The sequence below is a fragment of the Pseudomonas sivasensis genome (assembly GCF_021391435.1).
Lineage (GTDB): Bacteria > Pseudomonadota > Gammaproteobacteria > Pseudomonadales > Pseudomonadaceae > Aquipseudomonas > Aquipseudomonas sivasensis.
This window is the reverse complement of sequence record NZ_CP090029.1, coordinates 863887-979229: the sequence shown is the minus strand read 5'-3', so window position 1 is coordinate 979229 and position 115343 is coordinate 863887. Positions and strand designations below refer to the sequence as shown.

The window sequence follows — 115343 nt, the reverse complement described above, 5'->3', positions numbered from 1 at the left end:
TGGCGAAGGCGATACCGCCGGAAACCAGCGTCTCAAGGGATTCGGTGCGCACGGTGGCGCCTTTGAACAGGCCGAAGTCGAGACCGAAGCCACTGGTATTCCAGAAACGACTGCCACCGCGCACCAGCGATGCGTACTTGGGCTCGATCAGGATATGGATCAGCACACGGTCAGCGGTTTGGCCCAATTCGTAGCCAGTGACTTTGCCCACGGTAACTTCGCGGTAGGTAACGGGGACACCTTCCTTCAACGAGCCACGACGTGCGGCGCTGAGCGTGAGGCTCAAACCGTCTTCTCGTCGGACAGCTTCAGGCGGCTGGTCCAAGGCGACAAAGCTCTTTTGCGGACCGGAGCTTTTTACCGCTGGTTGCACTTCGATGTATTGGCCAGTGACCAGGGTTTCCAGGTTGGAGGTTTTCATCAGGCCCAGTTCCGGCTTGACCACCCAGAACTGGCTACCTGCACGCGCGATGCGGTCTGCCACCTGAGTGATGCGGGCGCTGAGGAGCACCGACTGCATATCGGCACTCAGGTCGACACTCTCGATCTTGCCGACATCAAGGCCTTTGAAACGTACGGCAGTGCCTGGGCGCAGGCCGTCGGCGCGGTCGACCTTGATGGTCACCAGCGTGCCATGCTGATTGGCGGCTTCACGGTCAGCGAACAAACGGAAACGCGGAATACGTTTTTTCAGCGGCACGTTTGGCTGGGGGGTTTCGAAGGCGATACCACCGGCCATCAGGCTGGCCAGAGATTCACTCTTGACCTGGATGCCGCCGGTGAGGCCGCCGGTCAGGGTGACGCCGCTGGCATTCCAAAAGCGCGTGGAGCCATTGACCAGGTTTTCGTATTCCTTCTCGATGTGAACGCCAATCACCAGTTGCTTGTTCTTGCGCGAGAACTGGTAGCTCTGCACCGAACCGACCTTGACCTGCTTGTAGAGGATCGGGCTGCCAACATCCAGGGAGCCGAGGTTATCGGTGAACAGCACCATGTGCAGGCCCGGTGAACGCAGGTCCAGTGGCGGCGCTTTGGCGCGGGCAACGTATTCGCGCTGCGGGGCGCTGCCCTTATCGCCAGGGCGGATGGCGATGTAGTTACCTTTTACCAACGCTTCCAGACCGGTGATGCCTGCCAGGGAGATGGACGGTTTCACAACCCAGAATTGGGTGTCCTGCACCAGGTAATCTTCGGCCAACGGATCGAGAGTCAACTCGGCATTGGCGCTGGAGAGGTCCGGGTCGATCTTCAGGGTTTTCAGACTACCCACCTGGATGCCTTTGTACATCACCGGCGTACGCCCAGCCTGCAGGCCTTCGAAGTCGGTGAGCTTGACCTTCACCCTGATACCAGCAGCGGCGGCGTCGAAGTCTTCATACAGACGGAAAGGCAGGCTTGGGTCGGTCGGGGGGCTGTCTTTGCGGTTCTCCGGCGTGGCGAAGGCGATACCACCCGCGACGATGCTGGAAAGAGACTCGCTGCGCACTTTTACACCGGAAAGGTTAGCGTCGATGCTGATGCCGCTGGCGTTCCAGAAACGCGTGTGTTTGCGCACCAGGTTGGCGTAAGTCGGCTCGATGTAGACCTTGATTTCAACGGTACTTTGATCTTCGGACAACAGGTAGCTTTTGACCTGGCCGACTTGGATTTGCTTGTAGAAGACTGGGCTGCCACGGTTCAGCGAGCCGAGACGATCAGCCTTGATGGTCAAGTGCAGACCGGGCTTGGCGTCGGATAACGGGGGCTCTTCAGAGAGCGCTTTGAATTTACGTGTGGGCTCACCATCGCCAGGGCTGGCGGCGATGTAGTTACCCGAGACCAGGGTTTCCAAGCCGGTGATGCCGGCGAGGCTGACGCTGGGTTTGACCAGCCAGAAGCGCGTGTTGGTCTTGAGGTATTGATCGACGTCCTTATTCATCTCGATGGTGGCGATCACCCCGCGATTGTTGCCCTCGTCATCCAAAGCCAAGGCTTTGACCTTGCCCACGGGCATGCCCTTATAGACCACTTCAGTCTTGTTGACCTGAATGCCTTCGCCACTTTCGAAGCGCACTTGGATCTCGATGCCCTGTTGGGAATAGGCACGCCATCCCAGCCAGCCGCCGATGATCAGAGCAATCAGGGGCAACACCCAAATGGCCGACCAGTTGGAGGCTGGGCGGGTTTTAGCTTTAGGCAATTCACTCATGGTCGTCGTCCGACTCCGTGTTATCCCAAATCAGTCGGGGATCAAAAGTTACAGCGGCAAGCATCGTCAAGATCACCACACTGGCGAACGCCGCTGCGCCGAGGTTGGCCTCGACGCTGGCAAGCCGTCCAAAGTTTACGACCGCCACCAGGATGGCGATCACGAAGATATCCAACATGGACCAGCGCCCAATGAATTCGATAAAGCGGTACATCACAATGCGTTGTTGTGCAGAGAGCGGCTGGTGACGCTGCACCGAGAACAGTAGCAGGCCAATGCCAACCAGCTTGAATGTCGGCACCAGAATACTGGCGATAAATACCACGGCGGCGATGGGAAACATACCGTGCTGCACCAGTTGGATCACGCCAGCCATAATGGTGCTGGGGTCTCCCTGGCCCAATGAGTTGATGGTCATGATTGGCAGCAGGTTGGCGGGGATATATAGAATTGCGGCAGTGATCAGCAATGCCCAGGTGCGGGTAAGGCTGTTGGGACGGCGAGCATGGATCAGCGCACCGCAACGCGTGCAAATTTGCTCATCGGTATCTGCTTGCTGCTTGTTTAACTCGTGGCATTCGGTACAGATCAGAATGCCCGCATCAATCGCCCGCATGATCATCTTCCCCTGACAGTGCTTGCCAGATCTGATGCGGCGACATCACCACCTCAAGCAGAACCTGAACCATTAATAGACTGACGAAGCAGACCAAACCCAGGCCAATCGTGATGGAGGCCATGTCGGCAAGTTTTACGATCGCTACCAGTACGCCCATCAGGTAGACCTCCAACATTCCCCAATCTTTCATGTGGTGGTAGATGCGGTACAGCAGCAGGCCGTAACTACGCCCGATTTTCCAACGAATACTGAGCAGCACCGCCAATTGGCAAAGCAACTTGAGCAAGGGAATGCCCATGCTGCATAGAAACACTACAGCTGCGACGCCCTGCATGCCGGTATCGAACAAGCCAACTACGCCACTCCAGACGGTGTCCTCTGAGGACTGCCCGAGTAGATTGAGCTTCATGATGGGAAGAAAGTTCGCGGGGATGTACAGCAACAGCGCCGCGAGAACCAGCGCGAGGCTACGTTCGACGACATTGTGGCGATGAGCGTACAGCTCGTAACCGCAGCGCGGACATTGCGCTTTTTCGCCGAGGGCGAGCACGGGTTTGCGCATCAGCAAGTCACACTCATGGCATGCCACTAGATCGTCCAGTGGTAAATCCGACACCTCAAGGGCATCAACCGGATCGGGCATAGTAGGGCTCTGGCTCTAAAAAAGGTTAGGTGCCTATTCTAGTGGTCTGGTTCAGAAATAACTGTGCAAATTTGTCGTGGACCTCTTCGCACTTTCCGATCGCCCAAAACAAAACCCCATCTGCTTTCGCAAATGGGGTTTCGGAATTTAATCTTGACGATGACCTACTCTCACATGGGGAAACCCCACACTACCATCGGCGATGCATCGTTTCACTACTGAGTTCGGGATGGGATCAGGTGGTTCCAATGCTCTATGGTCGTCAAGAAATTCGGGTACTGAGTCGCGACCAGCAGGCCTCGCTTCAGCAAATTGGGTATGTGATAGCTTTCGGTGTTTGCAAGAGTCGAACTTTCGGTTCATTTCGTCTTCACACACCGCAATCTGGTGCTCTTTCGCTTTTCAGCTCGAAGCAAGCAAATTGCTTGGGTGTTATATGGTCAAGCCTCACGGGCAATTAGTATTGGTTAGCTCAACGCCTCACAGCGCTTACACACCCAACCTATCAACGTCGTAGTCTTCGACGGCCCTTCAGGGAACTCAAGGTTCCAGTGAGATCTCATCTTGAGGCTAGTTTCCCGCTTAGATGCTTTCAGCGGTTATCTATTCCGAACATAGCTACCCGGCAATGCCACTGGCGTGACAACCGGAACACCAGAGGTTCGTCCACTCCGGTCCTCTCGTACTAGGAGCAGCCCCTCTCAAATCTCAAACGTCCACGGCAGATAGGGACCGAACTGTCTCACGACGTTCTAAACCCAGCTCGCGTACCACTTTAAATGGCGAACAGCCATACCCTTGGGACCGGCTTCAGCCCCAGGATGTGATGAGCCGACATCGAGGTGCCAAACACCGCCGTCGATATGAACTCTTGGGCGGTATCAGCCTGTTATCCCCGGAGTACCTTTTATCCGTTGAGCGATGGCCCTTCCATACAGAACCACCGGATCACTAAGACCTACTTTCGTACCTGCTCGACGTGTCTGTCTCGCAGTCAAGCGCGCTTTTGCCTTTATACTCTACGACCGATTTCCGACCGGTCTGAGCGCACCTTCGTACTCCTCCGTTACTCTTTAGGAGGAGACCGCCCCAGTCAAACTACCCACCATACACTGTCCTCGATCCGGATAACGGACCTGAGTTAGAACCTCAAAGTTGCCAGGGTGGTATTTCAAGGTTGGCTCCACGCAGACTGGCGTCCACGCTTCAAAGCCTCCCACCTATCCTACACAAGCAAATTCAAAGTCCAGTGCAAAGCTATAGTAAAGGTTCACGGGGTCTTTCCGTCTAGCCGCGGATACACTGCATCTTCACAGCGATTTCAATTTCACTGAGTCTCGGGTGGAGACAGCGCCGCCATCGTTACGCCATTCGTGCAGGTCGGAACTTACCCGACAAGGAATTTCGCTACCTTAGGACCGTTATAGTTACGGCCGCCGTTTACCGGGGCTTCGATCAAGAGCTTCGCGTTAGCTAACCCCATCAATTAACCTTCCGGCACCGGGCAGGCGTCACACCCTATACGTCCACTTTCGTGTTTGCAGAGTGCTGTGTTTTTAATAAACAGTCGCAGCGGCCTGGTATCTTCGACCGGCATGAGCTTACGGAGCAAGTCCTTCACCCTCACCGGCGCACCTTCTCCCGAAGTTACGGTGCCATTTTGCCTAGTTCCTTCACCCGAGTTCTCTCAAGCGCCTTGGTATTCTCTACCCAACCACCTGTGTCGGTTTGGGGTACGGTTCCTGGTTACCTGAAGCTTAGAAGCTTTTCTTGGAAGCATGGCATCAACCACTTCGTTAACTAAAAGTTAACTCGTCATCAGCTCTCGGCCTTAAGATCCCGGATTTACCTAAGATCTCAGCCTACCACCTTAAACTTGGACAACCAACGCCAAGCTGGCCTAGCCTTCTCCGTCCCTCCATCGCAATAACCAGAAGTACAGGAATATTAACCTGTTTTCCATCGACTACGCTTTTCAGCCTCGCCTTAGGGACCGACTAACCCTGCGTCGATTAACGTTGCGCAGGAAACCTTGGTCTTTCGGCGTGGGTGTTTTTCACACCCATTGTCGTTACTCATGTCAGCATTCGCACTTCTGATACCTCCAGCAAGCTTCTCAACTCACCTTCACAGGCTTACAGAACGCTCCTCTACCGCATCACTTACGTGATACCCGTAGCTTCGGTGTATGGTTTGAGCCCCGTTACATCTTCCGCGCAGGCCGACTCGACTAGTGAGCTATTACGCTTTCTTTAAAGGGTGGCTGCTTCTAAGCCAACCTCCTAGCTGTCTAAGCCTTCCCACATCGTTTCCCACTTAACCATAACTTTGGGACCTTAGCTGACGGTCTGGGTTGTTTCCCTTTTCACGACGGACGTTAGCACCCGCCGTGTGTCTCCCATGCTCGGCACTTGTAGGTATTCGGAGTTTGCATCGGTTTGGTAAGTCGGGATGACCCCCTAGCCGAAACAGTGCTCTACCCCCTACAGTGATACATGAGGCGCTACCTAAATAGCTTTCGAGGAGAACCAGCTATCTCCGAGCTTGATTAGCCTTTCACTCCGATCCACAGGTCATCCGCTAACTTTTCAACGGTAGTCGGTTCGGTCCTCCAGTTAGTGTTACCCAACCTTCAACCTGCCCATGGATAGATCGCCCGGTTTCGGGTCTATTCCCAGCGACTAGACGCCCTATTAAGACTCGCTTTCGCTACGCCTCCCCTATTCGGTTAAGCTCGCCACTGAAAATAAGTCGCTGACCCATTATACAAAAGGTACGCAGTCACCCAACAAAGTGGGCTCCCACTGCTTGTACGCATACGGTTTCAGGATCTATTTCACTCCCCTCTCCGGGGTTCTTTTCGCCTTTCCCTCACGGTACTAGTTCACTATCGGTCAGTCAGTAGTATTTAGCCTTGGAGGATGGTCCCCCCATATTCAGACAAAGTTTCTCGTGCTCCGTCCTACTCGATTTCATGACTAAGAGATTTTCGCGTACAGGGCTATCACCCACTATGGCCGCACTTTCCAGAGCGTTCCGCTAATCTCAAAGCCACTTAAGGGCTAGTCCCCGTTCGCTCGCCACTACTAAGGGAATCTCGGTTGATTTCTTTTCCTCAGGGTACTTAGATGTTTCAGTTCCCCTGGTTCGCCTCTTACGCCTATGTATTCAGCGTAAGATAACCATCTTATGATGGCTGGGTTCCCCCATTCAGACATCTCCGGATCAAAGTCTGTTTGCCGACTCCCCGAAGCTTTTCGCAGGCTACCACGTCTTTCATCGCCTCTGACTGCCAAGGCATCCACCGTATGCGCTTCTTCACTTGACCATATAACCCCAAGCAATCTGGTTATACTGTGAAGACAACATTCGCCGAAAATTCGATTTGGCTCTTTCGAGCCACTCACAAATTTTACCTTAGCCTGATCCGTTACCAGTGAAAGTAACGTTCAGTCTATCTTTCTATCACATACCCAAATTTTTAAAGAACGATCTAATCAAAGACTAGAAATCAACATTCACCATCATCACAATGGAATGCTCATTTCTAAGCTTTCAACAAACAGAAGCAGTAGTGGTGGAGCCAAACGGGATCGAACCGTTGACCTCCTGCGTGCAAGGCAGGCGCTCTCCCAGCTGAGCTATGGCCCCGTATTTCTACAGGCGTTTCCCACACAAAATTGGTGGGTCTGGGCAGATTCGAACTGCCGACCTCACCCTTATCAGGGGTGCGCTCTAACCAACTGAGCTACAGACCCAATTTCGGGCTGCTTCTTTATCGTCTTCTTCAATGAATCAAGCAATTCGTGTGGGAACTTATGGAGCAGCTGATGTCGTCGATTAAGGAGGTGATCCAGCCGCAGGTTCCCCTACGGCTACCTTGTTACGACTTCACCCCAGTCATGAATCACACCGTGGTAACCGTCCTCCCGAAGGTTAGACTAGCTACTTCTGGTGCAACCCACTCCCATGGTGTGACGGGCGGTGTGTACAAGGCCCGGGAACGTATTCACCGCGACATTCTGATTCGCGATTACTAGCGATTCCGACTTCACGCAGTCGAGTTGCAGACTGCGATCCGGACTACGATCGGTTTTATGGGATTAGCTCCACCTCGCGGCTTGGCAACCCTCTGTACCGACCATTGTAGCACGTGTGTAGCCCAGGCCGTAAGGGCCATGATGACTTGACGTCATCCCCACCTTCCTCCGGTTTGTCACCGGCAGTCTCCTTAGAGTGCCCACCATTACGTGCTGGTAACTAAGGACAAGGGTTGCGCTCGTTACGGGACTTAACCCAACATCTCACGACACGAGCTGACGACAGCCATGCAGCACCTGTCTCAATGTTCCCGAAGGCACCAATCTATCTCTAGAAAGTTCATTGGATGTCAAGGCCTGGTAAGGTTCTTCGCGTTGCTTCGAATTAAACCACATGCTCCACCGCTTGTGCGGGCCCCCGTCAATTCATTTGAGTTTTAACCTTGCGGCCGTACTCCCCAGGCGGTCAACTTAATGCGTTAGCTGCGCCACTAAGAGCTCAAGGCTCCCAACGGCTAGTTGACATCGTTTACGGCGTGGACTACCAGGGTATCTAATCCTGTTTGCTCCCCACGCTTTCGCACCTCAGTGTCAGTATCAGTCCAGGTGGTCGCCTTCGCCACTGGTGTTCCTTCCTATATCTACGCATTTCACCGCTACACAGGAAATTCCACCACCCTCTACCATACTCTAGTCAGTCAGTTTTGAATGCAGTTCCCAGGTTGAGCCCGGGGATTTCACATCCAACTTAACAAACCACCTACGCGCGCTTTACGCCCAGTAATTCCGATTAACGCTTGCACCCTCTGTATTACCGCGGCTGCTGGCACAGAGTTAGCCGGTGCTTATTCTGTCGGTAACGTCAAAACAATCACGTATTAGGTAACTGCCCTTCCTCCCAACTTAAAGTGCTTTACAATCCGAAGACCTTCTTCACACACGCGGCATGGCTGGATCAGGCTTTCGCCCATTGTCCAATATTCCCCACTGCTGCCTCCCGTAGGAGTCTGGACCGTGTCTCAGTTCCAGTGTGACTGATCATCCTCTCAGACCAGTTACGGATCGTCGCCTTGGTGAGCCATTACCTCACCAACTAGCTAATCCGACCTAGGCTCATCTGATAGCGCAAGGCCCGAAGGTCCCCTGCTTTCTCCCGTAGGACGTATGCGGTATTAGCGTCCGTTTCCGAACGTTATCCCCCACTACCAGGCAGATTCCTAGGCATTACTCACCCGTCCGCCGCTCTCAAGAGAAGCAAGCTTCTCTCTACCGCTCGACTTGCATGTGTTAGGCCTGCCGCCAGCGTTCAATCTGAGCCATGATCAAACTCTTCAGTTCAAACATCTTTGGGTTTTTAAGAAACCCTAAACTTGGCTCAGCAATCGTTGGTTACATCTTTGATTTCTCGCGGAGTAACTTGTGATGCTGATAATCTTGTTGACTATCAGTCTGACTCCACAAGCACCCACACGAATTGCTTGATTCAGTTGTTAAAGAGCGGTTGGTTAAGATCTTTCGTCTCAACCGAGGCGCGCATTCTACAGCAGCCTCATTTGCTGTCAAGTGATTATTTTCAGAAGCTTTCGAAGATTTCTTCAACAACTTCAACCACTTGCGCTTCTGATCTCTCATCAGCGGGAGGCGAATTCTACAGCGTTACACGCTGCTGTCAACACCTCTTTTTCAACTTCCTTTTGGCTTCGATGAGCTGAAGCAACTTACTGCCGAAAACTGCGTAACTCGTTGTTTACCAAGGAGTTTTCCGTTTCGACTGCGCCGGAAGTGGGGCGAATTATAGGCTCCTAGAATCTGTGGTCAACCTTCTTTTTCATATTTTTGCCATATAACTCAAAAAAAGCCCTAGAAACGAAAAAGCCGGCCCAAAAGGGCCGGCTTTCTGCTCATAGAGCCTTACAGACTAGGGAAAGCAAACTGCGACGCCTCATGACTGGCCCGCTGAGGCCAACGCTGGGTAATCGCCTTGCGCCGGGTGTAAAAACGCACGCCATCCGGACCGTACGCATGTAAGTCACCAAACAGCGAGCGTTTCCAGCCACCAAAGCTGTGATAAGCCACCGGAACCGGCAGTGGAACGTTCACCCCAACCATACCCACTTCAATCTCATCACAGAACAGACGGGCCGCCTCACCATCACGGGTGAAGATGCACGTACCGTTCCCATACTCATGGTCGTTGATCAATTGCATCGCCGCCTCCAGGCTGCTCACCCGGACCACGCACAACACCGGCCCGAAGATCTCCTCCTTATAGATGCGCATCTCGGGCGTCACACGGTCAAACAGGCTGCCACCGAGGAAGAAGCCATCTTCATTCCCGGTAATACTTAGCCCACGGCCATCGACCACCAACTCTGCACCCGAAGCAACACCGTCTTCTATGTAGCCGCTGACCTTATCCCGCGCCTGACCGGTTACCAGCGGCCCCATATCCAGCCCACACGTCGTGCCCGCACCTATCTTCAGCGCCTTAATCTGCGGCACCAGCTTGGCGATCAACGCATCAGCTACCTGGTCACCTACGCAGACGGCCACAGAGATGGCCATGCAGCGCTCCCCGCAGGAGCCATACGCCGCGCCCATCAGCGCACTGACCGCATTATCCAAGTCCGCATCTGGCATCAGTACGGCGTGGTTCTTCGCCCCGCCCAGCGCCTGCACGCGCTTGCCGCGCTTGGTCGCTTCGGAATAGATGTACTCAGCAATCGGCGTCGACCCCACAAAACTCAGCGCTTTGACTTCCGGCGCCTCAATCAATGCGTCAACCGCGCCCTTATCACCGTGCACCACACTCAGCACGCCTTTAGGCAGACCGGCTTCCTGCAACAGTTGCGCAATCAGCAGCGTCGAACTCGGATCACGCTCCGAAGGCTTCAGGATGAAGCAGTTACCGCATACGATTGCCAGCGGATACATCCACAGCGGCACCATAGCCGGGAAGTTGAACGGCGTAATACCCGCTACCACGCCCAACGGCTGAAAGTCCGACCAAGCATCAATGTTCGGCCCAACGTTGCGGCTGTACTCGCCCTTCAGAATCTCCGGCGCCGAGCATGCGTACTCAACGTTCTCGATGCCACGCTTCAACTCACCCGCCGCGTCTTCCAGGGTCTTGCCATGCTCCTCGCTGATCAACTGCGAGATTCGCGCTTCGTTCTGTTCCAGCAACTGCTTGAAACGAAACATCACCTGGGCACGCTTGGCCGGCGGGGTATTACGCCACGCCGGGAATGCGGCCTTGGCCGAGTCGATCGCCTGTTGAATGGTTTCACGGCTGGCCAGCGGAACTTGGTGAATCACCTGGCCGGTGGACGGGTTATATACGTCGGCACTGCGACCACTGTCGTTGACCAACTCACCGTTGATCAAATGCTGGATAAGGCTCATGCAGGGCTCCTGAAAAGTTGTTCTATATAGAAAGAGAAATCAGTCGATCTTGTTCAGCACTTCGCCGACCGCATCAAACAGGCGATCCAGATCCTGCGGCTTGCTGTTGAAGGTTGGCCCGAACTGCAGGGTGTCGCCGCCAAAGCGCACGTAGAAACCTGCCTTCCACAAAGCCATGCCTGCCTCGAATGGACGCACGATGGCATCACCGTCACGCGGGGCAATCTGGATCGCACCGGCCAAGCCGTAGTTGCGAATGTCGATCACGTTCTTGCTGCCCTTCAAGCCGTGCAGCGCATTCTCAAAGTGCGGAGCGACTTCGGCTACGCTCTGCACCAGGCTTTCCTTCTGCAACAGGTCGAGTGCCGCCAGGCCAGCCGCGCAAGCAACGGGGTGCGCCGAGTAGGTGTAGCCGTGTGGAAATTCCACCGCGTACTCAGGCGTCGCCTGGTTCATAAAGGTCTGATAGATCTCGCTGCTGGCAATCACCGCGCCCATGGGGATCGCGCCATTGGTGACTTGCTTGGCGATGCACATCAGATCCGGAGTCACGCCGAAGCTGTCGGCGCCGAACATCGAGCCGGTACGGCCAAAACCGGTGATCACTTCGTCAAACACCAGCAGGATGTTGTGCTGGTCACAAATCTCTCGCAGGCGCTTGAGATAACCCTGCGGCGGCACCAACACGCCAGCGGAACCAGCCATCGGTTCGACAAACACTGCCGCGATGTTGGAAGCGTCATGCAGCTCAATCAGCTTGAGCAACTCATCGGCCAATGCGATGCCGCCCAGCTCAGGCATGCCGCGGGAGAAGGCATTGCTTGCCAGCAAGGTGTGCGGCAAATGGTCAACGTCCATCATCGCCTGGCCAAACATCTTACGGTTGCCGTTCACGCCGCCCAGGCTGGTGCCCGCGATGTTCACACCGTGATAGCCACGGGCGCGTCCGATCATCTTGGTCTTGGTGGCTTGGCCCTTCAGGCGCCAGTAGGCACGCACCATCTTCACCGCAGTATCGGCACACTCGGAGCCGGAGTCAGTGAAGAACACATGATTAAGGTTGCCTGGGGTCAGGTCGGTAATCTTTTCCGCCAGTTGGAAGGACAACGGATGACCGTACTGGAAGCCAGGGGAGTAATCCAACGTACCCAATTGCTTGGCCACCGCTTCCTGGATTTCCTTGCGTGTGTGCCCGGCGCCGCACGTCCACAGGCCAGACAACGAGTCGTACACCTTGCGGCCTTTGTCATCGGTCAACCAGCTACCTTCGGCGGCCACGATCAGGCGCGGGTCACGCTGGAAGTTGCGGTTGGCCGTGTAGGGCATCCAGTGCGCGTCCAACTTCAGTTGGCTGGCCAGGGACGATGGGGCGTTTTCAGGCATGTTCATCAGCAAAACCTCGCAGGGCAAAAGGCCGCGTCGGGATTGAAACGCGTTGTTGCAGCTAAATTGCCACGGCGATAAAGTCGGTGAAATTCAACTCTTCTAACCTTCAGTCAGGCCTTCACTAAACTATGAGCAGCCGTCGACCCGATCCTCTCGCCCAAGTGAGCGACTTTGATATTCGCCTGCTACGCATCTTCCGGAGTGTGGTGGAATGCGGCGGCTTCTCGGCAGCGGAAACCGTGCTCGGCATCGGGCGCTCGGCCATCAGTCAGCAAATGAGCGACCTTGAACAGCGTCTCGGATTGCGCCTCTGCCAACGTGGCCGCGCGGGGTTCTCACTGACCGAAGAAGGCCGCGAGGTCTATCAGTCAGCCCTGCAACTATTAAGTGCACTGGAAAGTTTTCGTACCGAGGTCAACGGTCTGCACCAGCATTTGCGCGGCGAGTTGATCATTGGCCTCACCGACAACCTCGTCACCCTGCCCCACATGCGCATCACTCACGCCTTGGCCCAATTAAAGGAGCGCGGCCCAGACGTGCAGATCCAAATCCGCATGATCGCCCCCAATGAAGTCGAACAAGGCGTACTCGATGGTCGTTTACATGTGGGCGTAGTGCCCCAGGCCAGCGCCCTTTCGGGATTGGAGTACCAACCGCTGTACAGCGAACGCTCGCTGCTCTATTGCGCAGTCGGCCATCCGTTGTTTTACGCCGAAGACAAGCAGTTGGGCGACGAGCGCATCGACAGCCAGGACGCCATCGCTCCAACATTCCGTTTGCCTGCCGAAATCCAGGCCCATTACCAAGCGCTCAACTGCACCGCCAGCGCCTCGGACCGCGAAGGCATGGCGTTCCTGATCCTGACCGGCCGCTACATCGGCTACCTGCCCGACCACTACGCCAGCCTCTGGGTACAACAAGGCCGACTGCGTGCGCTGAAATCGGCTACGCGTTTTTACGATTTAAGCCTCGCATCGGTCACACGCAAGGGCCGTCGCCCTCATTTGGTGCTGGAAAGCTTCCTCGACAGTCTGGCCACAACGCGCTAGCTCAGGCTTTACGCTAAAAGCTGAGCAACTGGACAGCTTTTTGCAAGAACAGATGGAACTTGACCATCCGCCTTGAGTTAGCCCGCCATGCCACCAGAATCCTCCACCCCCAGCGACCTGATCTACGGCCTCAACGACCGCCCCAAACCCGTCCCGGCATTTCTGGCCGCACTGCAGCACGTGCTGGCCGCTTTTGTCGGCATCATCACTCCGCCACTGATCATCGGCTCCACTCTGGGCCTGACCGCCCATTTGCCCTATCTGATCAGTATGGCGTTGATGGTGTCCGGTGTCGGCACATTCATCCAGGCGCGTAGGCCATTTGGGATAGGCGCCGGGATGATTTGCCTGCAAGGCACCAGCTTTGCCTTTCTCGGCGCGGTACTGTCGGCAGGCTTCCTGGTGAAACAACGCGGCGGCAGCCCGGAAGACATCATGGCGATGATCTTCGGCGTGTGCTTTTTCGGCGCGGCGGTGCAGATCGTGCTGAGCCGTTTTATCGGCCAACTGCGCCGAGTCATCACGCCTTTGGTGACAGGGATTGTCATCACGCTAATCGGCATCAGCCTGATCAAAGTCGGCATTACCGACCTCGGCGGTGGCATCAACGCCCCTGACTTCGGCGCGCCCACCAATCTTGCATTGGGCCTGTTCGTGGTGCTGACGATCATTCTGCTCAACCGTTCCAACACGCCCTGGGTGCGGCTCTCGGCGATCATTATCGGTCTGGCCCTTGGCAGCCTGGCTGCGTGGTTCAGCGGCAAACTCGTGCCCCAAGCCCTGCCTGACTTACCTCTGGTGAGCCTGCCGATTCCGTTTCGCTTTGGATTCAACTTCGACTGGAGCGCTTTCCTACCGATCGCGCTGATTTACCTGATCAGCAGCATCGAGACCGTCGGCGACCTCACCGCCAACTGCATGATCGCCCGCCAGCCCATCAGCGGCCCTTCTTATATAAGCCGACTCAAGGGAGGCGTACTGGGTGATGGCGTGAGCTGCATGATCGCGGCCACTTTCAGTGCCTTCCCCAACACCACCTTTGCTCAGAACAATGGCGTAATCCAACTCACTGGCGTGGCCAGCCGTTACGTTGGCTTATATATAGGCGTGGTGCTGTTTTGCCTCGGTTTGTTTCCGTTGATTGGCGCGGTGCTGCAGCAAATCCCCAAACCCGTATTGGGCGGCGCGACCCTGGTGATGTTCGGCAGTGTGGCCGCCGCTGGCGTGCGCATCCTCGCCCAGGCGCCGCTGGACCGACGCAGCATGCTGATCATCGCCACGTCGTTTGGCGTCGGCCTGGGCATCGCCGCCCAACCCAATCTGCTTCACCTGATGCCAACCCTGGTGCAGAACTTGTTCGACTCCGCCATCACCAGCGGCGGGCTGACCGCCATCGTACTGTGCCTGCTACTGCCGGAATCCAAGGCGATCGAAACTGCCGCAAACCAAGCGCCGGAAAGCGACACCTTGGAACCGCTTTAAGGGTTTTATTGCATCGGGACTTGTCTGAGGCTTGAGGGTGGGTTATCTGTGCACACGTCGTCTCTATCGATCAGCACGGTAATCTCCATGAGCCTCGAAGTTCCTGCCCACAGCAACCACGCCGGTAAGCCCGCCAGCCGCATTCGGCAAAAGAACGAACAAGCGATTCTCCAGGCTGCTGAAGATGAATTCGCGCGCCATGGCTACAAGGGCACCAGCATGAACACTATTGCTGCCAGCGCCGGATTGCCGAAGGCCAACTTGCACTACTACTTCACGAACAAGCTGGGCCTGTATATCGCCGTGCTCAGCAATATCCTCGAACTGTGGGACAGCACCTTCAACACGCTGACCGCCGAGGACGACCCTGCCGTGGCCCTCTCCCGCTACATCCGCACCAAGATGGAGTTTTCGCGACGCCAACCCCAGGCCTCGCGGATCTTCGCCATGGAGATCATCAGCGGCGGCGAATGCCTCACCGAATATTTCAGCCAGGATTACCGCACGTGGTTCAGTGGCCGGGCGGCAGTGTTCCAAGCCTGGATCGACGCCGGCAAGATGGACCCCATCGACCCCGTGCACCTGATCTTCCTGCTGTGGGGCAGCACCCAGCACTACGCAGACTTCGCCACCCAGATCTGCCGCGTCACCGGTCGCACCAAGCTGACCAAGCAAGATATGGAAGATGCCGGCACCAACCTGATCCACATCATTCTCAAAGGCTGCGGCATCAAGCCGAGCCTCTAGACGAAGTCACTTATGCCTTTCACGCTCACCGGCCTTTGCGAGTTTCGTGAAGAAATACGTAAAAGCCGCTTCATCACCCTCGCCGCCCCGATCACCAGCCCGCAGGACGCTCAGGCTTTTTTCGAGCAACACAGCGACCTGAACGCCACGCATAACTGCTGGGCCTGGAAGCTGGCCGACCAATACCGCAGCAGTGACGACGGCGAACCCGGTGGCACTGCCGGGCGGCCGATTCTCGCAGCCATCGAAGCCCAGGGTTTTGATCAAGTCGCGGTATTGGTGATTCGCTGGTACGGCGGCATCCAATTGGGCACCGGCGGCCTCGCCCGTGCCTATGGCGGCGGAGCGAACAAATGCCTGCAGAATGCCGAGCGTCTCGAACTGATCAGCCGCGTACCACTGAGTTGCGCCTGTGGATTCTCCGAACTGAACTTGGTGAAGCTGCGCGTTGCTGAACTTGGCGGCCTAGTGGTGGAAGAAAACTTCACCGCCAACGGTGTGGAGTTGCAACTGGCACTGGGTGAGGCGCACATCGACACGCTCCAAGCCCAGCTCGCCGACCTGAGCCGTGGGCGTATCCTGCTGCAACGCTGAAACTGTTACTGTTATTTGCTGAATCCCCCTGAACCGCGACTCTAAAGGAAGCTTTTCATGTCTACGCCAAAAACCGCACTGATCATCGGCGCCTCGCGCGGGCTGGGCCTTGGCCTGGTCAAGCAATTGCTCCAGGACGGCTGGGACGTGACCGCCACCGTGCGTGATCCGAGCAAGGCTGATGCCCTTAAAGCGGTGGGTCCGGTGCAGATCGAAAAACTGGACATGGACGATCAGCAAGCCGTGATCGCCCTGGCCCAGCGCCTCAAAGAGCGCACCTTCGACCTGCTGTTCGTCAACGCCGGCGTCAAGGGTCCGGCCAACCAGGAGCCCGGTCACGCCACTCTCGCGGAAGTCGGCCAGTTGTTTTTCACTAATGCCGTGGCGCCGATCAACCTGGCGCAGCGCTTTGTCGGGCAGATCCGCAAAGACAGCGGCGTGCTCGCATTCATGAGTTCGGTATTGGGCAGCGTAATGATCCCCGACGGCTCAGACCTGGCGCTGTACAAGGCCAGCAAGGCCGCGCTGAACTCCATGACCAACAGCTTCATCACTCAACTGGGCGACCACACACTCACTGTTCTGTCACTGCATCCTGGCTGGGTGAAGACCGACATGGGCGGCGAAAACGCGCACATCGATGTCGACACCAGCGTGCGCGGCCTGGTGGATCAGGTAAATGCCTACACCGGCAAAGGTGGTCACCACTTCGTGGACTACAAAGGCGACACCATCGCCTGGTAAGCGACGAGCAGCGTTATCGACTGATTGCCGTCGATAACGCTGCGCGCGTAGACTGCGCCCTCGCCCCAACCGGCGACCCTGGATCAGCAGACAGGGCAACACTGAGCTGGCAAACCTGAACCCATCATTCAGAGGAGCCGGCCAATGCCTGCGCCCCGTATCTGGTTAAAAAACCCCCTCGCGATTTTCACTGCCAATGGCCTTGATGCCCGTGGCGGCCTGGTGCAGCAGGACGGTGTGATCACCGAAGTGCTGGGCTGGGGAAAAGAGCCCGCTGTGCCTTGTGGACAGGTGTTCGACGCACGCGAACATGTGATCCTGCCCGGCCTGATCAACACCCACCATCATTTTTACCAAACCCTCACCCGTGCCTGGGCGCCGGTGGTCAATCAGCCGTTGTTCCCCTGGCTGAAAACGCTGTACCCGGTGTGGGCGCGTCTGACGCCCGAGAAACTTGCTCTGGCCACCAAAGTCGCCTTGGCCGAATTGCTACTCTCGGGCTGCACCACCGCCGCCGACCACCACTACCTGTTCCCCGACGGCCTGGAAAATGCCATCGACGTGCAAGTTGATACGGTGCGCGAATTAGGCATGCGCGCCATGCTTACCCGGGGCTCCATGAGCCTGGGCGAAGCCGACGGTGGCCTCCCGCCGCAACAGACCGTGCAACAAGGGCAGGTCATCCTCGACGACAGCCAGCGCTTGATCCGCGAATACCACCAACGCGGCGACGGCGCACAGATCCAGATTGCCCTGGCGCCTTGCTCGCCGTTCTCCGTCACACCGGAAATCATGCGCGCCAGCGCCGAACTGGCCAACAGCCTAGACGTGCGCCTGCACACCCATCTGGCGGAAACCCTCGACGAAGAAGATTTTTGCCTGCAACGCTTCGGCCTGCGCACCGTGGATTACCTCGACAGCGTGGGCTGGCTCGGCCCACGCACTTGGCTGGCACATGGCATTCACTTCAACCCTGATGAAATCGCCCGCCTTGGCGCCGCCGGTACCGGTATCTGCCACTGCCCAAGCTCAAATATGCGCCTGGCGTCCGGCATCTGCCCTACCCTCGACTTGCTAGCCGCGGGCGCGCCCATCGGCCTGGGCGTGGACGGTTCCGCCTCCAATGATGCATCGAACATGATTCTCGAAGCACGACAGGCCCTGTACATCCAGCGTCTACGTTATGGCGCAGAAAAGATCACCCCCGAAGGCGTGCTCGGCTGGGCCACCAAAGGTTCGGCGCAGTTGCTGGGGCGTACGGATATCGGTGAATTGGCCGTGGGTAAACAGGCGGATCTGGCGCTGTTCAAACTTGATGAGCTGCGGTTCTCCGGTAGCCATGATCCGATTTCGGCGCTGCTGTTGTGTGGTGCGGATCGTGCGGATCGGGTGATGGTCGCGGGCAAATGGCGAGTGATCGACGGGCAGGTCGAGGGCCTGGATCTGAAACGTTTGATCGCCGATCACAGCCAGGCGGCGCGACGATTGATCGCAGGGACCTAAGTAAACACCGTTCAACATGCGGGAGGGGAACGTCGATTCGTCGCACCACCCCTCCCGCTTTTTATCTACTGTGTTCTTACAATCCCAGCAGCGACAACATGATGAATGTCGCAAACAGCACAAAATGGGTCATCCCTTCGATAGCGTTGGTTTCGCCATCGTTGAGGTTGATCGCACTGACAATCAGCGTGATAAACACCATCACCGTTTGCACCGGCGTCATCGCCATCTGGAAAGGCTGGCCAGTGTAGAGCGCCATGGCCTCCATCACCGGCACCGTCAAAATCACCGTCGACAACGACGCTCCCAGTGCAATATTCACCACCGACTGCATGCGGTTGGCCAATGCGGCGCGCAAGGCCGTGAGAATTTCCGGCGCCGCCGAAATGGCTGCAACCACAATCGCCGTAATCACCGGGGGTGCGCCCGTGCCTTCCAGACCCAGGTCGAGGGTCTTGGACATCACCTCGGCCAACGCGCCAATCACAATCACGCCAAACACCAACGTGCCGATGGAGAACACCAGATTCACCGGCGGCGTTTGCTCCTCTTCCGGCAGTTTTTTGCGGCGTTTTTCCGGATAGCTGTAGCTGAAGAAATAACTGTGCGGCCCCACCTGCATACGCAGGAACAAGGTGTAGAGCACCACCATCGCGCCAATGGTGAAGGCTGAGTAAATTTTCCAGTCAGCTTCGGGGATGAATTCCGGCACCACCATCGACACGCCCATGGCGGTGAGGATCATCACGCTGTAGGTGCGCGCCGAGTCGTCGTTGTAGGACTGCTCGCCGTGCTTGATGCCGCCCATCAAGGCGGCCAGGCCGAGGATGCCGTTGATATCCAGCATCACTGCCGAATAAATAGTGTCACGCACCAGGGTGGGCGATGGCTCATTACTCATCATGATCGCCAGGATCACCACTTCCACCAGCACGGCGGCCAGGGTAAGGATCATGGTGCCGTAGGGGTCGCCAACTTTCTCCGCCAGTTGCTCGGCGTGGTGGGCCACGCGCATCGACGCCACTACGATAAAACCAATCAGCGCCACGCCTGCCAACAGCGCGACTATTTGCCCGCTGTGCAGCATCCAGTGCTCCAGCGGGTAGGCGGCGATGGCGGCAATCAGCGCCAGTAGCATGAATTTTTCTTGCTTGAGGGAGGTGAGCATTCGGGGCCTTTTTCGTACAGCAAATCAGTCATTGATGGGGTACAGACTGCGCCACGCTGCTAACGTTTCGTTACACCTTAGTTCACAACCCTCTTGCGCGAATAAAACGAATACTCTCCTGCCGGTCAGGTTTTACCGATTATTTCGGCTATGCCCTGTAGAATGCCGCCATTGCACCTGATGAGAATTTAGACATGTACGATTGGCTCAACGCCCTGCCCAAGGCTGAACTGCACCTGCACCTGGAGGGCTCGCTGGAGCCTGAGCTGCTGTTCGCCCTGGCCGAGCGCAACAAGATTGCGCTGCCGTGGAACGACGTCGAAACCTTGCGCAAGGCCTACGCGTTCAACAACCTGCAAGAGTTTCTGGACCTGTATTACAAGGGCGCCGATGTGCTGCGCACGTCTCAGGACTTCTACGACCTGACCTGGGCCTACCTGCTGCGCTGCAAAGAGCAGAACGTGATCCACACCGAACCCTTCTTCGACCCGCAAACCCACACCGACCGTGGCGTGCCGTTCGAAGTCGTACTCAACGGTATCGCCGCAGCACTCAAAGATGGCGAGCAGCAACTGGGCATCACCAGCGGGCTGATCCTCAGCTTCCTGCGTCACCTGAGCGAAGACGAAGCACAAAAAACCCTCGACCAGGCGCTGCCGTTCCGTGACGCGTTCGTGGCCGTGGGCCTGGACAGCTCCGAGATGGGTCACCCGCCGAGCAAGTTCCAGCGCGTGTTCGACCGTGCCCGCCATGAAGGCTTCCTCACCGTTGCCCACGCCGGCGAAGAAGGCCCACCGGAGTACATCTGGGAAGCCATCGACCTGCTGAAAATCCAGCGAATCGACCATGGCGTGCGCGCCATCGAAGACGAACGCCTGATGCAGCGCATCATTGACGAGCAGATCCCACTCACCGTGTGCCCGCTGTCCAACACCAAGCTCTGCGTGTTCGACGACATGGCCCAGCACAACATCCTCGACATGCTTGAGCGTGGCGTGAAAGTGACCGTGAACTCCGATGACCCGGCCTACTTCGGCGGTTATGTCACCGAGAACTTCCACGCGCTGTACACCTCCTTGGGCATGACCCAAGACCAGGCCAAACGCCTGGCACAGAACAGCCTGGATGCGCGACTCGTAAAGCCCTGACGTGAGCGAATGTTGGAGTGAGCGCCTGTGACCACGGCGCCTGCTCCTACAGCGCGGCCAATCGGGCGATCTCTTCCAGCCCGACGTCGTTGACCACCACAGCCTGGGACTCGTTGACCAGGCTGATCCAGTTCGATTGCAGGAACAACTGAAACAACCCAGCACCCAGCGCGCCCCCGAGGTGTGGTTGCTGCTGGCTCCAGTCAAAACAATCGCACAGCAGCGGCATTGCCAATGCTTGGGTAAAAATGCCCAGGCCCGCCATTTGCTGCGCGCCCTTGAATGTGACGGCGAGCCGTTGCTCATGGCGCTCGATCCACCTCGCCGCCATCATTCGTTCATACAACTGCGCCGCCAGCTCGCCACCAAGATGACCATGACACAGCCGAGCACGGCGTAATGACGGCGGCGCAACCAAGACCTGCGTTGAAACACCCGGCGCACTGCGTGTGGCACTGGCCAGGGTAGTACTGGCCAAGGCATGGATGGCGGCGCTGACATCGCCGTCTGCCAAGCGAAACAGTCGCTTGCCATACCGCGCTTCGGTTCGCAGCAAGCCGCTACTGGTCAGCCGCGCCAGATGTGCATTGGCCGAGGCCGACGGTAGACCGGTAAGTGCCGCCAGTTCCTTCGACGACTTCGCCGAGCCGTCCATCAAGGACCACAGCATGGCTGTGCGTTTTGGCTCAGCAAGCAAGCTGGCAATCTGACTAATGCATGGTGCTTCTTCCATCGATTCACTCCCTGTCGAATTACTTTTCTGATGCGGTAGGCGCCAGAGTATAAGTGCGCCAAGGGCGGGTTCCGTGGCGTCTGACAGCCAGAGTAGGGACGGGTTTTGAGTGAAATTTCCTTGCGTTACGGAGGCTATTACACGAGCTCCAATCGCTCCGACAATTGAGCCGTCAATGTCGCACAGCGAGCTACGAGCATTTCCCGCAGCAGGTTGATGGGTTTGCTCAACTGCGCGCGATGGGCACACAGCAGATTGAGCGGCGTGCGCTCGCCGCGCAGCTCCGGCAGGATCAGGCGCAGTCGTCCAGCCAGCACGTCGGTGCTCACATCCAGCCAGGATTTATAGGCAATGCCCATACCCGCCACGGCCCAGCGGCGCACCACATCGGCATCGTCGCTGAAGCGGTCGCCGCTGACCGTCAGGCTGACTTCGCGCTTGCCGTCGTGAAACGTCCAGTGGTCATGCACTCGGGTGCCGAGCATATACAGCAAGCAATTGTGCTGGGCCAATTGCTCCAAGTGTCGCGGCTCACCGTGGCGTGCGAGGTAACTGGGGGCTGCGCACAGCACACGAACGTTGCGCGGCGCGACGGGCAGTGCAATCAGGCTGGAGTCCTCGGGCTCACCATAACGCAGGGCAATGTCCACCGGCTGGCGGAACAGGTCAGCAATCCGGTCACCCAACAGCAGGCGCACGGCGAGCTGCGGATACTCACGCTGGAACTCGTCCAGCCACGGCAGCAGTTGGTTGCGGCCGAAATCCGAGGGCGCCGACAGTTGCAGCACACCGCTGACATGGTCCTGACCGCTGGCCAAAAGACGTCGCCCTTCATCAAGGGAGCTCAACGAGGCGCGGGCGTATTCCAGAAAGCCCTCGCCTTCGGCAGTCAGGCGCAGGCTGCGGGTGGAACGGGCCAGCAAGCGCGCGCCCAATTGTTGCTCGATACGCTTGAGCGCCGCGCTGGCCACGGCAGGCGACAAGTCCATCACCCGCGCCGCCGCCGACAAACTCCCCAAGTCCGCAGCGCGCACAAACAACTGCAAATCATCAAAACGCAGCATCCACCCACCCATTATCAAAATATTATTGAAACAGAGTGCTGTTTTAGCCGCTTTTATCTTCAGGGGAAATGACCAATCATCTGTCCATCCCGTTCATTACGTGTCTGGAATTGAATATGCCCACAGCTTTTAACGTCATCGCCACGCTGATCGCCAAACCTGGCCAACAGGCCACCCTGGAAATCCTGCTGCGCGGCCTGCTGGAACCTACCCGCCTTGAAGCCGGTTGCGAGCAATACGACCTGCACCAAGACCTGCAACACCCCGAGACTTTCTACATGCTCGAACGCTGGAGCGATGACGCCGCACTGGCCGACCATGACCAAAGCGCACATATCCAAAGTTTTCGCGCCAAGGCCGCTGATGTACTCGAACACTTCGAACTCAAGCGCCTGAAGTTTCTCGCCTGATCACCGCCTTTTTCCGGAGCCCTCATGAAAGCCATTGCCTACTACGCATCACTGCCAATCACCGATGAAAAATCCCTGCAAGACATCGAATTGCCGGCGCCCGTCGCCGGCCCCCGCGACCTGCTGGTGGAAGTCAAAGCCATCTCGGTGAACCCGGTGGACACCAAGGTGCGCCAGAACGTCGCCCCGGAAAACGGCGCCGCCAAAGTGCTGGGCTGGGACGTCGCCGGTGTGGTCAAGGCGGTCGGCAGTGACGTGAGCCTGTTCAAGGTCGGCGACAAAGTGTTCTACGCCGGCTCCTTGGTACGCCCAGGTGGCAACAGTGAACTGCACACTGTGGACGAGCGTATCGTCGGCCATATGCCCAAGAGCCTGAGCTTTGCCGAAGCCGCCGCGCTGCCGCTGACCGCCATCACCGCCTGGGAACTGCTGTTCGAGCGCCTGCAGGTGCGTGAAGGTAAAGAAGACGGAGGCCAGAGCCTGCTTATCGTTGGTGCCGCAGGTGGCGTGGGCTCGATCCTGACCCAACTGGCCAGCCAGCTCACCGGATTGAAAGTAATCGGCACCGCCTCGCGCCCGGAAACCCAGGAATGGACCAAGGCCCTCGGCGCCGACCTGGTGATCGACCACAGCCAACCGCTGAGTGAAGCGTTGAAACAAGCCGGCCACCCGCAGGTCACCCACGTCGCCAGCCTGACCCAAACCGAGCATCACCTGGACCAGTTGGTCGAAGCGCTGCAACCCCAAGGCAAGCTGGCACTGATCGACGACCCCAAGGCGTTGGACGTGAGCAAACTCAAGCGCAAGAGCCTGTCGCTGCATTGGGAGTTTATGTACACGCGCTCGATGTTCGAGACGCCGGACATGATTGAGCAGCACAACCTACTCAATCGCGTGGCCGAGCTGATCGACGCCGGCACCTTGAAAACCACGGTGGGAGAGCACTTCGGCGTGATCAATGCGGCGAATCTGCGCCGGGCCCATGCACTGCTGGAAAGCGGCAAGGCCAAGGGCAAGATCGTGCTGGAAGGGTTCTAAAACAACGGCTGTCAGTGTTGTCCGTTATTCGTGTGAGTAATGGACGACACCGCTAGTCAGAGAGTTGATCTTTGTCATATTTGTGAGCGTATCCGGGGTTTATATTGGCCGCCTTTGCCACGATTCTTTTACGTGAGGAAGTCAGCAATGAAGATCCTGATAAAAGCGTTAGCAAAATCCCAGTGGGAGGTCCGTCTGGACCAGAAAGCCATTACTTTCCACACTGAAGCCGAGGCGCGCGCCTTTGCCGATACCCTGCAAGCGCGTATCAAGGCGCCCCACCGTTTTCCAATCAGCCAGCAACACTCCGCCGCTGGCTGACCCGCCTCTCAGCCCTGCGCCTGCAAGGCTCTGGCCCGTTGCAGGCGTTGGGTCGACACGGCCACCGTCACCGCCAATACACCGCACAGGCTGATGACCATCGCCATTGGCATGGCCGTGCCATCGTGCAACACCCCCACCAGCGACGCCGCCCCCGCCGCCACACCGAACTGGATGCAGCCGAGCAATGCCGACGCACTGCCTGCCCGAGCACCCTGCCCGCTCATGGCACACGCCGAGGTGTTGGGCAAAATGCAGCCCAGACTGGCGATGCAGATAAACAGCGGCACCAGCAATGGCCATAGCGCATCGGTGCGCAACGCCGTGATGCCCAGCAGCGTCAGACCCGCCAGCAGATACACCCACACCGAACGCGACAGCAAAAACGCCGGGCCACGCTTGGCCAGCAAGCGAGCGTTGAGCTGCGCCACCAGGATGAAGCCAGCGGCGTTGGAGCCGAATACCCAGCCGTAATGCTCAGCGGGCACGCCATACAGTTTGATAAACACGAACGGTGAACCCGCGATGTAGGCAAACATCCCGGCAATCGACAGCGCGCCGGTAAGGGCGTAACCGAGGTAAACCCGGTCGGACAACAGCCCAAAATAGCGGCGCAACGAGCCCGACAACGGCTGGCGTGGCTGATGGGCCGGAAAGGTTTCAGGCAAGCCGAATGCCACGGCGATAGCGGCCATCACACTGAAGATCGTCAATGCCAGGAAAATCGACTGCCAGCCCCACAACCCGACCATCACCCCGCCGGCCAGCGGCGCAAGAATCGGCGCCAGGCCGGTCACCAGCATCAACTGGGAAAACACCTTGGCCGAGCCCACGGCATCGCATTTGTCGCTGACCACCGCGCGGGAAATCACCATGCCCGCGCAGCCGCCAAGGGCCTGCACGAAGCGTGCGCCAATCAGCCAATCGAGGGAGGGCGCGTAGGCGCAGGCGAAGGACGCCAGGGTAAATAGAGTCACGCCGCTGAGCAGCGGCCCGCGCCGACCAAAACGGTCCGCCAGCGGGCCATAGATCAATTGGCCAATGGCCAGACCGGCGAAATACACCGCCAGGGTCAGCTGGATGTGTTTTTCATCGGTGGCAAACGCTGTGGCCATCGCCGGGAAGCCCGGCAGGTAGAAATCGATCGCCAGCGGCGCAAAGGCGCTCAAGGCACCCAGAATCAGGATTATGCGAAGGTTCATCAGGCACCCAAGAGAGTCGGCAGCCCGACAGTCTAGCCGGGCCTGGATGCCTTGAATATAACGATAGCTCGCTAACTATTAAAATCAGGCGAGCTTGGCGCTGTAGCCTTCCTCGGTGATCAAGCTGATTACCTCTTCGGCAGACAAGCGGCTTTCCACGCCCACTTCCTTGGCGGCCAGGTCGACCTTCACACTAGCGCTTGAATCCTTACTCTGTACCGCCTGGGTCACCGCCCGGACGCAATGGCCGCAGGTCATTCCTTCAACACTGAATACTTGCATGACATAACTCCTTTGATGAGGTTGAACCCAGTCTCGACCTTGCCACAATGGCAAGGTCAAGTTCTGAAAAAATCGGCCGGGCTGGTATTCGGCGGCACTGTCGGCCAAGCTTGAACCATCTTTGATTCACACCACGGAGCATTCGCCATGCGCTGGTCGTATTTTGCCCTTGCCGGCTTGATGAGTTTGTCTGCCGCTGCGCCCATGGCCAGTGCCGATCAAGACTATGCGGTGTTGATCATTTCCCGGGAACGCCTGGAAGTGCTGACCAATTGCGAGATCGGCCTGTACATCCAAGACCAGTTGGCCGGGCGCCTGTACCAGGAGCAGGCCACCTCGTTCAACCTGCCCGCCGGCAATGTGTCACTGCGCCTGAAGCTGCTGCCGGGCCAAGCTGCGGGCTGCCTGCCTGGCCTGCTCGCCCCGCCCGCGCAAAACATCACGCTCAAGGCCGGTGACGTACGCAAGTTACGGATCGCCCAGGGCCCGGATGGCATGTACCTCAAAGCGGCTGCATTGGATTACTGAAGGCGCTTGACCTTACCCACAGGTCAAGGTTGATGCTAGGGGCAACTTCTTCTGGAGGAATGCCCCATGAATGGATCCACCACCTTTGATCTGCCCATCAGCGGCATGACCTGCGCCAGCTGTGCCGGGCGTGTCGAGCGTGCGCTGGGCAAGGTGCCGGGGGTGCAAAGCGTCAGTGTCAACCTGGCCAACGAGCGCGCCCACGTCGAAGTGCAGGGCCAAATGGACCCCGCCGTGCTGATTGCGGCGGTCGACAAGGCCGGTTACAGCGCCAGCCTGCCTCAAAGCGAAATCGCCACCGATACCGATCAAGCCCAGCGCCTGCACCGCGAGCGTTGGTCGCTGCTGCTGGCCATTGCGCTGGCATTGCCGTTGGTGCTGCCGATGCTGGTGGAGCCCTTTGGCCTGCACTGGATGCTCCCGCCCTGGATGCAGTTCGCCCTCGCCACGCCCGTGCAATTCATTTTCGGTGCGCGCTTCTACATAGCCGCCTGGAAAGCCGTACGCGCCGGCGCCGGTAATATGGACCTGCTGGTCGCCATCGGCACCAGCGCCGGTTACGGCCTGAGCATTTATGAATGGCTCACCGCACATGCGGGTATGGCGCCCCACCTGTACTTCGAAGCTTCAGCGGTGGTAATTGCCTTGGTATTGCTGGGCAAATACCTGGAAAGCCGTGCTAAACGCCAGACTGCCAGCGCCATCCGTGCGCTGGAAGCCCTGCGCCCTGAACGTGCACTGCGTGTGCAGGATGGCCGTGAAGAAGACGTCGCCATCAGCGCGTTGAAGCTCGATGACCTGGTGTTGGTCAAACCCGGCGAGCGTTTCCCGGTGGACGGTGAAGTGACCGAAGGCCAAAGCCATGCCGACGAGGCGTTGATCAGCGGTGAAAGCCTGCCGGTGCCGAAACAACCCGGCGATAAAGTCACCGGCGGTGCCATCAACGGCGAAGGTCGTCTGCTGGTCCGCACCACCGCCCTTGGTGCTGAAAGTGTCCTGGCACGCATCATCCGCCTGGTGGAAGACGCTCAAGCCGCCAAGGCGCCGATTCAGAAACTGGTGGATAAAGTCAGCCAGGTCTTCGTCCCGACCGTGCTGGTACTGGCGGTGCTCACGCTGGTGGGATGGTGGCTGTACGGCGCGTCGCTGGAGACCGCGATTATCAACGCCGTGGCCGTGCTGGTGATCGCCTGCCCTTGCGCCCTTGGCCTGGCCACGCCGACTGCAATCATGGCCGGCACCGGTGTCGCCGCCCGCTACGGCATCCTGATCAAGGACGCCGAAGCGCTGGAGCGCGCCCACGCAGTGAGCGCCGTGGTCTTCGACAAGACGGGCACCCTCACCTCCGGCACGCCAAAAATCGCCCACTTGGTCGCGGTGGATGGCAATCAAGCCCTGCTGCTGCAACAGGCCGGCGCGCTGCAACGCGGCAGCGAACATCCCCTGGCAAAAGCCGTGTTGGATGCCTGCAGCGAACAAGGGCTGAAGGTGCCTGATGTAAGCGTCAGCCAATCCCTGACCGGGCGCGGCATTGCCGGCACCCTCGACGGTCGGCCACTGGCACTGGGCAATCGCCGTCTGCTGGAAGAAATCGGCTTGAGCGCGGGTGACTTGGCAGGTGTCGCCAGCGATTGGGAGTCCGAAGGCCGCACCCTGTCCTGGCTGATCGAACAGGGTCCACAACCGCGCGTACTCGGGTTGTTCGCCTTTGGCGACACCCTCAAACCCGGTGCGTTGGAAGCCGTTGAGCAACTCAAGGCCCAGCACATCAGCAGCCACTTGCTCACCGGCGACAACCGCGGCAGCGCCCGCGTGGTGGCGCACGCACTGGGCATCGACGATGTCCACGCTGAAGTGCTGCCCGCCGATAAAGCCGCCACCGTCGCCCATCTGAAAAAAACCGGCGTGGTGGCGATGGTCGGCGACGGCATCAACGACGCCCCGGCCCTGGCGGCGGCCGATATCGGCATCGCCATGGGCGGCGGCACCGACGTGGCCATGCATGCTGCCGGTATCACCCTGATGCGCGGCGACCCACGCCTGGTGCCGGCCGCTCTGGAGATCAGCCGCAAGACCTACGCAAAAATCCGCCAGAACCTGTTCTGGGCGTTTGTGTATAACTTGATCGGTATTCCCCTGGCCGCATTCGGCCTGCTCAACCCGGTGCTGGCGGGCGCGGCTATGGCCTTGTCCAGCGTCAGCGTGGTGAGCAATGCACTGTTGTTGAAAACCTGGAAACCCACTGACCTGGAGGATCAACGCCCATGAACATCGGCCAAGCCGCACGCCAAAGCGGGCTGAGCGCCAAGATGATTCGCTACTACGAATCCATCGGCCTGCTCAAAGCCGCCCACCGCACCGACAGTGGCTACCGTGTGTACGGCACGGACGACTTGCACACATTGGCGTTTATCAAACGCTCGCGGGATCTGGGGTTTTCATTGGAAGAGGTCGGCAAGCTGCTGACCCTGTGGCAGGACCGGCAACGGGCCAGCGCCGACGTGAAAGCCTTGGCGCGCCAGCATATCGAGGCGTTGAACCAGAAGATTCTGGAGCTGGGGCAGTTGCGGGATACGTTGCAAGATCTGGTGGAGCACTGCCAGGGCGATCATCGGCCGGATTGTCCGATTCTCAAGGAGTTGGCTTCAGGAAGCTGCTGCGCGTGAGGCTCTAACTGACTGACTACAAAACCAATGTGGGAGGGGGCTTGCTCCCGATGGCGGTGTGTCAGTCTCAATATCTGTAACTGACACACCGCTATCGGGAGCAAGCCCCCTCCCACATTTTGATCTTCATTTACCCGAAGATCATTGCATCCAAGGCGGCGGTGGCGGTTCTTCGGACGCTTTGCTCGGCGGAGCATCATCTGCCGCCCGAATCGCTTGCTTGCGCTCTTCATCCAGCCGCGCCGCTTCAATCTCGCGAATCACACCGCCCACATCCGCCAACTCTTCCGGCTCGTCGAACTCGCCGGTCAAGACGCTGGCCGGGTGCAAGGTACCGGCTTCGTACAGCGCCCACATTTCCTTGGCGTACTTGGTCTTCTTCAACTCCGGGGCAAAACGCCCGAAGTAGGAGGCCATGTTGCCCACATCCCGTTCCAGCATGTTGAACGCGTGGTTGTTGCCCGCCGCATCCACCGCCTGGGGCAGGTCAATAATCACCGGGCCCGTGGGGGTAAGCAGTACGTTGAACTCGGACAAGTCACCGTGCACCAGGCCGGTACACAGCATCAGCACGATCTGGGAAATCAGGAAGGCGTGGTATTCGCGCGCCTGGTCCGGCTCCAGTGTCACGTCATTCAGACGCGGCGCCGCATCGCCGTACTCGTCGGCCACCAGCTCCATCAACAGCACGCCTTCGAGGAAGTCGTAGGGCTTGGGCACGCGAACGCCCGCGCCGGCCAGGCGGAACAAAGCCGCCACTTCGGCGTTCTGCCAGGCATCTTCGGTTTCTTTCTTACCGAACTTGGAGCCCTTGGCCATGGCCCGGGCCTGACGGCTGTTACGGACCTTACGGCCTTCCTGGTATTCGGATGCCTGACGAAAACTTCGTTTGTTCGCCTCCTTGTAAACCTTGGCGCAACGCAATTCGTTGCCGCAGCGCACCACATAAACAGCTGCTTCTTTACCACTCATGAGAGGGCGCAGCACTTCGTCGACCAGACCGTCTTCGATCAGGGGTTCAATGCGTTTAGGAGTCTTCATCAGCTTTTATTGTGGGTCCTTTATTACCAAATACGCGTATGGCACTCGTTATACGGCAATCGGCTCGCCGGTGGGAGGGGCTACCGATCTTTGACCACTCAAGAATGCATCCTATATGCCAGTTTCGGCTGCAATCAACGCTCAATGATCGCCGTCACCCCTTGACCGCCCGCCGCGCAGATCGAAATCAGTCCTCGGCCCTTGCCCGCCGCATCCAGCAACTTAGCCAGGTTGGCGACGATACGCCCGCCGGTGGCGGCAAATGGGTGCCCGGCGGCCAGGGAGCTGCCCTTCACATTCAACCGGCTGCGGTCGATGGAGCCCAACGGCGCGTCCAGCCCCAGGCGGGTCTTGCAGTAATCCGCATCTTCCCAGGCTTTTAGCGTGCACAACACCTGGGCCGCGAATGCTTCGTGGATCTCGTAATAATCGAAGTCCTGCAGCGTCAGGCCATTCCTCGCCAACAGACGCGGCACCGCATACACCGGAGCCATCAACAGGCCTTCGGCGCCGTTGACGAAATCCACCGCCGCCGCTTCGCCATCGCGCAGATACGCCAGGATCGGCAGCCCCCGCTCCTTCGCCCAAGCCTCACTGCCCAGCAGCACAAGAGATGCACCATCGGTGAGCGGTGTGGAGTTGCCGGCGGTGAGCGTGCCCTTTTCGCTGCGCTCGAAGGCGGGCTTGAGGGCGGCGAGTTTTTCCAGGGTCAGGTCGGGACGCAAGTTGTTGTCGCGGGTCAGGCCCAGAAACGGGGTGAGCAGATCGTTGTGCCAGCCTTCGGCATAGGCGGCCGCCATTTTCTGGTGGCTCTCCAGCGCAAGCTGGTCTTGCTCGGCCCGGGGGATCTGCCAGGTCTGCGCCATCAACTCACAGTGCTGGCCCATGGACAAACCGGTACGCGGCTCGCCATTGCGCGGCAGTTCTGGTTTGAGGTGATGGGGACGAAGTTGTAACAGGACTTTTAATTTATCCGCCATGGATTTGCTGCGGTTGGCTTGCAGCAGGATCTTGCGCAGCCCTTCATTCACCCCAATCGGTGCGTCTGACGTGGTGTCCACCCCGCCGGCGATGCCGCATTCGATCTGGCCCAAGGCAATCTTGTTGGCCACCAGCAATGCCGCCTCCAGCCCGGTGCCGCAGGCCTGCTGGATGTCATAGGCCGGGGTCTGCGGCGACAGGCGAGAGCCCAGCACGCATTCGCGGGTCAGGTTGAAGTCGCGCGAATGCTTGAGCACCGCGCCGGCGGCTACCTCGCCCATGCGCAGGCCGTGCAGGTTGTAGCGTTCGATCAAGCCTTCCAAGGCGGCGGTCAGCATCGCCTGGTTGCTCGCCGTGGCGTAGGGGCCATTGGAACGGGCGAAAGGAATGCGGTTACCGCCAATGATCGCTACACGGCGCAATTGAGTCATGGAAAGCTCCCTCTGTCTGTTATGGGCTTGATCACTGAGCCTAGTCGAACGACTGCTACCCTGGGATGGTCAACCCTTTGAACCCCAGCCTTCGGAGAGCGTTCCATGTCTGACCGTTATATCGACTTCGCCAACTCAAGCCTCGGCCATCGCCTGGTCGCCGCCCTTGGCCTGCCGTCACCGGTACGCCTGGAACGCTGGCAAGCCGGACGCCTACGCCCGGTAGACGGTGCACTGCTGCTGGGCGGTGGAGCCCTGACAAGCAAGGTGCAGGCATTTGCCAACAAACTCACCGACGCGATTTATACCTACGGCGCCGAGTCATCGACGTGGATTCCCGGGCACGGCCCCAAGCTCAAGGCCGTGGTGTTCGATGCCAGCGAGCTGCAACACACCGACCAGCTCAAGCAACTGCGCGAGTTCTTCCAGCCCCTGCTGAAAAACCTCGATAACAGCGCCCACCTGGTGATCCTCGGCCGCGCCCCGGAAAGTCTCAGCGACCCGTTTGCCGCCAGCGCCCAGCGGGCCTTGGAAGGGTTCAGCCGCTCCTTGGCCAAGGAACTGCGCAACGGCGGTGTGTTGCAATTGCTCTACGTCGGCGAGGGTGCCGAAGACCAACTGGAAGGCGCGCTGCGTTTCTTCCTCTCACCGAAAAGCGCCTACATTTCCGGCCAGGTGATTCGCCTGGAGGCTTGCGCCACGCCCGTTGAGGACTGGACCCGCCCACTGGCCGGGCGCAAGGCGCTGGTCACGGGTGCGGCGCGTGGCATCGGCGCGTCTATCGCTGAAACCCTGACCCGCGACGGCGCTGAGGTCATTCTCCTTGACGTACCCCAGGCCAAGGCCGACCTCGAAGCCCTGGCGGCGCGCCTGGGTGCTCGCACGGTGGTGCTGGATATCTGCGCCGAAGACGCCGCCAGCCAGTTGATCGAACACCTGCCCGATGGCCTCGATATTCTGGTGCATAACGCCGGTATCACCCGTGACAAAACCCTTGCCAACATGACCCCGGAATATTGGGATGCGGTGCTCGCGGTCAATCTCAATGCACCGCAGGTATTGACCAAAGCGCTGCTCGACAGCGGCAGCCTGCACGACAACGCCCGCGTGGTGGTGCTGGCGTCCATCAGCGGCATCGCCGGTAACCGTGGGCAAACCAACTATGCCGCGAGTAAGGCGGGTTTGATCGGCCTGGTGCAGGCGTGGGCGCCGTTGCTCAAGGAGCGCGGGATCAGCATCAATGCCGTGGCGCCAGGCTTTATCGAAACCCAGATGACCGCACACATCCCGTTCGCCCTGCGTGAAGCCGGGCGCCGCATGAGCTCCCTGGGCCAAGGCGGTTTGCCGCAGGACGTCGCCGAAGCTGTGGCCTGGCTGGGCCAGCCCGGTTCCGGCGCGGTCAGCGGGCAAGCATTGCGGGTGTGCGGGCAAAGTCTATTGGGAGCGTGAGCATGGAATGGCAGACCTTAGGCAATACCCCGTTTCTGCCGCCGTTGTATTGGCGAGCGGCGCTCAAGCGCAAGATTACCGGCAGCACACTGCCTGAACAGGGGCTGCGCTGCCGGGTCAGCGTCAACCCCAAGGACGTCGCGGCGTATCGCAAGGTCTGCGGTTTTGCCGACAGCCCGATCCTACCGGCGACCTACCCACACATCCTGGCGTTTGGATTACAAATGCAGCTGCTCACGGCCAAGGCATTTCCCTTCCCGTTGCTGGGGTTGATCCACCTGAGCAATTGCATTCGAATCCATCGCCCATTGGGCGGGGTAAACGAACTCTTCATAAGCGTGCACGCGCAAAACCTCCAACCTCACGCCAAGGGCGCAACCTTTGAGGTGGTAACCACCGTCGAAGATTCTCTCGGAGTGCTGTGGGAAGCCGAGAGCCGAATGCTCTGCCGAGGCGTAAAACTCGAAGGCGAAGCTGCCGATGACACCCAGCCCACACCTGTACACATCAGCGAACTGACCCACTGGAAGGCCCCTTCGGATATCGGCCGTCGCTATGCGAGGGTCTCCGGCGACTACAACCCGATTCACCTGAGTGCCCCGACCGCCAAGTTGTTTGGCTTCCCCCAGGCCATCGCCCATGGACTGTGGAACAAGGCCCGCACACTGGCCGCACTCGGTGAGCACCTGCCCGCTGCCAATGTAGAAATCGAAGTGGTATTCAAAAAACCGGTGCGCCTGCCCAGCGAAGTGACGTTGCACAGCAGCACCGCCGGCTCCAGTGGCGAATTACTGTTGAAAGGCGCGGGGGATATTGAACATATGGTGGGGAAATGGCGGCCAATCGCATAACAAAACCTGCTTAATTGTATATATACGCCATAAGTAATAGCGGACTTGAAAAAGTCCGCTATTTGTTTATCTAAGCGACTGATTCAATAGACATATACATCTTGATACGCCCTCCCCTTATACCCTTACGACTAGTCATTAAGCACACACCTCACGCCCTCTATATAAATCGTTAATACCAAGTTGAGCCTTGAGGGAACACGCACCCGGGTCTGTTATAGACCTACGGACAAACGCATCGCTATCCCAAGAAATAACGAGCGTTTGAAGACAACTAAGGTTGTACGGGTGCAAGGAATTCAATCATGAAAACTCAAGTAGTGTTTTGGAAAGCAAGTACCGCGTTGGCCCTGGCAATAGCAATGACACTCGGTGGCTGCAGCAGCGGTGGTGGCGGGCATCACAGTAGCGGCTCCTCCTCTTCGGATACTGCCGGAACCGGTGGAGGTACTGGCGGAGGTACCGGTGGCGGCACTGGTGGCGGTACCGGTGGAGGTACTGGTGGCGGCACCGGTGGAGGCACCGGTGGAGGCACTGGTGGCGGTACCGGTGGAGGTACTGGTGGCGGTACCGGTGGCGGTACCGGTGGAGGTACTGGTGGCGGTACCGGTGGAGGCACTGGTGGCGGCACCACCACGCCACTGGTCACCGCGACCGTCGTCGACACGCTGGGCAACACCGTGACCGGCGTGGGCGGCACCGTCAGCAGTCTCGGCACCACCCTCGGCAGCTTGCCGATTGTTGGCGCGACCACCCAAGGTCTGGTGGTGGCCACCGGCACTGCGGTCGGCAGCATCGGCAACGGCCTGTCGGATGGGCTCGGCTCGTTGGGCACTGACAGCAATGCACTGGGCAACACCCTCGACGGCGTAGGCCAAGGTGTTTCCGATCTGGGCGATGGCGTCAGCACCACCGGCGCTAACGTGCGCACGCTGCTGGGTAAAGTGCCCGTGGTCAGCGCAACTGCGCCAGTGGTGGGCGGCGCGGTCGACAAAGTCGGCAAAGTGGTGACCATGCTCGGCGATACCCTGAGCACCGCCAGCACCACCGGCCCGCTGGGCAATGTGACAAATGCCGTGGGCGCCCGAGTGCTGGTGCCGGTCGTCTCGCTGGTGGAAAAAACCACCGGCAAAGTTGGCAACGCAACGGGCCTGGACAGCCCGGTCGGCGGCCTGCTGGATAAAGTCGGCAGTACCGTCGATGGCCTCGGCGATAAAGTCGCCGGCGCTGGCGGCACCGGTAACCCTGTGACCGGCGCCGTGGGTAACCTGCTCAATGGCGTCGGCACCGTGGTCGGCACCGCAAGCGGCTATGTCGACCCAGCCACCGGCAACAGCGGCGGTAGCGGCAGTGGCATCAAACTCGGTCTGCCGGAACTGATCGGTGGTGTCATCGCCGGCGCCGGCAACGGCCTCAACGCCGGCAATACCAATGGCGTGGTGAGCGCTGCTGGCGTCACCGGCGCCAGCGCCGGCGGCACGGTGGCATCTCTGGGCACCTTGCTGGGCGGCAGCGGCACTCCAAACACCGCCGCGGGCGCTCCGATCATGGCGGTGACCACCAACCTCGGCAGCGCACTTAACCCTGCCACCAGTGGCATCGCCAGCCTGACCCAAAACGTCGGCAACGCCACCGGCCTGGGCGCGCCAGTCAATGGCCTGGTGACTAACGTCGGCGGCGCCGTCAACAGCCTGGGCGGCAAAATCAGCGGCGCCAATGCCAACCCGGTCACCAACGCCCTGGGCGGCACCGTGAGCGCTGTCGGCGGCACCGTGGCGTCGGTGGGTGGCCTGGTCACCGGCGGTACCAGCGGCGGCGGGTTGCTCGGCGGCGGCTTGAACCTGGGCGGCAGCGCATCTGCCGGCGCCAGTGGCAGTGCCGGGGCCAGCACCAGCGGTGGCCTGGGGGGGTTGCTCGGTGGCCTCACCGGCAAAAAATAGAATTGCACCTGGCCGATTAGACGGCCTCACCTACAGCGCCTACGCTTGGTTGAGACGAGAGATCTAATAAATCTCTCGTCTTTTTTTAGGGCCACTGAACGGCCCCTGAAAAACACCCGAACCGCGCCTTCAGAGCCCGGCGGGCACCTGCGAAACGCTGCTGCTTTGACCATGGAGTGTCCTATGCGCGCTTTGACACCGTTGTTATTGCTCACCCTCAGTGCTTACGCCCACGCCGATACCCTGCCCAGCTTCCTCAATAGCAACGACACCATCCGCAACCTGCCGGTGCCCAATCTGCCCGCCGATGCCTACCGCCCAAACACCCCGCAAACGCAGCTGCCCACCCCCGCGGCGAGTGAGGCGCAACCGTTGCTGATGGACACCAAGGTGACCATTCGCAAACTGCAGATCGACGGCGGCACGGTCTACCCGCTCAACGACGTTGCCCTGGCGTTCGAGCCCTTGATCGGCCACGAAACCAACCTGGCCCAATTGATCGAGGCGACACGCAGCATCACCCGGCGCTACCAGGCAGACGGCTACCTGCTGTCCTATGCGTTCCTGCCGGAGCAACGCTTCGATGACGGCCTGGTGCACGTCATTCTGGTGGAGGGTTATATCCGCGATTACCAAGTACAAGGCGATATTGGCTCAGTGTCGTCCTACGTCGAAAAGCTCGCCGACAAACTCAAGGCCGAGCGCCCACTGACCCGTAAAACCTTCGAGCGCTACACCACACTCATGGGCGCGATCCCCGGCGTCACCTTGCAAGCGCAAGTGCCGCCACCTGGCACCACCGACGGCGGCACCCACATGCAGATCACTGCCAGCCGCAAGCCTTTCACCACCAGCATGAGCCTCAACCAAGCCAGTCGTGGCGGCACGCAAGCCTTGTTAACCGCCACCAGCAATTCCCAGACCGCCATGGGTGAACAACTGAGCGTGAGCGGCCTGTTCCCACCGGGCGACGACAAAGAACACTACTACCGCGCGGCCTACAGCCAATTCGTCAATGCCGAAGGCACCCAACTGGTGCTATCCGGTGAACGCTATCGCGCCGACCCCGGCACCAACCTGCAACTGGGCGGCGGCTTCGAACTCAAGCCCCATCAGGCAATCGACCGATTCTCCATTGGCCTGAGTCACCCGCTGATCGCCTCGCCCACCGAGTCGTTGACCCTGGGCACGCGGTTCTATGGGGTCGACCAGAAAACCCGCTATCAACTGGTGGGATTTCCCCAGCGCTTTGACATCGAAACCAACCTGCGCGCCGTGGCGTTCGAAGGCGACTGGCGCAAGGCCGACGCCGACCAACTACGCATCCTCAGCGCGGGGCTGTACCAAGGCATCGACGGCATGGGCGCCAAGACACGCAGCGACCTCGAAGGCCTCAAACCTGACTTGGACTTCTTCCGCCTGCGCCTGTCGGGCGTGCAAAGCAACAAGCTGTTCGGCAACGTTCAGGGCGTGCTGTCAGGAGCGCTCTATTGGAGTGACGACACCTTGCCCGACAGCGAGCGCGCCACCTTCGGCGGGCAGAACTTCGGTCGTGGCTACCCCGATGATCAAGGCTCGGGCGACAAGGGCTGGGGCATGGCCTATGAGATCAACTACAGCTACAACCGTGCCGGCGAGTGGGTGAGAATCCTGCAACCCTACATCGTGTTCGACCGTGCCAAGACCTGGTTCAACGACCAGCCCATCAAAGGCAACAACCTGTCTTCAGCCGCCGTGGGCCTGCGCTTTGGCGACGCGAAGTATTACAACATCGCGCTCGAAGCGGCCAAGCCGATGTCGGACGAGGCCCTCGACAGCCTCAACCGCCAGCCGCGGTATACGTTGAGTTTCAGCTATCAACTCTGACAAGGCCTACAGCGCTCAGTTTAGGCTGAGCGGGGTTCTGCGGCAGACGAGCTTGCTGTGGTAAGAGGGCTTGTTGTGGCGAGCGGACTTGCTCGTGTTCGACTGCGCAGCAGTCCCCAAAAGCCCTACCGCTTGCTGAGAGGAAACAAGCTGTCCAACGTATCAATCAACCGCACCAGGTAAATCGGCTTGCGAAACAGATCCAGAACCTGCAGGCGCAGCATGTCGCTGACGTCATCCATTTCGGCATGACCGGACATCACAATCACCGGCAGGTGCGAGCGTGAGGTGTGTTCGCGCAGGCGCTTGATCAAGGAGATACCGCTTTCCTCGGGCATGCGCAGGTCGGTGATGACCAAGGCGATATCGGGGTGAAGTGTCAACTCTTGCAGGGCGAAGGTGACGGATGTTGCCGTGAAGCACACGAACCCCTCGTTTCCGAGGGATTCGGCGAGCTCGATCAGCGCGTCCTCTTCGTCGTCCACTAACAGGATTTGTTGCCGGGGGGACGACATGGGGCTCATGTAAGGATCCTGATACTAAACGTGCACTCAGGGTAGTCGTATCGCGCCATTGATCAAGTGGACAAGATACTGGCTTCGACCAACTTGAACAGCGCAGTGACTCTGTCGCTGATGGGCGTCATGAAGATACCGATCACAGCTGCACACATGGCAGCCACAATGGCGTACTCAATACCGGAAGCGCCATCCCTGGCGCAGACCATCAGTTGAAGCTTTAAGAACACCTTGCCAATTGCTGACATGCGACTCTCCAACAAGGGTTAAAAGCTCAAGTGCCGATACCGGTCTGAATCGATGTAAAAATGGCTTTCACTTTAGTGCTGATGGGCGTCATGAACAGCCCGATCACCGCTGCACACATCGCCGCGACAATTGCATATTCGATACCGGAGGCCCCCTCTCTTCCGTAAGACAAAATCTGGATTTTGATAAACACCTTGCGAATGACGTCAAGGAACATTTGACTTCTCCTTTGCGCTCCGGGCGCTGATGTAGCTGGGCTACAGCATGATCTCGCTGTGCCATTAGAGCATTGTCGGCAAATCCACTCCCAACAACTGTAATAAGCGACTAATCACAAAGTAGTAGCCAAATCGATGACGCCTGAAGAACCTTATTTCCCACTAATGAAGAGAAATTTTCCAAGGAGTAATGGCATTTCGTCCTAGCTGAACTACCTTCAAATAGCGAAATAGTTAGACCTTGATAGTGAACTGATTGCGCAGTGCTGGATGGACCAGACAGCAGGTTCTGCAGTGGGAAAGGGAGAGCCTTTATGAGCAGTCGCATCAGTATGATTCTGGCCGGGTTGCTCTTGTTGGGAGCGCTGATTGCCGGTTATTGGGGCCTCGTGTTGAGCCGTCCGGAACCGGCGGCCGCCGTGGTTGCTCAGCCCGTTGCCAACCCCTCTTCAGTGGCCCCCGTCGAAGACCCGACACGTCAACCCGTGGTGGTACTTGCCCACGACGTGCCGCCCTTCGTCGCCCTCACCGCCGCCGACCTGACCCTGGAAAAACTGCGCACTGCACCGGCTGGCAGCCTCACCACGCTGGAGCAAGCCATCGGACGCACGCCTTGGCGCAGCCTGGAAGCCGGAACCTGGCTGACCGAACAAAGCTTCGAGGCTGGCGGAAGCCTCGCCCGGATGATCCGCTCTGACGAACGCGCGCTGGCCGTTGCCGTGGATGAAGTAACCGGCGCCGCTGGGCAATTGAACCCGGGTGATTATGTTGACGTGATGCTGTACCTGCGCCAGGAAAACGGTAACCCGCAACCCTCGGCGCAAACCGTAGTCCCCGCACTTCGCCTGCTTGGAGTGGGTGACCAACTCGGGCTGACCAATGACGGTAAACCCGGCTCCCCTGTAGCAACAACGGCCGAAGACAAAGCCAAGCAACAACAGAGCCGTGCCAGTGCGCGCACCGTGTTGCTGGCCGTTCCAGAACAACTGATGAGTCGGTTGGTGCTTGCCACGCAAGCCGGTGCAATGCGCCTGGCCCTGCGCAGCGCTGACGAACAACGCTTGAGCCAATACTGGTCGGGCACCAATGAATCAGCGGCAAACCTCGACAACGCCAAGCGCGACCTCTACCAGTTCAATCAGTTGGCCTTTACTGCACCACCCACCAGCAACTTCAGCCCATCGGCCACCACCAGCGCTCCACGTCGCTCGGGTGTCGAGGTGATACGCGGCAACCAGGTTACTCAACAAACGCCCAGATAGCGCTAAGGATGCCTTGAATGAGCAGTCGTTCCCTGAGGTTTTTTTCACGAGCGTTCTGGGCCCTCGTCACCCTGACGCTGCCCATCGCGATCGCACAGGCAGCACCGGGCAACTGCGCCAGCCTGGGCAAGCTTCCTGCGACGCTCGAAGTCGGTGAAGGCATGCAACAAGCCATGCAATCCCCGGTTGCCATTACCCGCCTGGCGGTCGGCGACCCCAAAATCGCCGACGTTCAAGTCAACGGCAACCAGGCGTTCCTGCTGACTGGCATCTCCCAAGGCGCCACCAGCCTTATGATCTGGACCGCGTGCTCTAACACCCCACGCCAGAGCATGGTGTTCGTCAAAGGCAAAGCCACTTCAGCGTTAACCAGCTTGTCGCTGTCCCCCTCGGACGACCCCTTGCTGCCGAGCCAGGTACAGACCGATATCCGCTTCGTCGAAGTCAGTCGCACCAAGCTCAAGGAGGCAAGCACCTCGATCCTGGGGATTGGCAAAAACTTCCTGATCGGCAGCCCCAACCTCGCGGTGCCCAGCGCTAACACCTTGGCTCTGCCGGTGAGCGCCTCCAACTTCAATATCGGCTTCGGCGGCGGGCGCGTGTCGGCGATGATCAATGCCTTGGAAAGCAGCGGTTTTGCCTACACCTTGGCGCGACCCAGCCTGGTCGCCCTGAGCGGGCAAAGCGCAACGTTCCTGGCCGGGGGCGAAGTGCCTGTGCCGGTGCCCAGCGCCGGCAGCGACACCATCTCCATCGAGTACAAGGAGTTTGGTATTCGGTTGACCCTGACCCCCACCGTGGTCGATCGAAACCGCATCACCCTCAAGGTCGCACCGGAGGTCAGCGAACTGGACTACAGCAACGCCGTGCAGATCCAGGGCATTCAGGTACCCGCACTCACTGTGCGTCGCACCGACACCAGCGTGTCCCTGGCCGATGGCGAAAGCTTCGTCATCAGTGGCCTGATCAGTACCAACAACCGTTCCACCATCAACAAATTTCCCGGCCTGGGCGACATCCCGATCCTGGGTGCGTTCTTCCGCGATTCCAACATCAGCCGCGAGGAAAAAGAGTTGCTGATGATCGTCACACCCCACCTCGTACAACCCCTGGCGGCCGATGCGCAGTTGCCGTCGCTGCCCGGCGAAAAGCTGCGCAGCTACGACCCTAATTGGTACCGCCTGTTTTTCCTTGAAAATGGCAACTTCGACCGTCGCACGGGGCTGTCCCAATGAGCGAAAGCCTGAGCCAAACGTTTCTGGCAATAACGCGTAACAGCACCGATCTGGAGTGGCTTCAGGGCGCGCTTGCACCGTTGGGCCAAGTGGTCAGTGCCGGCGGCGGCAGTCTGGACGAACTGCTGGCACTGGTCGACGTGACCTTCGCCAACCTGGTCTTCATCGGCCTGGACCGTGAAAACGTCACCACGCAATGTGCCCTGATTGAAGGGGCACTGGAGGCCAAACCCATGTTGGCCATCGTCGCGCTGGGCGACGGCATGGACAATCAACTCGTGCTCAATGCCATGCGGGCCGGCGCCCGCGACTTTGTCGCCTATGGCTCGCGTTCCAGTGAAGTGGCCGGCCTGGTTCGACGCCTGAGCAAGCGCCTGCCGACGGTCAGCCACACCACTCACCTGGGTGGCCTGACGGTGCTCTATGGCACCCAATGCGGTACCGACGGCGCATTACTGGCCACCCACCTGGCGCAAGTGGTGCAAAAAAGCGGGCAGCAAACCCTGGTACTGGATTTGGGACTGCCTCGGGGCGACAGCCTGGCGCTGTTGGGCCTGGAAAGCTCGTTTCACTTCGGTGATGCCCTGCGCCACTTACGACGCCTGGATGCCACCTTGATCAACAGCGCCTTTACCTCGGCCGAGGCTGGTCTGCGCATTCTGGCCTACACCGACGGCGACGAATCGCTGGAGCAAACCAGCGCTGCCGAGCTGTACATGCTGCTCAGCGCCCTGCGCCAACACTTCCAGCACATTGTCGTAAACCTTACCGGCCAGCCGGACAGCGAAGCGCTGCGCACCTTCGTCAGCCATTGCGACAAGTTGCTGTGGTGCACCGATCAAAGCGTGCTCGACTGCCGACGCAACCTGGCGGTGCTCAATCGATGGCGTGAAAAAGGCATGAAACTGGAGCACGGCCGTCTGCTGGTCGACCGCTATATCAAAGGCGCCGCACCGGAGGCCGAAGCGCTGGGCAAGACCTTCGGCCTGGAAGTGATTGCCGTGCTGCCCCTGAGCGCGGAAATCCGCCTGAATGCCAAAAATCAGGGCCAGACCTTATTTGCGTTATCGCCCCGCGAGCCGCTCACCCAAGGCCTGCGCACCCTTGGCGAGCGCCTGGCCAAACGCTCCGAAGGCCTTGAGAAACCACCGGCCAACTGGCTTACCCGTCTCTGGAGTACGAAATGAGCAGCGATAAACTGTTCGGTTCGCCCTTACGCGGCACCGTCGACAACACCGATCACGACGGCCTCAAACTGGTCCTGCACCGCTACATCATCGATGCCATAGAGGAGTCGGGGAAAAACCTGTTGGAAGGCACGCGCCAATCTTTGGCGCAATTTGTGATGGATAAAGTCGCCGAGTACATCACCCGCATGCACCTGGCGATCTCCCGCTATGAAATGGAGCGCCTGGCAGAAGAAATCGTCGACGAACTCACCGGTTTCGGGCCGCTTGAGGTGCTGCTGCGCGATACATCCGTTACTGAAATCCTGGTCAACGGCCCCCACCGAGTGTTCGTCGAACGCGACGGCCTGCTGCACCAAAGCGACCTGCGTTTTATCGACGACCACCATGTAGAGCGGGTCATGCAACGCATCCTCGCACCCTTGGGGCGACGACTGGATGAGTCGTCACCCATGGTCGATGCGCGGTTGCCGGACGGGAGTCGGGTCAATGCGATCATTCCTCCGATTGCCCTGGACGGGCCCTGCCTGTCGATCCGAAAGTTTCGCAAGGACATGCTCAAAAGCAGCGACCTGATGGCCATGCAGACCATCGATCAACTGATTTTCGAGTTCTTCCAAGAGGCCGTGGGCAAGCGCTGCAACATCTTGATCAGCGGCGGTACCGGCACCGGTAAAACCACGCTGCTGAACATTCTGAGCCAACTGATCAACCCCCATGAGCGGCTCGTCACCATCGAAGATGTGGCCGAACTGCAACTGGGCCACCCCCACGTAGTACGCCTGGAAACCCGCCCGCCGAATGCCGAAGGGCACGGCGAAGTGAAGGCCAGCGACCTGATTCGCAACGCCCTGCGGATGCGCCCGGACCGCATCATTCTGGGGGAGATTCGTGGCGTGGAAGTGCTCGATGTACTCACGGCGATGAACACCGGCCACGACGGGTCGATGAGCACCGTGCACGCCAACAACGCACAGGATGCGCTGCTGCGCCTGGAGACGCTGGTGGGACTCACCGGCCGCGTGGTCGCGGAGAAAACCCTGCGCCAGATGATCTGCGCGGCACTGGATGTGGTGATCCAACTGACGCGTTTGCCCGACGGTCGCCGTTGCGTCAGTGAAGTGGTGGAAGTCGTGGGCGTGCGTGATGACGTGTACGTCACCAACACGCTGTTCCGGCATGACAAGCGCACCGGCTTCGGTTTCCTGCGCGAAGCCATCAACCCCGCCGGCGACAAACTGCGCCGCGAAATCCCGCTGCCGTTGTAGGAGCCGCCCGATGATCGGTCCGATCCTGCTCGCATTGATCTCTCTGGGCATGCTGTTGCTGGCGACGCACATGATGCGCAGTGGCTTGCGCCAGGCACAGGCCGAGCGTGTGATGGAGCGACTGGGCCAGGGCCAACCTAAGGCAGTGAATGACAAGGCCGTCGTGACCAGCCTTGAACGTATGTTCATCCGTGCCGGCCTGGGCAAGCCCACCGAACGCCTGGGGCTATGGCTCATGCTTTGGGGCTTTGGCGTGGCGCTCGGTTTCCTGGCTGCCGAATGGCTGGGCTTGCTGACGATGGTCGTACTGCCGCCACTGATCCTGCGGTTCTACCTGGCCCTGCGCTATCAACGCCGTTTGCGTCGGATGATTGAGCAGTTGCCTCAGTTGCTCGATCACGCCGTACGCAGCCTCAAATCCGGCCGCACGCTGGCGGACGCCGTGCTGGGTGGCATTGAAGCCAGTGATGACCCGCTGAAGAAGTCCATGGGACGCATCAAGCGCAATGTCATCCTCGGGGTCAGCCTGCCGGATGCGGTGCACGACTTTGCCGAGTTTTACGAACAGGATGAGCTGCGCCTCTTTGCCCTGGGGTTGAAGGTCAATCATCGCTATGGCGGCAACGCCAGCGAGTTGCTGGAAAATCTGATCAAAATGATCCGCGAACGGGACCAGGGCGCTCGCCAACTCAGGGCGATGACGGGAGAGACTCGCGTGACCGCCGTGGTGCTGGCGTTGCTGCCGATCAGCGTGGCCGGTTACTTCCTGGTGACCAATCCAACGTATTTGGTGGGTATGTGGGCCGATGACAGCGGCAGGTGGATGTTGATTGGTGCCTTCGCCATGCAGGTCTTCGGTTGCATCGCCCTGTGGCGCATGCTGAGGAGCGTCTGACATGGCCATGTTGATCAGCGCAGTATTGTTTTTCGCAGCGACGTTACTGCTGGTCGGTAACGTCCTGGCTCACCGTCGTCAACAGCGCGTGGTCACCTCTCGGCTGCAGGGCGAGACCGAGCGTGAAGACAAGATAGGCCGATGGTTGCGCACGCTGGGCAACACCCGGATTGGCCAACGCACCATCAGCCTCGACAACGAAACCCAAACCCTGCTCAACCGTATTGGCTGGCGCAAGGCCGGGCAGCGCTCGATGTTCGCCGCCTGCCAAGTGGGCGCACCACTGGTACTGCTGGGCCTGACGCTGCTGATACAAAGCGTGTTTTTCCCTGATGCGGACCCCGTTTGGCTAGCGCCCTTCCTCGGGCTGGCCACCGGTTACCTGCTGCCCAAGCGCGTGCTCGCGTCGCTGGCCAAACGGCGCCAGGAGCAGATCACCCAGGAAATCTCGACCTTCATTCCGCTGCTGCGCATCCTGTTTGAATCCGGCATGGCCGTTGAGCAAACCTTGCGCGTGATGTCCCAAGAAGCGCAAAAGCTGCTGCCGGTACTCACTTCGGAATTGCGCATTGTGCTGGCCAGGGTGGACTCGGGCCTGGAGCTTGGCGAAGAGTTGAACAAAACCAGCCTGATGCTGAGCGTCGATGAGTTCAGCGACACCTGTACGATTCTGCAACAGCTGCTGCATCAGGGCGGCGGCGCCATGAAGTCGCTGCAGGCACTCAAGCAATTGCTGGACGACCGGCGCCTGACGCGCATGCAGGAATACATTTCCAAGATGTCGGCCAAGATGTCCGTGGTCATGATGGTCTTTCTGTTTCCGGCGTTACTGATCGTACTGGCCGGTCCCGGCTTTATCGCCATCTCGAAGGCCATGGGGCCTTGAAAGGACAACCGATGAAAACACTGATTGCCGCGTGCAGTTTGTTGCTCATGAGCGGCTGCGCGAACCTGGGCCAGACGCCTTGGTCCGGGTTCGCCGCTAACGGCAGTTGCTCCAAGCCCAGCGCCGACCAGGAGCTTTCGCTGAACCTCGCCGACGACATGGCCAACGACGGCAAGCTGCACGCCAGCCTGGCCAATCTGCAAAATCTGCCGGACTCCTTGCCTCAAGTACGCCTGCGCAAAGCAAAGGTCTACCGGCTGTTAGGGCGCAACGACGCAGAGCCGTTGTACAAAACCCTGCTGGGTACATGCTTGTCGGCTGAAGGCGAACATGGACTCGGGCAACTCGCCGTCGCCAAGGGCGACAACGGTAAAGCACTGGCCCATTTGCAACGGGCCGCCCAGCTCTCGCCTACCGATGAAAAAATCCGCAATGACTTGGGGGTGGTCTACCTCAACCAACTGCGTATGGACGATGCACGTTTCGAGTTCCTCACTGCCATGGAGCTCAACCAGAGCAATCAGTTGGCCGCCATTAACCTGGTGACCCTGCTGATCTACCAGGACAACTGGGGGCAGGCCGCGCAAGTGGTCAGTCGCATGGGGTTGAGCCCCGTTCAAGTCAGCCAGGCCCAGGCCCGGGCGCAGCAACTCAAGCGTTCGCCTGCGTCGCCCGCCAAGGATCAAATAGCGGCGGTCAGAGATGCCTTGCAGGCGCCTATCAAGTCAGTCAATCAGGGAGAATCCAGATGAAACTCGCATTGCTCGCCAACCTGCTGCTGGCAACGCTGCCCCTGACCGCCATGGCCATTGAGCCCGGCCCGTCTTCGCCTCAACAGAAACAGACTGAAGGCTGGCTACAGCTGCAGGTCAGCGGCCAACTGGCGTCGTCCAAGCCGCAGAAGGCGACCCCCGCTGAACGCGAGGGCGCCATGCTGCGCCTGATAGAGAGCTACAAGCACCCTATTCCTGAGTACTACGATCAGAAACAAGGCGGTACCTCGCCGAGCGGTAGCAACTAGTGGGCGGTCACCCGCTGGCGTATCGCCGAATTGCTCGGTGACAGCGCCAGCGCCAACTGCGTGCGGTTATGCATGTGGGTGAGGCGCAACACCTGGGAGACGTAGAGCTTCACCGTGTTTTCAGTGATGCCCAGCTCACAGGCAATCTGGTAGTTGGTCTGCCCCTTGCCCACCAGCCGTGCAACGTCCAATTGACGTGGTGACAACTGTTTGAAAATAACCGGCATCTCCACATCAAGTGCTTCACCCTCCCCCTGCGCCTCGGTGGCGCTGATGGAGGATTGAGGGTTGCTACGCACCTTGTCGAGATCGTGATAGAGGTCATCGATGGACGCCGACAGGTATTGCAGCTTCTGGTTCAGGTGCCCCAGCTCAAGGCTTTTATGCCGTTCCTGCAGCACCGCCTCCTGACGTTGCAACCCTTCGAGCAACTCGGGGAGATTGATCGGTTTTTGATAATAGTCCGCGATTCCTGCGCGCAGGGCCTTGATGACATCTTGTTTGTCGGCGCGCCCCGTCAGCATGATGGATTCAAAGGCACGCTGTTTACCGGCCAAACGCTGCAACGCCTGCACCAACTCGATACCGTCCATTTCCGGCATATGCAGGTCGCACAGCACCAGGCCGATGTCAGCGTCTTCGCTGAAACGTTTTACAGCCTGGAGGCTGGAATGGCATGGGATGCAGCGATAGCCGCTGCTTTCGAGGTATTCGCACAGCTCTTCCACGATCAAAGGTTGATCATCGACAACGAGCACTTTCACTAGAGAGGTAAGCTTGTTCACGCGCGACTCCATGCCTGGGCAAGCCAAAGACCAACCGTTCCATTCCAACCGCTTATTTTCCGTACAACTCACCCTTAAACGTAGACGTACTTTCTTACTATGTACATAGCACTAGGCTACGTCACGACTAATGGGATCCAAGCCCAAGCGAGTACAAATCCGACGAACAAAAAGGGCGCAAATGGCTGTTTGTTTGACGCCCGCGGCTCAAGGTGACAAAGAGCGTTTCTAACTCCTTGATTCATCAGCGGCCACATCCTGGGCGCCACCAACAACCACCCAACACTCGCCAGCCCTGCGCCGACAAACGTGCCGAGCAAGTACTGGCTGTTGGTTGCCAACGCCAACGCCGCCAATAACTTCACATCCGCCGCGCCCAGCCGACCTAAGGCATAACCGGGCAAGGTAAACAGCAGCGCCAGGGTAAACGCCCACCCGCCCTCGGCAGCGGATGCCCCTAGCCAGGTGGACCCGCTCCAGAGCAAATAAACCAACGCCAGCAGCAGCCCACCCCACGTCAGGCGGTTGGCGATCTGGCGTTGACGGATATCTTGCACGGCGCATAACGCCAGCCAAACAAACAGCAACAGGCTATGAATCACGTAAAAAAAATCCCTTTTCGCTGAATGATTCTATGCTGATATCAGGTAGTGGTTGTCAGGGTAGACGCAGTCATGAAAAAGGGCCTCCCTAGAAAACAGAAAGGTGCCGCCGCGCTTGAGTTCGCGATGGTATTCATGATTTTTTTTGCCGTGTTTTATGGTTTGGTCAGTTACAGCCTGCCGTTACTGCTGCTGCAATCGTTCAACCAGGCAACGGCAGAAGGTGTAAGACGCGGCGTGGCGCTTGACCCTACGACGCCTGGCTACACCGATGCGCTGAAAACCCGAGCGATCAGTGCCGCCCAGGCGCAATTGCAGTGGCTGCCGCCGGCCTTCAAATTCGTACCGGCCTATGTCACAGCAGACTATTCGGGCACCGGGATGCTGACCGTACGAATCAATTACCCCTCCGACAACCTCAAGAGCGTTCTGCCCTTCCTGGTCCTGCCGGGCTTCGGCACTGTGCCCAACTTGCCTACGACGCTCTCGGCCCAAGCGAGCCTGCAGTTTTGAACTCGGGGGAAAGGTTTTTCGATCGACTCCTGGGCCGCCCTCCGGGTATCTCTGCTTCGCCAGCACACGCCCCCGCGAACGCCGGCCTGCACATTTATCTGGATAATCAGGGTCGCGTGCTGCAAACCGACGGCGCGCTGCGCCATCGCTTGGCGAAAACAACCGACCCGCAACAACCGATGCCACTGCTGGACTATGTAGATGCCCACAGCGCCGTGGTGATCGAGGGCTGCCCCGGCGACTGGCAAGGACAAACCCTGGACCTGGATTTCAAGGCGCATGCGGGGCGCGTCCTGCAAACCCGAGGCTGGATTCAACCTCAAGGTGATGGCTGGGTATTACAACTGCTCGACATCGGCGACTTGATTGCCCACCGCAATCAAGCTGAAACCCGCGAACAGAATCAGTACCTGAGTGCCCAGATCAGTGAGCGACTGTGGGTTTGCAGCCTGGCGCGCCTGCCCGAGGAACTCCAAGACAACCTGCAAAGCATTGCGCAATGCTTGCAGATTCCCTGTGTCGCCATTGCCCTGCTCGATAGCCAGGAGCAGGGTTGGTTGATCCACAGCCACTATCGCGCACACGATGCACCTGCCCTGTGGCACGACGGACAGCCCCTGGGAACCGCGCTGGACAGCCTCGACGGCAAGACCCCCTTGAACCTGAGCCTGAACCATGGCCACAGCGAGCACCCGCGCTTGCAGGGCATTTTCAACAATGCCGCAGGCTTCCTGGTGCCCTACCGTGACGACCATGGCGTTGCCGCCTGGCTGCTTTGCGGGTTTTATCGCGGCGAAGAAAAGGCCAGTGACCGTGACTGGCTCCAACTGACCGCCGCCATCGCCGCCCCATTACTCAGCCGCCTTCGCGAGCAGCGTCATCAGCAGCAACTTGACCGGCTGGAAGCGTTGCAGGGGTTACTGGGCACCGGTTGGTGGGAACTCCAACCAGACACTGAAGAGATCCAGCTGGCACCGCAGTTGTTACAGCACCTGAGCCCCAACCACAGCACCCCGCGCATGGCCCTGACAGAGTGGCTGATGCTGATCCACCCCGCTGACCGCCAGGAGCTCGCCAGTCGCCTGCAAGACTTGCAGACAGCGAGCAAACCGGTGTCCACCAGCGTACGTCTGCATCGTATGGACGCCGCACAAAACCCCCTTTGGTACCGCGTTCAAGGCCAAGCGTTAGGGGTGGGAAGCACACGGCGGCTGATCGGCTTCATGCTGGATATCAGCGATATAAAAAACCAGCAGCATCAAGCCGCCGCCGCTCACGCAAGGCTGGACAACCTGATCGCCAGCTCACCGGCAATCATCTACGTACAACGGTATGTCGAAGGCACCCTGCAGCCGCTGTTTTTCAGCGACAGCCTGCTGCCTCTACTCGGCCGCACCCTCGAAGAATGCACGCCGGCCAGTCTTATCGAATGGATTCATCCCGATGACCGTGACCTCTACTTCGAGCGCACTCGCCAACTGCTTCGCGAAGGCAACGTGCGCAGCCGCTACCGCGTTCGCGATAAACACGGCGTAGACCATTGGTTGCTCGACGAAGCCAAGCTGCTGCGCGATGAACTGGGTCTACCGGTAGAGGCCGTCGGGCTATGGCTGGACGTCACCGAAGCGACCCTGGCCGCCGAACAGATCAAAAAGAGCGAAGAGCGCTATCGCATCCTGGTGGAAGACTCCCCGGCCATGATCTGCCGCTACCGACCAGACCTGACCCTGACCTTCGGCAACACACCGCTGGCCAACTATCTGGAATGTTTGCCCACGCAGCTGCCGGGGATGAACCTGGGGCATTGGTTGTCGGTAGAGCAGCGCCAAGCCTTTGAGCAGCGCATCAACCAACTGACTCCGGAGTTCCCGGTCAGCACCGCCGAAATCAGCCTGGAACTGCCTGGCCGCGAGCATGCCTGGTGGGTCTGGTCGGACCGCGGGGTGTTTGATGAGCGCGGCGCGCTGGTGGAAGTGCAAGCCGTAGGCCGGGATAACACGGAAGTGCGCCGCTCCCAGCAACAGCTGACCCAAAGCGCCAAGATGGCCACCCTCGGCGAAATGGCAACGGGCCTGGCGCATGAAATCAACCAACCGCTGAACGTGATGCGCATGGCCATCCTCAACGTGCTCAAGCGCCTGAGTAGCGGCAACGCAGACGTCGATTACCTCACCGAAAAACTTCAGCGCATCGACGCCCAAGTGCTGCGCGCGGCGCGGGTGGTGGACCATATGCGGGTGTTTGGGCGCCGCTCGGAAATCGAGCAGCAGCCCTTCGACCCGGCACAGGCGGTGGAGGGCACGCTGTCGATGCTCAGCGAAGGCTTGAAGGGCAAAGGCATGGACCTGCGCGTCACCCCGGTGGACTTCACCGTGCAGGTCAAAGGCTACGTCGACCAATTGGAACAAGTACTGATCAACCTGATGGTCAACGCCCGTGATGCACTGCTGAGCAATCGCGAACAGAACCCGGCACTGCGTCCTTGGATCGCACTGCATTGCGAGCACGACAGCCGCCACGTGCGGATCTGGGTCGAGGACAACGGCGGCGGTATTGACCCTCGCCTGCTGGAACGGATTTTCGAGCCGTTCTTCACCACCAAGCCGATTGGCGTGGGCACGGGGCTGGGGTTGTCGGTGAGCTACGGAATTGTGGAAAACATGGGCGGCCGGCTGAGCGTCGTCAATGGCGCAGAAGGCGCCAGGTTTTGTGTGGAGTTACCGATCGTGGAGGCTTAAAGCACCAATGCCGCTTGCCCGTGAGGTCTGCAACTGAGGTTGGCGCCGACTTCAACTTTGTTGAGGTTGATGCCCAAGGTGGACAGCAAGCCGTTTACCAGCGGGTCGACAATTGGGCTAAGGACAGCGCCGATGACGTTGCCCAGCGTGCTATTCAAATCGTTAAGCAGCGTTGCACTGGTTGCCAATAACCCGCCCAGCAGATTGAACCCCGTGGGCTTGTAAACCTGGAATTTCAGCCCTGTTTGCAAAGCCTGTCCGAGGGACGTCACCAGGCTAGCAGTCGATAGCGAATGATAGAGCGGTGGCTGCTTGATCTCCGGTGGCTGGTTATAGGTGTAAGCGCCACCCGCCGAAGTCACTGAGCCCACGCTGGGGTCGATAAGCATCCCAATCCCCCCGCCATAAAACGCTTTGCGATTAGGGTAATCGCAGACGGTGGGCCCGAGCCCGAGCAGCGGCTTGAGGCACGTCACCGCGCCGATATCGATCACCGGCAGCGGTGGCACGGCCGCCAGCGGCGGGCTGGCTCCCAGTGAATCGATCAGGGTAGGGCTCTGGCCGACTTTGATGCTCACCACCGACGCATTGGTTTGGGTGGTCAGCGTTTTGGTCGCGTCACTCGCGCAGGTAAACCCTGTGACATAGCTTTCAGCAATGCCCAGCTCAAGAATCACATCCACACTGGGAACCGGCGGGTTAGTGGCGGAAGACAGCAGCCTCAAGTCTGTGGTCTGACAAGGAACGCCTCCCACGGCACACAGCAGCGAACTGACAGTCCCGGCCAGGTTCAGGCTGAGCAAATTGTTCAGCACGTCCGTAAGCGGAGCGACCAAGCCGTTCACAACCAGATTCACCGCAGGGATGTTGAGTACCGGCAGCGTCACTGTCAGCCCCAGGCTTACCTGCGCCGTGCGCACATAAATCCGCGTACTCGCATCGGTTTTATTCTTGGCATAGGTGGGGTCACCGATCGCGGACAGTATGGGCGGCTCAATGACCTTGAGCTTGAGATTCGCCGTCACACCGGGAATGGTCACAGGCACCGCAGCCACCACCCCGTTCTTCTTGTTGGCCAATTGCACAAAAGCCTCAGCCAGCTGGAACGCGTTCAACGTGGTGTTAAGCCCGGCGGACACAGCCCCTGTCTGCAATTGCAACAGGCTGCCCAGCGTCACGTCGAGATTGCCCACCAATGCATTGATCTTCGTAAGCCCTGAGGCGGCCACCGTCGCGGTACCCGACCCGGTTTGAAGCACGGTTACCGCCGCATCGATGAGTTGACCGAGCTTGAGGTTCTTGGCCAGCAACTCGTCGTAATTGCCCGCCTGGACGCCCACGTTCAGTGCCAACTGGTTCAGGTAACTCAACAGGTTGAGATTGGTGTCCACCAACCCCTGCCAACCGGCCACATCGAGCGACAGGTTACCGCCCAACAACTTGCCGAACAGCAGGTTCAGCGCGGCGGAATCGGTGGAGTTGACCGTCACCAACGTGGACTTGATCGTCAATTGTGCCTGGGGCGGCAAAATCTTCGGCGCGGCCACGGCCTTGGCCGTCAACAGGGTGGTCAGGCTGTAGGCGCCGCCATTGAACATCGACCAGATACCACCGGCGACACTGGTCAACACCGGGCGCGAGGCGATCACTTGAATCGCATCGCGCTTGGTGGCATCTGCGGAAAACACCCGTAGATTCGAAGCCGCCGTGGTCAACGAACCACAGCGCACGTCCAGTGCATTGGCGGGGGGAATGATGTAGCCGTTGCGCACCGCACTGGCGCCGGCATAGGTGGTGGCGGTGTTGTTGTTCGCGGCCAGGCAATCGCCATTGCGCTGGACCGCTTCCAGCGCGGCCATGTCGGCAATGCCTTGCAACTTGCGCTTTTCGAGATAGAGCCGCCCGCTGTCGACCACCAGCAGTAAGAAGACCAACGCCAAACCGAGCGTCAAGGCCGCCATCAAGCCGATCGCACCACGCTGCCTGCAACGAAGTCCGGGAGACATCGAGCACTCCTTAGCGCTTACTCTCCGTAGGTGCTGTGGAGTGTAGACAAGGCTTGGAATGTGCGCTGGCCAAGCGCCACAAATCGCGGCGGCTGAAGTCAGTGCGGCGGATAGGTGGAGAGGATGTGCGTCACCGTCGTACGGATCGCGTTGTTGCGGTCCTGTGGGTTGGGCGTGCTGCCCATCATCTGCTCATCACTGCCGCGCCATACCAGTTTGCCGTCCTTGCCATCGAGCAGGTCGATCTGGATGGTCGCCACTTTGTAGGTGATGTTGCGCGTTTCGTTGTACATCGGCCCACCCCAGTAGCCGTTCCACGGGCCGCCCCAGCCGCCGCCGTAATTGGTGGTGACTTGTTGCTGGCGGTCTTCGACGATCAGGTAGGCCTGAACGATCAGGTCAGCCTTGGTGCCGGCTGCGGCTGGGCGCAGGCCCCGTTGGTCGAGTTGCTCGCCTACCGCCTGGCGGATGCGCTGTTCGGTGAGGTCACTCTTGATCCGTGGATCATCTGGGCGATATTGCAGGGCCGGATCTTTCCAGGCCCAGTTGCGGTAGGCGCCGAAGTCTCGGCTGGCGTCAAAATCGTGGTTGACCTGGTTGGTCTGGCAACCGCCCAGCAGCACGACAAAAGCGAGCATAGCGATGCGACGAAACATGGTTTTCTCCAAAGAGCGAACTGCGCTTGAAATGAGAATAGCGGTTAACTGGGCGGGTAAGCGGTCATGGCCTTTTGCACGGCCTGGCGCAAAGCGTCAGCACGTTCGCTGAGGCTGCCCTGGCTGGCAGTTTCGGCACTGGTGCTCCACACGGGCTGACCGCTGCGGGCATCAAACAGGTTGACCCGCACCACAGCAACCGTCACCTCGTAGGTGCGCACGATCGGCGCCGAGTTGTACATGCCATAGCCATTGCCGTAGCGGTTATAGCCGCCGTAACCGTAGCCATAATCGTCCTGGACTTGCTTGAGACGCTTCTCAAGGCGCACATCTGCGCTGACCAGCAGGTCGGGCGCCCGGTTGTCGTGCAAAGGGCGCAGGCCACGCTGGTCGAGGGCGCCGCTGACGGCTTCGGCAATCTGCGCCGAATCGGCCCATGCCGAGCCCGCCGGCAGTTGGCCGTTGCGCCAGGCCCAATTACGGTAGGCCCCGTAGTCGCGTACCGGCGCAGGGTACGCACTGGCATCGAACGTAGTGGCTGCCTGGGCCGGCGCCGGTGGCATGGGCGCAGAAGCCGCCACATAAGGGTTAGGGCTGGAGCACGCGCCCAGCCCAAGGGATAACAAAATCAAACAGAGACGACGCATTTCGACCTCCGCAGGCTGGGCCGCTTAAACCGGACGGCAGATCCAGTGCAAATAACGCCCAAGTCCGGCAAAGCTTGGGTGACGACGGTGAGCGAGTTCCATCTCTACAAGGTCCTGTAAATCCGCGCGGGCCTGGAATTCCACCGGCATATAGTCGTGAAAAACCCGCACGCCACTTTGGCTTTCGACCTGCCAAAGCCCGTCGAGTTGCGCCGCTAATTCGCGGGGGTCGAGGGGCTGTTGCGGGGTCAGGCTCTGCTTTTCGCCGGCCATGTCGTTCTTGCGCATTTTGCGGAAGTGGCCTTTGAGCAGGTTGCGATAAATCAGCGCATCACGGTTGTAAAACGCCAGGGACAGCCAGCCACCGGGCACGGTCAACTGGTGCAGCACCGGCAGGATCGCATGGGGTTCGGCCAGCCATTCCAGCACCGCGTGACACAGCACCAGATCGTAAGGTTCGGTGAGCTGGCCAAGCAGGTCTTGCCAGGGCGCCTGGATAAAGGTCGCCGTTTGCCCGGCCTCGGCGAAGCGTTGGCGCGCACCCTCAAGCATCGGCTCGGCGGGTTCGGCCAGGGTCACCAGGTGGCCGCGCTCGGCCAACCACAGCGACATATGCCCCAGGCCTGCGCCGATATCCAGCACGCGCAACGGGCGTTCCGGCAGGGCTTCGGCCAGGTCGGCCTGAAGCACCGCCAGGCGGATTGCGCCTTTGGCACCGCCGTAGATTTTCTCGGCAAAGCGTGTAGCCAACTGGTCGAAATGACGATCACTCATGGGCAAACCGCCGTTCGCTGTCAGCCAGTTTGGCGCGCACCACCTCATTCATGTCCAGGCCCAGCTCACTGCACAACAGCAGCAGGTACAGCACGATATCGCCGACTTCCTGGCCGGCGTGGGCGAGTTTGTCAGCGGGTAACTGGCGAGATTGGTCTTCGGTCAGCCATTGGAAGATTTCCACCAGCTCAGCCATTTCCACGCTGGCAGCCATGGCCAGGTTTTTAGGGCTGTGGAACTGCTTCCAGTCGTTGGTATCGCGGATGCGGTGCAGACGTTCGGTGAGGTGTTCGAGGTTCATGGGAGGGGCTCCTGAAGGTGTGTAGCTTCCGGCGGAAATTCAGAGAAGGCAAGTTAATCCACCACGCTGAACTCAATCCTGGCCGTCTGCCCCGCCTCATCGAGCACGCTTAATTGATAGCGGCCCAGTCGCTCGAAACTGGCATTGATAAAGTCCTGATTGGCGCTGTCGCCCAACGGCGCGCCATTAAGGAACCACCACCGTCGACCACTGCCGCCCAAGGCGGAGATTTTAAGACGCAGGGCTTGTTGGCTGGCGGCGGGCAGGCGCAATTGGTCGCCTTCACGCACGCCGACGATGGACAACGGTGAAGACGCGGCCAGCGCCGGCGGCGGGCAATCCGCGTCGGCGGCTGGGATGCGTGCTTCACGGCGTTCGGCCCTTGGCAGCCAAGGTTCCAGCGGTGCTGGCCACAGGGCGATAGGCTTGGCGACTGCGCCGGGGCAATGAGCATCGACCCGCAAGCCCTTGGCATTGACCCAGACACTTTCCATCAACCCCACACTCAGCGGTTGATCCAACGCCTGCAAGGTCGGCGGCGTGGTGTTGTCCAGGGTCCAGGCGAAGCGTTGGCGGCGGCAATTGGGATCGCTGCGGCTCATGGGCTGGCCCAGCGGCCAACAGATCGCCGCCACGCCGACGTTGGCCGGCACCGGTTTGACTGGCGCGCTGATGCCGCGCTGGCTGTCGCGATTGGTCAACACGTCGTGCACCTGTAACATCAGTGGCGCCGCTGACGCCAAGCCGAACTGGCCCGGCACGGGCGTGCCGTCCGGTCGGCCGATCCACACGCCAATCAGGTAGCGCGGCCCCACGCCAATCGCCCAGGCATCGCGAAAGCCATAGCTGGTGCCGGTTTTCCAGGCGAGCACCGGGCGCTGCACCAACTCGGCACGCGGGTCGCGATCCGGCCGCGCTTGCCCACTGAGGATGCGCCGCACAATCCAGGCAGAGCCCGGCGACAGCATTGGCCGCTCTCTCAGCGCGTCGTCCGGCTGCAGTCGGATAGAGGCGCTCTTGCCGTCCCGGGCGAAGGCGCTGTAACCGCCCACCAGATCTTCCAGACGGCTGCCCGCGCCGCCCAGGATCAGCGCCAGGTTCGGCTCGGCCAGCGCGGGCAATGCCAAGGGCACACCGCCGATGCGCATCTCGGCGGCAAACCGCTTGGGCCCGTAGGCTTCCAGCAACTGCACCGCCGGCAGGTTAAGGGAGCTGGACAACGCAGTACTCGCCGGCACCGCGCCGGTAAACCCCATGGAGAAGTTGCCCGGTCGATAATCGCCATACCGCCGGGGCACGTCCTGCAACAGCGATTCGGAGTGAATCAACCCATCATCCAGGGCCATGCCATACAGAAAGGGTTTCAAGGTCGAGCCCGGCGAGCGCAGCGCGCTGATCATGTCCACATGGCCAAAGCGCTTGGCGTCGTTGATATCCACCGAGCCCAGGTACGCCCGCACCGCCATGGTTTCCTCTTCCACCACCAGGATCGCCGCCGAAGTGTGCTCCGGCAGCCGCGCGCGCCAGCCCAGCAACAGATCTTCGAGGCGGCGTTGCAGGGTGGCGTCAACGGTCGTGCGGATCAGCGGCGGGCTGTCGGGGCGGTTCAGGCGGCGAGCGAGCAAGGGCGCCAGGCTCGGTTCCAGACGCGGGGCAAGTAGCAGCGGTTCTTCAAGGGCTTCGTCGACCGCCGATTGCGGCCATACCTGGAACTCGGCGAGGCGGCGCAAGACCTTGTCCCGAGCCTCCTGGGCGCGCTGCGGATGCCGATCTGGACGCAGGCGGCTCGGCGCCTGTGGCAGTACCGCGAGCAAGGCCGCTTCGGCATGGGTCAATTGCGCAGGGGATTTGCCCAGGTAAGCCCAACTGGCCGCCGCCACGCCCTGCAACGTGCCGCCAAACGGCGCGCGGTTCAGGTAGAGGTTGAGGATCTCTTCCTTGGACAGGTGCCACTCCAACTGCGCCGTGCGCCACAGCTGACGCAACTTGCCATGGAACGTGCGCGAATGCGGGTCGAGCAAACGGGCGACCTGCATCGACAAGGTGCTGCCGCCCGACACTACCCGCGCGCCGGTCAGGTTCTGCCACGTCGCGCGCACCAACGCCAACGGGTTTACGCCAGGGTGTTGGTAGAACCAGCGGTCTTCGTAGGTGAGCAAGGCATCCAGGTAATACGGCGAGACTTCACCGGTTTGCACGGGGTAGCGCCACACCCCATTGGCATCGGCAAACCGCCACAAGGGTGTGCCATCCTCGGCCAGCACCACCCGCGCCAAGTCGTCCTTGGGCAGGGGCAGCGGCCAGATGCGGTCGGCCAGCCACAGCAGGGCAATCACCAACAGAAGGGTCGCCAGGGTCCAGCGGGCAACTAAACGCAAATTCAAACGGGCAAACCTCTATGCTGGTAGGGAACTAGCCTGTTGCATTAACAACCAAAGGCACAGACACGCCCACCTCTTATCAGGACATGCACATGCAGGTAGAAAGCTTTTTCGAATGGTTGGGCCAGGCGCTCGGTTCCATCATCCGTTTTATCGTCGACGGCCTCAGCGGATTATTCGGGGCCCTGACTCATGCCGGGGGCAACTTTGTCGAAGGCCTGTCCCGAACCTTGGGCATGGATACGTCGATTATCAGCATCATCACGCTGATCGTCGGCCTGATGCTGCTGTACTCGGCAGTACGCGCGTTTATGCGGGCGTCGATCATCATGGGGATTATCTGGCTGCTGCTGGGCCTTTGGCTGCTTAGTTGGGTCGTGCACTAAGCCAGGACGGTCAGCAATCGCCTGTGGGAGGGGGCTTGCTCCCGATAGCAGTGTTTCAGTCAATGCATCTGGCAACTGACCCACCGCTCTCGGGAGCAAGCCCCCTCCCACATTGCTTCTTCAACGACCCTTAATGACCAAGTCCACCGGGGTCTCTCCCACCGCCTGCCAGTTCGGTCGATACATGGACTCCACTTGCGGAGGCGGCACGCGATAGGTGCCCGGAGTCACCGCACGCGCCAGGTACAGCAGGTGCGTGGTGCCATCGCCGTCCAGGTTGATCGCCGCCACGTAGCGATCATCGCGGAACTCCTGATGCTTAAGCGCCGCATTCTGCATCGACTCGCGCCATTCCTTCACTTGGCTGCTGGCGTTTTCCAAGCTGGCGGCACTCTGGGCCAGGTTCTGGTTTTCCAGCTCCAGGCCCGCGGGCAGCAGGTCGACCACCAAGGCATCCGGTACACGCTGCTTGGCGCTGACCGCCAAGTGCACCAGCACCAGGTCGCCGCTGTTGAGGTTGCGCAGGTTCAGCGGCTGGCCGTTCATGCCCAGGTATTCGCGGCGGATGCTCAGGTTGTCGCCACCCGGTGCCGGGGGCACTTGCGGGTAACCCGAGATCGTCAGTTGCTGGTACACCGGAGTTTCGCCCTGATTGCTCAGGCTCAGGTCGCTGGACAGCAGGTTGCCTTCCAGCGCCAACGTCGACTGCTGGTTGTTCAACTCGTGCACACCGCCGCTGCCGGTCAGGGACACTTGCCAGTTCGCCTCAGGCTTGGCAAACCCAAGCCGCCCCGCCAGAAACAGTGAGTTGCGCTCCTGGGTCGACAGGTACGGGCTGGCAGCCAGTTGATCCGACAACGTGAACAGACGCTCCTCACGCTTGCCCTTGGCCAAGTCATTTTCTTCCAGCAACGCCAGGATCATCGCTTGGTCCCGCAGCGGGCTGCCGTAGTCGGCCAGCCATTCCTTGGCGCTACGTTGGGCTGCCAAGCCAGCCTGCAAGGCCTGGTCCGCGCGTGGCTGGTCGCCCATCTTCTGCAAGGCAATGGCCAACTGCACCAGCGGCAACCCGGAACGCGCATCGCTGCGCCGTTCGAAAATGCTGCGCAGCGCCCCCAGTGGCGCCTGCTGACTGCGCGCCAGCACCATGCCGGCGTAGGCCTGCACGGCAAAGCGTGTGTGTTCGGCGTTGTCGCTGTAGTCGACTTCGATCAGGTTGCGCTCCTGCACATACCGCAGCAGGCGCTCGCCGGCCTTTTTCAAGGCTTCAGGCGGCACGGCAAAACCCTGGTCGCGGGCGCGCAGCAGGAAGTCGGTGACGTAGGCCGTCAGCCAATATTCCTCTTCACCGTCAGCGCCCCACAAACCAAAACTGCCGTTGTAGCGCTGCATGCCCAGCAGGCGTTCAATGCCCAGCTCGATCTTGCGCTTGCGCTCGGCATCCGGCTCGCCCTTGATGCTCAGACGCTTGAGCAAGGCATCGTCAGCGTACAGCGACGGGTACAGGCCGCTGGCGGTTTGCTCCAGGCAACCATAGGGGTAAGCCTTGAGCGCCGAGATCTGTGCGCCGAGGTTCAGCGGCGGCCGGCTCGACAGGCTCAAGAGCGCCTCGCGCCCGGAGGTGTCGAACTGATCCAGGGTGCCGGCTGGCAAACTCCAGGGTTCGCTTTTAAGCACTGCGCGGTAATGCTTGAGCAACGCGGGATAGGCCGGGCGCACGCCCAAGGTCCACTCACGGCTGAACGGCGGCAGGTTTTCACCCGGCAGATCCAGCCCGTTGACTGTCACTTTCACCTTGCCTTTGCCCAACCCGCCCCAGGCTTTCACCGGGATGCGCAGGGTAGTGCGCTGGCCTTGCTTGAGCTCAACGGTCTGCGCGGCAGTGTTGACCAATTCCAACTGCCCCTCGGCACTCAATTGCACATCGAGTTTCTGCGCCTTGCCCGACAGGTTCGACAGGTCCAGGGCCAAGGTGGTCTGGTCACCGCCGGCCAGAAAGCGCGGCGCTGACAGTTCAGCAATCAGCGGTGCGGCAATCACGGTCTTGGCTTCGGCCATGCCGTAACGGTCATCGCTCCAGGCTTGGGCCATCAGGCGCAACTCGCCGTTGAAGTCGGGGATATTGACGCTGACTTCACCCTCGCCTTTGTCGTTCAACGTCACCGGCGCGCTTTGCAGGGCGACGATGGTCACGCTGGTGTCCGGGCGCTTGCCGCCCTTGGCCAGCGCGGCGTCACCACCAAAGGCCAGGCTGGCCAAACGGCCCTGCCCGGCTTCGATCAACTGGCCGTAGATGTCGAATTGGTCCACGCCATAGGCCTTGCGGCCGAAGAGGCTGGAGTACGGATCGGGCGTCGGATACTCGGTGATATTGAGGATGCCGACGTCCACGGCTGCCACCAGCACATGCACCTGTTTCGGCACGCTGCCGTCGGCGTTTTTGGCGGCGATCTTCACCGTCAGCGGTTGTTTGGGGCGCATTTTTTCCGGCGCGCTGAGGGTCACGCCAAGCTTGCGCTGGGTGCGATCGAGCGGCAGATGCAGCAGGCCCACTGCGCGTTTGGGGGTGATGTTGGCTTTGCGCTCGCCGGGGCGAATCACCAGGGCGCTCACGTACAGGTCGTGGCGCGACCACTTCGGGTCGAGCTTCACGGCGAAGCTTTTGCCCTCGGCCGGTACGTCGATTTCCTGCCACCACAGCGGTCCTTCGGCGGACTCCACCAGCAAGTAGCCTTTACCGGCAGCGGGCGGCGTCACGGTGACGTTGGCGGTGTCGCCGTCGCCATAGGCCGGTTTATCCAGCGCCAGCTTGACCTGATCGGGCCGTACGGCGCCGCCTTCGGTGTTGTCCTGGGCCTGATAACCGGCCCAGAAACGCAGACTGCTGATCAGCCCGGTCTGCGGGTCTTCGACTTCGACGCGGTAAGGCCCCCACTCCACTTGGAAGCTGACCTTGGCGGTGTCGCCGGCCTTGATATTCAGGGTCTGTTCGTCGAGGTTGAGGAATTTCTCGTTGTAGTGGTAACTCCAGCCGTCATTGTCGGAGTAGTTCCAGTAATAGTCGCGGCGCTCGCGCACCAGGCGCACCTTGAGGTTTTGCGCGGCGAGTTTCTGCCCGTCCTGATTGGCCAGCAGCACTTCGAATTCCGCCGGGCCATCACCATTGGTTTCGGTGCCGTCAAACAGCCCGCGCAGGCCCGGCAGTTGCTCGGCCGGCCAGATCGGTTGCACCAAGCGACGGGTGATCGGCCGACCGCCCGACTCTTGCAGGCTGGCCTGCACGATCAGTTGCAAGGGGGATTTAGCTTCGGCCCATTTGCTTTCGAGGGTCAGTTTTTCCTGGCCCTTGGCGTCGAGGACGCTTTCGTCCAGTTCGAAATCCTGGCTCAGTTCTTCTTCGGTGACCGAGCCGAACTGATAACCAGGGAGCGACTTGACCGCTTCGCGCAGCGGCCGCACATACACTTGCCCGCTGACCCGATTACCCGACGCAGGCGCGCCGTACAGGTAACGACCGTTAACCTGGATGACCGGGTTATCCGCCGGGCTCAGCGCCGTGTCGCTGCCCTTGAGTTCCAACGCCAGGCGCTCGGGCAGGAAGTCTTCGACGAGGAATTCATACAGCTGCGGTTTACCGTCACCCAGGTCGAACACCAACTGCCAGCGCCCGGTCGGTGCTTCGCCGGCCAGTTGCAGTTGATACTGATACAGGCCGGATGCGTCAGCATCCCACACGAATTTGCGGCTGACCTGTTCATCCGGGCGACGTACCTCGACGCTCACCGGTTGCGGCTTGACGGCGTTGCCGTCCTTGTCGCGCAGCAGGGCGTTGAGCAGCACGGTTTCGCCGGGGCGATACAGGTCGCGTGGGCCGAACACAAAAAACTGCAACGGGTGCGAGGGTTGGCCGCCGATGTCGAACTCGGCAAGGTCCAGCGCGGCGCTGTCGAGGCGCAACAGGCTGGTCTGTTCGCCCTGCTTGGCGAGCAAGACCTGGGCTTTTTTCGGCAACGGCAACTCAGCGTGGCCGCCCTTCTCGGTCTTGCCCTGGCCCAACACGCGGCCATCGGCATCGAGCACTTCCAGGTCCACGCCATCGAGCGCCTTGCCGCCTTCCAGCGCCTGGGTAAACACATCCAGGCGATTGGCATAGCGGTGCACCGACAGCCCGATATCACTCAGGGTAAACAGCGTCGCCGGTTGCGAATAGTTGTAGGTGCCCGACGCGCGCATAACCGCCAGGTACACGCCCGGTTGTTGCAATTGCTTGAGGCCGGCGATCGGCAGCAACAGGGTTTCGCGGGTGTTGCGCGCCGGATTGAGGTCGAAACGGCCGCCGTAGACCAGATCCGCCAGCGGCAGCAGTTCGCGGGATTCATAACTTTGCAGGCTGGTGTTACGCCCCCACTGCGCCAGGAATGACGGTAGGGATTCAGGCTTGATGCGGAAGAATTCAACGTCGATTTTGTCGACGTTCAGCGCGATCACCGGCAGGCCCTCAGCGAGGCGCGTCGGCAGCAAGGTGCCACGGCTGGCAAAGCCGACAGTGGCTTGCAGGTCACGGGTTTCCAGGCGGGCGATGTACTCGGCGGCGAGCGTGTTGTCGTTGACCGCCTTTACACCGGCGTCGACCGTCAGCACCAGTTTGCGTTGCGGCTCAAGGTGGCGCAGGCGCAGCTCCATCAGGTTATCCGAGAGCTCCCAGGCGCCATCGACCTTGCCCGACTTGCTGTCCACCAGATGGAGCTTGTCGGCGAATTTCTGATCGGGGTCCAAGGGAATGGAAAAACTCACCGACAAGGTGCTGGCCCCGTCCAACTGAACCTCGGACACGTCCACCACGCTCAACTCACGCCCGGCGTAGCGCTGCTTGAGCGCTGGTACATCCACCGCCGCCTTGGCCGGTTTCGGCGCTGCCGCCACTGTAGGTGCGGGCGGCGTAGCCGGTTTATCGGAGGAATCGCAGGCGCTCAGCAGAGCCAGCGCGCAGGCCAGGAACAATCCTTTGTTAAGCATGGGGCACTCGTAGTCAGAGGGAACCGAGGGGTGAACTATATATCAGTGCCGGCGAAGCCGATGTGGCGCTGGTCACATTGACCGACGGAGGGTGGTTTGGTTCTCGATCGGCTCAAGCCAAGCCAGTTCCCACACCCACTGGAGATCAAACTGTGGGAGGGGGCTTGCTCCCGACAGCAGTGGGTCAGCTACAGATAGGCTGGCTGATCTATTGCTATCGGGGGCAAGCCCCCTCCCACATTGGTTCTGCTGCGTAGCTACTGGACGGTTACAATGCCGCTCCCCCAAGGAGCCTGCATGTCCACCTTACTCACCGACTGGCGCCACCGCCCTACGCATCGACGCGTCTGGGCCCTTGCCGCGCCAATGATTCTGTCGAACATCTCGGTGCCGCTGGTAGCCCTGGTCGACAGCATGGTCATCGGCCACCTGCCCCATGCCCATCAACTGGGCGCCGTGGCCGTCGGGGCCAGCCTGTATACCTTTCTCGCGTGGGCCATGGGTTTTCTGCGCATGGGCTCCACCGGTTTTGCCGCGCAGGCTGCAGGGCGTAATGACGGGGCGGCACTGCGGCAAATCCTGCTGCAAGGTCTGTTGCTGGCACTGGGGCTGGCGATGCTGCTGGGCACCGTGGGCATCCCCCTGAGCCACCTCGCCCTGGAATGGATGCAGCCCTCCCCCGAGCTGAATCAGCTCACCCGCGACTTCTTCCACACGCGCCTGTTCGGCCTGCCCGCAGCCCTGGCCACTTATGCGCTGGTCGGCTGGTTCCTCGGCACACAGAACGCCCGTGCGCCGCTGGCAATTCTGCTGACCACTAACCTGGTGAATATCGCTCTCAACCTGTGGTTCGTACTCGGTTTGGATTGGGGTGTCGTCGGTTCGGCGAGAGCGTCGGTCATCGCCGAATGGACCGGCGCCCTGCTCGGCCTGGCGCTCACACAAAAGGCCCTGCGCGCCTATCCAGGCCATATCGCTTGGGCCGCGCTGAAAGTGTGGCAAAGCTGGCGCCCGTTGCTGGCGGTCAACCGCGACATCTTTATCCGCAGCCTGGCGCTGCAATCGGTGTTTTTCATGATCACGGTGCAAGGCGCGCGGCTGGGGGATGCCACCGTTGCTGCCAATGCCTTGCTGCTTAACGGCCTGCTGCTGACGGCGCATGCGCTGGACGGTCTGGCCCACGCGGTCGAAGCCCTCTGTGGCCACGCCATCGGCGCCCGCGACCGCCAGTCGCTGCACCGCTCATTGGTGGTCGCCGGTGGCTGGTCGCTGATCGCCAGCGTCGGGTTTGCGCTGCTGTTCAGCTTTGCCGGGCACCTGTTTATCGCCATGCAGACCGATATCCCCAGCGTGCGCGACACCGCTGACACCTACCTGCCTTACCTGGCGCTGCTGCCACTGATTGCGGTGTGGAGTTACCTGCTGGACGGCCTGTTTATCGGCGCCACCCGCGCGCGGGAAATGCGCAATGGGATGCTACTAACGGTATTGCTGACACTGCCGTTTGCCTGGGCGTTGCAGGGCCAGGGCAATCATGGGTTGTGGATAACCTTTCTGCTGTTCATGGCCCTGCGCAGCCTCACTTTGTGGGCGATAGCCTGGCGCTTGAACCAGCGGGATCAGTGGCTTGGATAAACGCTGTCACTTGGTTCAACACTGGCGCCAGCCAGCGCAACGGCTTGGCGAAAGACGCCACTAACGTCGCGTGGTTGGTCCTGGTGAAGTAGAACGCCTCAACCGGCACACCCGCCTCGCGCAATTTTTTCGCCAGCCCTGCGGTATTGCGCGTCGGGTTGACCAAGTTGTCGTCGGTCGAGGCCATCAGCAGCGTCGGCGGCGCGTCACGGCTGACGTGGTTGATCGGCTGCGACTCCGGCGGTGAATCGGGGAAGAAGAACACCGGGCGCACGTCCTGGTTTTCAATCGGCAAGAAGTCATAAGGCCCGGCCAGGCCAATCCATCCCTTGAAGATCGACGGCGCCAAGCCCACTTCTTTTAGCCAACGCCCATCCAGCGCCAGCATCGAGGCGTTGTAGGCGCCGGAGCTGTGGCCCATCACATAAAGCTGCTGGGGATCGGCGCCATATTCAGCGGCGTGGTTATATGTCCAGGCCACCGCTTTGGCGCCGTCCTGAAGAAAGGCGGGGTAACGCACTTGCGGGTACAGCCGGTAATCGGCGATCACCACCACGATGCCCCTTGAAGCCAGGGCTTCGCCGACGAACCTGTAATCGTCCTTGGATCCGCTGTTCCAGCTGCCGCCGTAAAAGAACACCACCACGGGAGCGTTGGGCACGGCAGGAACGGCTCGGTATATATCGAGTTTCTGGCGGGGATCATCGCCGTAGGCAATGGCTGAAGTCTTGGTGAAGGTACTGCTGGGGGTGAGTGCGTTGAGCACTTTTATTGGGGAGCAGGCTGCCAGGAAGGCGGCGAAGGCCAGGGTAAACGCTTGCAGGTATTTGCTCGACATCATTGACCCCCACGAAGAAGGTACTGCCAAACGAGGCCCAGCTATGGGAGGGGGCAAGCCCCTTCCCACACTGGATCTGTGTCGCCTGTACTTACGAGGAAAGGTACGAAGAGCGCGTCAGGCCCAAACGCAACGCGTCCAGGAACTGAGTACGCTCCGACGCGCTGATCTTCGCGCTCGCACACTTGTCACGGTAGTGAGTCATCAACTCCTCCGGCGACAAGTGCACGTAGCGCAGCATGTCTTCGATGGTGTCGTGTGTCTCGATCCCGGCGCTGTACACCGAACCGTCTTCACGCTGGTAGATGTTCACCGAATCGGTGTCACCGAACAGGTTGTGCATGTCGCCCAGGATTTCCTGATAGGCGCCGACCAGGAAGATACCCAACAGGTAGTCTTCACCTTCGTTCAGGGCGTGTACCGGCAGGCTGGTTTCGATGCTCTGCTCGTCGACGTACTGCTTGATCTTGCCGTCGGAGTCGCAGGTCAGGTCTTGCAGCACGGCGCGGCGCAGCGGCTCTTCGTCGAGACGGTGCAGCGGCAGGATCGGCAGTACCTGGCCGATGGCCCAGGTGTCCGGCAGGCTCTGGAATACCGAGAAGTTGCAGATGTACTTGTCGGCCAGCTTGTCGTTGAGTTCGTCCAGCACTTGGCGGTGCGAGCGCTGGCGGGCTTTGAGCGAGTTGTGCAGACGGCGGCACACCGCGAAGTAGCACTGTTCGGCCAGGGCTTTCTCGGCCAGGGTTAGCTTGCCGTCGGCATATTGAGTGGCCACGTCGCTCATGTAGTGAGTGGCGCGCCAGTAGGTTTCGGTGACCATCTCGATATCGGTCGGACCCAGCAGGTCCACCAGCCATTGCACGGTTTCCGGCAGGCTTTCCTTGTTTTCGATGACCGGGATTTCGTCGTTGTGTTTCTCGACGTCGGTCACCTGCACCACCAGCATGGCGTGGTGAGCAGTCAGGGAACGACCGCTTTCGGAGAAGATATTCGGGTGCGGCAGGCTCTGCGCGTCGCAGAATTCCTTGAGCATGCCCACGACCACGCCGGCGTAGTCGTCCATGTCGTAGTTGATCGAGCTGGCGTTACGCGAGTGGGTACCGTCGTAGTCGACGCCCAGGCCGCCGCCGACGTCGATGTGGTCCACCGGCAGGCCGAGGTTGCGCAGTTCGCCGTAGTAACGAATGGCTTCCTTGAACCCGTGCTGGTAATCGGCCAGGTTGGCGATCTGCGAGCCCATGTGGAAGTGCAGCAAGCGAATGCCCTGGTCCAGCCCGGCCGCGCGGAAGCGCTCAACCACGGACAACAGCTGCGCCGCCGACAAACCGAACTTGGACTTCTCGCCACCGGTGTCTGCCCATTTGCTCGACGCCAGGGACGACAAGCGCACACGCAGGCCAACCTGTGGCTTGACCTTGAGGTTGGCAGCCTCTTCGATCACCAGGCCGACTTCGGATTCTTTCTCGATCACGATAAACACGTTGTGACCGAGCTTCTGGCCCATCAGCGCAAGGCGGATGAACTCACGGTCTTTGTAACCGTTGCAGACGATGGTGCCGCCCTTCGGCGCCAGGGCCAGTACGGCCAGCAGCTCAGGCTTGGAGCCGGCTTCAAGGCCGATAGACACGTCCTGAGTGGCGATGATGTTCTCGATCACCGCTTCCTGCTGGTTCACTTTGATCGGGTACAGCGCGGTGTACTTGCTCTGGTATTCCAGGCGCTCGATGTTGGCGTCGAAGGCGCCGGTCAACTGGCGTACACGGTCTTGCAGGATGTCAGGGAAGCGCACCAGCAACGGTAACGACAGGCCGCTTTTGCGCAACTGGTCGACTTGCTCGAAGAGGTCGACAGGCGTGCTGTTCGGGCCGTTCGGACGGACTTCAACGCGACCGGCGTCATTGATCGCGAAATACCCGGCCCCCCAATGGCGGATCCCGTAAACACTGCGGCTGTCCGCAACTGTCCATTGGCTGCCATCGTCTTTGCGTGTGCGTCGTACGGACATCGAAGTCCCCTATAAATGAAGGCGAAGGCGCCACCTCTCAGGGAGGCTGGCGCAGTCTAAAGAATGAAAATGACGATTTGCCTGTAAGGAAGGTAGACCCCACTCGCAGGACAGAGTTTAGACACAGGTTGGGAAGAGGCTGTCAGCCGCCGGACTTCTTGGCCTTGTAACCGAGCTTGATCAGCTCGGCCAACAGCAGTTCGACGTGATCGCCCTGGATCTCGATGACGCCGTCTTTCAACGCGCCACCGGTGCCACAACGCTTTTTCAGCGTGGTAGCCAGTTCCTTGAGCGCATCTTCAGCCAGGGGCACGCCGGTGATAGTCGTCACCGTCTTGCCGCCACGGCCCTTGCTCTCGCGTCTCACGCGGGCAATACCGTCGCCTTCAGGGATCAGGGTCTGTTTGCAGGTACACGAATCCACGGGCTGACGACAGTCCGGGCAGTGTCGACCTGCATCGGTGGAAAATACCAGGCCACCAAGGGCGGCGAAGGATGCGGCTTTTTTGGCCACCGGCAATCCTCTTGGGAGGATGAAGACTGATCGGCGCGCTCAAGCACGACCGACCGCGAAGCCCCACTCAGGCAGGGGCAGCGCTACCGAACCGCCAAGGTGGCTCGGGTGAAAAGTCGCGCAGTGTAACGGCAAAAGGCCGACTTGCTAAGGGCCAAATGGCGCCAATTTATGCAACTTTAGCGACGCGAGGCCAGATAGCGGCGCAAGCCCTCTTGTGCGTCCGGGCAGTAGGGCTTTTGTTCGGCCTCCTGCAGGACAATTTCGATGGACAAAAAGCGCGCTTCCATGACTTCTTCGGGCTGCAACCGCAGGGGGCCATCCCACACGGCGGAATAGGATCTGCACCAGAGCCGGTTGTTACCGTCCTCGAAGTAGAAATGATCATGCTCGACCAATTCCACCCCGCCCACACCCAGTTCTTCCTCCAGCTCACGCGCTGCAGAGTCGGCGTACTCTTCCCCGGCCGCCACCATGCCGCCGGCCGCCGTATCCCAAAATCCTGGGTACATGGCTTTGCTCAGGGTACGCCGGTGCACACACAGCTCGCCGGCAGAGTTGAACAGGAAGATAAACGTGCAGCGGCCAATCAGGCCGCGCTGGCGAAGGTCGGACCTGACGAGGGTGCCGAGCAGGTTGTCCTGCTCGTCGACCCAGCAAATCAGTTCAGCATCGGAAGCCGCACGGTGCGCGGCCTCCTGTTGAGAAGCGTCCATCATCAACCCTGGTTAAGCAGCTGACGCAGATCAATCACCGCAGCGTTGGCCCGCGAGATGTAGTTGGCCATCACCAGCGAGTGGTTCGCCAGTACGCCGAAGCCGCTGCCGTTGAGGATCATCGGGCTCCAGACAGGTTCTTGGGAGGCTTCCAGCTCACGGATGATCTGGCGCACGCTGACCGTGGCGTTTTTCTTGGCCAGTACGTCGGCGAAGTCGACTTCGATGGCGCGCAGCAGATGGGACAGTGCCCATGCCTGCCCACGGGCTTCGTAGAACACGTTGTCGATCTGCATCCATGGGGTTTCCACCACTTCTTCGTCGACCTGCGGCACTTCGCCCGGTGCCAGGGCTTCGGTTTTCAGTGCGGTGTTCAATTTGACCCGGCCCACGCTGGCCGACAGGCGTTGGGACAACGAACCCAGACGGGTAGCAACATCACCCAGCCAGTTGTTCAGGTTGTCGGCACGCGAATAGAACAGTGCGCCGCGTTGGTTGGGGTCGGACAGGCGCGCTTCATAGCGGTTCAGGGAGTTGATGCCTTCCTGATACTCCGACTCGCTCGATGGCAGCACCCAGCTCTTGTTGTCGAAGTTGAAACGCGGCTCGGCCTTCGCCAAGTCGGCGTCTTCAGCCGACTGCGACTGGGAACGGGCGAAATCTTTACGCAAGGCACGGGTCAGGTCGCGCACTTGCACCAGCACGCCGTATTCCCAGCTCGGCATGTTGTCCATCCACAGGCCCGGCGGGAAACGGTCGTTGGAAATATAGCCACCTGGCTTGTTCAACAAGGTGCCGACCACGGTCTTGAGGGTTTCGACGGTGGTATAGCCCACCACCATCTGCTTGCCTTCTTTCTCGGCAGCAATTTGCGCGTTCTGCTGGACCGGGAACAGCGCCGGCTCTTCGCTCCAGTACCAACCCAGGGCACCTGTGACCAACAGGTACAGGCCAAGCACGCTAAGCAGCGCCCGACTCATCAGCAGGGTACGAAAATAGCTGCGGTTGGCCGACTTTGGCTCAGGGGCGGGGCCTTTGGCACTGCCTGCGCGGTTTTTCCAGTCCAGCATGGCGATATCCTTTCAATCACTTGAGTTCATGCACTTGAATTGACGGCGTGCGTTCAAACACTCCGACCACAACCCTACCCCATCGTGCCCGCCCATGCGGGGCTTTTCACCAAACTGGCGCGCGGGAAGCATTCGACTATAAAGGATGCACGCGTTTTACGCTGTGCGACTGTCAGGTCATTAACTGAATATCGCCGACATGCAGTTAATTGACATATGACACTCATCCCGCTGACAAGAGGTGCTAGCATAGAGCCATCAGTTCGACCTCAGCATGCACCCTTACTAGTAGTCAGGATATGACCGAGCCAGAAGACCCCAGCCGTGAGCGTCTCAAGCAGCATTTTGCCCAGCGGGTAATTCATCAGGCACGTCAAATTCTTGAGATCTGGCAGCGCCTGCAACGCAGCGAATGGTCAGGCGCCGACCTCTCAGAACTCAGTGAGGCCAACCTGCGCCTGCTGCGCTTCGCTGAGCGTTTTGAGCAGCCCGAACACGGCCAGTTGGCACGCAACATCGGTGAATCACTCAAAGCTGTGGATGAAAATCGTGGCCGCCTGAGCAGCCAACTGATCACCGAACTCAACCGCTTGATGCAGCGCCTGTCCCGCACTGGCCTGCGCCAGGGCGACCAGCTGGAACAAACCTTCCTGCCGCCGATGCGCAAGCCGATCTACGTGATGCTGGCCGATCACGACCGCGCTGAGCGCCTGGCCAAGCAGCTGGAATTTTTTGGCATGAGCGCCCAATCCCTGGACAGCGTGGCAGCGTTTCGCGCGTCCATGGCCGAGCGCCTGCCGTCGGCAATCGTGATGGACGTGGATTTCTGCGGCCCAGGCCTGGGCCTCAAGCTCGCTGCCGAAGCCCAGGAAGGCCTGGAGCAAAAGCTGCCGCTGTTATTTTTCAGCCTGCACGAAACCGATACCCCGACCCGCCTGGCCGCCGTGCGCGCCGGTGGCCAGGAGTTTTTGACCGGCACACTGGAAGCCTCCAGCCTGCTGGAAAAAATCGAAGTGCTGACCTGCGTCGCCCAGTACGAGCCCTATAAAGTGCTGATCATCGACGACTCGCGCGCCCAGGCGCTGCACACCGAGCGCTTACTCAACAGCGCCGGGATCGTCACCCGCACCTTGATTGAGCCGATCCAGGCCATGGCCGAACTGGCGGACTTCCAGCCCGACCTGATCATCCTCGACATGTACATGCCCGCCTGCACCGGCACCGAACTGGCCAAGGTGATCCGCCATAACGACCGCTATGTGAGCGTGCCGATCATTTACTTGTCGGCCGAAGACGACCTCGACAAGCAATTGGATGCGATGAGCGAAGGCGGTGACGACTTCCTCACCAAGCCGATCAAACCGCGCCACCTGATCACCACCGTGCGCAACCGCGCCGCCCGCGCCCGCCACCTCAAGGCGCGAATGGTGCGCGACAGCCTGACCGGGCTGTACAACCACACCCATATCCTGCAATTGCTCGAAGACTGCAGCTTCCGCGCGCGCCGCGAGAACAAGCCGCTGAGCTTTGCCATGCTCGACATCGACCACTTCAAGCGCGTGAATGACAGTCACGGCCACCCGATGGGCGACCGCGTGATCAAGAGCCTGGCGCTGTTTCTCAAGCAGCGTTTGCGCAAGACCGACTACATCGGGCGCTACGGCGGTGAAGAATTCGCCATCGTGATGCCCGACACCGACCTGGAGTCGGCCTGCAAGGTGCTGGATGAAATCCGCGGGCGCTTTGCCGAAATCCACTATCCGGCACAACCCCAGGACTTGTGGTGCACTTTCAGCGCCGGGCTGGTTGAGTTGTGCGACGGCTCCGACAGCCTGATGATGGCCGCCCAGGCCGACGAGGCGCTGTATCGCGCCAAGCATGCCGGACGCAACCGTGTGCAAGCCGCGCGCGCATCAAAGCAAAGTGCCACCTTTTCACCGGAATCCACTGATTCCGTCATAACGCTGTAATGAAAACGCAATAACTTCAGGCACTTACCTTTTGCTGTCGGTTGAAACCACGCATGCGCCTGAAGCTGCTGACCAATCTCAATACCCTTCTTCTGGTGGCCGTGTGCCTGGCACTTGGGGCGACGCTGTGGTGGTCGCAGCGGGCGCTTGAACGGCCGTATTTGCTGATGGAGCGCTACCTGGGGTTGTCCCAGACGTTCCAAAACCAAGCTGCGCGCAATATCGACGAGTACCTGGCGAGCGGCGACGCCCTGCGCCTGAGCAGCGCCAGCCAAAGCCTGGAAAACCTGCTGCAACATCTGGATGATTTGCCCGCTGATCTGGCGCAGAACCTGCGCCCCAGCCTGGTAGCCCTGGATGCGTTCAGCAAGACCGACTTGCTGGCCGCCGGCAAGCTGGCCGGCGACCCACAAGCGTTGCTGCTGCAAGCAGAACGCGAATTGGGCGCCAATCTGGACCAGTTGAGCCAGTACGCCATCAGCGTCAATTCCCCTGAAGCCGCACGCTACTTGTCGCCACTGCTGACCGCGTCCCAGCACCTGGGCAGGTTGTCCCTGGCCCGCGACAAGCTGGTGAGCAGCGGGCGCGCGGAGTTGGCCGATGATGTTGAGCGCGAAGTCGCCAATATTCGCGCCCAAGCCGACGTACTGGGGCAACTGCCATTGCTTGGCGTCAAAGCCAGCAGCGAGTCCAACACCGATGATTTTTCCGCCTTGATGGGCCTGGAAAATACTGAAAAAACCGAAGCCCAGGACACAGGCGTCGACCTCAAGCGCGAGCTCAACAGCCTGCTGACCCGCTACCCCGCCGAACTCAAGCGCACCCGCGAACAGATCCAGCAACGCGCCGACCTGGCCGCCAGCACCCACCAGAAGATCAACGCCGTGCAACAGGCCATCGCTGGGCTTGAACCTGTCGTGCGCGCACAACATGGGCTCATCCAAGGCGAAGTGCGCCTGATGCAAGGGGTGATGATCGGCCTGATCCTGCTGATCGCGCTGTTGATCGACACCCTGCAACGCCGCTTGGCACGGGTGCTGACCAATCTGGCACCCTCCCTATCCACCTGGGCCGAAGGCAACTTCAGCCAGCCGATCGCACTGGGCAAGACCAACCGCGAACTGCGCGACATCGAAGCCTCTCTGAACCGTTTGCGCGCTTACTTGGTGGACTTGGTGGGCACCATTCGCGGCAATGCCGAAGAAGTGGCCGGCAGCAGCCGCGCCCTCGCCGAACTGAGCAGCGGCCTGCATGACGGCGCTGAACGCCAGGCGGGCGACACAGCGCAAATCCGCGACTCCCTGGGCGAACTCGAAGCGACCATCCAACAGGTCGCCGGCGATGCCAGCCAAGCCGCCAGCGCCAGCCGCAGTGCGGGCCAGGCGGTGGAACAAGGCCAGCGGGTGATCGGCCTGAGCCTGACCGGTTTGCATGCGTTGGTCGGCGAAGTGCAGCAAAACGCGCAGATGATCGAGAAACTTGCTGAAGAGTCCGCCACCATCGGCGGTGTGCTCACCGTTATTCGCTCGATTGCCGACCAGACCAACTTGCTGGCACTCAACGCCGCCATCGAAGCCGCCCGCGCCGGGGAGGCCGGACGTGGATTTGCTGTGGTCGCGGACGAAGTACGTACCCTCGCCCAGCGCACCGCCGGCGCCACCGCCGAAATCCAGGGTTTGATCACCGGCCTGCAAAACGCCGCCCACCAGTCAGTGGAGGGCATGCGCGCCCAGGTCGAACACGCCGAAGCCACCGCCCAGCAAGCTCAAGCGGCTGACGGCGCACTGGATGAAATCGTCGGGGCAATCCAGACCATTTCCGACACCGCTGTGCGGATTGCCGATGTGACGGCGCAGCAGAGTGGTGCGGTGAGCGAGATTCGCGATAACAGTGAGCGGATTCATCAGCTGGGTGAGGATAATTTGCTGCGCATCGGCCAAGGCCGAAGCCAGGGCGAGCACCTGTTGGTACTGGGTGGGCAGCTCAATACGGCGGTGCAGGCGTTCCGCGTCTGACCTGCCCCATGCAGATCCAAAATCAAATGAAGATCAACATGTGGGAGGGGGCTTGCTCCCGATTGCGGTGTGTCAGTCTCAGCGCCTGTAACTGATCCACCGCTATCTGGAGCAAGCCCCCTCCCACATTTGATCTTCACGGGATTCAAGGGCGTATTACCAATGACCAGATCTCGACCACCAGTCACAAATTTTGCGCAATCCTCGCTAATCGTGCAGCCTACTGCATAGAACTGGACAGTCACAAAGGCTTTGCGGCATAGTCGCCGGGTTCTGCCGTACTCCCATCAATAACAAGGAACAGCCGATGGCGACCCTACTGGTTCTTCACGGACCCAACCTGAACCTGCTCGGCACCCGCGAACCGGGCGTCTACGGGGCTGTGACCCTGGATCAGATCAACCTTGATCTGGAGCGACGGGCTCGTGAAGCTGGCCACCATCTGCTCTACCTGCAAAGCAATGCCGAGTACGAATTGATTGATCGCATCCACGCCGCGCGCGGCGAAGGTGTGGACTTCATCCTGATCAATCCCGCCGCTTTTACGCACACAAGTGTTGCATTACGTGACGCGCTGCTGGCGGTGAGCATCCCATTCATCGAAGTGCATTTATCGAACGTGCATAAACGCGAAGCTTTCCGCCATCACTCGTACTTCTCCGACGTAGCGGTAGGAGTGATCTGCGGCCTTGGCGCCAGCGGTTACCGACTGGCCCTGGAGGCCGCCCTGGAACAACTTGAACAACCGGCCAAGCGCCCCTGACCGACCCTTGGGAGTTGATGATTCATGGATATCCGTAAAGTTAAGAAACTGATCGAACTGCTGGAAGAATCCGGTATCGACGAGCTGGAAATCAAGGAAGGCGAAGAGTCCGTCCGGATCAGCCGCCACAGCAAGACCCCGGCCCAACAGTTCTACGCGCCACAGATGCAAGCACCGGCTCCGGCCGCTGCACCTGCTGCCGCGCCAGCCGCTGCCGCCGCACCTGCCGCCCCGGCCGCTCCTGCACTGAACGGCTTCGTGGTCAAGTCGCCAATGGTCGGTACGTTCTACCGTACCCCGGCACCGACCTCGCCAGCCTTCGTTGAAGTCGGCAAGACTGTGAAAGTGGGCGACACCATCTGCATCGTTGAAGCGATGAAAATGATGAACCACATCACCGCTGAAAAAGCCGGCGTCATCGAATCCATCCTGGTAGAAAACGGTCAGCCGGTTGAGTACGACCAGCCGCTGTTCACCATCGTTTGAACCGCGGAGCGCCTTCGATGTTGAAACCTGCGAAGAAACTGCAAAAAGTCCTGATCGCCAACCGCGGCGAGATCGCGCTGCGGATCCTGCGCGCCTGTAAGGAAGAGGGCATCAAGACCGTCGCTGTTTACTCGACGGCCGATACCGAATTGATGCACGTGAAACTGGCGGACGAAAGCATCTGCATCGGCCCGCCACTGGCCACGAACTCGTACCTGAAAGTCTCGAACATCATCGCCGCGGCTGAAGTGACCGGCGCTGATGGCATCCACCCGGGCTACGGCTTCCTCGCGGAAAACGCCGATTTCGCCGAACAGGTGGAAAAATCCGGGTTTGCTTTCATTGGCCCTAAAGCCGAAACCATTCGCCTGATGGGCGACAAGGTATCGGCCAAGGACGCCATGATCGCAGCCGGCGTACCAACCGTTCCTGGCTCCGACGGCCCACTGCCTGAAGACGAGGAAACCGCTCTGCGCATTGGTCGCGAAGTCGGTTACCCAGTGATCATCAAGGCCGCCGGTGGCGGTGGTGGTCGCGGCATGCGCGTGGTGCACAAGGAAGAAGACCTGATCGAAGCAGCCAAGCAGACCCGTTCCGAAGCGGGTGCCTGGTTCGGCAACCCGATGGTCTACCTGGAAAAGTACCTGACCAACCCACGTCACGTGGAAGTGCAGGTTCTGTCCGACGGCCAAGGCCACGCCATCCACCTGGGCGACCGCGATTGCTCTCTGCAACGTCGTCACCAGAAGGTGTTGGAAGAAGCGCCGGCACCTGGCTTGGATGAAAAGGCTCGCCAGGAAGTTCTGGCTCGCTGCGTCAAGGCGTGCATCGACATCAACTACCGTGGCGCCGGTACCTTCGAGTTCCTCTACGAGAACGGCCGCTTCTACTTCATCGAGATGAACACTCGTGTGCAGGTAGAGCACCCGGTTTCGGAGATGGTCACCGGTATCGACATCGTCAAGGAGATGCTGAGCATCGCCGCTGGCAACGTGCTGTCCTTCACCCAGGACGACGTGAAGATGCATGGCCACTCCCTGGAGTGCCGCATCAACGCCGAAGACCCGAAAACCTTTATCCCAAGCCCTGGTCTGGTCAAGCATTTCCACGCGCCCGGCGGCAACGGCGTACGTGTGGATTCGCACCTGTACAGCGGCTACAAGGTTCCGTCCAACTACGACTCGCTGATCGGCAAGCTGATCACCTGGGGCGCCACCCGCGACGAGGCCATGGCCCGTATGCGTAACGCCCTGGACGAAATCGTGGTTGACGGCATCAAGACCAACATCCCGCTGCATCGGGACCTGGTTCGTGATGAAGGCTTCTGCGAAGGTGGTGTGAACATTCACTACCTGGAACACAAACTGGCCAACCAGTAAGTGCTCCACCCAACAAAACCGCCTTCGGGCGGTTTTGTTGTTTCTGCACACCTGTTTTCCAGGATGCACACAGTCCAAATGTGGGAGGGGGCTTGCTCCCGATAGCGGTGGATCAGTTACAGATACTGAGGCTGGCACACTGCAATCGGGAGCAAGCCCCCTCCCACATTTGGTCCGCATTCACTCAGTAATGTCGTCTTATGCTGTTCGCTCGCGTAAACTTGCGCGCTTTCGCGACCTCGCTCGTCGCACACTCATTTTTTCAAAGGTGCCCGCCATGCCTTGGCTGCAAGTCCGTCTCGCCATCAGCCCAGAACAAGCCGAAACCTATGAAGACGCTTTCCTCGAAGTGGGCGCCGTCTCGGTGACCTTCATGGACGCCGAAGACCAACCGATCTTCGAACCGGAACTCAACACCACCCCGCTGTGGTCCCACACTCACCTGCTGGCCCTGTTCGAAGACGGCACCGATGCCGCTGCCGTGCTGGCCCATATGGAACTGCTCACCGGCGGCCCGCTGCCTGAGCATCACAGCGAAGTGATCGAAGACCAAGACTGGGAGCGCAGCTGGATGGATAACTTCCAGCCGATGCGTTTCGGTCAGCGTCTGTGGATCGTGCCGAGCTGGCATGCCGCCCCAGAGCCTGACGCGGTCAACCTGCTGCTCGACCCCGGCCTAGCGTTCGGCACCGGCACCCACCCCACCACCGCACTGTGCCTGGAATGGCTCGACGGCCAGGACCTGACGGACAGCAACGTGCTGGACTTCGGCTGCGGCTCGGGGATCCTGGCGATTGCCGCCCTGCTGCTGGGCGCCAAGGAAGCCGTGGGCACCGACATCGACGTGCAGGCTCTGGAAGCCTCCCGCGATAACGCCGGGCGCAACAACATTCCTGAAGGCAAATTCCCGCTCTACCTGCCTGAAGACCTGCCCCAGGTGCAGGCCGATGTGCTGGTGGCGAATATCCTCGCCGGGCCGCTGGTTTCCCTGGCACCGCAACTGTCGAGCCTGGTTAAGCCGGGTGGGCGTCTGGCGCTGTCGGGCATCCTTGCCGAGCAAGGCGAAGATGTCGCTGCCGCCTATGCCCAGGATTTCGAGCTGGATCCGATCGCTAACCGCGATGGCTGGGTACGCATCAGCGGGCGTCGGCGCTAGAATGAGCGCTTGCCTGAATCGGATGGCCGCATGACCGACAGTTTCGTCACCCAGTGCCCGCATTGCCAAACACGCTTTCGCGTCAACCACGCTCAATTGAGCGTGGCCCGTGGCGTTGTGCGCTGCGGCTCGTGCCTGCAAGTGTTCAACGCGGCTCGCCAGTTGCTGGAGCAGCGCGCCCATGCGCCGGAGCCTGAACAACCGGTGATCGCGCTGCCCCCTGAGGCACCGCGCGCCATCAGCCAAAAGCAATGGACCGCCGAAGAGCTGGACCTCGACAATCTGGACCTGGACGAAGAACTGGCCAAGCTGGAGCGCCGCGAGATTCAGCACACGCTGCCCGTGGGCGCGGAGCGTCGCCAACCGGGTGCCGAGCGCAGGCAGAAAGAAGACGCCCTTAGCGCAAGCCGCGAGACCGTCAAGGCAGAAGAAGAAAAATGGGCCGCCAGCCTGTTCAGCGAGCCGCCTGAAGAGCGCACCAACGTCTCGGAAGACGAGCCGGAATCGACCAAAGTCCCAGCAACCAAGCAGCGCACCGAACCGTCCATGTCGCATCACATCGACACTATCGACGACGAAACGCCGTTGCGCGCTTCGCCCGATGATGACGACATCGACCCACCGTTCACCCCGCTCACCCAGTCAGCGGACGAACCGGAACCCGAAGAGCGCCCGCAGTTACGCCGCAAACGCCCGCGCCCCGAGGCCGGCGTTCACGACGACCTGCTTCAGGACCTCGAAGACGATCCGCTGCACCTGTACGCGCAAAAACGCCCGCAGGGCTTGGGCCGCCGCCTGATCTGGATGCTGCTGGTGCTGATCGCCGCGGCCGGTCTGGCAGGCCAGTACATCGCCTACCAATTCGACGACCTGGCCCGCCAGGACGCTTACCGCCCATGGTTCCAGCAACTGTGCCCCACACTGGGCTGCACGGTGCCGTCACGGGTCGATATCGCCCATATTAAGAGCAGCAACCTGGTGGTGCGCAGCCACCCGGAATTCGCAGGAGCGCTGGTAGTGGATGCAATCATCTATAACCGCGCGACGTTCTCCCAGCCCTTTCCGCTGCTGGAGCTGCGTTTTGCCGACCTCAATGGCAGCCTGATTGCCAGTCGTCGCTTCAAACCCGCCGAATACCTCAGCGGCGAGTTGGCCGGTGTTAGCGAAATGCCATCTCAGACCCCGATCCATATCTCCTTGGACATCCTTGATCCGGGCAACAAAGCCGTGAATTACAGCCTGAGCTTCCACTCGCCCGAGTGAGGCGACCCATGCGCCGAAGCTTGACGGTGGATTATTGACTCGGCGAAGCGCATCCAAACCGGTGGCGATAAAGAAATAACTGTTCAGATTTTATCCAATCCAGCCTTTATCCAGTCATCGAGAGCGGGTATCATGCCAACCCTTTTTCGAACTCTAATGATCCGGCCCCACAACAGGGAAGTCCTATGTCGGCGGTACGCATCGGCCCATATACATTGCAGAACGGCTTGATCCTCGCCCCAATGGCGGGCGTCACCGACCAGCCCTTTCGTCAGCTGTGCAAGCGCTTGGGCGCGGGTCTTGTAGTCTCGGAAATGGTCACCAGCGACATGAGCTTGTGGAACACCCGCAAATCGCGGATGCGCATGATCCACGAAGGTGATCCCGAGCCCCGCTCGGTACAGATCGCCGGCGGTGATGCGCAAATGCTGGCGGATGCGGCCCGAGCCAATGTGGAGTTGGGCGCACAGATTATCGACATCAACATGGGCTGCCCGGCCAAGAAGGTCTGCAACAAGGCCGCCGGTTCCGCACTATTGAAAGATGAGCAGTTGGTTGCCGAGATCCTGCAGGCCGTTGTCGCCGCAGTGGATGTGCCGGTAACCCTGAAGATTCGTACCGGCTGGGACCGGGACAACAAAAACGGCCTGACGGTGGCGAAGATCGCCGAACAGGCAGGCATTACAGCGCTGGCAGTGCATGGCCGCACACGCGCCGATCTATACACCGGTGAAGCCGAGTACGACACCATCGCCGCAATCAAGCAGGCAGTGTCGATGCCCGTGTTTGCCAATGGCGACATCGACTCAGCCGAAAAAGCCCGGCGCGTGCTGCACGCCACCGGTGCCGATGGTTTGTTGATTGGCCGGGCCGCCCAGGGGCGTCCATGGATTTTTCGTGAGATCGAACATTTTCTGCGTACCGGTGAAGTCTTGCCTGCGCCGGAGTTGGTCGAGGTGGAACGTATTCTGCTTGAGCATCTGGCTGCACTTCACACCTTCTATGGAGACGTGATGGGCGTGCGCATTGCTCGCAAGCATGTGGGTTGGTATCTCGCAACCCTGCCGGGCGCCAGGGAGTTTCGCGCCGGGTTCAATCGTTTGGATGAAACGCAAGCACAGGTCACCGCCGTTCGTGAGTTTTTTGCCGAGCGAGACAAGAGCCTGAGAGCAGGGGACGGAGAAGGGGTGGCCGCATGACGATGATGACCGAGACTTTAGTGAGTGGAACAACACCCGTGAGCGACAACGTCAATTTGAAACAGCACCTCAACACGCCGAGCGAAGAAGGCCAGACCCTTCGCGGGAGTGTCGAGAAGGCGCTGCATAATTATTTCGCCCACCTTGAGGGCGCTTCCGTCACGGACGTGTACAACCTGGTGCTCTCCGAAGTCGAGGCGCCATTGCTCGAATGCGTGATGAACTACGTCAAGGGCAACCAGACCAAAGCCAGTGAGCTGCTGGGCCTCAACCGTGGCACCCTGCGTAAAAAGCTCAAACAATACGATTTGCTGTAAGCATTCAATCCAACCAGAAAGGCGCCCGCGTAAAACCGGTCGCCTTTTTTGCTGACTCCTTTGCTTTTGATGGAAATTGAAATGACCGACCAGACTACCCGCCTGCCGATCCGCCGCGCCTTGATCAGTGTCTCCGACAAGACCGGGATCCTCGAATTTGCCCGGGAGCTGGAAGCCCTGGGCGTGGAAATCCTCTCCACAGGCGGGACCTTCAAACTGCTGCAGGACAACGGCGTGGCCGCAGTAGAAGTCGCGGACTACACCGGTTTCGCAGAAATGATGGACGGTCGGGTCAAGACCCTGCATCCGAAAATCCACGGCGGCATCCTCGGCCGTCGCGGCATCGACGACGCCATCATGACCGAGCACGGCATCAAGCCGATTGACCTGGTAGCGGTTAACCTCTACCCGTTCGAAGCCACCATCAACAAGCCAGGCTGCGACCTGCCGACCGCCATCGAGAACATCGATATCGGCGGCCCGACCATGGTTCGTTCGGCAGCCAAGAACCACAAAGACGTGGCCATCGTGGTGAACGCCGGTGACTACGCCCAAGTACTGGAAAGCCTGAAAGCCGGCGGCCTGACCTACGCCCAGCGCTTCGACCTGATGCTCAAGGCGTTCGAACACACCGCCGCCTACGACGGCATGATCGCCAACTACATGGGCACCGTTAACCAGGCCGCCGAGACCTTGAGCACAGAAGGCCGCAGCCAGTTCCCGCGCACCTTCAACAGCCAGTTCATCAAGGCCCAGGAAATGCGCTACGGCGAGAACCCGCACCAGAGCGCGGCGTTCTACGTGGAAGCCAAACCTGCCGAAGTGGGTATCGCCACTGCGACCCAACTGCAAGGCAAAGAACTGTCCTACAACAACGTGGCCGACACCGACGCCGCGCTGGAATGCGTGAAGAGCTTCGTCAAGCCGGCCTGCGTGATCGTCAAGCACGCCAACCCATGTGGCGTGGCCGTGAGCCCGGACGCCGAAGGCGGCATCCGCCAGGCGTACGAACTGGCCTACGCCACCGACACCGAGTCGGCGTTCGGCGGCATCATTGCCTTCAACCGTGAGCTGGACGCCGAGACCGCCAAGGCCATCGTCGAGCGTCAGTTCGTTGAAGTCATCATCGCCCCTTCCGTCAGCGAAGAAGCCCGCGCCATTGTGGCTGCCAAAGCTAACGTGCGTCTGTTGGCCTGCGGTGAGTGGTCGGCTGACCGCGCCGCAGCCTGGGACTACAAGCGCGTCAATGGCGGCTTGCTGGTACAGAGCCGCGACATCGGCATGATCGGCAGCGAAGACCTGAAAGTGGTGACCAAGCGCGCCCCTACCGAGCAAGAGATCAACGACCTGATCTTCGCCTGGAAAGTCGCCAAATACGTTAAATCCAACGCCATCGTCTACGCCAAGAACCGTCAGACCATCGGTGTCGGCGCTGGCCAGATGAGCCGCGTGAACTCGGCGCGTATCGCCGCGATCAAGGCTGAGCACGCTGGTTTGCAGGTTGTAGGTTCGGTGATGGCATCCGATGCGTTCTTCCCGTTCCGTGACGGCTTGGACAATGCAGCCAAGGCCGGCGTAACCGCCGTTATCCAACCGGGCGGCTCGATGCGCGACGCAGAGGTTATCGCCGCTGCTGATGAAGCTGGCATCGCCATGGTCTTCACCGGCATGCGCCACTTCCGTCACTAAACACCACTGCTTTCCTACTGTAGGAGCGAGCGGGACGCCTAGTTCTTGCTCGCGAAAAGCCCGAGAACGCCACGGGGAGTCAGATGCCCCCCGTTATCGTTGACGATCTTCGCGAGCAAGAACTAAGCGTCACCCTCGCTCCTACAGAAAGCACAGCGTTTCACAGAGGTTTTTGAAATGAATGTTTTGATCATTGGCAGCGGTGGCCGTGAACACGCCCTGGCCTGGAAAGTTGCCCAGGACCCACGTGTCCAGAAAGTTTTCGTAGCACCCGGCAACGCCGGTACCGCCATTGAAGCCAAGTGCGAAAACGTCGCCATCGACGTGCTAGCCCTTGAGCAACTGGCCGACTTCGCCGAGAAAAACGTCTCCCTGACCATCGTCGGTCCGGAAGTCCCTCTGGTCGCCGGTGTTGTGGACCTGTTCCGCAGCCGTGGCCTGGACTGCTTCGGCCCTACCGCTGGCGCTGCCCAGTTGGAAGGTTCCAAAGCCTTCACCAAGGATTTCCTGGCACGCCACAAAATCCCGACCGCCGACTACCAGAACTTCACCGAGATCGAGCCGGCCCTGGCTTACCTGCGTGAAAAAGGTGCGCCAATCGTGATCAAGGCCGATGGCCTGGCCGCCGGTAAAGGCGTGATTGTCGCCATGACCCTGCAGGAAGCCGAAGACGCCGTGCGCGACATGCTCGCCGGTAATGCCTTTGGTGACGCCGGTTCGCGCGTTGTCATCGAGGAATTCCTTGATGGCGAAGAAGCCAGCTTTATCGTGATGGTCGATGGCAAGAACGTACTGCCGATGGCCACCAGCCAGGATCACAAGCGCGTCGGCGACGGCGACAGCGGTCCGAACACCGGCGGCATGGGCGCCTACTCCCCTGCCCCGGTGGTCACCAGCGAAGTGCATCAACGCGTGATGGACCTGGTGATCTGGCCGACCGTGCGTGGCATGGCCGATGAAGGCAATGTCTACACCGGTTTCCTCTACGCCGGTCTGATGATCGACAAGGCCGGTAACCCGAAAGTCATCGAATTCAACTGCCGCTTCGGCGATCCGGAAACCCAACCGGTGATGCTGCGCCTGCAATCGAGCCTGGTGCTGCTGGTGGAGGCCGCCCTGGCTCAAGCCCTGGACAAGGTTGAAGCACAATGGGATCCACGCCCGAGCGTTGGCATTGTGCTGGCGGCCGGCGGTTACCCTGCCGACTACGCCAAGGGCGATGTGATTGAAGGCCTCGACGCTGCCGCTGTGCTGGAAGGCAAGGTGTTCCATGCGGGCACCGCGCTCAAGGATGGCAAGGTAGTGACCGCCGGTGGCCGTGTACTGTGCGCCACGGCAATGGGTGCCAGTGTCGACGCTGCGCAGCAACAGGCTTATGCACTGGCCAAGAAGATCGACTGGAAAGGTTGCTTCTATCGCACGGACATCGGCTACCGCGCCATTGCCCGCGAGCGTGGCGAAACCCAGTAACACTAGCTATCCGTTCGGTTAGGCAAGGGCCCAAGGCCCTTGCCGTATAAGGCTGCCCCGCGCATAGTTAACCGTGCATCAACCTACGAAGGGATTTCGCCGTGCGCTGGCTCAGGATCGCCATAGGTTTCACTGTCAGTCTGCTGACGCTGCTCTGCTTGCTCCCGGCCCAGGCCGCCGCGCAAGGCAGTGGCTGGGCAGTATTGCTTGATGAACAGGCCGACCTGCAACTGAGCGACATCCGTTCGCCCCGCTACACCAATCAATTCAGCCCCATCGAACTGGACCGCGTTACTGCTGCGCAGCCGGACGGTGCGTTGTGGGTGCGGTTCAAGCTGCAACCCGGCAAGCACGAACAAGTGCTGCGGATATTCGCTCCGGACCTGTCGCACCTGAGCCTCTACGTGCTGGACGGCGACACACTGGTCGAGCAACAAAGCACCGGCACCCGCCAGCCCCAGTCGGAACGCCCGTTACCCAGCAGCGACTTCATGCTACCGATGCCCCAGAGCCAGAAACCTCTTGAGGTCTACCTGCGTCTGGTGTCGGAACACGAACTTCGCCCCTATATCACCCTGGAACCGGCCGTGCTGGTCGCCGCCGACCAGACCCAGACGCTGATCTACGGCCTGCTGTTCGGCTGTCTGTTGATGCTGATCCTGCACAACCTCACACGCTTCGCTTACCACCGCTCGCGCAGCAGTCTATGGCTGGCAGCATCCGAACTGTTGTTGATGCTCAGCCTGGCGCTGCTGCTCAACCTGGTGGGCCCATGGCTGCCGAATTGGCACGGGATTCAGACCCCTGGCGCCTACCTGGCCCTGCTGCTGACCGCACCGTGCGGGCTGATGTTCGCCTATCGTTTCTTCATGCCCCTGGGTCCACACCCGCTGAACAAATTGTTGATGGCCGATATCCTGTTTATCGTGCTGTGTGGCCTGCTGTTGTTGTTCGTCAACACCCTGCCGCTGAACATCATGACCTACGCGCTGGTGGCGCTGGCGGGCCTGAGCATGCTGTTTGTCTCGTCATATCACTGGCAGAAAGGCTACCGCCCGGCACGCTTGTTCGTAGCCGGCATGGTGGTGTTCAACATCGGCACGCTGATCATCCTCCCCGCGTTGCTGGGCCTGACGATGGTGTCGCCTCAGGGGTTGATCATCACGCTGCTGGCGTTCATCTGCCTCAGCGGTCTGTTGATGAGCCTGGCCATGGGCGAGCGCCAGCGCGCGATTGTTGAGGCTCGCTTCAGCCTCAGTCGCGACCTGGCCGCCAGCAACGCCGAGATTGCCGCCAAGGCCGAGTTCCTGGCCAAGATCAGCCACGAAATCCGTACCCCCATGAACGGCGTGCTGGGCATGACCGAGTTGCTGCTGGGCACGCCGTTGTCGGTGAAGCAGCGCGACTACGTGCAGACCATCCACAGCGCCGGCAACGAGTTGCTCACACTGATCAACGAAATCCTCGATATCTCCAAGCTCGAATCCGGCCAGATCGAGTTGGATGACGTGCAGTTCGATCTCAATGCCCTGATTGATGACTGCCTGAGCATCTTCCGCGCCAAGGCCGAGCAGCAGAATGTCGAGTTGATCAGCTTTATCCAGCCCCAAGTGCCGCGCGTCATCAGCGGTGACCCCACACGCCTGCGCCAGGCGCTGCTGAGCCTGCTGGAAAACGCCCTGCACAAGACCGATGAAGGCGAAGTGCTGATCGTCGTTGCCCTGGACGACCGCAGCACCAAGCCACGCCTGCGCATTGCCGTGCAGGACAGCGGCCTGCCGATGGAGGCCGCCGAGCGCGACGCGCTGCTGCACAGCGAACTGCACAGCAAGAACTTCCTCTCGGCCACTCGCCTGAGCGGCCACTTGGGCCTGGTGATCGCACGCCAACTGATCATGCTGATGAACGGCGAGTTCGGCATCAAGAGTGGCAGCCATCAAGGCAGCACATTGTGGCTGACCCTGCCGCTGGACCCGGAACGCCTGGAACACCCTACCTCCGACCTCGATGGCCCGCTCAAGGGCGCGCGCGTGTTGGTGGTGGACGACAACGACACCTGCCGCAAAGTGCTGGTGCAGCAGTGCACGGCCTGGGGCCTGAACGTCAGCGCGGTGCCATCGGGCAAGGAAGCCCTGGCATTGCTGCGCACCAAGGCGCACCTGCGTGATTACTTCGACGTGGTGCTGCTGGACCAGAACATGCCCGGCATGACCGGCATGCAACTGGCGGCGAAGATCAAGGAAGACCCGAGCCTGAATCACGACATTCTGCTGATTATGCTCACCGGCATCAGCAACGCGCCAAGCAAGGTCATCGCGCGCAACTGTGGGATCAAACGCATCCTCGCCAAGCCGGTCGCCGGCTACACGCTCAAGACCACCCTGGCCGATGAACTGACTCAACGCAGCAAAGGCGGCGTGCAGCCTCGCCCAGTGTTGAATGCCCCGGCTGCGGTGATCGTACCGAGCGATTTCAAAATCCTGGTGGCCGAAGACAACAGCATCTCAACCAAAGTGATTCGCGGCATGCTCGGCAAACTCAACCTCAACCCGGACACCGCCAGCAACGGCGAAGAAGCGCTGGAAGCGATGAAGGCCCAGCGCTACGACCTGGTGTTGATGGACTGTGAAATGCCGGTCCTCGATGGCTTCTCAGCCACCCAGCAACTGCGTGCGTGGGAAGTCAGCCACCAGCGCATCCGCACACCGGTAGTGGCGCTCACGGCGCATATCCTCTCGGAACACAAAGAACGCGCACGCCAGGCAGGGATGGATGGGCATATGGCCAAGCCGGTGGAATTGTCGCAGCTGCGTGAGCTGGTGGAGTTTTGGGTGGCACAGCGTCAGCAGCGGGCGGAACACAGCACGGTTTCATGATCTGGAATGCAATGCCAATGTAGGTGGGGGCTTGCCCCCGATGGCGGTGGTTCAGTGACAGGTAATCTGACTGTTACACCGCCATCGGGAGCAAGCCCCCTCCCACATTTGAAGCCTATCGCCTGATAGACTCTCCCCCACTTTTCCTGCCGCGAGCCACTCCCCATGCTCCACGTGTTATTCAGCGTCTACCTGAAAATGCTGGTGCTCTACAGCCCGTTCTTCGTGCTGTCCTGCTTTATCAGCCTGACCCGTGGGTACTCCAGCAAAGAACGCCGACGCCTGGCCTGGAAAGTGGCGCTGGCGACCCTGGTGTCGAGCGTATTGCTCTATCTGTTCGGCCGGGTGATTTTCAGTGTGTTCGGCATCACCGTGGATGCGTTTCGCATCGGTGCCGGCAGTGTGTTGTTTATTTCGGCCCTGGGCATGGCCCAAGGCAAGTCAGCGGTGCAGACCGACAACGTGCAGCAGGATGTGACCATCGTGCCGCTGACCATTCCCCTCACCGTCGGCCCCGGCACTATCGGTGCGTTGCTGGTGATGGGCGTCAGCCAGCCCCATTGGGATGACAAGATCACTGCCATCCTCAGCATCGCCCTGGCCAGCTTCACCGTTGGCGTGGTGCTGTACCTGTCCAACCGTATTGAACGCATTCTCGGTGACCAGGGCTTGCAGATTGTCAGCCGGTTGATGGGGTTGTTCGTGTGCGCCCTCGCCGCGCAAATTATCTTTACCGGCGTGCGTGGTTATCTGGTGCCCTAAATCCGGTACTTGGCAATTGCCAACTGCACTTTGTCGCCCGCACTCTCGCGCATTAATTGGATGGTTTTTTCGTTGACCACCGAGGTATTCAGCACCAGGCAGGTTTGCCCGCTGAAGGCCTCGACCGAGGAGCTGTCCCATTCAAGGAACGGCAACCCCACCTGCTTACTCACGCTTTGAGTGCTGTAAGTCACCAGCACCATTGTCAATTCGCCATCCGCTTCTACGCAGGACGCGAGACCGAAATCACCGCCCTGGTGCACCGTACTGTTGCGTTTGAACAGCTCAAAGGACGCCGGTTGTTGCTTCATGGCCTCCAACGCATCGGCCGCCAGTTTAGGCAGCGCCGTGATCAATGGCCCCGAAACCGACATCGATGCCAGCATCGTGGCGATGATATTCAGGGCCGCCAACTGCACCGACAAGCCCTTGCCCGAATGTGAGACCCGCTCGAAACGGCTGCGCACCGGCAGCCAACCCAGGCTGATCATCACCTTGATAAATTCGTCGTACCAGGCCTCGGTACCTCGGTGAATCTTCAATACATCGCTGACATAGCTGCTGGCCAACAAATAGCTTTTGCGGATGTATTCCCGGTTCAGGCCGGACAGCCCCTCGGCAAACGACATGACGCTGTTGTTCACCACGGCAGCGTTGCAATCATCCTCGGCATTGATCGCCAGGGACGGCTGCTTGCCCGGCGCACCCGGCAGTTTGTAGGCGGCGATCAACTTGCGCCTTTTCGTACTGTTGATCCTTTTGTGTTGTCGCTCCATTTCAGTTCTCCACAAGCACCCCACATGGGGCTTGCTTGAACACTAGTCCAGGGGGCGATGGCCTTTCCAGACGACAAACATCCCTTGGCCAGACACGCCAACCAACCCACCCCAGCAATCACGCGGGGGCCCCGTGAGCGCTCGGTTTTTCCTCGTGTAAAAAAGAAAAAGCCCCGAACAACAGCAGAACAATCACTGCGTCATTCGGAGCTTTCCAGCAGCCAACAGGCCGTTTCAGGAGACGGGTTTTTCGCCGTACCAGCGAGGCGTATATACCCACTCACCACCACCGGCACGGGGGAATGTGCAGGTGGTGGACGAGCCGATCAGCACCATGGTGCGCATGTCCACTTGGTCAGGCGTGAGTTGCCCAAGGGTGGTGACGCGCAATGTCTGGCCCGGCCGGCCGATATCGCGGCCTAGCACCACCGGTGTTTGCGGCGTACGGTGCAGCGCGACGATTTCCAGGGCGCGGCCCAACTGCCACGGGCGTGACCGCGAGATCGGGTTATAGAACGCCAGGGCCAGGTCGGCCTGGGAAGCCAGATCCAGGCGTTTCTCGATGATCGACCACGGCTTGAGGTTGTCCGACAGCGACATGACGCAGAAATCATGGCCCAACGGCGCACCCGCCTGAGCTGCGGTGGCCAGAGAGGCCGAGACACCGGGCAGGATCTCCAGGTCGACCTGATGCCAGGCCGGATCGCTGGACTCGTGCAACGCCTCGATCACCGCCGCCGCCATGGCGAACACGCCAGGGTCACCGGACGACACCACCACCACAGAACGCCCTTGGGCGGCCAGCTCGAAGGCATGGCGCGCGCGCTGCATTTCTTCGCGATTGTCGGTGCAGTGCTGAACCTGGTCGTCGCGAAATGGCCCGGCCATGCGCACGTAGGTTTCATAGCCCAGCACATCGGTGCAACGTGCCAGTTCGGCTTTCACCGCCGGCACCATCAATTCGGCGGCGCCGGGGCCCAGGCCGATCACGGCAAGGCGGCCACGCGGGCGGCCAACGTGCGACAGGTCCAACGGCTGCTCGGCAACGTCAATCACGATGTCGGCATCCTGGATAACGCTGGTGAAACGCAACGGCACTCCCAATGCCGATGCGGCTTCATGCAGCGACGCCTCGGCCATCTGCGTGTCGCTGGCCAGCAGGCACGCCAGGGATTGCACGGCGATGCCGGCATCATGCAAAGCCCCTCGCACTCGCGCAGCCAAATCCGCACCCGGCTTGCAGGTGACAGATACCGTCTTCGGATAGATCAGCAATTCATTGGCCGCCGGCACGCGCTCGGCAGTGCCCACGTGAATCGCCAAACGGGCTTGCTGGTCTTGCGGCAAATTCGCTTGATCCAGCCACGGCGCCGCGCCTTCGATACGCACGCGTTCGCCGGCCAGCAGGTCGGACACGAAGCGCTTGCCCAGCTCCAGATCCGCCAGTTCATAACCCGCAGGCGGGTTGAGCAAACAAGTGCCGAAACGCAGCTCGCCACTGGTGGTGATCGCAGCCGCCACGTTGAGTGCGGCCGCGATGTCCCGCGCCATCACGTTCACACCGCCCAGGCCACCGAGCAACGGCACCACGGCGCTGCCATCTTCCGCCACGGCCAGCACGGCAGGTTCTTCGCCTTTTTCCAGCAGCAGCGGCGCCAGGGTGCGGATCACGATACCGGCGGCGCACAGGGCAATCAGCGGCGTGCCTTGCTGATACAACTGACGCAAGGTGGCGCCGAATTCGCTATAAGCCTGGTCCGCACCTTCAACCCGTCCGGCCAAGCCGTGGATCAATGCGCCGGGGTACACCTGCTGGATCTTGCGCGCGGTCGCCAGGCTGCCCTGGCCGAGGATGACAATTGCCGGATTTATCACCCTTGCCACCGTTCACCGGGCACGATGATCAGCGAGAAGTACGGTGAGGACGACGGGTCAACCTGATCCAGTGGCACGATCTTCTGGTTGGCCATGGTGGCGCGCTCCACATACAACGCGCGCTCGGCCAGGCCGAGTTCTTCCAACACTTGGCGTACCTTGGGGAAGTTGCGGCCCAGTTTCATGATCACCGCCGCGTCGGCATCCGCCAGGCGGCGCTTGAGGTCTTCATGGGGCAGCACACCCGAGAGCACCGACAGGCTCTGGTTGCGGTACACCAACGGCGCGCCCAGCACGGACGCGCCACCGAGCATCGAGCACACCCCCGGAATGACCTGCGCTTCGTAGCGCTCGGCCAAACGGTCGTGCAGGTACATGTAGGAACCGTAGAAGAACGGATCGCCTTCGCAGATCACCGCCACATCGCGGCCGGCGTCCAGGTGCGCGGCCACGTCGATGCTGGCGGTGTCGTAGAAATCGCTGATCACTTGCTCGTAGGACAGCGGCGCCGGCAGTGCCTCGGTGGTCACCGGGTACACCAGCGGCATCAGGGTCTGTTGCGGCACCAAGTGGTCCTCGATGATGCCGAACGCGTTGCCCTTCTTGCCCTTGGCGACGAAGTACGCCACCACTGGCGATTCACGCAGCAGGCGCAGGGCCTTGAGGGTGATCAGCTCCGGGTCGCCGGGGCCGACGCCCAGGCCGATCAAACGTCCGCGTGCCTGCATTATTCGACCTCCGTGGCGAGTGCATTGACCGCCGCAGCGGCCATGGCGCTGCCGCCCAGGCGGCCTTGCATGATCACGAACGGCACACCACGGCTGTCAGCGGCCAGCATCGCCTTGGATTCGGCAGCACCGACAAAACCCACGGGGAAACCGAGGATCAACGCCGGTTTCGGTGCGCCGGCGTCGAGCATTTCCAGCAGGTAGAACAACGCGGTCGGCGCGTTGCCGATCACCACCACGCTGCCTTCCAGGTGCGGGCGCCACAGTTCCAGGGCAGCGGCGGAGCGGGTGTTGCCCAGCTCGCGCGCCAGCTGCGGCACGCTGTCATCGCGCAGGGTGCAGATCACCTCGTTGTTGGCCGGCAGGCGCGCGCGGGTCACGCCTTCGGAGACCATCCGCGCATCACACAGAATCGGCGCGCCAGCGGCCAGCGCATCGCGCCCGGCCTTGCCGGCGCCTTCGGAGAATTGCAGGCCGTCGATGGCGTCGACCATGCCGCAGGCATGAATCACCCGCACCGCGAGTTTTTCCAAATCAGCCGGGATACGGTCCAACTTGGCTTCCGCGCGAATAATGGCGAAGGAGTTGCGATAGATCTCCTGACCGTCGCGGATGTAATCAATCATCGATGTTGCTCCGTGGACGAGCGCGCAACAGGGCGCTCGCCGCTTCAATGGAAAGAGTGCGCGCGTGCAGCCGGCCGAAACCTGGGTGGGCTGCATCGCGAAAATAGAGGTCGTAGTGGCCGGGGCTCACCGCCAGCAAGGTGACCGGCGCAGTGTGCGCGGCGGCGCAGGAGCGCGGGCAGCCGGTCAGGTGCACGTCATGGTCGAGTTGCTGCGCAGCCAGTTGCAGGGCATCGGCCTTGGTATCGGCCAGGGCCTTGGCGCAGCCGCTGGAACCGGTGCAGGCGGTCAGGCGCGCCAGCGGTTGGTCGATGGTGCAAAGAAAGCCCAACTGCGCCAAGCGCTCGGTCACGGCGTGAGGTTTTTCGACGTTGGGCAACAGCACGCCTTGCCAGGGGGTGAAGCGCAAGGTGCCGTCGCCATAGTCGCGGGCGAGTTGTGCGGCGCCCTTGAGCATCGTCGAATGCAGGCGACCCAAGGGCGCGATAGCAGCGACATAGAACTGATTTTTTTGAGGCTGTGGATAAGTGCCAAGGTGCAGTAAAGCTCCACTGGGCGGGCGTTTGAAGCCATCGATCGGCAGCAGCGGCAGGCGCAGATGGCTCAGTAAGTTATCCACAGGCAAATGGCGCATGCGTGTTTGTTCTGGGGTGGCCAGGTCGAGAAAGGCTTCCAGCACGGCCACCACCAGCGCGTGGCCCTGATCCAATGGCACAGCTGCCAATGGCGCATCCAGGCCCGGACAGCCGGCCAGACCGAACGCGAGCAGCGTCTCGCCATCGCGTAGGAACGCCGACAGCCACAGATCGTGATGATGTTCGAGCATCGCCAGATCCTCACCGCCATCCAACTGCACGGCGAACTTGGCCGACAACTCATGGAAACGCGGGTGGTTTTGCAGGGTGGCGAGGATCTGCTCGGCCAGCGGGCGGGTGTCGAACAGCATCTGCGGGTCGATGCCGGCGCTGGGGCTGAGCATCAGATTGCGCACATCGTCACCGGCGGCGTTGCTCGGGCCGAGGCCTGCGGCCAGCAGCATGGCAATCAGCGCATCCTGCTCGGCGCCGATCCCGCGTATTTGCAGATTGGCGCGGTTGGTCGCCTCGATCACCCCGCCGGCATAGGCATGGGCGGCATCGGCCACAGCGTCGGCTTGTGCTGAGGTGATCGAACCACCGGCCAATTTGATCCGGCAGATACCGCCATCCAAGGCCTGGACGATACGCAGCAACCCCGGACAAGCCGAGGGGCGCAAGGTATTCAGAGCGGGCGTTGGGTTCACGGGGCTACCGGTTCACAGGTAAAGGCGCGGTATTATGCCTGCTTTGTCCGGTGGCATGAAAAGCCTGCCCGTCGGATGTCGCTCAAGGAATGGATATGTCGCCCTGGCTGACGGTTGTAGGCATCGGTGAAGACGGCTTCAAGGGCCTGGGCAGAAATGCCCGGCATGCCCTGCTGCGCGCCACGCGGATTATAGGTGCTCAGCGCCAGTTGGACCTGTTGCCGGTGTGTATTCGCGGCGAGCGCCAAGTGTGGCCGAGCCCGTTTTCCCTTGAGCCGGTGCTGACGCAGCGCGGTACGCCTGTGTGTGTGCTGGCCAGCGGCGATCCGATGTTCTATGGCGTGGGGGCCAGTCTGGCGCGGCAGGTCGCGGCTGAAGAACTGCTGATTTTACCGGCGCCGTCGTCGGTGTCGTTGGCGGCAGCGCGGCTGGGCTGGCCGTTGCAGGAAGTGGTGACGTTATCCGTGGTGGCCCGGCCGTTGGCGGCGATCAATGCGCATCTGGCCACGGGGGTGCGGTTGCTGGTGTTGAGCAATGACGGCAGCAGTCCTGCGTTGATTGCTTCGTTGCTGGCTGAGTCCGGGTTTGGGCCCAGCCGGTTGAGCGTGTTTGAACACCTGGGCGGTGTCGAGGAGCGGCGCATCGATGGCTTGGCTGATGATTGGCAACACGCGCGCGTCGCTGATTTGAACCTGATCGCCATCGACTGCCTGGCCTGCAGCGACACACCGCGCCTGTCGCGCCTCGCTGGCCTGCCCGATTCCGCCTTCCACCACGACGGCCAACTGACCAAACGCGATGTGCGCGCCATGACCCTCGCCCGCCTCGCCCCGATGCCCGGCGAACTGCTGTGGGACGTGGGCGCGGGCAGCGGCTCCATCGGTATCGAATGGATGCGCGCTCACCCGAGCTGCCGCGCATTGGCGATTGAAGCCGACGCAGGCCGCCAGGGCCTGATAGAACACAACCGCGACGCCCTCGGCGTGCCCGGTCTGCAACTGATTTGCGGCAAAGCGCCGGACGCCTTGCATGGTCTGGAGGCACCGGACGCCATCTTCATCGGCGGCGGTGTCACCCGCGACGGCGTGCTCGACACCTGCTGGCAACACCTGCGCCCCGGCGGTCGGCTCGTCGCCAACGCCGTGACCCTGCAAAGTGAAATGACCCTGATGAACTGGCGCGCTCAACATGGCGGCGAACTGACGCGCATCCACGTCGCTCAGGCCCAGCCGCTGGGTGAATTCGATACGTGGCGGCAGGCGCTTCCGATCACCCTGCTGGAAGTGGTCAAGCCGCGATGAAACGGATTCTGCTGTTGGGTGGCGTGACCGAAGCGCTCGCCATCGCTCGCACGTTGGGCCCGGAGCATATCTACAGCCTGGCGGGCGTGGGCCGTGTGCCAACGGATCTCACCTGCCAAGTGCGTGTCGGCGGTTATGGCGGCGCCGAAGGATTGGCGCAATTTGTTCGCGACGAACAGATCAGCCTGATCCTCGACGCGACCCATCCGTATGCGGCGCAGATCAGCCGCAATGCCGCCGAGGCGGCAAAGGTGTGCGGTGTGCCGTGCTGGGCATTACGTCGCCCGGCGTGGCAACCGCAGGCCGGTGACGATTGGCGTGAGGTCAGTGACTGGGCCGAGTTGATTACGGCGTTGAAACCCTTCAAGCGCCCGCTGTTCACTTTGGGCCGCGAGCCATTGCAGCATCTTGATGAAATCCCCGCCGACCAGTTCTGGACGCTGCGCGCGCTGGATGTGTATCCGGGCAATGAGCGGTGTGAAGTGATCGGTGCCCGTGGACCGTTTTTGATTGACGACGAGCGGGTGTTGTTTGAACGGCGTGGGATTGATGTGCTGATCAGCAAAAACAGTGGCAGCACGGCCACCGAGCCGAAGTTGGAAGTGGCGCGCGAGCGTGGAGTGCCGGTGTTGGTGTTGAAGCGGCCGGTGTTGGCGGCGGTGGACCGGGAGTTCCCAACGGTGGCGGCGGCACTGCAGGCAATCCACTAGCCTTGAACACCGAAGTTCAAATGTGGGAGGGGGCTTGCTCCCGATTGCAGTAGATCAGCCAATAAATCAGTGACTGACACACCGCAATCGGGAGCAAGCCCCCTCCCACATTTTGAACTGCATTGTTAGCTGCTTGCGGCGGACACCTGCCCAACGCCGCTGTGTACACGATCAGCCAACAACTGCGCCAGCTCAATCAACTGCGCAACGCCCAGCAACTCCTCTCGTTTTCGACCTTCCAGATCAAACGCCAAGTCACAACTCAGCGCGTTAGCCGAGGCGAGTGTTTCGCTGAGGTTGACCAACAGGTCTTCGGTGCTGATGCCATCGGCCACGGTGAAGAGCCGGACGGGGGGATTTGGGGTGGGCTTGATCATTGTGAAGCTCCTTAGGAAAGTGGAGCTGCCACTGATTCGCCGCGACGCGATAGGGGGGCAGCTGTACGCAGGTTCGCGGACCGGTCCTAAGGCAACCCGGCATACCCGAAGGTATCCCGCGCACAGCCACCATTGCGCCGCACAGTAGACGATAAAAAAGCGCCAACTGAAAGCAGACGATGACGCTCAGCGTCCATAGGAACCCGGGCCGCGACGCCCGTCCGCTGCGTTTGCAGCGGTGCGCGGAGACTAGAGACCGAGTGTCCTAGGGACAACCTCAAATCCCTGTCGGAAATTTCTGCTTGTACGAATAACCAGCCAAACGACTAGCTATTTGGCCTCCCTCCAAAAAGTCGATTCCCCCTACAAACACTTCCGAACCAGCTGGCTGGCTCAGCCAAAAGCCCCCGCCCTAACCTCCACCCTCGCGGTTTTGGGTTAACTCCCCGCGAGGGGGCACGCCGTTTCGACAACGTGTCACAGCTTGCCATTTTGTATCCTGAGGAATACGATCCGTGACAATTGAGTTCAATGAAACCACTGAGTTTGTCAAATGGTTGGAAGCAGTTCGGGACCCGTTCGTAAAAGTTCGCGTAATCAAGAGAGTGCGAATGGCTGAAGCCGGAAATTTTGGTGACTGCGAGTCAGTGGGGGATAGCGTGTTTGAAATGCGGATCCATTACGGCCCAGGATATCGCGTTTACTTCACCCGCCGAGACGAGGTGGTTTATCTGTTGCTAATCGGCGGTGACAAATCAACACAGAGCAGAGACATCAAACGTGCAAAGCAAATCGCAATAAATTTTGGTAGCGAGGAATAAATTATGAGCGAGTCCTTTACCCGCTTCGATGCGGCAAAATATCTGAAAACCCCTCTGGAGATGGCTGCATATTTAGAGACCTGCTTTGAGGATGATGCTGGTGATGGTCTATTGATTCGTACCGCTCTCAACGATATCGCCCGCGCCCAAGGCATGACCCAAGTAGCCCGCGACGCCGGCCTCGGAAGAGAAAGTCTATACAAAGCCCTCTCCAGCAATGGCAATCCCGAGTTCGCGACTATCATGAAAGTCATGAAGGCTTTGGGCCTCAAGCTTCACGCCACAGCGATCTGATAGCACTGCGACACCAAACCACACCACCGCTTTTTACTTATCCCCACCGATCAGGCTAAATACCCGCCTGATCGTTTAACCCTACGGATTGTCCGCCATGGCCCGTCAACGCTTTGCAATTGCCTGGATCGCCTGCCTTGCAGTGCTGTTCAATGCGTTTGCCATGCCGATGGCCAGTGCGATGCAGCAGGCGGATGACCCGGTCAAGCAATTGCTCTGGGGCAGTTTCTGTTCTTCCAATGGTGCGAGTCTCAAGACCATCGCCCTGGGCAAACTGGAGATTCCGGCGCCGCAGCAGGATGATCACTCCACCATGCAGCATTGCTGGTGTTGCTCAGGTTCGGCGCCGTTGGTGGCCTTGCCAGGGCATGTGCCCCAGTTGTATGTCACGCGGTTCGATGCGTTCCAGAATCTGCCGTCGTCTTCGCCCCAGCAACCCACCCCGCGCCAGCAATGGCCGAGCCTCAACCCCCGCGCGTCTCCAACGGTCTGATTGTCTTCGCAAGTGAACTGCGTTTAGAACCGTTCTGGAGAACTGCCATGCTCAAATCTTCCCTGCTTCTGGCCGCGTTGTTGCTGCCGGTGTTCAGTGCCGCCAATGCCGAGAACTACAAAGCCGGCGACTTGCTGGTCAGCGATCCCTGGTCCCAGGAATTGCCACCCAATGCACCCACCGTCGCTGCGTATTTCGTGATTCACAACACCGGTACTGAGCCGGATCGCCTGGTCGGCGTCGCCACGCCGGTGGCCGAGAAGGCCGAGTTGCATGAGCATGTGATGCAGGGTGACTTGATGAAGATGCAACAAGTACCGAGCGTCACCGTGCCAGCCAAAGGTGACCTGACCTTCGCGCCCATGGCCTATCACGTGATGCTGCTGGGTCTCAAAGACCGCAGCCTGTTGGCCGATGGCAAGCAATTCCCCCTGATCCTGACCTTTGAAAAAGCCGGCAAGGTCGAGGTGGAAGTGTCCGTACAGAAAGTACCGCCGATGGCCGGCCACGAGCATAAGCACGCTCAATAGGCCAACACTCGATGGGCGCCCCTCGCGCCAGGCTCTCTCCACACCACCGCGTGAAGCGCGGCAGTTGGATCAGCCTGTTTGCCATGCTGATGATCTTTATCGGTCCGCTGATTTCCCAAGCGATGCCGATGGATCATCACGCCGGTATGTCGATGTCGATGCCAATGAGCATGTCCATGGACATGCCGGGCGAGCATGGCGAATCCCATCACCCTAAAGCCCCCGACGAACATCACGCGCTCTGGGCCAAGTGCGGTTACTGCGACCTGCTGTTCAGTTGCCCCGCCCTGCCCGGCAGCGTCTCCTACGTCACCCTCAACACCCCGCCGCCGGCCAATGCGCTCACCCCCGCTACGCGCCTGGGTCATGCCCGGCAGAGCATCTTCCCCGGCGCCCGCAGCCGTGCGCCGCCCATCGCCTCGTAAACCCTAAGCACCGTTACTTCACCCCGGCCGACTTTAGACAGACAGCCGCAGGCTGCTGGCCGTGTTGTTTACGATTGATTGATGGAATTTGTCATGTCCAGGTTTTCTGCTGACACCCGTTTGGGATGTACCCCTGTGCTCGCCGTTTTATGCGGCGCCCTGCTGACGCCTCAGGCCCATGCCGAAGAGCATGAACATGAACTGAGCCCCACTGTGATCACCGCGATTGCGCCCAGCTCCCCCCTGACCGTGGTCACGAACCCGAAAGACCCGCGCCAACCGCTGCCCGCCAGCGATGGTGGCGACTACCTCAAGACCATCCCCGGCTTCGCCCTGGTGCGCAATGGCGGCACCAATGGCGACCCGGTGCTGCGTGGCATGTTCGGCTCGCGCCTGAATATCCTCACCAACGGCAGCATGATGCTCGGCGCCTGCCCAGGCCGCATGGACGCACCCACTTCGTATATTTCCCCGGAAACCTACGACACCCTCACGGTGATCAAAGGCCCGCAAACCGTACTCTGGGGGCCAGGCGCCTCGGCCGGTACCATCTTGTTCGACCGCGAGCCCGAGCACTTCGGCGAATTGGGCACACGGCTCAACGCGAGTGTGCTGGCAGGCTCCAATGGGCGTTTCGACAAGGTCATCGATGCCGCCGCCGGTGGGCCGCTGGGCTATGTGCGGGTGATCGGCAACCAGGCCCATGCCGACGATTACAAAGACGGCAACCACGACACCGTTGCTTCGCGCTACGACAAGTGGAACGGCGACGTGGCCGTGGGTTTCACCCCCGACGCCGACACCCTGCTGGAACTCACCGCAGGGCGTGGCGACGGCGAAGCGCGCTACGCCGGACGCGGCATGGACGGTTCACAGTTCCTGCGCGAAAGCCTCGGGCTGCGTTTCGAGAAGTCCAATATCGGTGAGGTGCTGGATAAGGTCGAGGCACAGGTCTACTACAACTACGCCGACCATGTGATGGACAACTACAGCCTACGCACGCCGTCGGGCACCGGGATGATGGCCGGGCCGATGGCCTCCAACGTTGATCGTCGAACCCTCGGTGCGCGGATCAAGGCCACTTGGCGCTGGGCCGATCTGCAGTTGATCGGCGGCCTGGATGCGCAGACCAATGAACACCGCCAACGCAGCAGCATGGGCATCGACACCTACAAAGAGTTGCCCAAGGTCAAGGACGCCAACTTCCACAACTACGGCGTGTTCGGCGAACTGACCTGGTACGCCGCCGACCGCGATCGACTGATCACCGGCGCACGTCTGGACCGCGCCTCGGCCAAGGACTTCCGGCAAACCACCGGCTCCGGGATGAGTGCACGCGCCAACCCGACCGCCGACGACACCCGCGCCGATACCCTGCCCTCGGGCTTTATGCGCTACGAGCACGACCTGGCCGACAGCCCCACCACCCTCTACGCCGGCCTGGGCCACTCGCAACGCTTCCCGGATTACTGGGAGTTGTTCTCTCCCAACACCGGCGCGGTCGGTTCGGTGAATGCCTTCGACGGCGTGAAACCGGAGAAGACCACCCAACTCGACTTCGGCGCGCAATACAAAGCAGACGACCTCGAAGCCTGGGCTTCTGGCTACATCGGGCAAGTACGTGACTTCATCCTGTTCGACTACCGGCCGGGCATGATGGGCACCACCTCCCAGGCCCGCAACGTCGATGCTCGCATCATGGGCGGTGAAGTGGGCGCGGCGTACAAGCTGACCCGTCATTGGAAAGCCGACGCGACCCTCGCCTACGCCTGGGGCAAGAACAGCAGCGACGGCAAGGCCCTGCCACAAATGCCACCCCTGGATGCACGCGTGGGCCTGACCTACAGCGAAGACGACTGGAGTGCGGGCGCGCTGTGGCGAGTGGTCGCCGCGCAGAACCGTATCGATCAGAACAAGGGCAACGTGGTCGGCAAGGACTACGACAAGAGCAGCGGCTTTGGCGTGTTCTCGCTGAACGGCGCCTATCGCATCACAAAAAACGTCAAGGTCAGCACCGGCGTCGACAACCTGTTCGGCAAGGCCTACGCCGAGCATTTGAACCTCGCGGGCAATGCCGGCTTCGGCTACCCGGCCAACGACCCGCAAGCCATCAAGGAGCCGGGGCGAACCCTCTGGACTAAAGTCGACATGAGTTTCTAAAGCACCGCAGTAGGAGTCGGCCTTACCGACAGAGGGGTTGCCTGGCAGCCCCACACCTAAGATCCATAGCCTTGCGGAGCACTACCTGATGAAGACTCAAAAAATCTCTTTCTACAACCTGGCCTGGCGCTGGCATTTCTACGCTGGCCTCTTTGTCGCCCCCTTCATGGTGCTGCTGGCCGTGACCGGCATCATCTACCTGTTCAAACCCCAACTCGACCCGCTGATGTACGGCAACCTGCTGACCGTACCCGCAGCCGAACACGCCTTGAGCGCCGACGAACAATTGATGCGCGCCCAACTCGCCTACCCCAAAGGCGCGATCAGCAAATACCTGCCGCCGGCCGACGCCACCAGCAGCGCGCAGTTTGTGATGCACAACGAGGGTCGCGAAGTGACGGTGTTCGTCGACCCTTATCGCGGCACCGTACTCGGTGAGCAGGACGCAACCTACAACCTGCAAGCCATCGCTCGTGCACTGCACGGTGAACTGATGATCGGCACCACCGGCGACCGCCTCATAGAACTCGCCGCCGGGTGGGGCGTGATGTTGGTCGTGTCCGGTGTGTATCTGTGGTGGCCGCGTGGCAAGTCTTCAGCGGGGGTGCTGTGGCCACGCCTGGGCAGTCGCGGCCGGGTGTTCTGGCGCGACCTGCATGCGGTCGCCGGGTTCTGGGGCGCGGCATTTTTGCTGGTGATGCTGCTCAGCGGCATGACGTGGACCGGCTTCTGGGGCAAGCAGTACGCGGGGCTGTGGAATACCTTCCCAGCGGCGATGTGGAACAACGTGCCGCAGTCCGACCAGCAGGCGCGAGTGCTCAACACTGCGACCCAACAGACCGTGCCCTGGGCCATGGAAAATACGCCGATGCCCATGTCCGGCGACCACGCCGAACACATGAACCACGGCGCCATGCACGCAGGCCCGGCCGCGCCGACCATCCGCCTGCAACAGGTGGTGGATTTGGCCTCCGCACGCAAGGTCGAGCCAGGCTACAGCATCACCTTCCCCACCACCGCCACCGGCGTGTTCACCGTCGCGGTGTTCGCCAACGACCCGCGCAACGACGCCACTCTGCATGTGGACCAATACACCGGCAAAGTCCTCGCCGATGTGCGCTGGGAGCACTACAACTGGGTAGCGCGGACCACCGAGACCGGCGTGATGCTGCACGAAGGCAAGATGTTCGGCTGGGTCAACCAACTGATCGTGCTGGTGATCTGCCTGATGATTTTGCTGAGCGCCGTCAGTGGCGTGGTGATCTGGTGGAAGCGCAGGCCCCAGGGCGGCCTGGGGGTGCCGCCGTTGCGCCACGACCTGCCGAAATGGAAAACCGCGATGGTGATCATGCTGGGCCTGGCGATCATTTTCCCGCTGGTGGGCGCTTCGCTGATCGTCGTATGGGCCTTGGATCGTCTGGTGCTGTCGCGTTTTTTTGGCCCGCGTGAGTCCGCCCCAGGTTCTGCATGAACCCGGCGAGGACCCAAGACAGAGGCCTTCTTTAGCCTTGCGCGACTCTTGTCCCGCAGCGGATAAGCGCTAGCTCATCACACGTTCTGCGTCATCGTTGCTCGCCGCTCATCGCGGCGAGCAACCCTCCAAGCAAAACAAACGACCGATCACCCAGTACCTTGCCAGCGGCCTGATGCACAAGTGCTGAGTACTGCGTTACAGCTCATCACGGTCACGCAGTTGAAGCGGTTCGTCGACCAAGGGTTCGTCGTTTCCCACCTCTTTGCGACGGTCCTTTAGCACCTCGGAAATCAGCCCCTCGTTATGCCAGTAGCCATCCCGATCGAGTACCGAGAGTTGACCGACTCCAGCCAATCGCCTGAAAAACTCAACAGGCGTGAGACTGGCCGCAGACGTCATCAGCTCATTTTCCGGGGATGAAAGCCCCAACACGTATTTCAACAGCGCGCCCCCCCGAGTCATCAGGTAAAAGTTCGTCGTAGAGCGTGACTGAGCCTTGAGAATGCGGATGCAATAAGCCAGGAATGTCGGTTCGATAAAGTTGCTGTTCAGCGAATCATCCTCGGACGCCGCACTCTCGACGGGCGCCGTGTCCCGGTAGGCCAACTGCGCACCCACCACCCGGTACAAGTCCGGAAAATCCGGGTAAGGTACCGGCCCGCTCGCTGGCGGCGACATCGGCTGCACAGGCCCCGAAGGCCCGGTGTAAAACAGGCGGAACAGGCGCGTCGCATCCAGCCCCGGCCACAGCGGCAAGGTGGTGATGAACGATGAGTCGTTCGGGTTGGCCAGGACCGCGGCGACATAGTTATGGCCCTGGATTGCCGACAGCCGACGTTGAACGTAGCGGGCGGCATCGTCTGGGTGGGAAAACAACGGACCGCAACCCATCGGGTAATCGAAGAATCCTTCTCCCGTTCCCGGCTGCCAGACGGGCGTGATTCGTCGCGTACCCGCCCAGACCGCTCCCTCGACCAGGACATCAAGGTTGCCGAGTCCAGCCAGCTCATGCACATAGTCAAGCAGCGTGATCTTGCCCTCGTGCAGTTGCTGGCGAAGCGTCGGGAAATGGCTGCGATCGTCCAGCGCCTCGTCCGTTTGCAGGTATTGATACCTGAGCAACGCCCCCTCCGGGCAGGACAGGTACAGCGATAGCTGCTTGCCCTTCACACCATGGCGGGCGAAGCGAATGCCATTGTCGATGACCATGGGCGAATGAATCATTTGCCCATGGGGGTCGTGCCCCGGTGTCAGTGTTTCAAGGGCCGCACATAGATAGATACCTTCCAGGACATAACCCTGGGGCAGCAGGCCGCTTGGAAACACCTGCTCGAACTTCCAATAACTGCTACGCACCAGCGGCATCGTCACCATGTACTGCTCTTTGCGCGCGTCCTTGAACACGTAGCCGAACTGCAACGCAGACCCGTACTGACAGCGTTCATGGGCATAACGCACAGCCGCCCGCTCCTGGGCAAATACCGGACTGAAGGCAGGATCCGCCAGGGCGTTTTCGATCTGAGCCCCAGGCAAGCGAAACGCTTTGGGAACAAACCCCTGAAGTAAACGCGGCGGCCCCCAGACCTCGCTGCCTTCCACAACGCGCAAGCGCCCCGCCTTGCTCAAGCGCTGGACAAACGCTTCTGGCGTGAGCTCTCCTGCGCGGATCTGTTGCTCAAGCGTGTTCTCCAGGCGGTCCTCCCGCACCAGATTCAGGGGCGCCAAATCGTCTTTCAACGCCGCTTCCAGCAACGAGTTGCTGCGGCTGTAACTGATGATGCTGCCGTCGGCGCCGAACAGGTACTCACGGCTCAGGGTGGCATGGGCAGTGGTCAGCACAGCACTGATCACCCGGGTCGAGAGCATATTGCGGTAGATGTCACGTTGCGTGGCATCCAGGGTAAACGGCAGTTCGCGCCCAGGGCTTGAACGGTAGCGCGCCACCAGGGTATGGGCCGCGGGAAAGCCGCCAACCGCTACCATCTCATCAGGGAAAATCCAGGTGTGCTCGAAGTCTTCGCGGGGCACGCTGACCGGTTCAGTGGCAACGAACAGACCGTCAGGACGCTTGAGAATCAGGCCGCCGAACAGCCGCCTTCCATTGACAGTCTGAAGGCGAGAATGGGCATACCGCGCCGCGTCATCCTGGTCGTTGAACACTGGCCCCAGACGGCGGCGAATAAAGTGGGCGTAGGGTCGCCAGCGCGAAGATTCCTTGCTCACCGCGCCCCGGCGGTCCCAGCATTGACTGGAGTACAGCACCGTCAAATCACCGGTTTGCGCCATCAACGTCACATAGCGGCGAATATCCAGAGTGCCGCTGCGCAGGCTCATCCCCTGCACGCTGACTTCGCCGCCATTCTCGCCGCCACTGAACAGCGAGGTCTTGGCCGGCTGATAGCGCAATAGCGCGCCCTCAAGCGTCGACAGATAAACCGGTAACACGTCGCCGGTATCCGCGCCCGGCAAATGACGGGCATCTTTCTCGGCCCGCTGCAGCAAATGCGGAGTCGCGAAAAAGCGGGTCAGCCAGGCTTCAGAAGAACTCACGCCGCTGGGCAACCATTGCTGGGAATAGAGCATCCCGGCCACCACGAAACCATGAGCGAAATCCCCTCCTTCAAGATAAGGCGCGCCGAGCGATGCGTTACTTAACCGCCCCTCAGACGCCTGCGGCGCCAGCTCGCTGACCACGTATTCATTTTTTTGCGGGTGCTTGAGCAAGTAAGCCGTATACCCCTGAGCCTCCAGGCTGCGCCCATGGCCGCGCTTATGGGCATTGATCGCCGCAGCGTCCAGGGTGGTGAAAATGGCGCTCAACGACGGCGTTTGCGGGGCTACCTGGGCGTATTCGAAATTTGGCGTCCAGTCGTCATAGACTCGCAGGCGCGGCCCCCACAACCGTGTATGGCTGAGCACCCGCAGTTCGCCTGCGTCCGCCAGGCGGATCACGATATCTTGCGGTTTGAGCGCACCGCGTTCCAGGCGAAGACGGTAGCTATCAACCCCCGGCGTTTGACGGGTATTGGCCAGTACCAATGCTTCCTTTTGTGAGCCGCTGGGGATGTAACAGATCAGGTTATTGGGCGTTCCGCTCAAGTACGCCGGAAGCCCGGACTGGATCACCGAACGGATTTCCTGATCGGCGAACATCGTGACGGTGATCTCAAGATCGGTCAGTGTCCAACCCAGACGGCGCCAACGTTCCAGGTCAGCTTGGGACAGCGGTGGATGGGAACTGTAGCGCCCACAAATGACATGCTCGGCGGGCGGTACGACTAACCCATTGTCGGATGATGACAGCAGCAAGTCTGCGGCAAAGCCATTGCCCTGGAAACGTACCGGTTCGGTGAACGTGAAGCGCTGGTCGGGACGCCGCAGGATGTAGCCGCCATACCCCGCATCACGCCGTATGCCGATGCGCTCGTGGGCGTGCCGCGCGGCATCGTCGGCACTCAGGAAGGTTGCATCGACGCTATCACGCTTGGCCGTACCCAATGGCAGGACTTCACTGTCATACACCACCCCTCGCTCGGTCCAAAGCTGGCCTGTCTGGCGTACCGTCAGCTCGCCCGCACGAATAACGCGACGCACAAACGCCCGGGGAGACAACGAACCGTCCATCAACGCTGCCTGGTTATCGTTATCCGTCACCGTGCCGTCAATGGCCACATTGAACAGTTCAGTGGCCGCCTTGGCTTCGGGCGCTTGCCATTGCAACAGCGCCCCGTCGTCGGTGTGCAAAAACAGCTTCAAGCCCATCTCGGCAATCTGCAGGCTCTTCGTGGCGGCCGCCTGATTCATCGCCGTGACCAGCAGTTGAGGGCTGACGAAACGCTTGTACAGCCAAGGTTCCGTGGCGGGTAACGGCGTGTTGGCCAAAGGCGCCGGGGAATAATAGAAGCCCACCACGCGGTGATTGGAGGGCAGCCGGGGCTGGCCGTTATTGCGTACCGGGAACAGCCCGGTCAACGCAGCGCCCAGGGCCGTGGGTTCAGTGGCGACATAGGTCGAAGCCGTCAGGTGCTTGAGGACAACCCCCTGATAGCCGGTCCGGGGCAAACCCGCCGAAAAGCTCAAGGCCACCAACACCGCCGCTTGCGCGGTACTGACGATCGGGGTGAAGAACGGTTGTGCCTGCGCAACCCCGTCGCTGCTGACTGGACTGCGCAAGGTCCAGTCCTGAGGCACCTTGCCGCGTACACCGCCCCACACGGGCGAGGGTACCAGCACGTGTAACTCGCCGGCTTTCGCCAACCGCCACACAGCGCCTTCGAACGCGGAGAATGGCACGACCGGCTCGGTGCCTGTCAGTTGAGCCTTGAGGTTTGTCTCCTCGGCCGAGCCGCTGCTCACATATTTGAGCAGCGAGTTGACCGTCCCAGACAGGTAATGCACGCGCGCAAAGTTACGATGGGTGATGACAAACACCTGGTCGGCGTTGGAATAAAAACTGTTGAACAGCTCAACCTGATCCGCGGTGAAACCGGGGTTGAATTGTCTTATCGAGCCTTCGTCGGCGGGATGGGAATGGTAGAGCGCATGGCACTCGTAGGGATGGGGCGCGATAAAGTTGCCCTCATCGTCCACTGCCAGGATCGTGCTGAAATCGAACAGCACCTGCTCACCGCTGGCCGGATGCGTGGCGAAGTAGCGGTTGCCGCGTTTGAGAATGAGCCCGCCATACTCTTTGTCACGCCGTGTGCCGATCTGGTTGTGTGCCCAGCGCGCAGCGTCATCGGGCTGAATGAAGGCCGGCCCCACCTTCACCTCCGGGACACCGGCAAACGGTCGCCACGCTGCGGCGACCACACCCGCGCGGTCCCACATGCGGTTGGTGGCGAGCACGGTCAGCTCACCGACGGCCGCAACCTGCCGGACATAGTCCTGGGGTGTGAGGCTGCCTGTGAGCAGCGCGTTATCGGCCTCAGGGCTGCTGCCGAAGCGTTCGACTTCTGCAGGCGAGAAGTTAAATCGGTAGCGCAACAGCGCCCCATCTGCGGTTTGCTGATAGAGCCCAAGCGGCTGATCCGGCACCTGCAGGTTAGCGATAAGACCAGCCTGCTGTGCCGCGCTCCCCAAACCCAACGGCGGAAAAAAGCTGCGGTACAACCAGGGTTGGTTCACCGCCACGCGGCCGTGTTCGGCAGGAGGGTCGCAGTAAAAACCAACAATGTGATGCTCGTCCGGCAGCAGGTAATTGCCGTCCGCATCCGTCGATAACAGGTGGCTCACATAAAAGCGTGGCTCGTCGAGGAGGTGGGCCTGGGTCGCGACGAATTCATCCTTGCCATCGCGCTTGAGCACCAGCCCAAGGCGCCAGGACGTCTTGGCGCCGCTGCCGAGCGCCACGCCCGCTTGAATGGCATCGCTGACCGTGGCGCAGACGTGGGACAACAGCGGCAACAAACCCGGCGCTGGCGCAGCGAACGCCTGATAGGGCTGCCAGCTCTGCGGAACCACCCCCCGAGAGCCGCCCCACAACGGGTTGCTGGTGACAAAGCTCAACTCACCCACCGCGAGCATTTTTTTAACGTGACCTTCTATCGAACCATCCGTCCCCCACGCTGCCTCGCTGACCTTGCCCAAAATCCACTTGGCGTATTGCGCCTCAGCGAACGACCCACTGGGGCGATAGCGCACCAGAGAATCATCGGGACCCGACAAGTAAGACAATGCAAAGTTGTGCTGATAGGTGATATCCCCAGCGGCATCCCATGGAGAAAAGAAATTCAGATAGGCCTTCACCTGATGCTCGGACATCTTCGGGTTGGCACTGGCAACCTGTTCGTAATCCGCCGGATGGGAATGATAAAGCCCAGCGCGGCGGTAACCAGCAATCGGCAAGAAACTGCCATCCTCGCGGGTGCCGAGGACGTCGCGGATGTCAAACTCAAGCCCCTGATCACTGACCGGTTCTGTGGCAAAAAAATACCCTTGCAGGTTGCGCAGAATCACACCGCCGTACTCACGATCACGCCGTGCACCAATACGCCGGTGCGCCCACAACGCTGCGTCATCGGCATGAATAAAGGCCGGGCTCAATGCGGGCAGCGTCACCGATGTGCCGCCGGAGCCCGGCGTGGTGGTAGATGTGGGCTGTGTAACGGTCTTGTCCGGCACCCAGTTCTCATCGACGACACCAGCCACACTCCACAATGCGCTGGTCTGCTCCACGCTCAGTTGCCCGGTGCTCGCCACCCGCCGTACAAAGTCGCGCGGGCTCATCTGGCCGCTCAACAGCGCGGCGTCCAAACCGTCATCCACGACAGAGCCATCCGCCTCAACCTTGAACAGTGCCGCTTCGGCACTGGTCAGGGAGCAGCGGTATTTGAGCAACGCTCGCCCCTGGGTACGGTAATAAATCGACACGCCCAAGGCCTGATCCACCGTCTCCAGCGTGTGCGCCTGGTAGATGCCGAGCGCCAGCGCCCGTGGCGCGAAGAATGCCTGGTAGAGCTCTGGCTCCTGGACGGGGAGCACGGTCGCCGGTGGCGTTGGCCCCAGGTAGAAACCCGCTACCCCATAATCGGCGGGCAATGCGAACTTGCCCTCGCGATTGGGGAACAGTTGCCGCAAGAAAGGCTGGTGAGGGTCGAGGGTCCTGCCGACAGTGGCGATATAGGCCTCCTTGTCGCGAGCCTTGAGCAACACGCCGCCAGCACCACCGCCGGCCAGGGCCGAGCGAATGGCCTTGGTAGCTTGATCGAAGACGGCGGTAAACAAGGGCAACTCGGTCAACGTGGAGGAACTGAAGGGTTCGAACACCACCCAGTTCGCCGGCACCTTACCGAAAGAACCGCCCCACAGTGCAGTAGGCACAATCAGGCTCAGCTCGCCCAGCGTGGAGACCTTTTTCACAAACTCATTGAAGGGCCCATACACCCCCACCCGACTGCCGGCCGGCTTTCCCGCCCGCAGCCACAGTGCGAAGCTGCGCTCCGGGGACGAACCGCTGGGCGCGTAGCGAATCAGTGAGCCGTCCGGCCCCGATAGATACGCCGCCGGAAAGAATTCGCGATCATCCACATCGTGGCTGAAGTCCGAACCTGAAAAAAAACCGAGAAATGCCTTGGCCATTCGCTCGTCGAACGACGGATTGCGCTCGCGGATCAACGCGTGCTGGGCCGGGTGCGAATGGTAACTGGCGACGCAGGTGTAGCCCCTGGGTTGCTGGTAATAACCTTCGGCGCTGATGCCCAGAACGTTGAGCAGATCGAACTGCATGCCATCCCCTGGCACCGGATCGGTGGCGAAGTATTTACCGGCGGGGTTTTTCAGGATGACGCCGCCGTACTCGCGGTCACGGCGGTCGCCGATTTTCCGATGGGCCCAGTAGGCGGCGTCGGCCTCATGCACAAACGCCGGGCTTAACGGCGGCAAGCGCGACGCTCCCCTCCCGGCACCGGCAGCGCGTTCCTGGCGTGATAATCGAATAGCCATACACATTCCTTTTGACTGAGTGTTGGCGGCCATTCTTGTACCTCTGGGAAGGCGTCGAGCGGTAAGTAGTTAGCCCGCACCGTTAGCGTGCGCCAGCGCGCACATCATCCGGTTCAAAGCCCCGATCTGGTGCGCGAAATCCTGGGCAAAACGTCAAGCACGCATGAATGCATCGCGACGGCACTGATAGGCACAGCCCTTGCAATTGCTCCCACATAACAACATTGACCTATGGAGACCGCACCATGAAGCGTCGCAGCTTGATCAAGGCTTTCACCCTGTCGGCATCCATTGCCGCCATGGGCATGACCTGGACTATCCAGGCCGCCGAGACCATTAAGGTCGGCATCCTGCATTCGCTGTCCGGGACCATGGCCATCTCGGAAACGTCCCTCAAGGACATGGCGCTGATGACCATCGACGAGATCAACGCAAAGGGTGGGGTGAACGGCAAGATGCTTGAACCGGTGGTCGTGGACCCAGCCTCGAACTGGCCGCTGTTCGCCGAAAAAGGCCGCCAGTTGCTGACCCAGGACAAGGTCGCGGTGGTGTTCGGTTGCTGGACGTCGGTGTCGCGTAAATCGGTGTTGCCAGTGTTCGAAGAACTCAATGGCCTGCTGTTCTACCCGGTGCAATACGAAGGTGAAGAGATGTCGCCCAACGTGTTCTACACCGGTGCGGCGCCGAACCAGCAAGCGATCCCGGCGGTGGAATACCTGATGAGCGAAGAAGGCGGCAGCGCCAAGCGCTTCTTCCTGCTGGGCACCGACTACGTGTACCCGCGCACCACCAACAAGATCCTGCGCTCGTTCCTGCATTCCAAAGGCGTAGCGGATAAAGACATCGAAGAGGTCTACACCCCGTTCGGCCACGCCGACTACCAGACCATCGTTGCCAACATCAAAAAATTCTCCGCCGGCGGCAAGACCGCTGTGATCTCCACCGTGAATGGCGACTCCAACGTGCCGTTCTACAAGGAACTGGCCAACCAGGGCCTGAAAGCCACCGACGTACCGGTCGTGGCGTTCTCCGTGGGCGAAGAAGAACTGCGCGGCATCGACACCAAGCCGTTGGTGGGCAACCTCGCCGCGTGGAACTACTTCCAGTCGGTGGAGAACCCGGTCAACCAGAAATTCGTCGCAGACTGGAAAGCCTACGGCAAGAAACACAACCTGCCGGGCGCGGACAAAGCCGTGACCAACGACCCGATGGAAGCCACCTATGTGGGCATCCATATGTGGGCCCAGGCAGCAGAGAAAGCCAAGTCCACCGACGTCGACAAAGTGCGTGAAGCCCTGGCCGGCCAGACCTTCGCCGCGCCGTCCGGCTTTACCCTGACCATGGACAAGACCAACCACCACCTGCACAAGCCGGTGATGATCGGTGAGATCCAGGCGGACGGGCAGTTCTCGGTGGTGTGGCAGACCCAGGAGCCGATTCGCGCCCAGCCGTGGAGCCCGTACATTCCTGGCAATGACAAAAAACCGGATCACGCTGTGAAGAGCAACTAAAGCCCCACCACAAGTCAAATGTGGGAGGGGGCTTACCCCCGATGGCGGTGAGTCAGTGACAGAAGTATCACCTGACACTCTGCTATCGGGGGCAAGCCCCCTCCCACACTGTCCACGCATGATCAGGACATTTGTTTATGCCCACTGCCCTCACACGCTACCTCCTGACGCTACTGCTGTTGCTACCCCTGGCCGCACACGCCAGCGACGCCGAAGACTTCCAGGCCGCCAACCCGACGCAACAAGCCAAGCTCCTCCAGGACTGGGCCGCAAAGCCTGACCCGGCGCGCATCGAGTTGGTGGACGCCCTGCAACAAGGTCAGCTTACGGTCAATGGCGAAACCAAAACCGTGCGCCTGAACAACCGCCTGCGCGGCTTGATCGATAACGTGCAAGCCAGCCAGCAACTGCTCGCCGCCGACCCCAAGGTGCGCTTGGCGGCTGCGCAAACGCTGCAAAAAACCGCGCAACCTGCGCAGCTCAAATTCCTCGACCAGCAAGTCGCCGCCGAAACCGACGAAGGCGTGCACACCGCCCTGAGCCTGGCCCTGGCCAACCTGCAACTGGTCGACACCGACCCGGCCGTGCGCCTGGCTGCCGTGCGCTTGCTCGGCAGCACCGGCGACCCGCTGGCCCGCACGCGCCTTGAAGCCCTGCTCGCACCTGGCGTCGAAACCGATGCCGCCGTGCACACCGCCGCCGAAACCAGCCTGGCCCAGGTCAAACGCAAATTGATGTTTGGCGAAATCCTCGGCCAGGCCTTCAGCGGCATGTCCCTGGGCTCGATCCTGCTGCTCGCGGCCCTGGGGCTGGCGATCACCTTCGGCCTGCTCGGTGTGATCAACATGGCCCACGGCGAGATGCTGATGCTCGGCGCCTATTCCACCTATGTAGTGCAACTGCTGATGCAGCGCTACGTGCCTGCGGCCATCGAGTTCTACCCGCTGATCGCGCTGCCGGTGGCGTTTTTCGTCACCGCCGCGATCGGCATGGCCCTCGAGCGCACGGTGATTCGTCACTTGTATGGTCGCCCTCTGGAAACCCTGCTCGCCACCTGGGGCATCAGCCTGATGCTGATCCAGGCCGTGCGCCTGGTGTTCGGCGCGCAGAACGTCGAAGTGGCCAACCCTGAATGGTTGTCCGGCGGTATCCAAGTGCTGCCCAACCTGGTGCTGCCTTACAACCGCATCGTGATCATCGCCTTCGCACTGTTTGTCGTCGTGCTCACTTGGCTGCTGCTCAACAAGACGCGCCTGGGCCTCAACGTGCGCGCCGTCACCCAGAACCGCAACATGGCCGCCTGCTGCGGCGTGCCCACCGGGCGCGTGGACATGCTCGCCTTTGGCCTGGGCTCGGGCATCGCCGGGTTAGGCGGCGTCGCGCTGAGCCAGATCGGCAACGTTGGCCCGGACTTGGGCCAGAGCTACATCATCGACTCGTTCCTGGTGGTGGTATTGGGCGGTGTCGGCCAGTTGGCCGGTAGCGTCACGGCGGCCTTCGGCCTGGGTATCGCCAACAAGATTCTGGAACCGCAGATCGGCGCCGTGCTCGGCAAGATCCTGATCCTCGCGCTGATCATTCTGTTTATCCAGAAACGCCCGCAAGGACTCTTCGCACTGAAAGGACGGGTGATCGACTGATGAACCAGCCATTGATGCTTACGGCCGCGCAAAAGGCCGGCCCCAAGGCGACGATTGCCACCGGTGTGATCATCCTGATCCTGCTGCTGGCCTTGCCGCTGTGCTCGCTGCTCTCGCCGGAAAACCCGCTGCATGTCTCGGCCTACACCCTGACGCTGGTGGGCAAGATCCTCTGCTACGCCATCGTCGCCCTGGCCCTGGATCTGGTGTGGGGTTACGCCGGGATGCTGTCCCTCGGTCACGGTTTGTTCTTCGCCCTCGGCGGTTATGCAATGGGCATGTACCTGATGCGCCAGGCGTCCGGCGATGAGCTGCCGGCGTTCATGACCTTCCTGTCGTGGACCGAATTGCCCTGGTATTGGGCTGGCACCGATCACTTCCTCTGGGCGCTGTGCCTGGTGGTATTGGCGCCGGGTGTGCTCGCTTTGGTGTTCGGTTTCTTCGCTTTCCGTTCGCGGATCAAGGGCGTGTATTTCTCGATCATGACCCAGGCTCTGACCTTCGCCGGGATGCTGTTGTTCTTTCGCAACGAAACCGGGTTCGGCGGCAACAACGGCTTTACCAACTTTCGCAGCATCCTGGGTTTTGGCATTACCGAGCCGGGCACACGGGCAGCGTTGTTCCTGGCCACGGTGCTGCTGTTGGTCGCCAGCCTGTACATCGGCTGGCGCCTGGCCCAGAGCAAGTTCGGCCGGGTGCTGACCGCCCTGCGCGACGCGGAGAACCGCCTGATGTTCTGTGGCTACGACCCGCGTGGTTTCAAGCTGTTTGTGTGGGTGTTGAGTGCGGTGCTGTGCGGTTTGGCCGGCGCCTTGTACGTGCCACAAGTGGGCATCATCAACCCGAGTGAAATGTCGCCGACCAACTCCATCGAAGCCGCCGTGTGGGTGGCCTTGGGCGGGCGCGGCACCTTGATCGGCCCGCTGCTCGGCGCCGGTGTGGTCAATGGCATGAAGAGCTGGTTCACCGTGGCCTTTCCGGAATACTGGCTGTTCTTCCTCGGGGCGCTGTTCATCATCGTCACCCTGTACCTGCCCAAGGGCGTTATCGGCTTGCTGAAGAAATGAGGAACGTCATGCTCGAACCTATTTTTGACGCGGGCAGCGGCCGCGATGCCATCGGCATCGGCCAGGCCGCGGGCAAGGGCCTCAACACCCGCCATGGCACCATCCTGACCCTGGAAGACATCAGCGTCAGCTTCGACGGTTTCAAGGCACTCAACGACTTGAATCTCTACATCGGCGTCGGTGAACTGCGCTGCATCATCGGCCCCAACGGCGCGGGCAAGACCACGATGATGGACGTGATCACCGGCAAGACCCGGCCCAGCCACGGCAATGCCTGGTTCGGCGAAACCCTGGACCTGACCAGCATGAGCGAAGTGCAAATCGCCCAAGCTGGTATCGGCCGCAAGTTCCAGAAGCCAACGGTGTTCGAAGCCTTGAGCGTGTTCGAAAACCTGGAGCTGGCGCAGAAGACCGACAAGTCGGTGTGGGCCAGCTTGCGTGCACGCTTGAGTGGCGAGCAGAAAGACCGGATTGATGAAGTGCTCGATACCATCCGCCTCACTGCCTCGGTGCATCGCCCCGCCGGGTTGCTGTCCCACGGCCAGAAGCAGTTCCTGGAAATCGGCATGCTGCTGATGCAAGACCCGCAACTGTTGCTGCTGGACGAACCGGTGGCGGGCATGACCGACGCCGAAACCGAATTTACTGCCGAACTGTTCAAGCGCCTGGCGGGCAAGCATTCGTTGATGGTGGTGGAGCACGACATGGGCTTTGTCGGTTCGATTGCCGACCATGTGACGGTGTTGCACCAAGGCAGCGTGCTGGCCGAAGGGTCGCTGGAACAGGTGCAGGAAAATGAGCGGGTGATCGAGGTTTATCTCGGTCGCTGAACAGCTTCAGGTGGATACGAAAATGTGTGCTGAGTAGGACTTTGTGGTGAGCAGGACTATTTGCTGAGCAGGACTTTGTGGTTAGCAGGACTATTTGCTGAGCAGGACTATGTGGTGAGCGGGCTTGCCCCGCGCTGGGTCGCGAAGCGGCCCCAAAACCAGGCAATGAGTTTTACCTGATAGAACGCGGTGAATGGGAAAGGGGCCGCTTCGCGGCCCAGCGCGGGGCAAGCCCGCTCACCACAAAAGCCCGCTCACCATAAAAGTCGGCTCACCACAAAAGTCGATTCACCATAAAAGCCAGCCACCGGCACGATTTGAGGAGGGTTTGAACATGCTGCAAGTCGACAAGCTGCACCAGTATTACGGCGGTAGCCACATCCTGCGCGGGCTCTCGTTTGACGTGAAGATCGGCGAAGTCACCTGCCTGCTCGGCCGTAATGGCGTGGGCAAGACCACCCTACTCAAGTGTTTGATGGGGTTGCTGCCCGCCAAAGAGGGTGCGGTGAACTGGGAAGGCAAGGCCATCACCGGCTTCAAACCGCACCAGCGCGTGCACGCCGGTATCGCCTACGTGCCTCAAGGCCGGGAGATTTTCGGGCGGCTGACGGTGGAAGAAAACTTGTTGATGGGCCTGTCGCGCTTCCCGGGTTCCGAGGCCAAGGAAGTGCCGGCGTTTATCTACGAACTGTTCCCGGTATTACTGCAAATGAAGCATCGGCGCGGCGGTGACTTATCCGGCGGCCAGCAGCAACAGCTTGCTATCGGGAGAGCCCTCGCCAGCCGCCCGCGCCTGTTGATTCTCGATGAGCCCACCGAAGGCATCCAACCGTCGGTGATCAAAGAGATCGGCGCCGTGATCAAAAAGCTCGCAGCGCAGGGCGATATGGCGATTCTGTTGGTGGAACAGTTCTACGACTTCGCCGCTGAACTGGCCGACCAGTACCTGGTGATGTCACGGGGCGAAATCGTGCAGCAGGGCCGTGGAGAAAATATGGAAAGCGAGGGTGTACGCGGTCTCGTAACCATCTAATCTGTAGCGTCCTAACGATAAGCATAAAGACATGAACCTGCCCGTTACCCCTGCCCTGTTCACCCCCAGCTGGCACGCCGAGCTGGAACTCGGCTATGCGCGTTTCGGCGACACCACGCGCCCGGTGATGCGCCGCCACCTCGGCCCGCTGCGGGTGCAAAAGCACCTGTATGCCGAAGGCCCCGAGGTGTGCCAGCACATCATCGTGCACCCGCCCGGCGGGATTGCCGGTGGGGATCGCCTGGACATCAGCGCCCACGTCGCCGAGGGCGCCTGGGCCCAATTGACCAGCCCTGGCGCGGCCAAGTGGTACCGCGCCAGCGGCCCGGCCTTCCAGCAACTCGAACTGACTGTCGAAGCCGGCGCCACCCTGGAATGGCTGCCCCAGGAAACCATCGTATTCAGCGCCGCCCAGGCCGAACTCACCACGCGCATCGACCTGCAAGGCGATGCCCGATTGTTCTACTGGGACGTGATCGCCCTGGGCCGTCCGGCCAGTGGCGAGCGCTTCGACTTGGGGCACTTTCAATCGCACCTGGATATCCGCCGCGACGGCCAGTTGCTCTGGCATGAACGCCAGCGCATTGTCGGCGCCGATGGGTTGCTCGACTCGCCTATCGGCCTGGACGGGCAGCCGGTATTTGCCACCCTGTTGGTGACTGGCGAAATCACCCCTGAATTGCTTGAGCAATGCCGCGCTCTGCCGAATGCAGTACGCGGCGACCTGACCCAATTACCCGGCTTGCTGGTCGCCCGCTGCC

At 60.5% G+C, this 115343-nt stretch carries 92 protein-coding genes, 2 tRNA genes, 3 rRNA genes and 1 pseudogene (2 of these 98 only partly in view); 57 read left to right on the top strand and 41 right to left on the bottom strand.

The annotated features are described in order from the left end of the window. From LRO94_RS04220 to LRO94_RS04175, 10 genes are all read right to left on the bottom strand, one after another. Positions 1-2188, bottom strand: partial view of a PqiB family protein gene (locus LRO94_RS04220; RefSeq protein ID WP_095183739.1) — the 5' portion only. Its footprint begins 116 nt before the window's first position; the window shows 2188 of its 2304 coding nt (coding positions 1-2188); its start codon is at positions 2186-2188; its stop codon lies beyond the left edge, outside the window. Next, the gene (locus LRO94_RS04215) at positions 2181-2804 is read right to left on the bottom strand and encodes a paraquat-inducible protein A (RefSeq protein ID WP_032886029.1); all 624 of its coding nucleotides are present in this window, start codon (positions 2802-2804) and stop codon (positions 2181-2183) included. The genes LRO94_RS04220 and LRO94_RS04215 overlap by 8 nt, the downstream gene beginning before the upstream one ends. Further along, entirely contained in the window at positions 2791-3450 is a 660-nt protein-coding gene (locus tag LRO94_RS04210) for a paraquat-inducible protein A (protein ID WP_032886028.1), read from the bottom strand. Before LRO94_RS04210 ends, LRO94_RS04215 begins: the two co-directional genes overlap by 14 nt. Positions 3451-3601: 151 nt before the next feature. Next, positions 3602-3717, bottom strand: a 5S ribosomal RNA gene (gene rrf / locus LRO94_RS04205). Positions 3718-3886: 169 nt separating this feature from the next. Beyond that, positions 3887-6778, bottom strand: a 23S ribosomal RNA gene (locus tag LRO94_RS04200). Positions 6779-7025: 247 nt separating this feature from the next. Next, positions 7026-7101, bottom strand: a tRNA-Ala gene (locus tag LRO94_RS04195). A gap of 30 nt (positions 7102-7131) precedes the next feature. Continuing rightward, positions 7132-7208: transfer RNA gene (locus tag LRO94_RS04190), tRNA-Ile, on the bottom strand. A gap of 83 nt (positions 7209-7291) precedes the next feature. Then, positions 7292-8828, bottom strand: a 16S ribosomal RNA gene (locus LRO94_RS04185). The 16S, 23S and 5S rRNA genes sit together here with 2 tRNA genes alongside, the layout of an rRNA operon. A 573-nt stretch (positions 8829-9401) precedes the next feature. Beyond that, complete coding sequence (locus LRO94_RS04180) at positions 9402-10895, bottom strand: CoA-acylating methylmalonate-semialdehyde dehydrogenase (RefSeq protein ID WP_032887095.1); 1494 nt, start codon at positions 10893-10895, stop codon at positions 9402-9404. 39 nt (positions 10896-10934) lie between these two features. Continuing rightward, positions 10935-12284: an aspartate aminotransferase family protein gene (locus tag LRO94_RS04175; protein ID WP_179179560.1), complete on the bottom strand. Its 1350-nt coding sequence runs from the start codon at positions 12282-12284 to the stop codon at positions 10935-10937. A 125-nt stretch (positions 12285-12409) separates the two neighbouring features. Here LRO94_RS04175 and LRO94_RS04170 point away from each other — a divergent pair, with 125 nt between their 5' ends. The 6 genes from LRO94_RS04170 to LRO94_RS04145 all read left to right on the top strand — a co-directional run bounded on the left by LRO94_RS04170 (position 12410) and on the right by LRO94_RS04145 (position 18400). After that, positions 12410-13330, top strand: a complete 921-nt coding sequence (locus LRO94_RS04170; protein WP_032887097.1) for a LysR family transcriptional regulator — start codon at positions 12410-12412, stop codon at positions 13328-13330. 87 nt (positions 13331-13417) lie between these two features. After that, positions 13418-14812, top strand: a complete 1395-nt coding sequence (locus LRO94_RS04165; protein WP_179179561.1) for a uracil-xanthine permease family protein — start codon at positions 13418-13420, stop codon at positions 14810-14812. An 87-nt stretch (positions 14813-14899) separates the two neighbouring features. Then, entirely contained in the window at positions 14900-15559 is a 660-nt protein-coding gene (locus LRO94_RS04160; RefSeq protein WP_032887099.1) for a TetR/AcrR family transcriptional regulator, read from the top strand. Positions 15560-15571: 12 nt separating this feature from the next. After that, the gene (locus tag LRO94_RS04155; protein ID WP_032887101.1) at positions 15572-16153 is read left to right on the top strand and encodes an IMPACT family protein; all 582 of its coding nucleotides are present in this window, start codon (positions 15572-15574) and stop codon (positions 16151-16153) included. A gap of 57 nt (positions 16154-16210) precedes the next feature. Continuing rightward, positions 16211-16897: an SDR family oxidoreductase gene (locus LRO94_RS04150; protein WP_179179562.1), complete on the top strand. Its 687-nt coding sequence runs from the start codon at positions 16211-16213 to the stop codon at positions 16895-16897. Positions 16898-17041: 144 nt separating this feature from the next. Continuing rightward, positions 17042-18400 (top strand): 8-oxoguanine deaminase, encoded by a 1359-nt coding sequence (locus LRO94_RS04145; RefSeq protein ID WP_179179563.1) that lies wholly within the window; start codon positions 17042-17044, stop codon positions 18398-18400. A 76-nt stretch (positions 18401-18476) separates the two neighbouring features. Here the strand turns inward: LRO94_RS04145 and LRO94_RS04140 are convergent, their stop codons facing one another. After that, complete coding sequence (locus LRO94_RS04140) at positions 18477-19568, bottom strand: calcium:proton antiporter (protein ID WP_032887104.1); 1092 nt, start codon at positions 19566-19568, stop codon at positions 18477-18479. Between the two features lie 194 nt (positions 19569-19762). On the opposite strand from LRO94_RS04140, the gene LRO94_RS04135 reads away from it, so the two are divergent. Then, on the top strand, positions 19763-20716 hold the full coding sequence (locus LRO94_RS04135; protein WP_032887105.1) for an adenosine deaminase: 954 nt from the start codon (positions 19763-19765) through the stop codon (positions 20714-20716). 46 nt (positions 20717-20762) lie between these two features. Here the strand turns inward: LRO94_RS04135 and LRO94_RS04130 are convergent, their stop codons facing one another. Both LRO94_RS04130 and LRO94_RS04125 read right to left on the bottom strand, forming a co-directional pair. Continuing rightward, positions 20763-21449 (bottom strand): ArsR/SmtB family transcription factor, encoded by a 687-nt coding sequence (locus LRO94_RS04130; RefSeq protein ID WP_032887106.1) that lies wholly within the window; start codon positions 21447-21449, stop codon positions 20763-20765. A gap of 137 nt (positions 21450-21586) precedes the next feature. After that, the gene (locus tag LRO94_RS04125; protein WP_179179564.1) at positions 21587-22513 is read right to left on the bottom strand and encodes a LysR family transcriptional regulator; all 927 of its coding nucleotides are present in this window, start codon (positions 22511-22513) and stop codon (positions 21587-21589) included. A gap of 116 nt (positions 22514-22629) precedes the next feature. On the opposite strand from LRO94_RS04125, the gene LRO94_RS04120 reads away from it, so the two are divergent. The 3 genes from LRO94_RS04120 to LRO94_RS04110 all read left to right on the top strand — a co-directional run bounded on the left by LRO94_RS04120 (position 22630) and on the right by LRO94_RS04110 (position 24282). Next, positions 22630-22923, top strand: a complete 294-nt coding sequence (locus LRO94_RS04120) for a putative quinol monooxygenase (RefSeq protein ID WP_122753907.1) — start codon at positions 22630-22632, stop codon at positions 22921-22923. A gap of 24 nt (positions 22924-22947) precedes the next feature. Then, entirely contained in the window at positions 22948-23961 is a 1014-nt protein-coding gene (locus tag LRO94_RS04115) for a zinc-binding alcohol dehydrogenase family protein (RefSeq protein WP_032887110.1), read from the top strand. 147 nt (positions 23962-24108) lie between these two features. Continuing rightward, the gene (locus LRO94_RS04110) at positions 24109-24282 is read left to right on the top strand and encodes a hypothetical protein (RefSeq protein WP_163033283.1); all 174 of its coding nucleotides are present in this window, start codon (positions 24109-24111) and stop codon (positions 24280-24282) included. Between the two features lie 8 nt (positions 24283-24290). On the opposite strand, the gene LRO94_RS04105 is transcribed toward LRO94_RS04110, so the two are convergent. Together LRO94_RS04105 and LRO94_RS04100 are read right to left on the bottom strand one after the other, a co-directional pair. Next, positions 24291-25484 (bottom strand): multidrug effflux MFS transporter, encoded by a 1194-nt coding sequence (locus LRO94_RS04105; RefSeq protein WP_032887112.1) that lies wholly within the window; start codon positions 25482-25484, stop codon positions 24291-24293. 84 nt (positions 25485-25568) lie between these two features. Then, entirely contained in the window at positions 25569-25766 is a 198-nt protein-coding gene (locus LRO94_RS04100; protein ID WP_032887113.1) for a heavy-metal-associated domain-containing protein, read from the bottom strand. Between the two features lie 147 nt (positions 25767-25913). On the opposite strand from LRO94_RS04100, the gene LRO94_RS04095 reads away from it, so the two are divergent. From LRO94_RS04095 to cueR, 3 genes are all read left to right on the top strand, one after another. Continuing rightward, a complete protein-coding gene (locus tag LRO94_RS04095) occupies positions 25914-26294 on the top strand; it encodes a hypothetical protein (RefSeq protein WP_032887115.1) in 381 nt (126 codons plus the stop codon). A gap of 66 nt (positions 26295-26360) precedes the next feature. Beyond that, the gene (locus tag LRO94_RS04090) at positions 26361-28562 is read left to right on the top strand and encodes a heavy metal translocating P-type ATPase (RefSeq protein ID WP_179179565.1); all 2202 of its coding nucleotides are present in this window, start codon (positions 26361-26363) and stop codon (positions 28560-28562) included. Next, positions 28559-28960, top strand: coding sequence for a Cu(I)-responsive transcriptional regulator (gene cueR / locus LRO94_RS04085; RefSeq protein WP_122764427.1), 402 nt, complete (start codon positions 28559-28561; stop codon positions 28958-28960). The genes LRO94_RS04090 and cueR overlap by 4 nt, the downstream gene beginning before the upstream one ends. Positions 28961-29101: 141 nt before the next feature. On the opposite strand, the gene LRO94_RS04080 is transcribed toward cueR, so the two are convergent. Next, entirely contained in the window at positions 29102-30001 is a 900-nt protein-coding gene (locus LRO94_RS04080) for a PA4780 family RIO1-like protein kinase (protein ID WP_032887119.1), read from the bottom strand. Positions 30002-30135: 134 nt separating this feature from the next. Next, entirely contained in the window at positions 30136-31413 is a 1278-nt protein-coding gene (locus LRO94_RS04075; protein WP_099602166.1) for an acetyl-CoA C-acetyltransferase, read from the bottom strand. Between the two features lie 105 nt (positions 31414-31518). Between LRO94_RS04075 and LRO94_RS04070 the strand changes: the two genes are divergently transcribed. The 4 genes from LRO94_RS04070 to LRO94_RS04055 all read left to right on the top strand — a co-directional run bounded on the left by LRO94_RS04070 (position 31519) and on the right by LRO94_RS04055 (position 37519). Then, positions 31519-32862: a 3-oxoacyl-ACP reductase gene (locus LRO94_RS04070; protein WP_179179566.1), complete on the top strand. Its 1344-nt coding sequence runs from the start codon at positions 31519-31521 to the stop codon at positions 32860-32862. A gap of 2 nt (positions 32863-32864) precedes the next feature. Further along, positions 32865-33713 carry a MaoC family dehydratase gene (locus tag LRO94_RS04065; protein ID WP_032887122.1) on the top strand — a complete coding sequence of 283 codons (849 nt, stop codon included), beginning with the start codon at positions 32865-32867 and terminating at the stop codon, positions 33711-33713. 305 nt (positions 33714-34018) lie between these two features. Further along, on the top strand, positions 34019-35653 hold the full coding sequence (locus tag LRO94_RS04060; RefSeq protein ID WP_179179567.1) for a collagen-like triple helix repeat-containing protein: 1635 nt from the start codon (positions 34019-34021) through the stop codon (positions 35651-35653). 183 nt (positions 35654-35836) lie between these two features. Then, entirely contained in the window at positions 35837-37519 is a 1683-nt protein-coding gene (locus tag LRO94_RS04055; protein ID WP_122753900.1) for a ShlB/FhaC/HecB family hemolysin secretion/activation protein, read from the top strand. A gap of 125 nt (positions 37520-37644) precedes the next feature. Here the strand turns inward: LRO94_RS04055 and LRO94_RS04050 are convergent, their stop codons facing one another. The 3 genes from LRO94_RS04050 to LRO94_RS04040 are packed head-to-tail and all read right to left on the bottom strand — an operon-like array spanning position 37645 to position 38503. Next, on the bottom strand, positions 37645-38043 hold the full coding sequence (locus LRO94_RS04050) for a response regulator (protein ID WP_032887125.1): 399 nt from the start codon (positions 38041-38043) through the stop codon (positions 37645-37647). A 53-nt stretch (positions 38044-38096) separates the two neighbouring features. Continuing rightward, entirely contained in the window at positions 38097-38285 is a 189-nt protein-coding gene (locus LRO94_RS04045) for a hypothetical protein (RefSeq protein WP_032887127.1), read from the bottom strand. 26 nt (positions 38286-38311) lie between these two features. After that, a complete protein-coding gene (locus LRO94_RS04040) occupies positions 38312-38503 on the bottom strand; it encodes a Flp family type IVb pilin (RefSeq protein ID WP_032887128.1) in 192 nt (63 codons plus the stop codon). A gap of 315 nt (positions 38504-38818) precedes the next feature. Here LRO94_RS04040 and cpaB point away from each other — a divergent pair, with 315 nt between their 5' ends. From cpaB to LRO94_RS04000, 8 genes are read left to right on the top strand one after another with little or no spacing between them, the layout of a single operon-like run. Next, positions 38819-39766 carry a Flp pilus assembly protein CpaB gene (gene cpaB, locus LRO94_RS04035; RefSeq protein WP_122756797.1) on the top strand — a complete coding sequence of 316 codons (948 nt, stop codon included), beginning with the start codon at positions 38819-38821 and terminating at the stop codon, positions 39764-39766. A gap of 17 nt (positions 39767-39783) precedes the next feature. Next, positions 39784-41001 carry a type II and III secretion system protein family protein gene (locus LRO94_RS04030; protein WP_032887130.1) on the top strand — a complete coding sequence of 406 codons (1218 nt, stop codon included), beginning with the start codon at positions 39784-39786 and terminating at the stop codon, positions 40999-41001. Then, the gene (locus LRO94_RS04025; RefSeq protein WP_032887131.1) at positions 40998-42188 is read left to right on the top strand and encodes a pilus assembly protein; all 1191 of its coding nucleotides are present in this window, start codon (positions 40998-41000) and stop codon (positions 42186-42188) included. Before LRO94_RS04030 ends, LRO94_RS04025 begins: the two co-directional genes overlap by 4 nt. Continuing rightward, the gene (locus LRO94_RS04020) at positions 42185-43456 is read left to right on the top strand and encodes a CpaF family protein (protein WP_032887132.1); all 1272 of its coding nucleotides are present in this window, start codon (positions 42185-42187) and stop codon (positions 43454-43456) included. The genes LRO94_RS04025 and LRO94_RS04020 overlap by 4 nt, the downstream gene beginning before the upstream one ends. A gap of 10 nt (positions 43457-43466) precedes the next feature. Next, complete coding sequence (locus LRO94_RS04015) at positions 43467-44351, top strand: type II secretion system F family protein (protein ID WP_032887133.1); 885 nt, start codon at positions 43467-43469, stop codon at positions 44349-44351. Position 44352: 1 nt separating this feature from the next. Further along, positions 44353-45237 carry a type II secretion system F family protein gene (locus LRO94_RS04010; protein WP_032887134.1) on the top strand — a complete coding sequence of 295 codons (885 nt, stop codon included), beginning with the start codon at positions 44353-44355 and terminating at the stop codon, positions 45235-45237. A gap of 11 nt (positions 45238-45248) precedes the next feature. Next, a complete protein-coding gene (locus tag LRO94_RS04005) occupies positions 45249-45989 on the top strand; it encodes a tetratricopeptide repeat protein (protein ID WP_032887135.1) in 741 nt (246 codons plus the stop codon). Next, positions 45986-46258, top strand: coding sequence for a DUF3613 domain-containing protein (locus tag LRO94_RS04000; RefSeq protein ID WP_032887136.1), 273 nt, complete (start codon positions 45986-45988; stop codon positions 46256-46258). Before LRO94_RS04005 ends, LRO94_RS04000 begins: the two co-directional genes overlap by 4 nt. Here the strand turns inward: LRO94_RS04000 and LRO94_RS03995 are convergent. Both LRO94_RS03995 and LRO94_RS03990 read right to left on the bottom strand, forming a co-directional pair. Then, complete coding sequence (locus LRO94_RS03995) at positions 46255-47043, bottom strand: response regulator transcription factor (RefSeq protein ID WP_032887159.1); 789 nt, start codon at positions 47041-47043, stop codon at positions 46255-46257. The genes LRO94_RS04000 and LRO94_RS03995 overlap by 4 nt on opposite strands. 116 nt (positions 47044-47159) lie before the next feature. Continuing rightward, complete coding sequence (locus LRO94_RS03990) at positions 47160-47645, bottom strand: prepilin peptidase (RefSeq protein WP_179179568.1); 486 nt, start codon at positions 47643-47645, stop codon at positions 47160-47162. A gap of 72 nt (positions 47646-47717) precedes the next feature. Between LRO94_RS03990 and LRO94_RS03985 the strand changes: the two genes are divergently transcribed. Next, positions 47718-48158: a TadE/TadG family type IV pilus assembly protein gene (locus tag LRO94_RS03985; protein WP_032887137.1), complete on the top strand. Its 441-nt coding sequence runs from the start codon at positions 47718-47720 to the stop codon at positions 48156-48158. Beyond that, positions 48155-50896 carry a PAS domain-containing sensor histidine kinase gene (locus LRO94_RS03980; protein ID WP_179179569.1) on the top strand — a complete coding sequence of 914 codons (2742 nt, stop codon included), beginning with the start codon at positions 48155-48157 and terminating at the stop codon, positions 50894-50896. The genes LRO94_RS03985 and LRO94_RS03980 overlap by 4 nt, the downstream gene beginning before the upstream one ends. Here the strand turns inward: LRO94_RS03980 and LRO94_RS03975 are convergent. The 6 genes from LRO94_RS03975 to pbpC form a co-directional block, all read right to left on the bottom strand. Next, positions 50893-52902 (bottom strand): pilus assembly protein TadG-related protein, encoded by a 2010-nt coding sequence (locus LRO94_RS03975; protein ID WP_179179570.1) that lies wholly within the window; start codon positions 52900-52902, stop codon positions 50893-50895. The genes LRO94_RS03980 and LRO94_RS03975 overlap by 4 nt on opposite strands. 98 nt (positions 52903-53000) lie before the next feature. Then, positions 53001-53558 (bottom strand): DUF4136 domain-containing protein, encoded by a 558-nt coding sequence (locus LRO94_RS03970; protein ID WP_179179571.1) that lies wholly within the window; start codon positions 53556-53558, stop codon positions 53001-53003. A 44-nt stretch (positions 53559-53602) separates the two neighbouring features. Then, positions 53603-54205, bottom strand: coding sequence for a DUF4136 domain-containing protein (locus LRO94_RS03965; protein ID WP_032887142.1), 603 nt, complete (start codon positions 54203-54205; stop codon positions 53603-53605). A 24-nt stretch (positions 54206-54229) separates the two neighbouring features. After that, entirely contained in the window at positions 54230-54979 is a 750-nt protein-coding gene (locus LRO94_RS03960; RefSeq protein ID WP_032887143.1) for a methyltransferase domain-containing protein, read from the bottom strand. Then, positions 54972-55280 carry a MazG-like family protein gene (locus LRO94_RS03955; RefSeq protein WP_003188211.1) on the bottom strand — a complete coding sequence of 103 codons (309 nt, stop codon included), beginning with the start codon at positions 55278-55280 and terminating at the stop codon, positions 54972-54974. The genes LRO94_RS03960 and LRO94_RS03955 overlap by 8 nt, the downstream gene beginning before the upstream one ends. 53 nt (positions 55281-55333) lie before the next feature. Beyond that, a complete protein-coding gene (pbpC, locus tag LRO94_RS03950; RefSeq protein ID WP_050442835.1) occupies positions 55334-57664 on the bottom strand; it encodes a peptidoglycan glycosyltransferase PbpC in 2331 nt (776 codons plus the stop codon). Positions 57665-57753: 89 nt separating this feature from the next. Between pbpC and LRO94_RS03945 the strand changes: the two genes are divergently transcribed. Beyond that, on the top strand, positions 57754-58047 hold the full coding sequence (locus LRO94_RS03945) for a hypothetical protein (RefSeq protein WP_032887145.1): 294 nt from the start codon (positions 57754-57756) through the stop codon (positions 58045-58047). Positions 58048-58167: 120 nt separating this feature from the next. Here the strand turns inward: LRO94_RS03945 and LRO94_RS03940 are convergent, their stop codons facing one another. Further along, entirely contained in the window at positions 58168-63063 is a 4896-nt protein-coding gene (locus LRO94_RS03940; RefSeq protein WP_179179572.1) for an alpha-2-macroglobulin, read from the bottom strand. Between the two features lie 297 nt (positions 63064-63360). Here LRO94_RS03940 and LRO94_RS03935 point away from each other — a divergent pair, with 297 nt between their 5' ends. Beyond that, the gene (locus tag LRO94_RS03935; RefSeq protein WP_095186487.1) at positions 63361-64698 is read left to right on the top strand and encodes an MATE family efflux transporter; all 1338 of its coding nucleotides are present in this window, start codon (positions 63361-63363) and stop codon (positions 64696-64698) included. On the opposite strand, the gene LRO94_RS03930 is transcribed toward LRO94_RS03935, so the two are convergent. From LRO94_RS03930 to LRO94_RS03910, 5 genes are all read right to left on the bottom strand, one after another. Then, positions 64643-65536, bottom strand: coding sequence for an alpha/beta hydrolase (locus LRO94_RS03930; protein ID WP_095186486.1), 894 nt, complete (start codon positions 65534-65536; stop codon positions 64643-64645). The two genes, LRO94_RS03935 and LRO94_RS03930, sit on opposite strands and share 56 nt — an antisense overlap. A gap of 91 nt (positions 65537-65627) precedes the next feature. Continuing rightward, entirely contained in the window at positions 65628-67541 is a 1914-nt protein-coding gene (gene speA / locus LRO94_RS03925; protein WP_032887150.1) for an arginine decarboxylase, read from the bottom strand. A 142-nt stretch (positions 67542-67683) separates the two neighbouring features. Beyond that, on the bottom strand, positions 67684-68055 hold the full coding sequence (locus tag LRO94_RS03920; RefSeq protein ID WP_005784408.1) for a translation initiation factor Sui1: 372 nt from the start codon (positions 68053-68055) through the stop codon (positions 67684-67686). Positions 68056-68234: 179 nt separating this feature from the next. After that, on the bottom strand, positions 68235-68771 hold the full coding sequence (locus LRO94_RS03915) for an NUDIX hydrolase (RefSeq protein ID WP_179180100.1): 537 nt from the start codon (positions 68769-68771) through the stop codon (positions 68235-68237). A gap of 2 nt (positions 68772-68773) precedes the next feature. Continuing rightward, positions 68774-69841, bottom strand: a complete 1068-nt coding sequence (locus tag LRO94_RS03910; RefSeq protein WP_032887153.1) for a DUF2333 family protein — start codon at positions 69839-69841, stop codon at positions 68774-68776. A 299-nt stretch (positions 69842-70140) separates the two neighbouring features. Between LRO94_RS03910 and LRO94_RS03905 the strand changes: the two genes are divergently transcribed. The 13 genes and pseudogenes from LRO94_RS03905 to LRO94_RS03845 all read left to right on the top strand — a co-directional run bounded on the left by LRO94_RS03905 (position 70141) and on the right by LRO94_RS03845 (position 87186). After that, positions 70141-71811, top strand: coding sequence for a response regulator (locus tag LRO94_RS03905; protein WP_032887154.1), 1671 nt, complete (start codon positions 70141-70143; stop codon positions 71809-71811). A gap of 1499 nt (positions 71812-73310) precedes the next feature. Continuing rightward, positions 73311-73826 (top strand): annotated as a pseudogene (locus LRO94_RS27990) (methyl-accepting chemotaxis protein); the annotation flags it as partial. Between the two features lie 307 nt (positions 73827-74133). Then, on the top strand, positions 74134-74589 hold the full coding sequence (gene aroQ / locus LRO94_RS03895) for a type II 3-dehydroquinate dehydratase (protein ID WP_010213488.1): 456 nt from the start codon (positions 74134-74136) through the stop codon (positions 74587-74589). A 24-nt stretch (positions 74590-74613) separates the two neighbouring features. Next, a complete protein-coding gene (gene accB, locus LRO94_RS03890) occupies positions 74614-75075 on the top strand; it encodes an acetyl-CoA carboxylase biotin carboxyl carrier protein (RefSeq protein ID WP_027607997.1) in 462 nt (153 codons plus the stop codon). Positions 75076-75092: 17 nt separating this feature from the next. Beyond that, positions 75093-76454: an acetyl-CoA carboxylase biotin carboxylase subunit gene (accC, locus tag LRO94_RS03885; RefSeq protein WP_003188188.1), complete on the top strand. Its 1362-nt coding sequence runs from the start codon at positions 75093-75095 to the stop codon at positions 76452-76454. Positions 76455-76731: 277 nt separating this feature from the next. Continuing rightward, positions 76732-77610, top strand: coding sequence for a 50S ribosomal protein L11 methyltransferase (gene prmA / locus LRO94_RS03880; RefSeq protein WP_032890627.1), 879 nt, complete (start codon positions 76732-76734; stop codon positions 77608-77610). Between the two features lie 30 nt (positions 77611-77640). Then, on the top strand, positions 77641-78873 hold the full coding sequence (locus LRO94_RS03875) for a DUF3426 domain-containing protein (protein ID WP_122753892.1): 1233 nt from the start codon (positions 77641-77643) through the stop codon (positions 78871-78873). A gap of 185 nt (positions 78874-79058) precedes the next feature. Next, positions 79059-80072: a tRNA dihydrouridine synthase DusB gene (dusB, locus tag LRO94_RS03870; protein ID WP_017527884.1), complete on the top strand. Its 1014-nt coding sequence runs from the start codon at positions 79059-79061 to the stop codon at positions 80070-80072. Beyond that, positions 80069-80389, top strand: coding sequence for a DNA-binding transcriptional regulator Fis (gene fis / locus LRO94_RS03865; protein WP_032890623.1), 321 nt, complete (start codon positions 80069-80071; stop codon positions 80387-80389). Before dusB ends, fis begins: the two co-directional genes overlap by 4 nt. Before the next feature lie 81 nt (positions 80390-80470). Beyond that, on the top strand, positions 80471-82078 hold the full coding sequence (gene purH, locus LRO94_RS03860) for a bifunctional phosphoribosylaminoimidazolecarboxamide formyltransferase/IMP cyclohydrolase (RefSeq protein ID WP_032890621.1): 1608 nt from the start codon (positions 80471-80473) through the stop codon (positions 82076-82078). A gap of 177 nt (positions 82079-82255) precedes the next feature. Next, positions 82256-83548, top strand: coding sequence for a phosphoribosylamine--glycine ligase (gene purD, locus LRO94_RS03855; protein ID WP_032890619.1), 1293 nt, complete (start codon positions 82256-82258; stop codon positions 83546-83548). Positions 83549-83649: 101 nt separating this feature from the next. Further along, a complete protein-coding gene (locus tag LRO94_RS03850; protein WP_032890617.1) occupies positions 83650-86424 on the top strand; it encodes a hybrid sensor histidine kinase/response regulator in 2775 nt (924 codons plus the stop codon). A gap of 165 nt (positions 86425-86589) precedes the next feature. Then, complete coding sequence (locus tag LRO94_RS03845; protein ID WP_032890615.1) at positions 86590-87186, top strand: MarC family protein; 597 nt, start codon at positions 86590-86592, stop codon at positions 87184-87186. Here the strand turns inward: LRO94_RS03845 and LRO94_RS03840 are convergent. The 5 genes from LRO94_RS03840 to cobG all read right to left on the bottom strand — a co-directional run bounded on the left by LRO94_RS03840 (position 87183) and on the right by cobG (position 92473). Beyond that, on the bottom strand, positions 87183-87962 hold the full coding sequence (locus LRO94_RS03840; protein ID WP_032890613.1) for a hypothetical protein: 780 nt from the start codon (positions 87960-87962) through the stop codon (positions 87183-87185). The two genes, LRO94_RS03845 and LRO94_RS03840, sit on opposite strands and share 4 nt — an antisense overlap. Positions 87963-88196: 234 nt before the next feature. After that, positions 88197-89834, bottom strand: coding sequence for a precorrin-3B C(17)-methyltransferase (cobJ, locus tag LRO94_RS03835; protein WP_179180101.1), 1638 nt, complete (start codon positions 89832-89834; stop codon positions 88197-88199). Continuing rightward, on the bottom strand, positions 89834-90565 hold the full coding sequence (locus LRO94_RS03830; RefSeq protein WP_032890609.1) for a precorrin-2 C(20)-methyltransferase: 732 nt from the start codon (positions 90563-90565) through the stop codon (positions 89834-89836). Before LRO94_RS03830 ends, cobJ begins: the two co-directional genes overlap by 1 nt. Further along, positions 90565-91191 carry a precorrin-8X methylmutase gene (locus LRO94_RS03825; RefSeq protein WP_032890608.1) on the bottom strand — a complete coding sequence of 209 codons (627 nt, stop codon included), beginning with the start codon at positions 91189-91191 and terminating at the stop codon, positions 90565-90567. Before LRO94_RS03825 ends, LRO94_RS03830 begins: the two co-directional genes overlap by 1 nt. Then, the gene (gene cobG, locus LRO94_RS03820; RefSeq protein ID WP_285891627.1) at positions 91184-92473 is read right to left on the bottom strand and encodes a precorrin-3B synthase; all 1290 of its coding nucleotides are present in this window, start codon (positions 92471-92473) and stop codon (positions 91184-91186) included. Before cobG ends, LRO94_RS03825 begins: the two co-directional genes overlap by 8 nt. Before the next feature lie 95 nt (positions 92474-92568). On the opposite strand from cobG, the gene cbiE reads away from it, so the two are divergent. Continuing rightward, positions 92569-93774: a precorrin-6y C5,15-methyltransferase (decarboxylating) subunit CbiE gene (gene cbiE / locus LRO94_RS03815; protein WP_179179574.1), complete on the top strand. Its 1206-nt coding sequence runs from the start codon at positions 92569-92571 to the stop codon at positions 93772-93774. Next, positions 93771-94484 carry a cobalt-precorrin-6A reductase gene (locus LRO94_RS03810; protein WP_179179575.1) on the top strand — a complete coding sequence of 238 codons (714 nt, stop codon included), beginning with the start codon at positions 93771-93773 and terminating at the stop codon, positions 94482-94484. Before cbiE ends, LRO94_RS03810 begins: the two co-directional genes overlap by 4 nt. Before the next feature lie 125 nt (positions 94485-94609). Here LRO94_RS03810 and LRO94_RS03805 read toward each other — a convergent pair whose 3' ends face one another. Beyond that, a complete protein-coding gene (locus tag LRO94_RS03805; RefSeq protein ID WP_032890602.1) occupies positions 94610-94861 on the bottom strand; it encodes a DUF6124 family protein in 252 nt (83 codons plus the stop codon). Between the two features lie 521 nt (positions 94862-95382). Here LRO94_RS03805 and LRO94_RS03800 point away from each other — a divergent pair. The 7 genes from LRO94_RS03800 (at position 95383) to LRO94_RS03770 (ending at position 101055) form a co-directional block, all read left to right on the top strand. Further along, positions 95383-95682 (top strand): type II toxin-antitoxin system RelE/ParE family toxin, encoded by a 300-nt coding sequence (locus LRO94_RS03800; RefSeq protein ID WP_032890654.1) that lies wholly within the window; start codon positions 95383-95385, stop codon positions 95680-95682. 3 nt (positions 95683-95685) lie between these two features. Further along, a complete protein-coding gene (locus LRO94_RS03795) occupies positions 95686-95976 on the top strand; it encodes an addiction module antidote protein (RefSeq protein ID WP_032890601.1) in 291 nt (96 codons plus the stop codon). 97 nt (positions 95977-96073) lie between these two features. Next, positions 96074-96469: a DUF2946 domain-containing protein gene (locus LRO94_RS03790; protein WP_095186039.1), complete on the top strand. Its 396-nt coding sequence runs from the start codon at positions 96074-96076 to the stop codon at positions 96467-96469. A gap of 47 nt (positions 96470-96516) precedes the next feature. Beyond that, on the top strand, positions 96517-96999 hold the full coding sequence (locus LRO94_RS03785; protein WP_179179576.1) for a copper chaperone PCu(A)C: 483 nt from the start codon (positions 96517-96519) through the stop codon (positions 96997-96999). Between the two features lie 11 nt (positions 97000-97010). Next, on the top strand, positions 97011-97424 hold the full coding sequence (locus tag LRO94_RS03780; protein ID WP_095186040.1) for a DUF2946 domain-containing protein: 414 nt from the start codon (positions 97011-97013) through the stop codon (positions 97422-97424). Positions 97425-97517: 93 nt separating this feature from the next. Next, complete coding sequence (locus tag LRO94_RS03775) at positions 97518-99584, top strand: TonB-dependent copper receptor (protein WP_179179577.1); 2067 nt, start codon at positions 97518-97520, stop codon at positions 99582-99584. Positions 99585-99672: 88 nt separating this feature from the next. Further along, positions 99673-101055 (top strand): PepSY-associated TM helix domain-containing protein, encoded by a 1383-nt coding sequence (locus tag LRO94_RS03770; protein WP_179179578.1) that lies wholly within the window; start codon positions 99673-99675, stop codon positions 101053-101055. Between the two features lie 198 nt (positions 101056-101253). Here the strand turns inward: LRO94_RS03770 and LRO94_RS03765 are convergent, their stop codons facing one another. Further along, positions 101254-108501, bottom strand: coding sequence for a DUF4329 domain-containing protein (locus tag LRO94_RS03765; RefSeq protein ID WP_179179579.1), 7248 nt, complete (start codon positions 108499-108501; stop codon positions 101254-101256). Positions 108502-108746: 245 nt separating this feature from the next. Between LRO94_RS03765 and urtA the strand changes: the two genes are divergently transcribed. The 6 genes from urtA to LRO94_RS03735 all read left to right on the top strand — a co-directional run. Then, positions 108747-110012 carry an urea ABC transporter substrate-binding protein gene (gene urtA, locus LRO94_RS03760; protein WP_179179580.1) on the top strand — a complete coding sequence of 422 codons (1266 nt, stop codon included), beginning with the start codon at positions 108747-108749 and terminating at the stop codon, positions 110010-110012. Positions 110013-110149: 137 nt separating this feature from the next. After that, complete coding sequence (gene urtB, locus LRO94_RS03755; protein ID WP_179179581.1) at positions 110150-111652, top strand: urea ABC transporter permease subunit UrtB; 1503 nt, start codon at positions 110150-110152, stop codon at positions 111650-111652. Then, complete coding sequence (urtC, locus tag LRO94_RS03750) at positions 111652-112719, top strand: urea ABC transporter permease subunit UrtC (RefSeq protein WP_032890586.1); 1068 nt, start codon at positions 111652-111654, stop codon at positions 112717-112719. Before urtB ends, urtC begins: the two co-directional genes overlap by 1 nt. Then, positions 112716-113549, top strand: a complete 834-nt coding sequence (gene urtD, locus LRO94_RS03745; RefSeq protein ID WP_095186045.1) for an urea ABC transporter ATP-binding protein UrtD — start codon at positions 112716-112718, stop codon at positions 113547-113549. Before urtC ends, urtD begins: the two co-directional genes overlap by 4 nt. Before the next feature lie 334 nt (positions 113550-113883). Beyond that, entirely contained in the window at positions 113884-114582 is a 699-nt protein-coding gene (gene urtE, locus LRO94_RS03740; RefSeq protein ID WP_032890580.1) for an urea ABC transporter ATP-binding subunit UrtE, read from the top strand. Positions 114583-114613: 31 nt separating this feature from the next. Continuing rightward, a protein-coding gene (locus LRO94_RS03735) for an urease accessory protein UreD (RefSeq protein WP_032890578.1) crosses the window boundary here: on the top strand, positions 114614-115343 show its 5' portion. The gene runs 110 nt beyond the window's last position; only the first 730 of its 840 coding nucleotides appear in the window; its start codon is at positions 114614-114616; its stop codon lies beyond the right edge, outside the window.

Bases quoted from the DNA above. Each gene is read 5' to 3' on its own strand.
- LRO94_RS04215 (WP_032886029.1), bottom strand. From the start codon at position 2,804: ATGCGGGCGATTGATGCGGGCATTCTGATCTGTACCGAATGCCACGAG.
- LRO94_RS04210 (WP_032886028.1), bottom strand. From the start codon at position 3,450: ATGCCCGATCCGGTTGATGCCCTTGAGGTGTCGGATTTACCACTGGAC.
- LRO94_RS04180 (WP_032887095.1), bottom strand. From the start codon at position 10,895: ATGAGCCTTATCCAGCATTTGATCAACGGTGAGTTGGTCAACGACAGT.
- LRO94_RS04175 (WP_179179560.1), bottom strand. From the start codon at position 12,284: ATGAACATGCCTGAAAACGCCCCATCGTCCCTGGCCAGCCAACTGAAG.
- LRO94_RS04170 (WP_032887097.1), top strand. From the start codon at position 12,410: ATGAGCAGCCGTCGACCCGATCCTCTCGCCCAAGTGAGCGACTTTGAT.
- LRO94_RS04165 (WP_179179561.1), top strand. From the start codon at position 13,418: ATGCCACCAGAATCCTCCACCCCCAGCGACCTGATCTACGGCCTCAAC.
- LRO94_RS04160 (WP_032887099.1), top strand. From the start codon at position 14,900: ATGAGCCTCGAAGTTCCTGCCCACAGCAACCACGCCGGTAAGCCCGCC.
- LRO94_RS04155 (WP_032887101.1), top strand. From the start codon at position 15,572: ATGCCTTTCACGCTCACCGGCCTTTGCGAGTTTCGTGAAGAAATACGT.
- LRO94_RS04150 (WP_179179562.1), top strand. From the start codon at position 16,211: ATGTCTACGCCAAAAACCGCACTGATCATCGGCGCCTCGCGCGGGCTG.
- LRO94_RS04145 (WP_179179563.1), top strand. From the start codon at position 17,042: ATGCCTGCGCCCCGTATCTGGTTAAAAAACCCCCTCGCGATTTTCACT.
- LRO94_RS04140 (WP_032887104.1), bottom strand. From the start codon at position 19,568: ATGCTCACCTCCCTCAAGCAAGAAAAATTCATGCTACTGGCGCTGATT.
- LRO94_RS04135 (WP_032887105.1), top strand. From the start codon at position 19,763: ATGTACGATTGGCTCAACGCCCTGCCCAAGGCTGAACTGCACCTGCAC.
- LRO94_RS04130 (WP_032887106.1), bottom strand. From the start codon at position 21,449: ATGGAAGAAGCACCATGCATTAGTCAGATTGCCAGCTTGCTTGCTGAG.
- LRO94_RS04125 (WP_179179564.1), bottom strand. From the start codon at position 22,513: ATGCTGCGTTTTGATGATTTGCAGTTGTTTGTGCGCGCTGCGGACTTG.
- LRO94_RS04120 (WP_122753907.1), top strand. From the start codon at position 22,630: ATGCCCACAGCTTTTAACGTCATCGCCACGCTGATCGCCAAACCTGGC.
- LRO94_RS04115 (WP_032887110.1), top strand. From the start codon at position 22,948: ATGAAAGCCATTGCCTACTACGCATCACTGCCAATCACCGATGAAAAA.
- LRO94_RS04110 (WP_163033283.1), top strand. From the start codon at position 24,109: ATGAAGATCCTGATAAAAGCGTTAGCAAAATCCCAGTGGGAGGTCCGT.
- LRO94_RS04105 (WP_032887112.1), bottom strand. From the start codon at position 25,484: ATGAACCTTCGCATAATCCTGATTCTGGGTGCCTTGAGCGCCTTTGCG.
- LRO94_RS04100 (WP_032887113.1), bottom strand. From the start codon at position 25,766: ATGCAAGTATTCAGTGTTGAAGGAATGACCTGCGGCCATTGCGTCCGG.
- LRO94_RS04095 (WP_032887115.1), top strand. From the start codon at position 25,914: ATGCGCTGGTCGTATTTTGCCCTTGCCGGCTTGATGAGTTTGTCTGCC.
- LRO94_RS04090 (WP_179179565.1), top strand. From the start codon at position 26,361: ATGAATGGATCCACCACCTTTGATCTGCCCATCAGCGGCATGACCTGC.
- cueR (WP_122764427.1), top strand. From the start codon at position 28,559: ATGAACATCGGCCAAGCCGCACGCCAAAGCGGGCTGAGCGCCAAGATG.
- LRO94_RS04080 (WP_032887119.1), bottom strand. From the start codon at position 30,001: ATGAAGACTCCTAAACGCATTGAACCCCTGATCGAAGACGGTCTGGTC.
- LRO94_RS04075 (WP_099602166.1), bottom strand. From the start codon at position 31,413: ATGACTCAATTGCGCCGTGTAGCGATCATTGGCGGTAACCGCATTCCT.
- LRO94_RS04070 (WP_179179566.1), top strand. From the start codon at position 31,519: ATGTCTGACCGTTATATCGACTTCGCCAACTCAAGCCTCGGCCATCGC.
- LRO94_RS04065 (WP_032887122.1), top strand. From the start codon at position 32,865: ATGGAATGGCAGACCTTAGGCAATACCCCGTTTCTGCCGCCGTTGTAT.
- LRO94_RS04060 (WP_179179567.1), top strand. From the start codon at position 34,019: ATGAAAACTCAAGTAGTGTTTTGGAAAGCAAGTACCGCGTTGGCCCTG.
- LRO94_RS04055 (WP_122753900.1), top strand. From the start codon at position 35,837: ATGCGCGCTTTGACACCGTTGTTATTGCTCACCCTCAGTGCTTACGCC.
- LRO94_RS04050 (WP_032887125.1), bottom strand. From the start codon at position 38,043: ATGAGCCCCATGTCGTCCCCCCGGCAACAAATCCTGTTAGTGGACGAC.
- LRO94_RS04045 (WP_032887127.1), bottom strand. From the start codon at position 38,285: ATGTCAGCAATTGGCAAGGTGTTCTTAAAGCTTCAACTGATGGTCTGC.
- LRO94_RS04040 (WP_032887128.1), bottom strand. From the start codon at position 38,503: ATGTTCCTTGACGTCATTCGCAAGGTGTTTATCAAAATCCAGATTTTG.
- cpaB (WP_122756797.1), top strand. From the start codon at position 38,819: ATGAGCAGTCGCATCAGTATGATTCTGGCCGGGTTGCTCTTGTTGGGA.
- LRO94_RS04030 (WP_032887130.1), top strand. From the start codon at position 39,784: ATGAGCAGTCGTTCCCTGAGGTTTTTTTCACGAGCGTTCTGGGCCCTC.
- LRO94_RS04025 (WP_032887131.1), top strand. From the start codon at position 40,998: ATGAGCGAAAGCCTGAGCCAAACGTTTCTGGCAATAACGCGTAACAGC.
- LRO94_RS04020 (WP_032887132.1), top strand. From the start codon at position 42,185: ATGAGCAGCGATAAACTGTTCGGTTCGCCCTTACGCGGCACCGTCGAC.
- LRO94_RS04015 (WP_032887133.1), top strand. From the start codon at position 43,467: ATGATCGGTCCGATCCTGCTCGCATTGATCTCTCTGGGCATGCTGTTG.
- LRO94_RS04010 (WP_032887134.1), top strand. From the start codon at position 44,353: ATGGCCATGTTGATCAGCGCAGTATTGTTTTTCGCAGCGACGTTACTG.
- LRO94_RS04005 (WP_032887135.1), top strand. From the start codon at position 45,249: ATGAAAACACTGATTGCCGCGTGCAGTTTGTTGCTCATGAGCGGCTGC.
- LRO94_RS04000 (WP_032887136.1), top strand. From the start codon at position 45,986: ATGAAACTCGCATTGCTCGCCAACCTGCTGCTGGCAACGCTGCCCCTG.
- LRO94_RS03985 (WP_032887137.1), top strand. From the start codon at position 47,718: ATGAAAAAGGGCCTCCCTAGAAAACAGAAAGGTGCCGCCGCGCTTGAG.
- LRO94_RS03975 (WP_179179570.1), bottom strand. From the start codon at position 52,902: ATGTCTCCCGGACTTCGTTGCAGGCAGCGTGGTGCGATCGGCTTGATG.
- LRO94_RS03970 (WP_179179571.1), bottom strand. From the start codon at position 53,558: ATGTTTCGTCGCATCGCTATGCTCGCTTTTGTCGTGCTGCTGGGCGGT.
- LRO94_RS03965 (WP_032887142.1), bottom strand. From the start codon at position 54,205: ATGCGTCGTCTCTGTTTGATTTTGTTATCCCTTGGGCTGGGCGCGTGC.
- LRO94_RS03960 (WP_032887143.1), bottom strand. From the start codon at position 54,979: ATGAGTGATCGTCATTTCGACCAGTTGGCTACACGCTTTGCCGAGAAA.
- LRO94_RS03955 (WP_003188211.1), bottom strand. From the start codon at position 55,280: ATGAACCTCGAACACCTCACCGAACGTCTGCACCGCATCCGCGATACC.
- LRO94_RS03945 (WP_032887145.1), top strand. From the start codon at position 57,754: ATGCAGGTAGAAAGCTTTTTCGAATGGTTGGGCCAGGCGCTCGGTTCC.
- LRO94_RS03940 (WP_179179572.1), bottom strand. From the start codon at position 63,063: ATGCTTAACAAAGGATTGTTCCTGGCCTGCGCGCTGGCTCTGCTGAGC.
- LRO94_RS03935 (WP_095186487.1), top strand. From the start codon at position 63,361: ATGTCCACCTTACTCACCGACTGGCGCCACCGCCCTACGCATCGACGC.
- LRO94_RS03930 (WP_095186486.1), bottom strand. From the start codon at position 65,536: ATGTCGAGCAAATACCTGCAAGCGTTTACCCTGGCCTTCGCCGCCTTC.
- speA (WP_032887150.1), bottom strand. From the start codon at position 67,541: ATGTCCGTACGACGCACACGCAAAGACGATGGCAGCCAATGGACAGTT.
- LRO94_RS03915 (WP_179180100.1), bottom strand. From the start codon at position 68,771: ATGGACGCTTCTCAACAGGAGGCCGCGCACCGTGCGGCTTCCGATGCT.
- LRO94_RS03910 (WP_032887153.1), bottom strand. From the start codon at position 69,841: ATGCTGGACTGGAAAAACCGCGCAGGCAGTGCCAAAGGCCCCGCCCCT.
- LRO94_RS03905 (WP_032887154.1), top strand. From the start codon at position 70,141: ATGACCGAGCCAGAAGACCCCAGCCGTGAGCGTCTCAAGCAGCATTTT.
- aroQ (WP_010213488.1), top strand. From the start codon at position 74,134: ATGGCGACCCTACTGGTTCTTCACGGACCCAACCTGAACCTGCTCGGC.
- accB (WP_027607997.1), top strand. From the start codon at position 74,614: ATGGATATCCGTAAAGTTAAGAAACTGATCGAACTGCTGGAAGAATCC.
- accC (WP_003188188.1), top strand. From the start codon at position 75,093: ATGTTGAAACCTGCGAAGAAACTGCAAAAAGTCCTGATCGCCAACCGC.
- prmA (WP_032890627.1), top strand. From the start codon at position 76,732: ATGCCTTGGCTGCAAGTCCGTCTCGCCATCAGCCCAGAACAAGCCGAA.
- LRO94_RS03875 (WP_122753892.1), top strand. From the start codon at position 77,641: ATGACCGACAGTTTCGTCACCCAGTGCCCGCATTGCCAAACACGCTTT.
- dusB (WP_017527884.1), top strand. From the start codon at position 79,059: ATGTCGGCGGTACGCATCGGCCCATATACATTGCAGAACGGCTTGATC.
- fis (WP_032890623.1), top strand. From the start codon at position 80,069: ATGACGATGATGACCGAGACTTTAGTGAGTGGAACAACACCCGTGAGC.
- purH (WP_032890621.1), top strand. From the start codon at position 80,471: ATGACCGACCAGACTACCCGCCTGCCGATCCGCCGCGCCTTGATCAGT.
- purD (WP_032890619.1), top strand. From the start codon at position 82,256: ATGAATGTTTTGATCATTGGCAGCGGTGGCCGTGAACACGCCCTGGCC.
- LRO94_RS03845 (WP_032890615.1), top strand. From the start codon at position 86,590: ATGCTCCACGTGTTATTCAGCGTCTACCTGAAAATGCTGGTGCTCTAC.
- LRO94_RS03840 (WP_032890613.1), bottom strand. From the start codon at position 87,962: ATGGAGCGACAACACAAAAGGATCAACAGTACGAAAAGGCGCAAGTTG.
- LRO94_RS03830 (WP_032890609.1), bottom strand. From the start codon at position 90,565: ATGCAGGCACGCGGACGTTTGATCGGCCTGGGCGTCGGCCCCGGCGAC.
- LRO94_RS03825 (WP_032890608.1), bottom strand. From the start codon at position 91,191: ATGATTGATTACATCCGCGACGGTCAGGAGATCTATCGCAACTCCTTC.
- cbiE (WP_179179574.1), top strand. From the start codon at position 92,569: ATGTCGCCCTGGCTGACGGTTGTAGGCATCGGTGAAGACGGCTTCAAG.
- LRO94_RS03810 (WP_179179575.1), top strand. From the start codon at position 93,771: ATGAAACGGATTCTGCTGTTGGGTGGCGTGACCGAAGCGCTCGCCATC.
- LRO94_RS03805 (WP_032890602.1), bottom strand. From the start codon at position 94,861: ATGATCAAGCCCACCCCAAATCCCCCCGTCCGGCTCTTCACCGTGGCC.
- LRO94_RS03795 (WP_032890601.1), top strand. From the start codon at position 95,686: ATGAGCGAGTCCTTTACCCGCTTCGATGCGGCAAAATATCTGAAAACC.
- LRO94_RS03790 (WP_095186039.1), top strand. From the start codon at position 96,074: ATGGCCCGTCAACGCTTTGCAATTGCCTGGATCGCCTGCCTTGCAGTG.
- LRO94_RS03785 (WP_179179576.1), top strand. From the start codon at position 96,517: ATGCTCAAATCTTCCCTGCTTCTGGCCGCGTTGTTGCTGCCGGTGTTC.
- LRO94_RS03780 (WP_095186040.1), top strand. From the start codon at position 97,011: ATGGGCGCCCCTCGCGCCAGGCTCTCTCCACACCACCGCGTGAAGCGC.
- LRO94_RS03775 (WP_179179577.1), top strand. From the start codon at position 97,518: ATGTCCAGGTTTTCTGCTGACACCCGTTTGGGATGTACCCCTGTGCTC.
- LRO94_RS03770 (WP_179179578.1), top strand. From the start codon at position 99,673: ATGAAGACTCAAAAAATCTCTTTCTACAACCTGGCCTGGCGCTGGCAT.
- LRO94_RS03765 (WP_179179579.1), bottom strand. From the start codon at position 108,501: ATGGCTATTCGATTATCACGCCAGGAACGCGCTGCCGGTGCCGGGAGG.
- urtA (WP_179179580.1), top strand. From the start codon at position 108,747: ATGAAGCGTCGCAGCTTGATCAAGGCTTTCACCCTGTCGGCATCCATT.
- urtB (WP_179179581.1), top strand. From the start codon at position 110,150: ATGCCCACTGCCCTCACACGCTACCTCCTGACGCTACTGCTGTTGCTA.
- urtC (WP_032890586.1), top strand. From the start codon at position 111,652: ATGAACCAGCCATTGATGCTTACGGCCGCGCAAAAGGCCGGCCCCAAG.
- urtD (WP_095186045.1), top strand. From the start codon at position 112,716: ATGAGGAACGTCATGCTCGAACCTATTTTTGACGCGGGCAGCGGCCGC.
- urtE (WP_032890580.1), top strand. From the start codon at position 113,884: ATGCTGCAAGTCGACAAGCTGCACCAGTATTACGGCGGTAGCCACATC.